The following is a 104,199-nucleotide window of genomic DNA, read 5'->3' on the forward strand; positions in this document are numbered from 1 at the left end:
CAGATCGAGCTGTTCACCGCCCTGCTGCTGTCCCTGCCCGGCTCGCCCATCCTGTACTACGGCGACGAGATCGGCATGGGCGACAACATCTGGCTCGGCGACCGCGACGCCGTCCGCACCCCCATGCAGTGGACCCCCGACCGCAACGCCGGCTTCTCCCTGTGCGACCCGGGGCGCCTGTTCCTGCCCACCATCATGGACCCGGTCCACGGCTACCAGGTCACCAATGTCGAGGCGTCCATGTCCTCCCCGTCCAGCCTGCTCCACTGGACGCGCCGCATGATCGAGATCCGCAAGCAGAACCCCGCCTTCGGACTCGGGTCCTACACCGAGCTGCAGTCGTCCAACCCGGCGGTCCTGGCGTTCCTGCGCGAGTACGGCGACGACCTGGTGCTGTGCGTCCACAACTTCTCGCGGTTCGCGCAGCCCACCGAACTCGACCTGCGGGCCTACGACGGACGGCACCCCGTGGAGCTGATCGGCGGGGTGCGGTTCCCCGCCATCGGTGAACTGCCGTACCTGCTGACCCTCGCGGGCCACGGCTTCTACTGGTTCCGGCTCACCCGAGTCGCATCCCGCATCGGCCGCCGCCGCTGAGCGCACGGCGCCGAGGAAAGGACGCGTCACCATGCCGAAGACCATCACCCTCCGACCGAGAACCGCGGCCGGCGCCGACCGGCCGCTGGCATCGCTGGGCGGGATGCTGCGCGAATGGCTGCCCGAGCAACGCTGGTTCGCGGGCAAGGACCGGCCCGTCACCGATCTGTCGGTACTGTCCGTGACCGAGCTGTTCCCCGGGTGCCTGCACCTGCTGGTGCACGCCTCGCACGCGCCGGTGCCCACACCGGGCGGCACTCCCCCGCCCGGCGACTGCTACCAGCTCCTGCTCGGGCTGCGCGAGCACGTCGCCCCGCGGCTGGAGCGGGCCTTCATCGGACGGGCCGGAGAGGGGCCGCTGGCCGGACTCGCCGTGTACGACGCCCTGCACGACCCGCGCTCCGCCCATCTGCTCCTGGAGCGGCTGCGCCGCCCCGGGGCGGCGGGTCCGCTGCGCTTCGAGACCGCCCCGGCCGTCGAGCTGCCCGGCGGGCTGCCGCCGCGGCTGCTGGACGCCGAGCAGTCCAACTCCTCGATCGTCTACGGCGACGCGTACATCCTGAAGCTGTTCCGCCGCATCCAGCCGGGCGTCAACCCCGATCTGGAGGTGCCCGGCGCGCTGGCCGCGCAGGGCTGCGCCCGGGTGCCGGCCCCGGTCGCCTGGTTCAGCACGACCGCTCCCCGCCCGGCCACACTGGGTGTGCTGCAGCCGTTCCTGCCCGACGCGACCGACGGCTGGACGCTGGCCCTGCGCGCGCTCGCCGCGGGCGACGACTTCACCACCGAGGCCCGCCAACTGGGCCGGGCCATGGCCGAGGTGCACCTGGCACTGGCCGAGGCCTTCCCGCCCGCCGGACCGGGCGAGAACGGGCGTACGGCGGAGGCGATGTGCGCCCGGCTGGACGCCGCCGCGCACGCCGTGCCCGGGCTGCGGCCCTACATCCCCGGGCTGCGCGCCGCGTTCGGCGCGCTGGCCACCTGCGACACCGGGCCGCCCGCCCAGCGCATCCACGGCGATCTGCACCTCGGGCAGGTGCTGCACGCCGGACGCGACTGGTTCGTCATCGACTTCGAGGGGGAGCCGTCCCGGCCGCTCGCCGAGCGGCGGGCAGCTCAGTCCCCGGTGCGGGACGTGGCCGGGATGCTGCGCTCCTTCGACTACGCGGCCCGGCAGCGCCGCCCCTGGCGTCCCGAGTGGGCGCGCCGCTGCCGGGAGGCGTTCTGCGCGGGCTACGCGGCCCGCGCCGGCTGGGACCCACGCAAGAAGCACGCGCTGCTGCGCGCGCACGAGACGGACAGGGCGGTCTACGAGGTGCTGTACGAGGCGAGACACCGACCGGACTGGCTGCCGGTACCGATGGCGGCGATCAAACGGCTCGCCGTGTGGGGAGGCTGACGTCATGGCACTGCGCGACACCGTGCTTCCCGAGCCCGCCGAACCCGCTCCGGCCGCGGCACCGCCGCTCGATCCCGCTGAGCGCGACCGGCTGCTGGGCGGCGCTCACCACGACCCGCACGCCGTGCTGGGTGCCCATCCGGTGCCGGGCGGCGTCCTGTTCCGGGCGCTGCGCCCGAACGCCCGCGCCGTGAGCGTCGTGGTCGGCGGCGAGCACCAGGACCTCGTCTCGGAGGGCGGCGGCCTCTTCGCCGCCGTGCTGCCGTACGACGGGATCCCGCCGTACACACTGCGGGTGGTCTACGACGACGGCGAGCAGGAGACGCACGACCCGTACCGCTTCCTGCCCGCGCTCGGCGAGCTGGACCTGCACCTGATCCGCGAGGGCCGGCACGAGCGGCTGTGGCAGGCGCTCGGCGCCGAGCCCATGACCCACGACGACGTGGCGGGCACCCGCTTCACCGTCTGGGCGCCGAACGCCCAGGGCGTGCGCGTCGCCGGGGACTTCACGTACTGGGACGGCACGCAGTACCCGATGCGCTCGCTCGGCGCGTGCGGCGTGTGGGAGCTGTTCCTGCCCGGCATCGGCGAGGGCGCGCGGTACAAGTTCGAGATCACCTCGCGGTACGGCGACCGGTTCCTCAAGGCGGACCCGATGGCGCGCCGCACCGAGGCACCGCCCGACACGGCCTCCGTCGTGACGGCCGCGCACCACGAGTGGGGCGACGGGGACTGGCTGGCGCACCGCGCCGACGCCCCGGTGCACGAGGCGCCGTTCTCCGTGTACGAGGTCCATCTGCCGTCCTGGCGGAAGGGGCTGAGCTACCGGGAACTGGCGGAGCAGCTCCCGGCGTACGTCAAGGAGATGGGTTTCACCCACGTCGAGCTGATGCCGGTCATGGAGCACCCCTACGGCCCCTCGTGGGGCTACCAGGTCACCTCCTACTACGCCCCGACCGCCCGGCTCGGCACTCCGGACGACTTCCGGTACTTCGTGGACGCCTGCCACCGGGCCGGGATCGGCGTGATCATGGACTGGGTGCCGGCGCACTTCCCGAAGGACGACTGGGCGCTGGCCGGCTTCGACGGCGACCCGCTGTACGAGCCCGGGGACGCCCAGCGCGCCACGCATCCGGACTGGGGCACGTTCGTCTTCGACTACGGGCGTACCGAGGTGCGCAACTTCCTGGTCGCCAACGCGGTGTACTGGTGCGAGGAGTTCCACATCGACGGCCTGCGCGTGGACGCCGTCGCCTCGATGCTCTACCGGGACTACTCGCGCGACTCCGGGCAGTGGACGCCGAACGTCTTCGGCGGGCGCGAGGACCTCGACGCGGTCGCCTTCCTGCAGGAGATGAACGCGACCGTCTACCGGCGCTGCCCCGGGGTGGTGACCATCGCCGAGGAGTCCACCGCCTGGGACGGGGTGACCCGGCCCACGGACAGCGGCGGGCTCGGCTTCGGGCTGAAGTGGAACATGGGCTGGATGCACGACTCGCTGGAGTACATCAAGAAGGAGCCGGTGCACCGCAAGTACCACCACAACGAGATGACCTTCTCGATGGTGTACGCCTACACCGAGAACTACCTCCTGCCCATCTCGCACGACGAGGTCGTGCACGGCAAGCAGGCGCTGGTGTCCAAGATGCCGGGCGACTGGTGGCAGCGGCGGGCCAACCACCGTGCCTACCTCGGCTTCATGTGGGCGCATCCCGGCAAGCAACTGCTCTTCATGGGACAGGAGTTCGCGCAGGGCGCGGAGTTCTCCGAGGCGCACGGGCCCGAGTGGTGGCTGCTGGACGAGGACTACTGCGCGGCCGGTGACCACCGGGGTGTGCGGGACCTGGTCCGGGACCTGAACACGCTGTACCGGGACACCCCCGCGCTGTGGCAGCGGGACACCGACCCGGGCGGCTTCCGCTGGGTGCTGTGCGACGCGGCCGAGGACAACGTCTTCGCGTTCCTGCGGTTCGACGCCGGCGGGTCCCCGCTGCTGGCGGTGTCGAACCTCTCCCCGGTCGTCCGGCACGACTACCGCCTGTGGGTGCCCGAGGAGGTTCCCGCCTGGGCGGAGGCACTGAACACCGACGACGTCCGCTACGGCGGCGGCGGTGTCGGTGTCGGCGCTCCAGGGGCGCTCAAGCCCGAGGACGGGTTCCTGCGGCTGACCCTGCCGCCGCTCGCCACCGTCTGGCTGGGCCCGGTGCGCTGACCCGCAGGTGTCGACCGCCGCCCCCGGGGCAGTCGGGGTCGTACAGACTCGCGGCTGCCCCTCGGGGCGCGGACGGAAGGACGGCACGACCTTGCGCACGGTGGGAGTGGAGGAGGAACTCCTTCTGGTCGACCCGGAGACCGGCGACCCCAGGGCACTGTCCGCCGCCGTCCTGGCCCGCGCCGCTCAGGACGATCCCGGACAGGACGTCTTCGAGAAGGAGTTGTTCGGGCAGATGCTGGAGTTCGCCACGCATCCGCAGTCGGACATGGCGGCTCTCGGCGCGGAGATCGTTCGCTGCCGCAAGGAGGCGGCCCGGCACGCCGGGGAGATCGGCTGCGCGGTCGCCGCGCTCGCCACCTCCCCGCTCCCGGTGAGCCCGTCGATCAGCATGAACGACCGCTACCAGTGGATGGCCGGGCAGTACGGCATCGCCACCCGGGAGCAACTGGTGTGCGGCTGCCATGTGCATGTGTCGGTGGAGTCCGACGAGGAGGGCGTCGCGGTCCTCGACCGGATCCGGCCGTGGCTGCCGGCGCTGTCCGCGCTGAGCGCCAACTCGCCCTACTGGCAGGGGCGGGACACCGACTACGCCGGCTACCGCAGCCGGGTGTGGGGACGCTGGCCGTCGGCGGGGCCGACGGAGCTGTTCGGCTCGGCCGAGCGGTACCACCGCCGGGTGAAGGACATGGTGGAGACCGGGGTCATCCTGGACGAGGGGATGGTCTACTTCGACGCCCGGCTGTCCGCCAGCTACCCGACCGTGGAGGTACGGGTGGCGGACGTGTGCCTGCGCGCGGACACCGCCGTCCTCGTCGCCACGCTGGTGCGCGCCCTGGTGGAGACGGCGGCGCGGGAGTGGCGGGACGGCCGGCCGCCGGCCGACCACAGTGTGAGCCTGCTGAGGCTGGCCGCCTGGCAGGCCGCCCGGTCCGGCCTGGACGCGAACCTGCTCGACCCCCGCACCCTGCGGCCCCGCCCCGCCGCCGAGGTGGTGCGCGCGCTGCTGGAGCACACCTCGGACGCGCTCGGGGAGAGCGGGGACGCGGCCCGCGCCGAGGAGGCCGTCGAGGTGCTGCTGCGCCGGGGCAACGGCGCGGCGGAGCAGCGGCTGCTGATGGAGCGCGGCGGCAGCCTGCGGGACGTCGTCACCGAGTGTGTGCGCCGCACACAGGACTGACGACACCCGCTGCTGGGCCGGGCCGCGCCCGCCCAGCGGTTCTCAGAGGATCAGGACGAGGGCGTAGACCAGGAAGAAGGCCGCGATCAGGGCGACGAGGACGAGGATCAGCGTCAGCGGCGCCTTGGCCCAGCCCCTGGTCGGATTGTGCGTCTCCCGGGGCCCGGCCTCGGGCATGCTGCTCTCGGCGGGCGGTGTCTCGCCTGGCGGGACTCCGCCTCCGGGTTCCAGCCCGGTGGTCCGCTCGGGCTCCGGATCGGGGTTCACATGAGTCATGCCTCCCGAGTCCCCCGGACACGCCCAGATCATCACCCGATCACGACTTGCCTGATCCGGGTCCCGAAACCGGTTCCCTGGGCTAGATTCGAGCACCGCCGGCACAGAGCCGACCGGCGCAGTCACCCTCCGTACACCCCGGGAGCAGCGCATGCGCGACGACGCCCTCGCTCCGGCAGCCGCACGCCCGCTGACCGGCGGACTGGCCGACAGCGTCTTCGAGACAGCGGATCGGACCCCGGCCCTGCCGGTCCTGGCCCGTCGTTCGGACGCGGCGCCCGGCCGGTGGGAGGAGGTGACGGCGGTCGAGCTGCGGGACGAGGTGACCGACCTGGCCAAGGGCCTGGTGGCCGCCGGGATCTCGCCCGGGCACCGGGTGGCCCTGATGGCCCGGACCCGGTACGAGTGGACGGTTTTCGCCCACGCCCTGTGGACCGTGGGCGCCGAGGTCGTCCCGGTGCATCCGACGTCCTCGCGCGACCAGGTGGAGTGGATCCTGCGGGACGCCGGCTGCGTGGCGATCGTGGTGGAGGACGAACAGGGCGCGATGACCGTGGGCACCGTGTGCGCGGGTCTGCCGCGCCTGCGGCACGTCTGGCAGCTCGACGCGGGCGCCCTGTCCCGGCTGTCCGAGCAGGGCGCGCTGGTCCCGCCGACCACGGTGGACTCGCTGCGCCGGATCGTGCTGCCGGACGCCACGGCGGCCATCGCCTACACGTCGGGCACCTCGGGCCGGCCGCTGGGCTGCGCGCTGAGCCACCGGAGCCTCGCCTACCCGTGCGACACCCTGCTGGCCGGCTGGGGGCACACCGCGGCGCCGCCGGGCGAACAGCCGTCCGTGCTCGCCTTCCTGCCCTTCTCGCACGTGTACGGACTCATGATCCAGCAGGTGTGCCTGCGCGGCGGGGTGCTCATGGCGCACGAGCCCGAGATGACCGGGGCCGCGCTCGTCTCGGCGCTGCGCTCCTTCCGGCCGACGTATCTGTACGGGGTGCCGTCGGTGTTCGAGAAGCTGTACAAGACGTTCCTGCGGACGGCCCACGAGGCGGGCCGCGGCGCCCTGTTCGAGCGGGCCGCGCAGACCGCACGGGACTTCGCCGGGGCCCAGGAGCGCCGGCGGCTCGGCCGTGGACCGGGCCCGGGACTGGACCTGCGGCTGCAGCACGCCCTGTACGAGCGGACGGTGTACCGCAGGCTGCGCGAGGCGCTCGGCGGCCGGGCGGCGCGGGGCACCTCGGGCGGCTCGTCGCTCAGCCGCGAACTGTCCCTGTTCTACGAGGGCATCGGACTGCACATCCACGATGGCTACGGTCTGACGGAGAGTTCCGGCGGGATCACCATGCAGCCGCTCGGCCGGGAGAAGTCCGGGACCGTGGGCCGCCCGCTGCCCGGGACCGAGGTCCGGATCGCCGACGACGGGGAGATCCTGGTGCGCGGCCCGTCGGTGTTCCAGGGATACGTCGGCGACGAGGCGCGCACCCGGGGCGCGCTGCACCGCGGCTGGCTGGCCACCGGGGACATCGGACGGCTGGACTCCGAGGGTTATCTGACGATCACCGGCCGCAAGAAGGACGTCCTGGTCACCAGCAGCGGCAAGAGCGTGGCGCCGGCACCGCTGGAGGAGCGGCTGCGGCTGCATCCGCTGGTGCACCAGGCGGTGGTGGTGGGCGACGACCGGCCCTGTGTAGGGGCGCTGATCACCCTGGACCCGGAGTTCCTCGCGCACTGGCGGGCGGCGCTGGCGCTGCAGGGCGAGTCGTCGGGCCGTGAGACGCGCGAGGAGAACGCGCTCATGGAGGAGATCGCACGGGCCGTCGCCTCGGCCAACAGCGCGGTGTCCCGCGCCGAGTCCATCAGGGTCTACCGTGTCCTCCCGGAGCCGTTCGCCCCGGACAACGGTCTGCTGACACCGTCGCTGAAGCTGCGTCGCGACGCCATCGCGCGGCATTACGCCGCCGAGATCGACGCGATGTACGAGGCCCGGTCCCGGGCGGCGCGGCGGCCGACCGCCGCGGAGCCGGCCGACTGGGACGAGCCGGACAGCGTCTTCGGGTAGGGTGCGCGCCGTCCGCCGGGGAGGGTCCGGGCTCCGAGCGAGGCCGACGCGAGCGGGACGGATATCCGGCCCGGCTGTGGGAACCCGCAGCATGGGAATGATCAGCAACGACGACCGCCCTGGTCGGCGGGGGCCGCCCGGCCCCCGCCGCCGGGGCCGGGGAATGCGAGATGTCGACGGAGCCGCGTTGGGATGAGACACCGCCCTCGGAGGAGAGGTACGAGCGTACGTACTCCTTCCCGGGCGAGCTGCGCAATGTCACGGGTGCCCGGCTCGCCGCCGAGGAGTTCCTGGGCGACCTGGCGCGGAACGCCCCGCCGGCCGCGCCGGAGTACTGGGACGACATCCTGCTGGTGGTCACGGAGCTGGCCGCCAATGTCATCCAGTACGCTCCCGGGCCCTTCGGCCTGCACATGCGCCGCACCTTCGACGGCGTGCACGTGACGATGCACGACACCAGCACCACCCGGCCCGAGCCGCGGCCCTTCCACCCCGACGCGGGCGGCGGCGGCATCGGCTGGCATCTGGTGCACACGCTGTGCGACCAGGTGAGCGTCGTGGTCCAGGACGAAGGCAAGGACATCCACGTGTTCCTGCCCTGGTGACGGCCTGCGCGGGCCCGATTCCGGCGGCCACGTGTAGTCGTGCGGGATTCGGATACTCCGGCTCCGCGGGGGCACGCCGGTGCCTCCCACGCGTTCGTCTGCCTGCCGCACCCGGCTGGCGGAACGGCCCGGGCCGCGATGGGATCGAGATGGTCGCGGCGATCCGGGGCAGGCGAACGACGTCGAGTCGGACCGCCTGGAGCCGCAGAGAGGGATGGACACCGTGACACGACCCAGGATCCTGGTGGTTGGCGCAGGCTTCGCCGGAGTCGAGTGCGTCCGCCGCCTGGAGCGGAAACTCACCCCCGAGGACGCCGACGTCGCCCTGGTGACGCCGTTCGCCTATCAGCTCTACCTCCCACTGCTCCCCCAGGTCGCCTCCGGCGTGCTCACGCCGCAGTCGATCGCGCTGTCGCTGCGCCGCAGCAAGAAGTACCGCACCCGGATCATCCCGGGCGGCGCGGTCGGCGTGGACCTGAAGTCGAAGGTCTGTGTCGTGCGCACCATCACCGACAAGCTGGTCAACGAGCGGTACGACTACATCGTGCTGGCGCCGGGGAGCGTGACCCGTACCTTCGACATCCCGGGGCTCACCGACCATGCCTTCGGCATGAAGACCCTCGCCGAGGCCGCGTACGTCCGGGACCACGTCATCGCGCAGCTCGACCTCGCGGACGCCAGCGACGACCCGGCCGAGCGGGCCGCGCGGCTGCAGTTCGTGGTGGTCGGCGGCGGCTACGCGGGCACGGAGACCGCGGCCTGTCTGCAGCGGCTGACGCACGCGGCCGTGCAGCGCTATCCGCGGCTGGACCCGGGCCTGATCAAGTGGCATCTGATCGACATCGCGCCGAAACTCATGCCGGAGCTGGGCGACAAGCTCGGCCGCAGCGCGCAGGAGATCCTCAAGCGGCGCGGCATCGAAGTCTCGCTGGGCGTGTCGATCGACAAGGCCAGTGCGGAGGAGGTCACCTTCACCGACGGCCGGGTGGTGCCGACCCACACGCTGATCTGGACGGCCGGTGTGGTGGCCAGTCCGCTCATCGCCACGCTGGGCGCGGAGACGGTGCGGGGCAGGCTCGCGGTGAACGCCGAGATGAACCTGCCCGGTCACGACGGGGTGTTCGCGCTCGGCGACTCGGCGGCCGTGCCGGACGTCGCCAAGGGCGACGGCGCGGTCTGCCCGCCCACGGCGCAGCACGCCCTGCGCCAGGGCAAGAAGGTCGCGGACAACGTCATCGCGGCGCTGCGCAACCAGCCGCTCGAGCCCTATGTGCACCGTGACCTGGGGCTCGTCGTCGACCTCGGCGGCAAGGACGCCGTTTCCAAGCCGCTGGGCGTCGAGCTGCGCGGCATCCCGGCCCAGGCGGTGGCCCGCGGCTATCACCTCGGAGCGCTGCGCACCAACGTCGCCAAGACGCGGGTCGTGACCAACTGGCTGCTGAACGCGGTCGCCGGCGACGACTTCGTGCGCACCGGCTTCCAGGCGCGCAGGCCGGCCCGGCTCAAGGACTTCGAGTACACGGACTCCTATCTGACTCCGGAGCAGGTGCGCGCACGGCTGGAGGAGCAGACCGCGGGCAGCCCCTGATGTGACCGGGATCACCGGGGACCGCCGATCACTTCCCAGCCGGTCGGCGGTCTTTCATGGTGATCAGGAAGCATCACACGGAGGGACACCGGCATGACCGAGAAGACCGTGAAGGGCCCGGCGAGCTACTTCCCCGCGATCGAGAAGAAGTACGGCCGTCCGGTCGGCGAGTGGCAGGAGCTGATCCGTTCCTCGCCGCTGACGCGGCACATGGAGCTGGTCGCCTGGCTGAAGGACGAGCACGGTCTCGGCCACGGCCACGCCAACGCCCTGGTGGCGCACACGCTGGCCGGGGGCAGGTAGTCCGGATCCTCGTGCCATGCTGGTTCGTAGATCAAATACTGGCACGGGAGAGAGCGCGGCGGCGTGAGGGAAGCGGTTCGGTCGGGGTGGGCACGGATGTGGGACCGGCTGGCCGCGTCCGATCCCGGACTGCTCAGGCTCACCGCGGGCCTGCGCACGGTGACCGCCATCGCCCTGACCCTCGCGGTGCTGGCTGTGCTGCGGGTCCCCGTGCCGCAACTGGTCGCGGGGGCCATCTCGGCGATGGTCGCGACCTTCGCCATCCGGGAGAAGCAGCGCGCCCAGCAGGCCGTCACCCTCGCGCTGGGCCTGCCGGTGGCACTCGCCTCGGTCTCGCTGGGGGCGCTGCTCAGCCAGCGGGTCGTCGTGGGCGACCTGTTCTTCGTCGTCCTCATCTTCTGCGCGGTGTACGGCCGCAGGTTCGGCGACCGCGGCACGGCGCTGGGCCTGGTCGGCTTCCAGGTCTACTTCATGTCGCTGTTCGTGGGCGCGACCCCGGCCACGCTGCCCGCCCTGTACGTCGTGATCACCGTGGCGTTCGGCTGCGCCGCCCTGGCCCGCTTCGCGCTGCTGCCGCAGACCCCGGCGGGCACCCTGGACCGGCTGCGGCGGGCCTTCCGCGCCCGGCTGGGCCAGCTCTTCGCCACCCAGATCGAGCTGCTGGACGCCGGCCCCGATGACGTGGACAAGGTGCTCCAGGAGCTGCGCACCCGGACCGCGCGGCTGCACGAGACGGCACTGATGATCCAGGGCAGGCTGGCGGACGGCACCGGCGACGAGGCGACGGCGCGGCTGCTGCAGCGCCGGATCGCGGACGCCGAGATCGCCGCCGAGCGGCTCGGACTGCTGCTGCTCACCGCGCGCAGCGCCGAGCGGACCGACACCCTGACCCTGCACCTGCCCGGCGCTCCCCTGCCGTCCGGCGGCGAACTGCCGGTGCGCGACGGGGCCACGGCACAGCTGCGGCGGGATCTGGCGGCGCTGCGCCTGCTCGTCCTGCGGCCGGCCGGCGAGGCTTCGGGGACGGCGCTGGCACACCTGCGCAACCGGCTGCTCGGCTACCGCGAGGAGGAGAACCTGCCGAAGGCCGCACCGGCCGTGCAGGACGTTTTCCGGGGCATCGGTGAGGCCGGACGGGCCGTGCTCGGACTGCGGATCGCCCTGGACGGGCCGCAGGACGAGTCCGACGACTCCCCGGCGACGGCCCGCTCCCGTGAGGAGCTGGACGCCGAGGACGCGGCCATCGAGGGCAGCGAGGAGGACGAGGCCGGCAAGCCGGAGCCGGTGGGGCTGGGGCGGCCCACCACCCGCGCCGCCGTTCAGGTCGCGGTGGGTTCGGCGCTCGCCATCGCCGGTGGCGAACTGCTGTCCGGCCAGCGCTGGTACTGGGCGGTCCTGACCTGCTGGATCGTGTTCATCAACACCTCCTCCACCGGCGAGATCCTGGTGAAGGGCTACCGGCGCGTGCTCGGCACGGTGCTCGGCGTGGTGGCCGGCATCGGGCTCGCCGGGCTGGTCGGGAACCACACGTGGACGGCGTTCGCGCTGGTGCTGCTGTTCGTCTTCACGATGTTCTACACCGCGCCGCTCTCGTACACGCTGATGTCGTTCTTCGTCACGGCGATGCTGGGGCTGCTGTACACGCTGCTGAACAGCTACAGCCTGTCGGTGCTGGTGCTGCGGGTGGAGGAGACGGCGCTGGGCGCGGCCTGCGGGGTGATAGCGGCGGCGGTGGTCCTGCCGATCCATACCGACCGGCGCACCAACGACCTGCTCGTCGACGTCCTGGAGAAGCTGGCGGAGGTCACCCGCGCCGCCGCCGACCAGCTCAGCGGCGGGCTGCCGGTCGACCTGGTCGACAAGGCCCGCGAGCTGGACCAGGCGCTGGCCGATCTGCGGGCCGCCACCCAGCCGCTGACCCACCCGGTCACCCCCCTGCGCTCCCGCCGGGACACCGCCCGGTACGTGATGGCGCTGCTCGAGACCTGCGCGTACCACGCCCGTTCCCTGGCGGCCACCGCCGAGCTGCTGCCCACTCACGCGTCCATAGCGGCGGACCCGCGGCTGCGCACGGTGGGACGGCGGATCGTGCAGAACATCGAGGCGATCGCCGCGCACGTGGCGGACCGGCGGTCGGCGGCGAAGATCGAGACCGGCCCCAGCATCGCGTCCCTGCTGGAGCCGGGCACCCTGCGCAGTCCGCGCTACGGCCGGGTGACCGACCGGGTGCTGCGCCATCTGCAGCGGCTGGACGAAGCGGTGTCGGGCCTGGGGCGTCCGCTCGGTGTCAGCCCCGAGCCCCGCGTGAAGTGACCCGTGAAGTGACCGTTCACCCGGACCGGGCCCGTCGGCGCGGGCCCGGTCCGGGCCGTTTGGTCACCGGGTCTTCCGGACGCCCGGCCGCTGCCCCAGCACCTCGTCGCGCACCCGGGCGCAGCTCCGGCTGATCAGCCGCGAGACGTGCATCTGGGAGATGCCCAGCCGGTCGGCGATGCGGCTCTGCGTCATGTCCTCGAAGAAGCGCATGTAGAGGATGGCCCGCTCCCGTTCGGGCAGCCGGCGCAGTCCCTCCTTGGCGGCCTCGCGGTCCACGACGACGTCGTACGCGCCGTCCGCCGCGCCGAGCGTGTCGGCGAGGCTGTAACCGTCGTCGCCGCTGGACAGCTCGGCGTCCAGCGAGAGGGTGCTGAAGCTCTCCAGCGCCTCCATGCCCGCGGCGACCTCCTCCTCGGTGAGGCCGGTGTGCACCGCGATGTCGGCGGGGGTGGGCTCGGGACTGCCGGGCATCTGGGTGAGTTCACGGCGGGCCACCCGGACCCGGTTGCGCAGTTCCTGGACGCGGCGGGGCACCCGCAGGGCCCACATCCGGTCCCGGAAGTGCCGCTTGACCTCGCCGGTGATGGTCGGCACGGCGTAGCTCTCGAAGGCCCCCCGGGACGGGTCGAACCGGTCGATGGCCTTGACCAGCCCCAGCGCGGCCACCTGCCGCAGGTCCTCCACGGACTCCCCCCGGTCGCGGAACCGGCCCGCTATCCGGTGGGCCATGGGCAGCCAGGCGGTCACCAGTTCGTCGCGTACGGCGTCCCGCTCGGGCCCTTCCTCCAGTTCCGCCAGCCGGGCGAAGAGGTCCGCGGTGGCGGGGGCGTCGTCATGGGTCCGCCGCCCGGACGTGGAGGTCGAGGTGGCGGCGGGGGTGCCGGGCGTGCCGGAAGGGCTTGTCGACTCGTCGGTCAGCATGCGGAATCGCTCCTGAACGTGGTTTCCGGGCATGAGACGGAACCGTGGTTCCGGGTCCTGGCCCGAACGGTGCTGTCAGGGTTCGCCGCGAGATGGGTGCGCAGGCCTCCGGAGGGGGCCTGCGGCGTTCTCATCCCGCCGGGCGCGCGCCTCCGGTCCGAAGCACGAGGTTCCGTCTGCCCCTGCGTATGCGTGGCAAACGCCGCTAACGGAACTTCTCCTACCGTTCCCAGCCGAGCGGTACGACGGCGGTGATCCGCTTGCCGCCGCGGGGCAGCCCGGCCACGCTGACGTCGCGGGCCAGCAGGCACACGATGGGCCAGCCGCGGCCCCCGAGCCGGTTGCGGCCCCGCGCGTCCACCGGTGCCTCGACCACCGGGATCTCGTCGCTGCCGTCGCTGACCGACACGCTCACCGTGCCGCTGTCGACGTCGACGTCGAATCCGGTGATGCCCCCGCCGTGCAGGATGGCGTTGGTGGTGAGTTCGGAGGTGACCAGCAGGACGTCGTCCAGCGCGTCGTCGTCGCAGGGGACGGCGCGGGTCCGGCAGCGCTCGGCCACCACCCGCTGGACGGTTCTGCGGGCGTCCGCCGGCCGGCACGGCAGTGACCGGCACGGCTCCCGCAGTCCCGCCGGGGAGTCGGTCCTTTGCGTCTCGCGCATGCCTTCCCTCCCTTGGTGCTGCCCGGATCGCCGGGTCTCTTGTTTCGGCTGACCCTTCCCGGCGCCCTCAAACACCGTCGGTTGCGTTGTCATCACCGGGCGCCGGGCGGGTACGCGGACCGTATGACGGATGTCGTGGACGCTGACGAACTGCTGCGGCGGATCAGGCGGGGCAAGGACTGGGCGGCCGAGGAGGAACGGGCCTGGCGGGAGCAGGCGCGGAGCCTGACGGCGACCGATCCGGAGGGGGCGCGGGAGGCGTCCGTACGGGCCGGGGCGTACGAGGTGGTGCTGCGCGTGCTGGAGGAGATCGTCGACCCGGGCGCGGCGCCGGCGGAGCGGGCGGGGGTGAGACAGGTCACCTGACCCGTTCCCGATTGGGCGAATGACGGCAGGATGGTTTATCGTTCATACATACGTGGTGACGGGGTCGACCGGAACCGTCCTCCATCACCACCGCGTACGGCCCTGGCTGGTCTCCCCCGTCCAGCCAGGGCTTTTTCATGCCCGCGAGCACACGCGCGGGTCGTGCGCCGTTCCTTCGAGGTGCCCGGGACGGCGGCAGCGGCTGAAATGGGTTGGGGAACACACCCCGACCGCTGCCGGCGAGGAGTCCCGCGCCATGACCAAAGCGATAAAACTGCTGACCGCCCTGCCACAGGCGCAACGTGAGCGGCTGATGGAGCTGGCGAAGGAGGTCTCCTTCCCGGAGGACTCCCGGATCTTCGAGCCGGGCGGCACCGCCGACCGCTTCTGGGTGATCCGCTCGGGCGCGGTCCATCTGGACCAGCAGGTCACGTCCCGGCAGCGGGTCACCGTGGCCACGCTGGGCGCGGGCGACATGCTCGGCTGGTCCTGGCTGTTCCCCCCGTACCAGTGGGACTTCGGCGCGGTGGCCTTCAGCAACGTACGGGCCTACGAGTTCGACGGGCCGTCGGTGCTCGCGCTGAGCGTGGAGGACCCGCTGCTCGGGCTGTCACTGGTGCGCACGGTCGCCGAGATCCTCGCCCACCGGCTGGAGACCACCCGGGGCAAGCTGATGGACCAGTACGCGGTCCGCCGGCGCGGACCGCTGTGAGCCGCCCGGGACGGCCGTCGCGCGGCCGCCCCGTGGCCCGTCGCGTCAGATCCGGTAGCGGCGCAGGGCCGGCACCGCGGCGGCCAGCGCCAGCATCACCACGACGACCAGGACGCCGCCGCCCGCCACCGCGGTTCTGGCGCCGAACGCCGAGCCGGCGGTGCCGTGCAGCACGTCGGCCAGGCGCGGGCCGCCCGCGACCACCACGGTGAACACGCCCTGCATCCGGCCGCGCATGTCGTCGGTGGCGGCGGACAGCAGGATGGCCCCGCGGAACACCATGGAGATCATGTCGGCGAGACCGGCGGCGGCCAGGAAGGCGAAGGCCAACCAGAGGTTGCCGCTCAGCCCGAACCCGGCGATGGCCACGCCCCAGCCGACGACCGCGCCGATGACCATCCAGCCGTGCCGCCGCGCTCGCGAGAAGACGCCCGAGAACAGTCCGCCGAGCACCGCGCCGACCGGGACCCCGGCGAACAGCACGCCGAGCGCCAGGCCCGCGCCCCAGGGGGTGTAGGTCTCCGCGGCGAGCTGCGGGAACAGGGCGCGGGGCATGCCGAGAACCATGGCCACGATGTCGGCGAGGAAGGACAGCAGCAGCACCTTGTGCCCGGAGATGTACCGGAAGCCGGCCGCGATCTCGCGCACTCCGGCCCGCCGGGCGGGCCGTTCGCCGAGCGGTGGCAGCGCGGGCAGCCGGAACACCGCCCACACGGTGACGCACAGGGCCAGCGCGTCGATCAGGTACAGCTCGGGCAGCCCGATGACCGGGATCAGCACACCGGCCAGCAGCGGTCCCGCGACCAGGCCGGTCTGCATCACGGTCGAGCCGAGCGCGTTCGCCGCGGGCAGTTCCGCGGCCGGCACCAGGCGGGCGATGGAGGCGTTGCGGGCCGGGGAGTTGAGGCCGAAGAACGCCTGCTGCAGCGCGAGCAGCAGCATGAGCACGACGACGGAGTCCAGGCCCGTGACGGCCTGCGCCCAGAACAGCACCGAGGTCACGGCGATCCCGGCGTTGGTGACCAGCAACAGCTTGCGCCGGTCCACCGTGTCGGCGACCGCCCCGCCCCACAGCGCGAACACCACCATGGGCACCAGGCCTGCGAGGCTGGCGTAGCCCACCCAGGCCGAGGAGTGGGTGATGTCGTAGATCTGCTTGGGCACGGCGACGGCGGTCAGCTGGCTGCCGACGGCGGTGACGACGGTCGACGACCACAGGCGCCGGAAGGCCGGGATGCGCAGCGGCCGGGTGTCCATCGCCCAGCGGCGCCAGCCGCGCCCGGGCGGGGCGGGCGCGGCCGGGGCGCCGGCATCGGTGGCTCCGTCGGGTCCGGTGCCGGTGGTCTGTGGTTCGGTGTCGCTGCTCTCGCTGGTGTCCACGGAGTTCCTGGTCGCTCGTCAGAGGTTGCTCGATACATCTTTCGATTCGAGGCCCCACTATCGCAGAACTCCTGAGGCTGCCTAACCACCTCTTGAGCCAGTGTTCACGGGTGGCGGGAACAGTCAGGCGTCGAGGACCAGGGCGGCGCCGAGCGCCAGCATGGTGACCGCGACCAGGCCGTCCAGGACCCGCCAGGCCGTGGGCCGGGCGAGGAGCCGGCCGAGCAGCCGGGCGCCGAAACCGAGGGCCGCGAACCAGCAGAGGCTGGCGAGGGCCGCGCCGAGACCGAAGGTCCAGCGCAGCGGGCCGCGGTCGGCGGCGAGGGAGCCGAGCAGGAACACGGTGTCCAGGTAGACGTGCGGGTTGAGCCAGGTCATCGCCAGGCAGGTGAGCACCGCCCGCCGCCGGGAGCCCGCCGCCTCGCCCTCCGCCCGCAGTCCGTCGCCGGGCCTGAGGACGCGGCGGGCGGCGAGGGCGCCGTAGCAGAGCAGGAACGCGCCGCCCACGATCCCGACGGCGCGCACCGCGCCCGGCCAGGCCACCACGACCGCACCGACGCCGCCGACGCCCAGCGCGATGAGCAGCGCGTCGGACAGGGCGCAGATCCCGACCACCGCGAGCACGGCGTCCCGGCGCACCCCCTGCCGCAGGACGAAGGCGTTCTGGGCGCCGATGGCGACGATCAGGGAGAGCCCGGTGCCGAATCCGGCGGCCGCGGCGGTCAGGGCGTGGTTCATGCCCTCGACGCTAGCCAGTCGAGCACCACGCGTACAGCTGAAGATTTTTACGTAGCATTAGCTCTCGTGATGACCGAGCTTCCCCTGGAGCAGGTGCGGACGCTGCTCGCCGTGGTGGACGAGGGCACGTTCGACGCGGCGGCCGCGGCCCTGCACCTGACGCCGTCGGCGGTCAGCCAGCGGGTCAAGGCGCTGGAGCAGCGCACCGGCCGGGTGCTGCTCCAGCGCACCAAGCCGGTGCGGCCGACGGAGTCCGGGGCGGTGCTGGTGCGGTTCGCCCGGCAACTGGCCCGGCTGGAGCGGGACGCGCGCGGCGAGCTGGGGCTGAGCGGTGCCGGGGAACCGACGCGGGTGTCGGTCGCCGTGAACGCGGACTCGCTGGCGACCTGGTTCCTCGGGGCACTCACCCAGGTGCCCGGGCTCTGTTTCGAACTGCACCGGGAGGACGAGGCCCACACGGCCGCGCTGCTGCGCGAGGGGCTGGTGATGGCGGCGGTGACCTCCTCGCCCGACCCGGTGCCGGGCTGCTCGGTCCGTGCGCTGGGCCGGATGCGCTATCTGCCGGCCGCCGCGCCCGAGTTCGCCGAGCGGTATCTGGACGGGCCCCTGCCGGATCTGCTGCCCGACGCGCCCGTGGTGGCCTTCGACCGCAAGGACGACTTCCAGGACGGCTTCGTCAGACAGCTGGGCCGCGGGGCCGCGAGCTCGCTGCGGCACCACGTGCCCACCTCCGAGGGCTTCACCGAGGCGGTCGCCGCGGGACTGGGCTGGGGCATGGTCCCGGAGGCCCAGGCCCGTCCGCTGCTGGCCGCGGGCCGCCTCGTCCTGCTGGCGCCGGACCGGAGTGTGGACGTCAACCTGTACTGGCAGCAGTGGAAGCTCGACTCCCCCGCCCTGGCGGCACTGGCCGAGGCGGTGACACGGACGGCGGCCGGGGCGCTGCGCCGGTGATCCGGGCGGACGGCCGGCGCGGTCCGGGTCCTCAGGGCCGCTGGGCGCCGAGCCGTCCGGCCGCACTGTCCAGCAGCATCTCCAGGGCCGTCGGATAGGCGCTGGTGACCATGCGCCGGGCCAGCAGCGGGGCCGCCTCGGCGATGCGGGGGTGGGTGTCGTGGGGCAGGCGGGCGTAGGTGGAGTGCCACTTGTCCTCGTCGGCGCGCTGGGAGGCGCTGGGCAGGGCCAGTGACGCGGAGTCCAGGGCGGCGAAGGCCAGGGTCTGGTCGATGAAGGCGTGGTACACGCGGACCGTCTCCGGCAGGGAGAACCCGGCCGAGCGCAGGACGTCCAGCACGGCCTCGTCGGCGGCCAGCTCATGGGCGCGGCCGGTGACCCGGTTGGCGGTGAGCAGTGCCGCCTGCGGGTGCGCGACGTACACGCCGTGGATGCGCAGCCCGATCGTCCGCAGGTCCGCCCGCCACCGCCCGGTCGGCTCCCAGCCGGCCAGCGCCTCGCCGATGAGGGCGTCGCCGATGGCCAGGGTCAGCTCGTCCATGCCCCGGAAGTACCGGTACAGCGTGCTGGGATCGCAGTCCAGGGCGAGACCGAGGCGGCGGGCGGTGAGCCCGGTGCTGCCGTGCTCGCGCAGCAGCCTGAGCGCGGTCGCGACGATGAGTGTCTCGGACAGCACGGTGCCACTCCGGGTCGGACGGCGCCGACGGCGCCTGTCCTCGGGCACGACGGGCTTGGGCACAGCGGCTCCCTCCTGCCTCCGCGCGGCTTATGCCAACGCCATTGACCTTACGCCACCGTCCGGCGTTGGATTCCGGGCAAGGCGCGCCTGCCCCGATGTTCCGTTCCGTTCCGTTCGTGACTGTTTCCGTTCGTGTCAGGCAGGGAGTTTCCGTCATGCGTGTACTGCTCGTGGGAGCCGGCGGCGTCGGCACCGCCATCACCCGGATCGCGGCCCGGCGTCCGTTCCTCGACCTGATGGTGGTCGCCGACTACGACCCCGCGCGGGCCGGGGCGGCGGTCGCGGCCCTCGGTGAGGCCGGTGCCCGGTTCCGCGCCGAACAGGTGGACGCGGCCGACGAGGCCGGGGTCGCCGCGCTGCTCACCCGGTACGGCTGCGACGTGCTGCTCAACGCCACCGACCCGCGGTTCGTCATGCCTCTGTTCCGGGCGGCGCGCGCGGCCGGCGCGACCTATGTCGACATGGCGATGTCCCTGTCCCGGCCGCACCCCGAGCGGCCGTACGAGGAGTGCGGGGTCAAGCTGGGTGACGAGCAGTTCGCGCTGGCCGGCGAGTGGGAGAAGGCGGGTGCGCTCGCCCTGGTCGGCATGGGGGTGGAGCCCGGCCTGTCGGACGTGTTCGCCCGCTACGCGACCGACGAACTCTTCGACACCGTCGAGGAGATCGGTGTCCGCGACGGCGCCGATCTCACCGTGGACGGCTACGACTTCGCGCCCTCGTTCAGCATCTGGACCACCATCGAGGAGTGCCTGAACCCGCCGGTCGTGTACGAGACCGGGCGGGGCTGGTTCACCACCGCCCCGTTCAGCGAGCCCGAGGTGTTCGACTTCCCCGAGGGGATCGGGCCGGTGGAGTGCGTGAACGTGGAGCACGAGGAGGTGCTGCTGATGCCGCGCTGGGTCGGCGCGGACCGCGTCACCTTCAAGTACGGGCTGGGCCGGGAGTTCGTCGAGACGCTGAAAACCCTGCACCGCCTGGGACTTGACCGCACCGAACCGGTGACCGTGCCGGGCCCGGACGGGCCGGTCGCGGTCTCGCCGCGGGACGTGGTCGCCGCGTGCCTGCCGGACCCGGCGACGCTGGGCGAGCGGATGCGCGGCAAGACCTGTGCGGGCACCTGGGTGCGCGGCACGAAGGACGGGGCGCCGCGCGAGGTGTACCTGTATCACGTGGTCGACAACCAGTGGTCCATGGCGGAGTACGGGTGTCAGGCGGTGGTGTGGCAGACGGCGGTCAATCCGGTCGTCGCCCTCGAACTCCTCGCCACCGGCGCCTGGTCGGGTACGGGCGTCCTCGGCCCGGAGGCCTTCCCCGCCGGCCCGTTCCTCAACCTGCTGACCGCGTACGGCTCCCCGTGGGGCATGCGCGAGCAGTGACCGGGACGCGGCCCGCGCCGCCCGAAAACTCCGGCTCCCTGTTTCATGCCGCCCCGACCGGTCACCCGAACTGGAAGAACGCATTCGACTGGCACGGACGACTCAGACCGGAGGAGACTTCGATGGACAACTGGCGCGAACATGCCGCGTGCCGTCACGAGGACCCCGACCTCTTCTTCCCTATCGGCACCACCGGGCCTTCGCAGGTGCAGGCGCAGCAGGCGAAGGCGGTGTGCGGGGGCTGCCCGGTACGGGAGCAGTGTCTGGACTGGGCCCTGGACACGGGCCAGTCCATCGGGATCTGGGGCGGTACGACCGAGACGGAGCGCCGCGCGCTCAGGCGCCGCGTGCGCTCCCGGCAGCGCTCCGGCTGAACCGGACGCCGGGCACCCGCCCCCGCACCGGCGATTCGAGGCCGGTGCCCGCACTCGCACCGCCGGAGCAGACCCGCCCCGGCGGTGCGACCGTTTCTAGGCCCGGCCGGGCTTGCCCCGCTCGTACAGCCAGGTGTGGAACAGACCGTCCAGGTTCTTGCCGGACACCCGCTCGGCGAGTCCGGTGAACTGGGCGGTGGTGCCGTGCCCGGTGCGGTGCCCGGCCGCCCAGGCACGCAGGATGCGGAAGAAGTCCCGGTCGCCGACGGCCCGGCGCAGCTCGTGCAGGGTCATCGCGCCACGGGCGTAGACCGGTGTGTCGAAGATGTTCTCCCCGCTGCCCGGATCGCCGGGTGGGAAGGACCACAGGCGGTTGCTCGCGGGGCGGGCGTAGAGGTCGTCGAACGCCTTCTGCGCGCTGTCGCCGCCGTGCTGTTCCGCGTAGAGCCACTCGGCGTAGGTCGCGAAGCCCTCGTTGAGCCAGATGTCCTTCCAGGCGGTCAGCGAGACCGAGTCGCCGAACCACTGGTGGGCGTTCTCGTGGACCAGGGTGCTCACGTCGGGCGCCGAGTCGTAGAGGGGCCGGCTCTGCGTCTCCAGGGCGTAGCCGACGTCGGGCGCGTGGTCGACGACCGACCCGGCGGCCCGGAACGGATACGGTCCGAACAGTTTGCTCTCCCACTCCAGCACGGAGGGCAGCTTCTTCAGCACGGGCGCCGCCGCGTGCGCCTCGCGCGGGTCGACGGCGTTGTACACCTGGACGCCGTCGCGGGTCGTGTACCGCTCGACCTGGAACTTCCCGACGGTGGCGGTGGCCAGGTAGGCGGCCATGGGCTCGGCCTGGTGCCAGCGGAAGGTGGTGCGGCCGTGCGCGGTGCGCGTGCCGCGCAGGACGCCGTTGGCGACGGCGGTGCGTCCCTCAGGGACCGTGATCGTGAAGTCGTACGACGACTTGTCCCTGGGGTGGTTGTTCGCCGGGAACCAGGTCATCGCGCCCTGCGGCTCCCCGGCGACGAACGCCCCGTCGTCGGTGGGGATCCAGCCGTCCGCCGAGCCGTCCGGGTCGGTGACCGGGCCGGGGGGGCCGTGGTAGGAGACGGTGACCCGGAACTTCTGGCCCGCGCGCAGGGTGTGCGGCGGGGTGACGACGAGCTCCTGGCCGTCGCGGCGGAAGGCCGCGCGGTGGCCGCCGACTGTGACGCCGGTGACCTTCAGGCCCGACAGGTCCAGGTCGAAGCGGGTCAGCCGCTGGGTGGCGCGCGCGGTGAGGACGGCCGTGCCGTCCAGGTGCCGGGAGGCGGTGTCGTAACGGAGCGTCAGGTCGTAATGGCCTACGTGGTAGCCGCCGTTGCCGCTGAGCGGGAAGTAGGGGTCGCCCGCGCCGGCGGCGCCGGTCGTGCCGGCCGCCGCGGGGCCGGCGGCTCCGAGCAGCGCCGCCACGGCGACGGGGACGGTGGCGAGGACCGCCTCGCGGCGGAGAACTGCGGTACGTCGGCTGGGGACCTGTCTGCGCGGTGGCGTCACGGGCGCTCCTCCTGGGGGGGTGAAAGATCGTTTCGCCAGAAGAGTAGGCGCGGACCCGATCCGGTTTCGCCCTCTTTCCGGTCAAGTCACGCCGCGTCGCCGCCCGGTGGGCCGCCCGCACGGCGGTACGCTCGCAGCACCGTCCGCGACCCGAGAGGGGCCCCGACCGTGAGCGTGCGCGTGCGCCGGATCTACGAACCGCCCGAGGCGGACGACGGGCTGCGGGTCCTGGTGGACCGGCTGTGGCCGCGCGGGGTGTCCAAGGACGAGGCTCAGGTGGACGAGTGGCTGAAGGGGCTCACTCCCTCGAACGAGCTGCGCAAGTGGTTCCACGGCGGGGAGGGCTCCTTCGAGGAGTTCCGTGGCCGCTACGAGGCCGAACTCGCCGCTCCCGAGGCCGCCGAACTCCTGGACGGGCTGCGGAAGTCGGTGCGCGAGGGGCGGGTGACGCTGCTCACGGCGTCGAAGGCGCCGGAGCAGAGCCACGTCTCCGTGCTGGTGGGGCTGCTGCGCGGCTGAGTACGGCCCCGCGGTCCGGGCCCCGCTCGTCGTCAGCCCGTCTGCTTCGCCGCCGCCCGTCCCGCCGCGCGGCCCGAGAAGAGGCAGCCGCCGAGGAAGGTGCCCTCCAAGGCGTTGTAGCCGTGGACACCGCCGCCGCCGAAGCCCGCCACCTCGCCCGCCGCGTACAGCCCCTCGATGGCGTTGCCGTCGGCACCGAGGGCCCGGGAGTCGAGGTCGGTCTGGATGCCGCCGAGTGTCTTGCGGGTCAGCACCCGCAGCCGGACGCCGATCAGCGGGCCCGCCTCCGGGTCGAGGATGCGGTGCGGGGAGGCGACCCGGCCGAGGCGGTCACCGATGTAGCGGCGGGCGTTGCGGATGCCCTGGACCTGGGAGTCCTTGCTGTAGGGGTTGGCCATCTGCAGGTCGCGGGCCTCGATCTGCCGGCGCACCTCGGCCGCGTCCAGCAGCGGCTCGGCGGTGAGGGCGTTCATCTTCTCGACCAGCCGCTCCAGGGTGCCCGCGGTGACGAAGTCCGCGCCCTTGTCGAGGAAGGCCCGCACCGGGGCCGGGGCACCCTTGCCCAGCAGCCGGTCACGCAGCACGGCCTTGCGGTCCTTGGCGGTGATGTCCGGGTTCTGCTCGGAGCCGGAGAGCGCGAACTCCTTCTCGATGATCTTCCGGGTGAGGATGAACCAGGAGTGGTCGTGGCCGGCGATGTCCTCGGTGGTGCGCAGGTACTCGAGCGTGCCGAGGGTGTCGTAGCCGGGCAGGCACGGGTCGGGCAGCCGGCGGCCGAGGGCGTCGAGCCAGATGGAGGACGGGCCCGGCAGGATGCGGATGCCGTGGCCGGGCCAGACGGGGTCCCAGTTCTGCAGGCCCTCGGTGTAGTGCCACATGCGGTCCCGGTTGACCAGGCGCACGCCCGCCTCGGCGCTGATGTCGAGCATCCGGCCGTCGACGTAGGCCGGGACGCCGGTGACCATCTCCGCGGGGGGTGTACCGAGCCGCTCGGGCCAGTAGCGGCGGACGATGTCGTGGTCGGCTCCGATGCCGCCGCTGGTGACGATCACGGCCTGGGCGGTGAGTTCGAAGTCGCCGGCGCGCTCGCGGCTGGAGGGGGCGCCGCGCGGTGAGTCGTCCGCGGCGAGCACGGTGCCCCGCACCCCGCGCGCCGTGCCGTCCTCGATGACCAGCTCGTCGACCCGGTGGCGGTGGTGGAAGGTGAGCAGTCCGTCCCGGGCGGCCTGCCGGGCGTACTCGACGAAGGGTTCGACCACGCCGGTGCCGGTGCCCCAGGCGATGTGGAAGCGGGGCACGGAGTTTCCGTGGCCGCCGGCCCTGAGGTCGCCGCGCTCGGCCCAGCCGACGGTGGGCAGCAGCTCGATGCCGTGCCCGCGCAGCCAGGAGCGCTTCTCACCGGCCGCCCACTCGACGTAGGCGCGGGCCCAGCGCGCCGCCCAGGAGTCCTCGTCGGCGAGCCGGTCGAACCGCGCGCTGCCCTGCCAGTCGTTCCAGGCGAGGTCGAGGCAGTCCTTGATGCCGAGCCGGCGCTGCTCGGGCGAGTCGACGAGGAAGAGCCCGCCGAAGGACCAGAACGCCTGGCCGCCGAGGTTGGCGGCGTTCTCCTGGTCGACCAGGGCGACCGTGCGGCCCCGGCGGTTGAGTTCGTGCGCCGCGACCAGGCCGGCGAGGCCCGCTCCGACGACGATGACGTCCGCGTCCATGGCGGCCATGGGCTCCGTGTCCTTCCGTCCGCGACTCATTCGGGGGTGCCGCTGCCGTCGGTCAGCAGGGCGGTGAGCAGTTGCTTCAGCCAGCCGCGGGCGGCGTCGACGTCCCGGTCCAGCAGCAGCTGGGTGGTGACGCCGTCGTAGGCCGCGACCACCGCGCGGGCGGCGCCGTCGGCGTCGCCGAGCACGGCGGGCAGTTCGGTGTGGCCCCGGGCCCGGCCGAGGCGGTCGGCGACGGCCTCGCGCAGCCGGGCACGGTGGTCGAGGAGGGCCTGTGCGACGGCCGGGTCACGGGCCGCGTGCACCAGGAAGTCGGTCTTGACGAGCAGCCAGTCCACGTCGAGCAGCAGGACCTCGGTCACGCGGTCCACGGAGGCCGGGACGTCCAGATCGGGCCCGCCCTGCGCGAGCGCGTCGGCCACCTGGCCGGCGATGAGGTCGGCCCGCTCCCGGTAGAGGGCGAAGAACAGCTCGTCCAGGGTGGCGAAGTTGGAGTAGAAGGCGCCCCGGCTGTAGCCGGCGGTCTCGCAGACCTCCTCGATGGAGACCCGGCCGAACCCCTTGGCGGCGAACACCGCGAAGGCGGCGTCGAGCAGGTTCGCCCGGGTCCGGGCCCGCCGCCTGGTGACGCGCCGGGCCGGGTCGTCCTCGGCCGTCATGGCGGACCTCCCTTTCGATACGGGAATGTATCCGATACATCGATGTATCGAAAGGGCCTGTACAGAAGAGCACAGCCCGGGCCGGTGCGCGAGCACCCCTGGGGAACATATTTTCGATTAAGGGGTAGGGTGGGCGCATGGCCACGCACCTCCAGGGCTCCCTGTTCGACCAGACCGACGAGCTGCGGCTCGGCTCCCTCGACGGGCTGCGCCGGACCGAGCTGGGCTCCGGCGCCTGGATCGACGTGCTGCCGGGCTGGCTGAGCGGCGCGGACGCCCTGTTCGAAGAGCTGGCGGCCGAGGTCCCCTGGCGGGCGGAGCGCCGCAAGATGTACGACAACGTGGTGGCCGTCCCACGGCTGCTCGCCTTCTACGCGGCGAACGACCCGCTGCCGCACCCCGTCCTCACCGAGGCGCGGGACGCCCTGTCCGCCCGCTACGCCGAGGAGCTGGGCGAGCCGTTCACCACCGCCGGGCTGTGCTTCTACCGGGACGGGCGGGACAGCGTCGCCTGGCACGGCGACCGGATCGGGCGCGGCGCCCGCCAGGACACGATGGTCGCGATCCTGTCCGTCGGCGCGCCGCGGGATCTGCTGCTGCGTCCCGTGGGAGGCGGCGGCCCGGCCGTCCGGCGGCCGCTCGGGCACGGCGACCTCATCGTGATGGGCGGCTCCTGCCAGCGGACCTGGGAGCACTGCGTGCCCAAGACCGCCCACGCGGCGGGCCCGCGGATCAGCGTCCAGTTCCGCCCGCACGGGGTGCGGTGACGCGTCCGGCGGCCCGCTGCGCGCCGCCGCCGGGCGGGGCCAGGAGACGGGAGTCCCGCTGACGGGGGCGGGCCTTAGGGTTCGTCCCATGGCATTGCAGATCAGCGCCACGAACCCGGAGCACCCGGCGGTCCTGCTCGAACTGCCGTGGGGCGTACCGCTGGAGAAGTGGCCCGAGGAGATCCTCGTACCACTTCCCCGGGGCATCTCCCGGCACGTCGTGCGCTACGCGCGCGCCGGCGACGAGGTGATCGCCGTCAAGGAGCTGGCCGAACGGCCCGCGCTGCGCGAGTACGAGCTGCTGCGGGACCTCGACCGGCTGGGCATCCCGGCCGTCGACCCGCTCGCCGTGGTCACCGGCCGCACCGACGGCGCCGGCGCCCCGCTGGAGCCGGTGCTGATCACCCGGCATCTGCGCGGCTCGATGCCGTACCGCTCGATGTTCGAGACCACCATGCGCCCGGCGACCATGCACCGGCTGATGGACGCCCTCGCGGTGCTGCTGGTCCGGCTGCATCTGAGCGGGTTCGCCTGGGGCGACTGCTCGCTGTCCAACACCCTCTTCCGGCGGGACGCGGGCGCCTACGCCGCGTACCTGGTGGACGCCGAGACCGGCGACCTGCACCCCGCGCTCAGCCCCGGGCAGCGGGACTACGACCTCGACCTGGCCCGGGTGAACATCAGCGGCGAGCTGCTGGACCTGGAGGCGTCCGGAGCGCTGCACCCCTCCGTCGACCCCGTCGAGTTCGGGCACGAGATCTGCACCCGCTACACCGGCCTGTGGCAGGAGCTGACCCGCACCTCGGTGTACCCGGCGGGCAAGTACCACTACATGGAACGCCGGATACGCCGCCTCAACGACCTCGGCTTCGACGTGGCCGAGATGCAGATCGAGCACTCCTCGGGCGGCGACACGGTCGCCTTCGTGCCCAAGGTCGTCGACGCGGGCCACCACCAGCGGCAGTTGCTGCGGCTGACCGGCCTCGACGCCGAGGAGAACCAGGCGCGGCGGCTGCTCAACGACCTGGAGAGCTGGATGGCCACCCAGGACGACTACGCGCCCGGCGACCCCCTCGCCGCCCGCCCCGAGGTGCTCGCCCACCGCTGGGTGCGGGACGTGTTCCGGCCCACCGTGCGCGCCGTGCCGTTCGGGCTGCGCGGTTCCATGGACCCGGCCGAGATCTACCACGAGCTGCTGGAGCACCGCTGGTACCTGTCGGAACGGGCCCAGCACGACATCGGCCTGGACACCGCCGTCGCCGACTACATCGACAACGTCCTGCCCAGGGCGCGCACCACCCTGGAGCCGACGACGCCGGAGTAGGTCACTCGTGCGGGACCACGGCCACCGGGCACTCGGCGTGGTGCAGCACGCCGTGCGCGACCGAGCCGATCCGGGCGCCCACGGCCGTACGGCGGGACCGCCGGCCGACGACCATGAGCTGGGCCCGCCCGGCCACCGACAGCAGCACCTGCCCCGCGCTGCCCATCTCGACGTGCTCGGCGACGGGCACCTGCGGGAACCGCTCCCGCCACGGGCCGAGCGCGTCGGCCAGGGCCTGCTTCTCGTACGGCTCCAGGCCGCCCGCCTCGTCCAGGAGCTTCAGCGAGCCCGGGCTGTAGGCGAAGACCGGCGGCAGCGTCCAGGCGCGCACCGCACGGACGGTGGCACCGCGCACGGCCGCCGTCTCGAACGCGAACCGCAGCGCGGCCGCGCTGTCCTCCGGGCCGCCGTGCTGGCCGACCACGACGTCCCGCCCGGCGGCCTCCGCCGCCGCCCGGTCGCCGGCCCGCACCAGGACCACGGGCCGGGCCGTCTCGGCGATCACCTGCCGGCCCACCGAGCCCAGCAGGAAGCCCATCACCGGGCCGTGCCCGCGGGAGCCCAGCACCAGCAGCTCGGACCCGGCGGCCGCGTCGGTCAGCGCGTCCGCGACGCCGCCCTCGAGCACGTCCACGTCCACGGCGAGCTCCGGGTGCCGGCCGGCGACGGTGCGCACGGCCTCCCGCACCCCTTCGGACACCCAGCCGTGCTGGGTGTCCCGGTCGGCCGTGGCGAGCGCCTCGGCGTAGCGCCAGGCGTGCACCACACGCAGCGGCAGCCCCCGGCGCACGGCCTCCCTGGCCGCCCAGTCAAGCGCGGCCAGGCTCTCCTCCGTACCGTCCACCCCTGCCGTGATCGGGCGTGTCATGCCTCGGGCCTCCTCGTCGTCCGCGTCCGCGGGGCCAGTCTCCCCCACGTGCCGATCGGTCCGTACCGATCATGCCCTTTCCCTACCCGCGAAGGAGCAGATCAAGGAGCTGTCCGCGGGCCCGGCCCGTCCTCGCCGTATACCGGAGCGAAGCCGGGCGATCGAACATACGATGGGCGGGAATCGTGCGGTGACCCCCGTGGCGCCGTCCGTGAATCCGACCGCTCGGGGTGGGAGAGGCATGACACAGGCCGCCGACGCAGCGCGGACCGTCATCCTGACCGTGGACGACGACCCGGGGGTCTCCCGCGCCGTCGCCCGTGACCTCAGGCGGCGCTACGGCGAGTCGTACCGGATCGTGCGCGCGGAGTCCGGCGAGTCGGCGCTGGAGGCGCTGCGCGAGCTGAAGCTGCGCGGGGATCTGGTGGCGGTGATCCTCGCCGACTACCGGATGCCGCAGATGAACGGCATCGACTTCCTGGAACAGGCCCTGGACGTGTATCCGGGGGCCCGTCGGGTGCTGCTGACCGCGTACGCGGACACCAACGCGGCGATCGACGCGATCAACGTCGTGGACCTGGACCACTATCTGCTCAAGCCGTGGGACCCGCCGGAGGAGAAGCTCTACCCGGTGCTGGACGACCTGCTCCAGGCGTGGCGTACCAGCGCCTACAAGCCGGTGCCCAGCACCAAGGTCGTGGGGCACCGCTGGTCGGCCCGATCCTCGGACGTGCGGGAGTTCCTGGCCCGCAACCAGGTGCCGTACCGCTGGTACTCGGTGGAGGAGCCCGAGGGGCGGCGGCTGCTCACCGCGGCCGGGCAGGACGGACAGCGGCTGCCGCTGGTGATCACCCCCGACGGGACGGCCCTGGTCGAGCCCGAGGCGCCCGAGCTGGCCGCGCGGGTGGGCCTGGCGACGACACCGACGGCCGACTTCTACGACCTGGTGGTGATCGGCGGCGGCCCGGCCGGCCTCGGCGCCGCCGTGTACGGGGCCTCGGAGGGTCTGCGGACCGTGCTCGTGGAGAGGTCCGCGACCGGCGGGCAGGCCGGGCAGAGCTCCCGGATCGAGAACTACCTGGGCTTCCCCGACGGGGTCTCCGGCGGGCAGCTCACCGACCGGGCGCGGCGGCAGGCGGCCAAGTTCGGCGCCGAGATCCTGACCACGCGCGAGGTGACGGGACTGGAGGTCAACGGGGCGGCCCGCGTCGTGCGGTTCGCGGACGGCTCGGCGATCGCGGCGCACAGCGTCATCCTGGCGACGGGCGTGCAGTACCGGCAACTGGGGGCCGAGGGCTGCACCGACCTCACCGGCTGCGGGGTGTTCTACGGCTCGGCGCTGACCGAGGCGCCCTCCTGCCAGGGGCACGACGTGTACATCGTCGGCGGCGCCAACTCGGCGGGCCAGGCGGCGATGTACCTGTCCCGGTTCGCCAAGTCGGTGACGCTGCTGGTGCGCGGGCCCGACCTGTCCGCGTCGATGTCGCACTACCTGATCCAGCAGATCGGCGAGGCGCCGAACATCTCGGTGCGCGCACACACGGTCGTGGACGCCGCGCACGGCTCGGGCCGGCTGGAGCAGCTGACGCTGCGTCACATGTCCAGCGGGGAGACCGAACGCGTCGACGCCCAGTGGATGTTCGTGTTCATCGGCGCCGCCCCGCTGACCGACTGGCTGGGCGGGACGGTGCTGCGCGACGAGCGCGGGTTCATCCTGGCCGGGCCCGACCTGACCGCCGACGGGCGGCCGCCGGCCGGCTGGGAGCTGGACCGGCCGCCGTACCACCTGGAGACCAGCGTCCCCGGCGTGTTCGTGGCGGGCGACGCCCGCGCCGAGTCCGCCAAGCGGGTCGCGTCCGCCGTCGGAGAGGGAGCCATGGCCGTCATGCTCGTCCACCGGTATCTGGAGCAGTCGTGAGCGGGCAGCCGGTGCCGTGCAGCCCGCGGGAGATCGGCTCCCTGTTCCTGTTCGAGAAGCTGACGCCCGAGCAGCTCGGCCGGCTGTGCGGCGAGGGCCGGGTGGAGCTGTTCCCGCCCGGCCCGGTCTACACCGAGGGCGACCCCGCCACCTGCTTCTACGTGATGATCGAGGGCACGGTCGTGCTCTCGCGGCGGGTGGGCGGCGACGACGTGGAGGTGTCCCGCACCTCGCAGCGCGGGGTGTACGCCGGCGCGATGCAGGCGTACCTGGGTGACCGGGTGCGGCAGGTGTACAACAACTCGATGCGGGTGACGGAGCCGACGCGGTTCTTCGTCCTGCCGGCGGACACCTTCGCCGAGGTCATGAGCGAGTGGTTCCCGATGGCCACGCATCTGCTGGAGGGGCTGTTCTTCGGCTCGAAGAGCACCCAGGCGGCCATCGGGCAGCGGGAACGGCTGCTGGCGCTCGGCTCGTTGTCGGCCGGGCTCACGCACGAGCTGAACAATCCCGCGGCGGCCGCCGTCCGGGCCACCTCGACGCTGCGGGAGCGGGTCGCGAAGATGCGGCACAAGCTCGCGGTGATCGCCGAGGGCCCGTTCTCCCGGGACGCGCTGGCGAGCCTGATCGAGATCCAGGAGCGCACCGCCGAGCGCGTAGCCAAGGCGCCGGCGCTCAGCCCGCTTGAGGCCTCGGACCGCGAGGACGCGCTCACCGACTGGCTGGAGGACCACGGCATCGACCACGGCTGGCAGCTCGCGCCGACCTTCGTCCAGGCGGGGCTCGACGTGGACTGGCTGGAGCAGGTCGCGGCGGCCGTGGACGCGGAGATCCTGCCCGGGGCGGTCGGCTGGCTCAACTACACCGTCGAGACCGAGCTGTTGATGGACGAGATCGAGGACTCGACCACCCGGATCTCGCACCTCGTGGACGCCGCGAAGCAGTACTCGCAGCTGGACCGGGCGCCCTACCGGGTCGTCGGTGTGCACGAACTCCTCGACAGCACCCTGCTGATGCTGTCCGGCAAGATCGGTCCGCGCATCGAGGTCGTCAAGGAGTACGCACCCGCGCTGCCGGAGGTCCCCGGCTATCCGGCGGAGCTGAACCAGGTGTGGACCAACCTCATCGACAACGCGGTGTCCGCCATGAACGGCGCCGGCGGGCAGGGCACGCTGACCGTGCGGACCGCGCTTGAGGGCGAGCAGGTGCTGGTGGAGTTCCGGGACACCGGGCCCGGGGTGCCGCCGGAGATCAGGAGCCGGATCTTCGACCCGTTCTTCACCACCAAGCCGGTCGGCCAGGGCACCGGGCTCGGCCTGGACATCTCCTGGCGGATCGTGGTGAACAAGCACCACGGCACCCTGCGCGTCGAGTCGGAGCCCGGCGACACCCGTTTCCAGGTGCTGCTGCCGCTGACCGCCGGGACACCGGAGGAGCGGTCCGCCCTGACGAACCCCGAGAAGGCAGCATGAGCGGCGGGAGCGCCATCGACCCGAGCGTCCCGCCGAGCGGCACGGGCTGTGTGGAGTGCGACGCGGCCGGCGGGTGGTGGTTCCATCTGCGCCGGTGCGCGGCCTGCGGTCACATCGGCTGCTGCGACGACTCCCCCGCCAAGCACGCCACCGCCCACTACGAGGCGACCGGGCACCCGGTGATCCGCAGCTTCGAGCCGGGCGAGGGCTGGTTCTGGAACTTCGGGACGGGCGAGCTGTACACCGACGGTCCCGAACTGGCGCCGCCCGCCGCGCACCCGGACGACCAGCCGGTGCCGGGCCCGGCGGGGCGGGTGCCGGCCGACTGGGCCGAGACGCTGCGCTGAGCCCCGTACGGCGGGGCGGCCGGGCCCGGGGTCAGCGCGCGCACTCGAGCGTGCGCGGGTCGACGGCGCCGGCCAGGGCCCGCATGCCCGCGTCGTCGAGGTGCAGATGGTCGCCGTTGTCGAAGGCGGGCAGCAGGCGCCGGGGCACGTGGGGGCTGCGCAGGACGCGGTCGAAGTCGGCGACCGCGTCGAACTCGCCGCCGGTGCGGATGAACCGGTTGGCCTCCTGGCGCACGGCCTCGGCGGCCGGGTCCCACTCGGACCAGCCCTCGAAGGGACCGATGGTCGCGCCGACCACGCACAGCCCGGCCGCGTGGGCGCGACGGACGATCGTCCGGTAGCCGGCGATCAGGTCGGCGGCGGTGACCCCGGTGTGGGCCTTGAGGTCGTTCACTCCCTCGAACAGCAGGACGGTGCGCACCCCGGGCTGGGTCAGGACGTCCCGCTCCAGCCGGTGCAGGGCGCCGGTCCCGGCGTCGTCCGTGAGCACCTTGTTGCCGGACATGCCCTCGTTGGCCACGCCCTTGACGGACGCCGGGGCCGAGTGCAGGCGCCGGGCGAGGTAGTCGGGCCAGCGCCGGTCGAGACCCGGGGTGGACTGCCAGCCGTCGGTGAGGGAGTCGCCGAGCGCCACCACGGCTCCGGTGGCGGGGTCCTCGGGCCGTACGGAGACGGCGTCCAGGTACCACCAGGAGCCGGTCGGCCGGGCCCAGTTCGCGCCGCTGGTCTCGGCGGTGTGGTCGCCCTGGCCGACGTACGACGTCTGCATCGCCAGCGCGTGCCCGGTCGCCGGGCCGGCCGCGTCGGGGGTGTGCAGGCTGACGGCGAGATCGGACCCCGCCGGGACGTTCCCGGGCAGCGGGTCGCTCCACGCGACCGTGCCGGCGGGCAGGGTGACCGCTCTGGAGCCGCGGAAGGTGAGCGGACGGTCGCTGCCGGGGACGAGCGCCGCGCCCCTGAGCCGCAGGCCGGCCCGGACGCTGTCCAGGGTCAGGGGGCGGTCGCCGAAGGCGTTGGACAGGCGGACGCGCAGGCCGCTGCCCGCCACGCTGGTGTGCACGATCAGCCGGTAGCCGCGGCCGGCGGCGCCCTCGCCGAGGCGGTCGGCGCTCGCCGCCCAGGTGACGACCTGCCCGGCCCCGCCGGTGGGTGCGGGCGGCCCGGTCGCGGCCCGTACGGGCGCCCACTGGCAGGCGAGGGTGAGCAGCAGAGCGGCGGCCAGGCGGCGGCCTCGGGCGGCCCGGCCGGTCACCGGGCGGGCTCCTCGGCCCCGGCGGACCCGCCGGGCTCCGGACGGAGCGTCCGGGACGTGTCTGCGTGTGCCACGCACGTCATGGTCCCGCCGCAGCCGCCGGTCCGCCACCTCGGCCGGCGGGGCGCCCGGACGTGCGGATGCCCCGCGCGGGGCGGGGCATCCGGTGGTGCGGGGTGCGGACGTCCGTCAGTGGCGGACGGCCGGGGTGTTGGCGGCGGTCACGTTGACCGCGGCCCAGGCCTTGTCCACCGTCTTGTACTCGGTGCTGGTCGAGCCGTAGAGGTCCTTGGCCGCCTTCAGCGTCGCGACGCGCGCGTCGTGGAAGTCGGTGGTCGAGACCATGTAGCGGGTCAGCGCCCGGTAGAAAATCGCGGTGGCCTTGGTGCGGCCGATGCCCGTCACCGTGGAGGCGTTGCGGTAGGTCGGCGAGTTGTACTTCACGCCGCCGATCGTCTTCGTGCCGCTGCCCTCCGCGAGGAGGTAGTAGGCGTGCGAGGAAACGCCGGAACCGGCGTGCACCTCGGTGAAGTACGTGTCCTTCGTCCAGTAGTCGATCGTGCCCTCGAGCTTGTCGAGCGAGGGGTGGTCGAGGCGGCGCAGGAACTTCTGGTCCAGGCCCATCTTCTCGCCGATCAGATAGTCCGGCGTGTCCTTGGCGTTGTTGGCGTAGAACTCGACGCTTGAAGCGAAGATGTCGGCGAGCGACTCGTTCAGCGAACCGGGCTCGCCGTACTGGTTGCCCCTGCTGTCGACGAAGGTGGGCTGCAGGTCGGCGGTCGCCTCCACCACGCCGTGGGTCAGCTCGTGGCCGGTGACGTCGAGGACGACGAGCGGCTTCTTGAAGACCTGGCCGTCACCGTCGCCGTAGAGCATGCAGGTGCAGGCCGGGTCCCAGAAGGCGTTGCCGACCTTGCTGCCCCAGTGGACCATTCCGCGGGCGGCCTTGGAGTTGTTGGCTATGCCCTTGCGGTTGAAGGTCTTCTTGTAGAAGTCCAACGTCTTGGTGATGCCGTACTGGGCGTCGGCGGCGGCCGTGGCCCGGCTGGAGGTCTTGCCGTTGCCCCACACGTTGGTGGTGTTGGTGAACTTCGTGCCCGAGCCGAAGGACTGGAGTTCCCGGCCCTTGGCGTCGCGGGTCTCGGTGCCGTACCGGTTCGGGTCCTTGAGCTGGTAGTGGCCGCGCGAGGTGGCCGTGGTGGTCAGACCGACGCTGCCCACGAAGAGGGTCTTGCCGGTGCCCTTGGCGGTCGCCGGGTAGTGCGTGACACCGGAGGCGCCCCATCCGGTCAGGCCGGACCCGGTGGTCGAGCCGATGCCGGTGGCCGGGTCGGCCGTCTCGCCGCTCTTGCGCAGCGCGCCGAGCAGCTTGGGCGACAGGAACTCGTCGGCGTCGGGCGTGTTGCTGCGCACCTTGCCGGTGACGGCGTCGACGACGACGGTGTTGGAGGTGCCGTTGTCGGTCACCGTGACCTGATAGGCGAGGGCGGCGGAGCCGGCGCGGGCGTCCACCACCAGCTCGGCGTCGCCGGCCTCGCCCTCGGCGGCGCGGGCCGCCTTGGCCGCGGCCTGGGCGGCCGTCAGCTCGGGCTTGGCGGCCACGGGCTTGACCGCGTGCGGGGCCGCGCTGGTGACCCCCGTGTAGGCCAGCCGCCGGTCCAGGTGGACGACGAGGTCGCCGCCGAGCACCGGCATCCCGTCGTGGGTGCGGACGAAACGCACGTGGCGCGCGCCCTCGGGGTCGACGAGCACGTCCTGGGCGTGCAGTTCGTCGCCCTGCGCGACCCCCGTCGCCGCGGTGTGGGCGAAGGCCGCGGCCTGCGCCGCCTTCACCACCGCCGTGGCGGTCGTGGCGGTGGACGCGGCGGAGCGCTCCCCACCGGTGGAGGGACCCGCGAAGGCCGTACCGGCCAGACCCGTGGCAGCGGTCGCCACCGCGACGGCGATCGCCGCGGTGCGTATGTGCGGTCTACGCAATCTGATCAGGGTTCCTTCGTTCGAAGGCGGCAGGTGTCCCAACCGCCCTGAGACGTGGCGGAGTTGAGCACCACGGGGGCTGGTCGGGCCCCGGAAGCAACCCTTATGGATCAGTCATGCACACGTAAAGGCGGAATGATCCATTTCGCACTCTTCTATGGCAATCCTTTGCAAATGCCTGCCACAGGGTGATCGCGAGATGACCAACTGTGTGTCGACTGTGGAGACGTTGCCGCCATCCCCTAGGTTCCAGGCCGGAATGTGACCGATGTCGCATCGCTAACCGCCAGGACGGGAGTGGAGCCGGATGGTCTCAGCAAGGGTCGGCAGGGGCGCGGTACTCGGAGCGGCGGTCCTGTCGCTGCTCACGGTCCCGGCGCGGGCCGCGACTCCGGATGCGGACGCCCGGACGGCGGCGACGGCGCTGCCCGCACCCGATGTCGGCGGCCTGGACGCGGTGCTGCACTCGGCGGTGGACCAGGGCGCCCCGGGCGCGCTGGCGCGCGTCGACGACGGCGACGACTCGTACCTGGTGACCCGGGGCTTCGCCGACCGGAGCACCCGTCAGGGCATCAGCGTCGCGGACCGGTTCCGCATCGGCAGCGTCACCAAGTCCTTCTCCGCCGTCGTCCTGCTGCAGCTGGCCGACGAGCACAAGCTGGACCTGGACGCCCCGGTCAACCGGTACCTGCCGAAGCTGCTGCCGGACGACCGCATCACGGTCCGGCACGTGCTGAGCCACCGCAGCGGCCTGTACGACTACAGCAACGACATGTTCGCCAAGAGCGTTTCCGGCTTCGAGGCGGTCCGCGACAAGGTCTTCGGCTACCGCGACCTGGTCGCCCTGTCCCTGAAGAAGCCCCGCACCAACGCGCCCGGCGCCGCCTACTCGTACTCGAACACCAACTACGTCGTCGCCGGCCTGCTCATCGAGAAGCTCACCGGCACGTCCGTGCGCAGCGCCTACGAGAAGCGGCTGATCACCCCGCTCGGGCTGCGCGACACGTTCTACGTGCACCCGGACACCAAGATTCCGGGCCGGCACGCCCATGGCTACCTCACCCCGGACACCGCCGGCGGGAAACTGGTCGACGCGACGGACCAGACGGTGTCCTGGGCGCAGAGCGCGGGCGCGCTCATCTCCAGCGCCAGGGACCTCAACACCTTCTACTCCGCCCTGCTGCGCGGCAAGCTGCTCTCCGCCGCCCGGCTCGCGGAGATGGAGCGCTTCACCCGGGTCGACGCCACCACGTCGTACGGGCTCGGGCTGCGCCGGCGCGACCTGTCCTGCGGCGTCTCGGTGTACGGGCACACGGGCGCCGTCCAGGGCTTCTACACCTACGCGTTCGCCTCGCAGGACGGCGAGCGCACTCTCACGGCGGCCGCCAACACCTCCAACAACGCCAAGGTGCTCGGCACACTGGCGGGCGCGCTGGAGTCGGCGTTCTGCGGCAGGAGCACCGGGAAGGGCACGGGCAAGGCCCTGCGCGTCCCGGCCGCCGGGGAGCGGGACCTGAGGCAGTGACAGGAGCCGGGACCGGCGAGGGGACCCGCTGGCCGGGCGGGCACGCGCCGTGATCTTGGCGGAACGAGTGCGTCCGGGACACCATGCACCGCATGAAGGGTTCCCTCTTTTCCAGTGAGCACGTGGTGCGGCCGGCCGTCGAGGCCGGCATGACCGTCGAGAACGCCAAGTGCATCAAGTACGCGGTGAACGGCGAGATGCACGCCCGCCAGGGCGCGATGATCGCCCACCGGGGCAGCCTCCAGTTCGAGCGCAAGGGCCAGGGTGTCGGCGGGATGCTCAAGCGCGCCGTGACCGGCGAGGGGCTGCCCCTGATGGCGGTGCGCGGCCAGGGCGAGGTCTGGTTCGCGCACGAGGCGCAGAACTGTTTCATCGTCGACGTCGAGCCGGGCGACCTGTTCACCGTCAACGGCCGCAACGTGCTGTGCTTCGACGCCTCGCTGTCCTACGAGATCAAGACCGTGAAGGGCTCGGGCATCGCCGGCGGCGGCCTGTTCAACAGCGTGTTCAGCGGACAGGGCCGGCTCGGCCTGGTCTGCGAGGGCAACCCGCTGGTGATACCCGTCTCGGCGCAGCAGCCGGTGTACGTCGACACCGACGCGGTGGTGGGCTGGACCGCGCACCTGCAGACCTCGCTGCACCGCTCGCAGTCCCTCGGCTCGATGCTGCGCGGCGGTTCGGGCGAGGCGGTGCAACTGATGCTCCAGGGCGAGGGGTTCGTCGTGGTGCGGCCCAGCGAGGCGACGCCGCAGAAGGCACAGCAGCACTGACGCCCCGTGAAGTGATCTGCGCCGCACGGGCAACCCCGCCCCGCGTACCGGCGTCTTGACCCACGACAGACCGTGCCCCGGCCTGCGGGCCGGGGCACCATTCCGGCGTGCTATACACACCGTGTATACACGTCGTGTACAGAAGGGCATGCATGTACGGCAAGGCTTTCGCCCCGGAGTACCAGGGCGCCCTGACCACCCTGTCCGTGAATTCCTCGCTGGTCGACGTACTGGCCGAGGGCACCGAGCGGCTGCGCGAGGCAGAGCGGTCCGGCCTGCCGGGCGAGGCGGCCCGCTGCGGGCTCGCCGTCGCCGAGGCGCACCGGCGGCTCGGCCGGGTGCGGGACGCCGACCGGGCCTGGAAGGCGAGCTACCGCGCCGCCCGGGACGCGGGTGACACGGCCGCGATGGCGTGGGCGCTGTGGAGCGGCGGCACCCTGGCCCGGCAGCGCGGGGCGTTCCCGCTGGCGTGGCGGCTGCTGGGGCTCGCGGCCGAACTCGGTGAGCGGGGCGGTGACGTCGTGGTCCGCGGCTACTCGCTGGCAGGTCTCGCGGAGACCGGGCGCATCCAGGGCGACTACGAGGCGGTCGGCCGGCTGCACGAGCAGCTGCTCGCCGAGGCCCGCAGGCGCGGAGAGGCCCGGCACACCGTGTGGGCGCTGGAGGGCATCGCGCAGATGCACCGCAACACCGGCGACCACGACCGGGCGTACGCGCTGTTCGAGGAGGCGGCGGAGATAGCCGAGCGGGCCGAGGACCGGCGCGGCCACGCCTGGGCGCTGCGCGGCCTGGCCGACATCGTCTCGGTCCGCGACGGCGACACCGAGCGGGCCCTGGAGCTGCTCTCCCGGGCGGAGACCACCTGCCGGGCGATGAACCTCACCAGCGCGCTCGCCTACAACCACAAGATGCGCGGCAACGTCTTCTACCGCGCGGGCCGTTACGCCGAGGCACGGGAGCTGTACGAGCTGGCCCTGGAGGAGTTCCGGGCGATGAGCGAGCCCCGCGGCGAGGCGCTGTCCCGGCTCGGCCTCGCCAAGTCGCTGGCCCGCCTGGGCCGCGACCGCGCCGGGACGGCGGCCGAACTCGCCGACCTGGCCCGGGTGCTGGAGCGCGCCGGGCTGCGGCACGCGCGGGAGATGGTGACCCGGGCGCAGCGGGAGTTCGGCCTGGACACGGAGGCCGTACGGTGAGCGGCCCCTCTCCGGCGGTGCAGGCACCGCCCTCGGCCGTGGGCACCCTCGACCGCTGCCGGGCGCTGGTGCGTCCGGCCCTGGCGGAGGCGGTGGGGCGGCTGCACCCTTGGGTGGCCGAGATGGCCGCGTACTCCTTCGGCTGGTGCGAGGTGGGCGGCGCGCCCGCCGCCGCGCCGGGCGGCAAGGGGGTGCGCCAGGCGCTCGCGGTGCTCGGCGCCGAGGCGGCGGGTGCCGACGGACGGGCCGGGGTCCCGGCGGCGGTCGCGGTGGAGCTGGTGCACGCCTTCTCACTGCTGCACGACGACATCATGGACGGCGACGCGACCCGGCGGCGCCGCCCCGCGGTGTGGAAGGCGTACGGCACGGGTCCGGCGGTGCTCGCCGGGGACGCCCTGTTCGCGCTGGCCGTGGAGACGCTGGCCGCCGCGCCCGGCGGCCCGGGCGGCCTACGGCTGCTCTCCGCCGCCCTGGCCGACCTGGTGCGCGGGCAGGCCGACGACCTGCTGTTCGCCACGCGGCCCTGCGCCGGCCCCGAGCGGGTGACACCCGGGGAGTACCGGGCGATGGCGGAGCACAAGACGGGCGCGCTGCTCGGCTGCGCCGCCGCGCTGGGCGCCGCGCTCGGCGGGGCCGGGGAGCAGGCCGTCACCGCGCTGGACCGGGCCGGACGGCACCTGGGCATCGCCTTCCAGCTCGTGGACGACGTACTGGGCATCTGGGGCGACCCGGAGGTCACCGGCAAGCCCGTGGGCGGCGATCTGCGGGAGGGCAAGAAGACCTTCCCGGTGCTGTTCGCCCTCGGCTCCCCCGCCGCCCGTCACCTGCCGGCGCTGCTGGGTCCGGCGGGGCGGGCCGAGGAGGCGGCCGCGCTGATCGAGGAGGCGGGCGGCCGGGCGGCGGCGCTGGCCGAGGCCCGCGCGCACACGGCCGTGGCCCGGGAGCTGGTCCGCGGACTCCCGGCGGCCGCGGGCGCCGCCGGGGAACTGCTCGGCCTGCTGGACCACCTGGTGGACCGCGATCTCTGAGAGTTGACCTCGCGCGTGTCCGCGGGTCAGGGTGCCGACGGCGCGGTTCCCAAGCCCGCGCCGGGAAGGTGAACGACCTTGACCAGCCTGACCGGCCTCCCGGACATCGAAGCCGCCGCACGGCGGATCGCCGGCCACGTCGTACGGACGCCGACCGTGCCGAGCCCCGGACTCACGGACCTGCTCGGCGTCCCGGTCACCGCCAAGCTCGAACTGCTGCAGCGCACCGGATCGTTCAAGGCGCGCGGCGCGACGGCCAAACTGCTGTCGCTGAGTGAGGCCGAGCGCGCGGCCGGCGTGGTGGCGGTCAGCGGCGGCAACCACGGAATCGCGGTCGCGGAGATGGCGGCGGCCCTGGACGTGAAGGCGACCGTGGTCATGCCGCGCACCGCGCCCGCGCGGTCCATCGGGCTGGTTGAGGCGGCCGGGGCGTCGGTGCGGCTGACCGACGGCATGGACAGCGCATTCGAGCTGGTGATGGACCTGCGGGACGAGGGGCTGACCCTGGTCCACCCGTTCGACGATCCGGTCGTGATCGCCGGGCAGGGCACGGTGGGACTGGAGCTGGCCGAGGACACCGCCGGCTCCGACGGGCCGACGGACGTCCTGGTCAGCGTGGGCGGCGGCGGTCTGATCGCCGGTGTGGCGGCCGCGCTGCGCGCCCGCTGCCCGGGAGTACGGGTGTGGGGCGTGGAGACGGAGGGAGCCGAGGCCATGTCCGGTGCGCTCCGGGCGGGCGGTCCCCGGCAGGTGCCGGTGTCCTCGCTCGTCACCACGCTGAGCGCGCCCTCCGTGTCGCGGCTGACGTACGACCATGTGTCGGCGCTGGTCGAGGAGGTCCTGGTGGTGCCGGACCGGGATGCGGTGCGGGGCTGCCTGGACCTCGCCGACCGGGCCAAGCTGTGGACCGAACCGGCCGCCGGCTGTCTGCTTCCGGCGGCGCGGCTGGTGCTGGACCGCGTCGGCGACGGAGCCCGGCTCGGCCTCGTGGTGTGCGGGGGCAACGCGGCGCCCGGGGAGCTCTTCGGCTGGGCGGACCGCTTCGGACTGCTCTGAACTCGTCGCCTGCCCGGGGCGGAACCCCCCGACGCGGCCGGCGAACGCGCTGTACAGCCGGGCGTCTACCGTCGGTAACCCACAGGTCGATGTCCGGCCGCGTGCCGCCTTCGTAAACCGCCCGCCCCTGTCGACGCGTTGAATAAAAGGCAGGAACGGGGCCGGAGTCGCGGATCCTTTGAACGCACCCCGGCGCACCCCGCGTACCTCTGGGCAAGTCGAGTCAGGGGTTTCAGCGAGGGATGACCATGGTCAAGGCGCACGTCTCCGCACACGGGCTGATCGCCGGCCGGTACCGGCTGCTCGAGATCTCCGCCCGCGAGACGAACCGGCTGTGGTGGCCCGCCGAGGACGTGACGTCCGGCCGGCCCCGGCTGATGGCGCGGACCGAACTGCCGGACACCGCCGACGCGGACACCGTGCGGCGCGCCACGGCCCGGGTGATGCGGACCTCCGAGATCATGCGGCTGCTGTGCCCCGGGCGGGTCGCCCCGGTCGTCGACGCCGTCGTGGAGGCGGGCACCCTGTGGACGGTCACGGACCGGATCGAGGGCACGCCGCTCGGCGAACTCCTGGACCGGGAGGGCCCGTTCCACCCGGTCCGGGCGGCACGGCTCGGCCTGGACATCCTCGACGTCCTCCAGGCGGCGCACGACGAGGGCATCACCCACGGCGAGCTGAGCCCCGGCCAGGTCTTCGTCCGGGACGGCCGACCGGTCCTGGTGGCCGGGTTCGGGCTGGCGGGCACCACACTGGCCCCGCGGCTCACGGCGCCGTCGTACGCCTCGCCGGAACAGGCCCGCGACGAGCGCGTCGGACCGGCCGCCGACCTGTGGGCGCTCGGCGCGATCCTCTACACGATGGTCGAGGGGCGTCCGCCCTTCCGCGACCGCGGCCGGCCCGACGCCACCCTGCGGGCCGTGGACCGGCTGCCGGTGCGCACCCCGCTGCGCACCGGCCCCCTCACCCAGGCCGTCCAGGGCCTGCTGCGCAAGAACTCCCGTGAGCGGCTCAACCGGGGCGTCGTCCGGGACGCCCTGGTCCGGGCCCTCGACGAGGACTCCGACGCGGACCGGTGCCCCGCGCCCGCGCCCCGGCTGCGCGACGCCTACGCGGCCGTGCGGCACGCCGCGCCGGCTCCGGGCAGGCGGCTGCTGGTGGCCGGGACCGCGCTGACCGTCGTCACCGTCGCGGTCGCCGTGCTGGCCGTGACCCACCGGCTGCCGGGCACCACCACCGCGGCCGCCCCGGCCCGGACCACCGCCACGGCCGTCCCGCCGCCCGGCCGCACCGGCGACGGCGGCGCCGGCCCCGGTGCGAGCCCGGGCCCGAGCAGCTCCCCCGCCCTGCCGGCCGGCTACCGGCGCTACTCCGCCCCGGAAGGCTTCTCCGTGGCTCTGCCGGCCGACTGGAAGCGCCTGGCCACCTCGCGCGCGGCCGACCACGCCTACCGCGTCACCTTCGGCCCCGGCGGCGCCTCCCCCACGCTCGCCGTCACCTACAGCGAGCGGGTCGGCCCGGACCCGGTCGCCGTCTGGCGCGACGAGGTCGAACCGGCGCTGGCACGGCTCCCCGGCTACCACCGGATCGGCACCGTGCGGGCCCTCACCTACCGCACGCACCGGGCGGCAGACCTGGAATGGGTGGCCGGCTCCGGGGCCGCCCGTACGCACACCCTGGGGCGGGGCTTCCTCCTGGGCGGCGGGCGCGGCTTCTCGCTGCGGTACACCACACCGGCCGCGGACTGGGGCGACTCCGCCGGCACCATCGCGCTGAAGACCTTCCTGGGGACCTTCCGCGCGCCGGGGGACTGACCGGCGGCACCGGCCGTTTTCGCTCCGGCAGCCCGGGGACTCGCGTCGTATGGTGCAAATCGGATACACGATGATGACCGAGCAGGCCGGCCCCCGGGACCTGGTGGACCACCTGGTGCGGGCCGAGGAGGCCGGCTTCGACTTCTCGGTGACCTCGGACCACTACTTCCCGTGGCTGCGTTCCCAGGGCCACGCCCCGTACGCGTGGAGCGTGCTCGGCGCCGCGGCGCAGGCCACGTCGCGGATCCCGCTGATGACCTACGTGACCTGCCCCCTGGTCCGCTATCACCCCGCCGTGGTGGCGCAGAAGGCGGCGACGATGCAGTTGCTGTCCGAGGGCAGGTTCCGGCTCGGGCTGGGCGCGGGCGAGAACCTCAACGAGCACGTGGTGGGCGGCGGCTGGCCCCCGGTGGACGTGCGCCACGAGATGCTGGAGGAGGCGGTGGAGATCATCCGCGCGCTGCTGGAGGGCGGCCACGTCACCCACCACGGCACGCACTACGACGTGGAGTCGGCCCGGCTGTGGGACCTGCCGGACCAGGCGCCGCCGATCGGCCTCGCCGTCTCCGGCGAACAGTCCTGCAAGCTCGCCGGGCACCTCGCCGACCTGGTCATCGCCACCGAGCCGAAGAAGGGGCTGCTGGAGGCCTTCGACCGGCACGGCGGCACCGGCAAGCCCCGGGTGGGCCAGTTGCCGGTGTGCTACGACCCCGACCGGGAGGCCGCGGTGAAGCGGGCGCACGCCCAGTTCCGCTGGTTCGGCCTGGGCTGGAAGGTGAACGCCGAGCTGCCGCACCCCGACTCCTTCGAGGCCGCGACCCAGTTCGTGACCACCGACGACGTCTCCTCCGCCATCCCCTGCGGCGACGACCCGGACGCGTTCGTCGAGGCCGTACGGCCGTACGCCGAGGCCGGGTTCGGAGAGGTCGCCCTGGTGCAGATCGGCGGCGACTCGCAGCCGGAGTTCCTGGACTGGTCGGCGAAGACCCTGCTGCCCGCCCTGCGCGAGGAGTTCGGCTGACCCGGGAGGGCGAAAGCGGGAGGGCGGAAACGGAGGCGCTGCGGATTGAGCCGTAAGGGTGAGCATTTCAGGCCTGTACGGGGTACTAGAGGTCCCTACGCCGATTGCTTCCGGAGGACCTTGGTGAACCGCTTCGTGCACAAGACCCTGGTGGTGCAGCTCCAGGCGGAGGGCACCGCCCGGTGTCCGGTGCTCGCCCATCTGAGCTATGACGCCGGGGACCCGTTCGCCGTCACCGCCGCGTTCGGCCACGACGGCCGCGTGCTGGCCCGGTGGCGGCTGGACCGGGAGATGCTCTCCGACGGGCTGACCGGCCCGGTGGGCGTCGGCGACGTCCGGCTGCGTCCGGTCTCCGCCGGGCGGTGGCGGGAGCTGCGCATGGAGTTCCTCGGCGACTACCGGGCCGACGGCGGCCGCCACCACGCGGTGGTGTACGCCTGGGCGCCGGCGGTCGCCGCGTTCCTGCACCAGACCCGGGAAGTGGTCCCGCCCGGGCAGGAGGAGGTCCAGGTGGACGAGCTGCTGGCGGAGATCCTCTCCACGGGCTGAGCGGCGGCCGGGCGGGGTGGCCGGCCGAGCGGGCGGACGACCGCCGGCTGAGTCATGGGCCGGGGCGCCCCTGAGTAGCCGTACTCATGTCCGCGCCGGCGCGCCGGCCGCACGATGGGGCTCCTTCGTCGTCCACGACTCCTCCGGCAAGGAGCCCCGCCATGACCGCAGCGCGCCCCGCCCCGCTTCCCGCGTCACGCCGTGTGCCGCCCGCCCTGTTCGCGGGCGTGGTGGCCGTGGGCCTCGCCGTGTCGGCGTGGGACGTGCGCGACCGCACCACCTGGTTCCTGGAGACGTTCTGGGCGCTGGCCGGGCTGCCCCTGGTGGTGCTGGTCCGGCGGCGCTTCCCGCTGACCGGGCTGCTGTACGGGCTGCTCGCCGCGCACGCGCTGGTACTCGCCGTCGGCGGCCACTACACGTACGCGCAGGTGCCGTTGGGCGACTGGGTGCGGGACGCCTTCGGCCTCTCCCGCAACCCCTACGACCGTTTCGGGCACCTGATGCAGGGCTTCGTCCCGGCCGTCCTGGTGCGCGAACTGCTCGTACGCACCTCTCCGCTGCGCGGCAGCCGCTGGCTGGCCCCCCTCACCGTGTGCGCCTGTCTCGCCTTCAGCGCCTGCTTCGAGCTGCTGGAGTGGGCGGCCGCCGAGATCGGCGGGCACGGCGCGGACGCGTTCCTCGCCACCCAGGGCGATGTCTGGGACACCCAGTGGGACATGTTCTGCGCGCTGATCGGGGCGGTGCTGTCGCTGCTGCTGCTCAGCAGGGCGCACGACCGCCGGCTGGCGGCCCTGGCGGCGCGGACCGCCGGTTGACCGGTCAGTCGTCGCTGCGGCCGGTGTGCCGGCGGCGTGCCCACAGGGGCAGCCCGTACCAGCACACCAGGTACCAGACGACCACGGCGGTGACCAGGTAGGGGACATAGCCGTCGTGCGTGGCGACCCGCAGGACGAGCAGCAGCGAGGAGGTCATCGTGGCGAGCAGCAGGACGAGCCCGACGAAGGTCAGCCGGGAGGCGATACGCACCGCCTGCGGCTTGACCCGCCGCCCGGAGACCAGGCGGTGCAGGGACACCGGGCCGATGAGGGCGCCGGTCGCGCAGGCGCCCAGGACGACGGTCACGATGTAGATGAGCCGGTCGGTCCCGGCCAGCGTGGCGTACTTCGGCTGGAAGACGACGGTCAGCAGAAAGCCGAACAGGATCTGCACGCCCGTCTGGGCGACGCGGACCTCCTGGATGAGTTCACCCCACATCCGGTCGGCCCGCTCCTCCTCGGTCTCGTCGCGGCCCGTGCGCCGCCCCTCCTGAGTCATGCGATCCGTTTAACCGGGTGAAGGTTCGTTCAAACGGACGGTTTCGCCGTGCCTACCAGCGGTGTTCGACCTGTTCCCGGACGCGTCGGTCGTACAGCTCGCGAATCGCGTCGTGCGTCCGCGCGGACAGGGCCGGCAGCTTGGCCGCGGCCGCGTTGGCGCGGGCCTGCTCCGGGTTGCGGGCGCCGGGGATGACCGTTGTCACGCCGGGCTGCTCGATGATCCAGCGCAGCGCGAGCTGGGCCGGGGTGAAGCCCTCGGGGGCGAGCGCGGCGAACTCGGCGGCCGCCTCGACGCCGGTGGCGTAGTCGACGCCGGAGAAGGTCTCCCCCTGATCGAAGGCCTCGCCGTGCCGGTTGTAGGTGCGGTGGTCGTCGGCGGCGAAGACCGTGTCCTTGGTGTACTTGCCGGACAGCAGGCCGGAGGCGAGCGGCACGCGCGCGATGATGCCGACGCCCGCCTCGCGGGCCGCCGGGAGCACCTCGAGGAGGGGCTTCATGCGGAACGGGTTGAGGATGATCTGCACGCTCGCCACGTTCGGCCGGGCGATCGCGGTCAGCGCCTCGGCGCAGGTTTCCACGCTCACGCCGTACGCCGCGACGCGCTCCTCCTCCACCAGGGTGTCGAGGGCGTCGAACACCTCGTCGGAGGAGTACACGGGGGTGGGCGGGCAGTGGAGCTGCACCAGGTCGATGCGGTCGACGCCGAGGTTGCGGCGGGACCGGTCGTTCCAGGCGCGGAAGTTGTCCAGGACGTAGTTCTCCGGGAGCTGCTCGGCCCGGCGGCCCATCTTGCCGGCCACGAGCACATGCAGGTCGGGCCGGCTGCGCAGGAAGGTGGCGATGGTCTCCTCGCTGCGCCCGTCGCCGTACACGTCGGCCGTGTCGAAGAAGGTGACGCCGGACTCGGCCGCCGCCTCCAGGACGGACAGGGCCTCCTTGTCGTCGACCTCGCCCCAGTCCGCGCCGAGCTGCCAGGTGCCGAGTCCGACGACCGACGCCCACTGTCCCGACCTGTCCATCACGCGTTCGTCCATACCGCCCAGTCTGTCATCCGGCCTCCCGGGGCGCCGGACCGGGTGGTTCCGGGGAGGCACGGCGCCGGACGCCTCGGGCCGCGGGGGTCAGGCCCGGGGCGTCAACTGTGCCTGGACGAGAGGGCCGTAACGGTCGGCGATGGCGTCGAGGTCGGTCCCCCGCAGATGCGGACCGCGGGCGACGCCGTACATCACGCCCAGGCCGAGCAGGCCCGCGACGGCGAGTTCGGCGCGCAGTCCCCGGTCGGGGCCGGTGAGCCGGGCGGCGAGGCGTTCGGTCACCTGGGCGCGGAAGTTGGCGCGCAGGACCTCGCCGTGGTCGCCGTGCAGGGGGGCGAAGGCGATCCGCACCAGGGGGTCGGCGCCGCGGTCGCGCTGGCTGGCCAGGACGTGCCGGACCATGTGCCGGCCCAGCGCCTCCACCGGCGCGTCGAGCAGGTCGTCGGCGTCGGTGTCGAAGGACATCACGCGGGCGAAGAGGGCGTCCTTGTTGCCGAAGTACTTGAGGATCAGCGGCGGGCTGACCCCGGCCCGTTCGGCGACCGCCCTGAGGGTGATGTCGGCGTGGGCGTGCCGGGCCAGGAGATACCGGGCGGCCTTGAGGATGGCCGTCCTGGTGGCCTCGGCGTCGCGCCGTGCGGGGGCGGTTTCGCGGGAGGGCGCGGTGGTGGTTCCGCGGGGCGCCGGTGCGGCTGCGCGGCGGCCGTATGGGGTGCTCACGGCACTCATGCTCCCTCCATCGCCCCGTCGCGGGCGCCCCGGGTGGCACCGCGGGCGCGCCGGGTGCCGCCGGAGGGACCGTCGCCGGGTATGGACAGGGCCGCGGCGCAGGCGACCAGGGCGATGGCGCCGGCCATCGTGAACGCCAGCAGGTAGCCGTGCAGGGTGGGCACCGGGAGACGGCCGACGAGGCTGGTGTGGTGGACGAGGACGGCGGCGACGGCGGCGCTGGAGGTGGCCTGGCCGATGGTGCGCATCAGGACGTTGACGCCGTTGGCGGAGGCCGTCTGGGCGGCCGGGACGGCGCGCAGGATGAGGGTCGGCAGCGCGGAGTAGGCGAGGGTGGTGCCGGTCGCCACCACCGTGGCGCCGAGGATGATCATCCACAGGTCGCGGCTGTCGGCGATGCGCAGCGCGTAGCCGCAGGCGATGACGGCGGCACCGAGGGCGAGGGTGATGCGCGGGCCTCGGGAGGCGGAGATGCGGGCGGACAGCGGCGAGAAGAGCAGCATGGTGACGCCCCCGGGCAGCAGGCACAGACCGGTGGCGACGATCGACAGGCCGAGGCCGTACCCGGTGGCCTTCGGCGCCTGCACGAGCTGAGCGGTCACCAGCGAGTTGGCGTAGAAGGCGAATCCGGTCAGCATGGCCGCCACATGGGACAGGCCCACCCGGGGGCGGGTGACCAGGCGCAGGTCCACCAGGGGCCGCTCGGTGCGCAGCTGGTGCCACCACCACAGGGCGAGGATCACGGCGGCGGCGAGGAACAGTGCGAGGACGCGGAGGCTGCCCCAGCCCCACTGGCCACCCTGCGACACACCGAGCAGCAGGCTCACGAGGGCGGCGGCCAGGCCCAGCGCGCCCAGGAAGTCGAAGCGGCCGGGCTCGCGCACCGGGGACTCCCTGACCGCCCACCAGGTCGCCGTCACGCCGAGCGCGCCGAGGAGGCTGGTGAGCCAGAACATGGTGTGCCAGTCGGCGTACTGCACCACCAGCGCGGCCAGTGGCAGGCCGAGGGCGGCGCCGATGCCGACGGTGGAACTCATCAGCGCCACCGCCGAGCCGCGGCGCTCCGGCGGCAGTTCGTCACGCAGGATGCTGATGGACAGCGGGACGACCGAGGCGGCGGCGCCCTGGAGGGCGCGGGCCGCGATGAGCACGCGGATGTCGGAGGACAGGGCGCACATCACGGAGCCGGCGGTCATCAGGGCGAGCGCACCGATGAGCAGGCGCCGCTTGCCGTACATGTCGCCGGCCCGGCCGAGCACGGGGGTGAGCACCGCTCCGGAGAGCAGCGTGGCGGTGACCGTCCAGGAGACGGTGGCCGCCGACGCCCCGGTGAGCCGCGGCAGGTCCGGCAGCAGGGGGACGACGACCGTCTGCATGACGGCCATGAGGATGCCGCCCGAGGCCAGCACCGGAATGGTGAGCCGGTCGCGCAGGCGGGGCGGCGTGGCGTCGGTGCCGGGCTGGGACGTCGGTGCCGGCTGGTCCATCGGCGCTCCTGCGGGCGGCGTGACAACGTTGGTGAATAACAATTCACCCTATCGGGTGAATGGCCATTCACCAACGTCTTTCCGCTCAGCGCCGGCCGGCCGCCGACCGGGCGTGCAGGGCGCGGGCGGCGCGGGGGCCCAGCCAGCGCTTGAGCCTGCGCAGCACCTCCAGTTGGCCGGCCGCCTTGTCGATGCCGTAGTAGAGCTGCGGCGGGACATGGGGCAGCAGCGGGGAGTGGCGCTGGCCGAGCAGGGCGAACATCCGGTGCGGGGGCAGTTCGGCGTAGCGCGGCAGGTTCTCGTACCACTGGGCGCTGTAGCGGGCGGCGCTCTGTGCGGAGAGCAGTTCGGACCTGCGCTGCAGTTCGTAGGCGGTCAGGGCCTCGGGCAGGGAGGCGTGCCGGCGCAGGGAGCCGGCGAGGCACATGGCGTCCTCCAGGGCGAGGGTGGTGCCCGCGCCGATGGAGTAGTGGGTGGTGTGGGCGGCGTCGCCGAGCAGGACGAGGTTGCCGTGGTGCCAGGTGCGGTTGGTCAGGGTGCGGAAGGCCGGCCACGGCGCGCCGCCGCCCACCGGTGAGCGGTCGATGAGGGGGTGCCCGTCGAGTACGCCGGCGAAGAGCTTCTCCAGCAGCGCGAGCCCCTTGCCCCGGTCCGCCCGGTCCAGGCCGAGACCGGCGAGGGTGTCCGGGGCGCACTCCACGACGCAGGTGCTGTGGTCGTCGCCGTACTTGTAGCCGTAGGCCCAGATCCAGCCGTGCGCGGTCTCCACGAAGGCGAAGGTGAAGGCGTCGAAGACCTTGGTGGTGCCGAGCCAGGCGTAGCGGTTGCGGCCCTCTTCGAGCCGGGTGCCGAAGTGGCCGGCGTGCCGGGCGCGCAGCGCGCTGTGGACGCCGTCGGCCGCCACGACCAGGTCGGCCTCCGGCAGGGCGGTGGCCGCGACCTCACTGGCGAACTCCAGCCGTACGCCGAGGGAGCGGGCGCGCCCGGCGAGGATCTCGAGCAGGCGGTGGCGACCGATGCCGTGCCCCTCGTCGCCGGGCTGGCGGGCCACCTGGCCGCGGATGTGCGCCACGCCCTGGTTCCAGCGCACCGAGCTCGCCTCGATCGCCCGCGCGGACTCGGGGTCGTGGGCGTGCAGCCGGTCGAGCAGTCCGCGCCAGTAGGTGACGCCCCAGCCGTAGGTCGAGCCCTCGGGGTCGCGTTCATGGACGGTGACGTCGTGGGACGGGTGCTGCCGCTTGAGCAGGATGGCGAGGTACAGGCCCGCGGGCCCGCCTCCGACACAGACGACCTTCACGCGCACACCCCTGACAGTTACTCAACGTGCTCGAACGACATCGCAGAGTAGCAGGGAGTCAGGCGTGGGGGCGGGTTTGCGGATCGCGTCAGCCTTGCGCGGTGACCCGCGCCACTCGAAGGGGCCACCGCCGGGAAGGATCACCGCGATCCCGTCCGTACCGGCAAGGAATTTCCCGTTCCGGCACGGCGCGGGCCACCGCCACAGCAAGATCATCTTGGTTCAACCTTGCATGACATGTGGCCAATTGTCCTGATCGCAGCCAACCGGTTCCGGATGATTTCTTCCCCTCCCGGAGCGCCCGGTAGGCATGCGGAGTCACCACTCGCTCCCCGCAGGAGGACCCGCATGCCCGAACCCACCCGGCGCCGCGCGCTCACCACGGCGGCCGCTCTCGCCGCCACGGCCTCGGCCGTCACACTCCTCGCGCCCGCCGCGCCGGCCGCCGAACACCACCACGGCGCACCGGACTCCTTCGACGAGGTCTACAAGGGCCGCCGGATACAGGGCCGTCCGTCGGACGGCGGCGGCCATCACCACGAACACGGCGGCGGCTACTCCGTGTTCATAGACGGCGTGGAGCTGCACCTGATGCGCAACGCCGACGGGACCTGGATCAGCGTGGTCAGCCACTACGACCCGGTGCCCACCCCGCGCGCCGCCGCCCGTGCCGCGGTGGACGAGCTGCAGGGCGCCCCGCTGCTGCCGTTCCCCGCCAACTGACCGCCCCAGCAAAGAACCTCCGGAGCGCCACGCACATGACCGTACGCAAGAACCAGGCCGATCTGACCGCCGACGAGAAGCGCCGGTTCACCGGCGCCGTCCTCGAACTCAAGCGCAGCGGACGCTACGACGAGTTCGTCCGCACGCACAACGGCTTCATCATGTCCGACACCGACACGGGTGAACGGACCGGCCACCGGTCCCCGTCCTTCCTGCCCTGGCACCGCAGATTCCTGCTGGACTTCGAACGGGCGCTGCAGTCGGTCGACCCCTCGGTGGCGCTGCCCTACTGGGACTGGAGCACCGACCGCACGGTGCGCGCCTCGCTGTGGGCGCCGGACTTCCTGGGCGGCACCGGGCGCGCCTCGGACGGCCGGGTGATGGACGGTCCGTTCGCCGCGGCCACCGGCGACTGGCCGATCAGCGTCCGGGTGGACGGCCGTTCGTTCCTGCGCCGCTCGCTCGGCACCGGTGTGCGCGAGCTGCCGACGCCCCGGGAGGTGGAGTCGGTGCTGGCGATGCAGGCGTACGACATGGCGCCGTACAACAGCGCCTCGGACGGCTTCCGCAACCACCTGGAGGGCTGGCGCGGGGTGAACCTGCACAACCGGGTGCATGTGTGGGTCGGCGGCCAGATGGCCACCGGCGTCTCCCCCAACGACCCGGTGTTCTGGCTGCACCACGCCTACATCGACAAGCTGTGGGCCCAGTGGCAGCGCCGGCACCCGGACTCGGGATACGTGCCGGCGGGCGGGACGCCGGACGTCGTCGATCTGAACGAGACGATGAAGCCCTGGAACGACGTGCGTCCGGCGGACCTGCTGGACCACACGCGGTTCTACACGTTCGACCGCTGACGCCCGGCGCGGCTCACGGGTCCGCCGGTCAGGCGTCCGCGGTGCGGCACTCCGGGTGGCCCCAGCCCTGCGCGTTCTTGGCGATGGACTCGCCGGCCGCGTAGGAGCGGCCGCACAGGCAGCGGCCGGGGAACTTCGCCTTGATGGTGCGGGAGGAGGAGCGGGCCGCCGCCCCGCCGCCGGTGCGGCGGGGCGCCTTCTTCCGTGCCGCGCCGGCCGCCGGGGTGTCGGGCGAGGGCGGGGGCTCCGGCGAGCCGAGCGCACTGCCGGCCGCCTCCTGGACGGTGGCGGCCTGGCTGGCGGCGCGGTCGGCGAAGTCGTTCAGCGGGTCGCCGTCCACCTGGTGGGCGGGGACGTAGCGGAACTCGACCGACCGGCCGTCGAGCAGCGCGTCGATGCGCACCACGAGGTCCTGGTTGGCGACCGGCTTGCCGGCCGAGGTCTTCCAGCCGTTGCGCTTCCAGCCGGGCAGCCAGGTGGTGACGGCCTTCATCGCGTACTGGGAGTCCATCCGGACCTCCAGCGGCACGTCCGGGTCGACGGAGGCGAGCAGCCGCTCCAGAGCGGTCAGCTCGGCGACGTTGTTGGTGGCCCTGCCGAGCGGGCCGGACTCCCAGCGGGCCGCGGTCCGCTCGTCGTCGGAGACCACCCACGCCCATCCGGCCGGTCCCGGGTTTCCCTTCGAAGCCCCGTCGCACGCGGCCACCACACGTTCACGCATACGGCCGATCATGCCACGGCCGCGGCGGTCACCGGACCCGGTCCCGCCCGGCCGCGGGTCAGTCCTCCGCGATCTGCGGCATCTCGCCCTCGGCGGTCTTGACATCGATCACCGAGAAGTTGGCGCCCTGCGGGTCGCTGAGCGCCGCGAACCGGCCGAAGGGGCTGGTCATGGGACCGAAGTGCAGGACGGCGCCGAGCTTGGTCGCCCGGGCCACGGCCGCGTCACAGTCGTCGACGGTCCAGTAGACATTGACGTACGACGGCACCTCGGGCGGGAAGTCGTCGGTCATCAGCATCCGGCCGAGGACGGTGTCCTCACCGATGTCGAACATGCGGAAGTCGATCGCGTCGTCCGCGATCCGCTTCGCCCGGTACGGGAAGACGGCGGTCAGGAAGGCGTCCGTGCGTTCGGGGTCGCGGGTGAAGACCTCCGCCCAGCAGTAGGCGCCGGGCACCCCCGTGGCGTCGAAGCCCTCGTGGCTGCCCGCCTGCCACACGCCGAACACGGCGCCGCTGGGCTCGCGGGCCAGGCACATGGTGCCGAACTCGCCGACCTGCATCGGCTCCATCAGCACCTCTCCGCCGTTGTCCCGGATCCGCTCCGCGGTGGCGGCGGCGTCCGGCGAGGCGAAGTACAGGCACCACTGCGGCTGGCCCTCCTGGCCGGGCATGGGCGGCACCACGGCGGCCACCGCCTGGTCGTCGGCGTAGGCCTGGGTGTAGTTGCCGTACTCGGGCGACGACTCGCCGAAGCTCCAGCCGAGGACCTCGCCGTAGAAGTTCTTGGCGCCCTCGAGGTCGCCGAACATCGCGTCGGCCCAGCAGGGCATTCCCTCAGGTTGCACGGCCATGGTCGTGGCCCTCTCCGCTCGGCTGATCGCATCGTCCGCCCCTGTACAGAACGCTAGTCATCCCGCGCCCGGCGCGCGCGCCGGGCGCGGGACACCGACGGCTTCACTCCCCCGCGTACGCCCTGTCCAGCGCGGCGGCGTCCAGTTTGCCCATGCTCATCATGGCGCGGGTGACCCGCTCCGCCTTCTGCTTGTCCGGTTCGCAGATCATGTCGATCAGCCGGTCGTAGACGACCTGCCAGGAGACGCCGTAGCGGTCCTTGAGCCAGCCGCAGGGGCCGCCCTCGCCGCCGTTCTCGGTGAGCCGGCTCCAGTAGTGGTCGATCTCCTGCTGGTCGGAGCAGTGGAGCTGGAACGAGATCGCCTCGTTGAACTTGAACTGGGGGCCGCCGTTCAGGGCGACGAACTTCTGCCCATTGGCCGTGAACTCCACGCTCATCACCGATCCGGCCTGTCCGGGGCTGCCCTCGGGGTAGCGGCTGACCCGGCCGACGCTGGAGTTCTTGAAGACGGAGACGTAGAACTCCGCCGCCTCCTCGGCCTGGCCGTCGAACCAGAGACACGTGGTGAATCCGTCGGTGTTCATGAGTACCTCCTGGTGCGTGGAACGCGGTCGCCTGTACAGACGGATGCTCCGCCCGAAACTCATCGGTGGGGCCGCCGGACAATCCGCATGGGTGAACGGAACGGCACATAGCATCACAACCATGACCTCTTCGCCCGCCGAGAGCATCCAGCCCTTCCGTCTGTCGGTCCCGCAGAGCGACCTCGACGACCTGCACGACCGCCTCGACCGCACCCGCTGGCCCGCGGAACTGCCGGGCGCGGGCTGGGAGTACGGCGTTCCGGCCGGCTATCTGCGGGAGCTGGCCCACTACTGGCGGCACGAGTACGACTGGCGGGCCGCCGAGGCGCGGCTGAACGAGTGGCCGCAGTTCACCACCACCGTCGACGGCGCCCGGATCCACTTCGCGCATCTGCGCTCCCCGGAACCGGACGCCACCCCGCTGGTCCTGACCCACGGCTGGCCGGGCTCGGTCGTGGAGTTCCTGGACGTGGCCGGGCCGCTCGCGGACCCGGTGGCCCACGACGGCGACGCGGCCGACGCGTTCCACGTCGTCGTGCCCAGCCTGCCCGGCTTCGGGCTGTCCGGGCCCACCACGGAACCGGGCTGGGAGGCGGGGCGGGTGGCGGACGCCTGGGCGGAGCTGATGCGGCGGCTCGGATACGAGCGGTTCGGCGCGCAGGGCGGTGACTGGGGCGCGGCCGTCACCCGCGAGCTGGGCCGCGCCCACCCGGACCGGGTGACCGGCATCCACCTCAATCTGCTGCCCGGCGCCCAGGCGGCCACCCGGCCCACCGAGGAGGAGCTCGGCGCGCTGGCGCCGCGCGAACAGGAGAACACGCTCAGGTCGTGGAGCCGGTGGGAGGAGTGGTCGCGGGAGGGCACGGGGTACGCCGTGCTCCAGTCGACCCGCCCGCACACCGTCGCCTACGGGCTGACGGACTCCCCGGTGGGCCAGCTCGCCTGGATCGTGGAGAAGTTCCGGGAATGGAGCGATTCCAAGGAGTTGCCGGAGGAGGCGGTCGACCGGGACCGGCTGCTGACCAACGTGATGCTGTACTGGCTGACCGGTACGGCCGGCTCGTCCGCCCGTATCTACTACGAGCGCGCGCACGCCGCCGGCCGTGCCGCCCGGCCCGCCGAACCGTCCCCGGTGCCGACGGCCCTGGCCCTGTTCCCGGCCGAACCCCAGATCCCGCTGCGCCACAAGGCGGACCGGACCGAGAACATCGTGCGGTGGACGGAGTTCGACCGGGGCGGGCACTTCGCGGCCATGGAGGAACCGGACCTGATCGTCGGCGACGTGCGGGCGTTCTTCCGGCAACTGCGTGAGAGCGGGCGATCGCGTCGGAGCACGGCCGGCTGACCGGGCCGGCCAGGGCCCGGCCGGGTCCGGTCAGGCCGCCAGGCAGAGCCCGTTGTACGGCGCCCGGTGCCCGGTGCGGGGCCTCGCGCTCGTCCGGCGGGTAAGTTCGGACCCGGTGCGCGACAGGAGGTCGCCGAGTCCCAGGCCGAGGGCGCGGGCGGCGGCCGCGAGGACCTCGGAGGAGGCCTCCTTGCGGCCGCGTTCGATCTCGGACAGATAGGGCAGGGAGATCCGGGCCGCGTCGGCGACGTCCCGGAGCGTGCGCTCCTGGGCCTGCCGCTCGCGGCGCAGCACGTCCCCGACCAGATCGCGCCACAGGGGCTCGGCGGGCGCCGGCCGCGGCGCGCCGGGCCGGGCGGGCTGCGGGCCGCCGGCGTCGGGGCGGCGGGGTTCGCGGCGCAGGGGGATCACACGGGCTTCATTGCTCACCTGGTCGGTCACCCTCTCAGCCTAGGGTCGCGGCGGCCGTCACGGCCGGGCCGCGCGCCGATTCCTCCGGGCGCGAAATCGGCTGGACGCGGGCAGGCATGCATCGGTCAACCGGGGGTACCCGCCGCGTGAGCACCACCGTGAGCAGGCACGCGTGCCCGGATCCCGGGTACGCGGGGGACACGCGACATGCACAGGGATCGGACCACAGTCCGATGCGGCAGGCTCGAACCGTGACTGACGTGGGGAGAGGTAATGAAAACCGCCGGGATCCGGTCGGAGGCAGAGGTCGTCGTAAGGACCGAGCAGGAGAGTGCGGGAGAGGCGTCACTGCCCGGCATCGAGGACCCGGCTTCCATCGCGCCGCGTGACGCCCGGGAGCTGTCCCGCCAGTTCTTCCGCCGGCTGACGGAGCTGGAGGAGGGCACCCACGAGTACCAGTACGCGCGCAACACCCTCATCGAGATGAACATGTCGCTGGTGCGGTTCGCGGCGGGCCGCTTCCGCAACCGCGGTGACGACATGGAGGACATCGTCCAGACCGGCATGATCGGCCTGATCAAGGCCATCGACCGGTTCGAACTCGCGCGCGAGGTCGAGTTCACCTCCTTCGCGCTGCCGTACATCGTGGGCGAGATCAAGCGGTTCTTCCGGGACACCACCTGGGCGGTGCACGTGCCGCGGCGGCTGCAGGAGATGCGCGTCGAGCTGGCGCGGGCCCGTGAGGAGCTGTCGAGCCGGCTGGACCGGGACCCGACGGTCGCCGAGCTGGCCACCCTCATGAACATCTCCGAGAACCAGGTGGTCGAGGCCCAGCTCGCCTCCAACGGGTACAACTCCGCCTCTCTGGACGCCGCGCTCACCGGGGACGGCCCCGAGGACGGCGAGGCGGTGCTCGCCGACTTCATCGGCGTGGAGGAGGAGGGCCTGCGACTCGTCGAGGACTTCCACGCGCTGGCCCCGCTCATGAACGAGCTCAGCGACCGCGACCGGCAGATCATCCACATGAGGTTCGTCGAGGAGGCGACCCAGGCGGAGATCGGGGAACGGCTGGGGTGCTCCCAGATGCACGTGTCCCGGCTGATCAAGCGGATCATCGCCCGGCTGCGCCAGGGAATGCTGGGCGAACTCGGCTGCGCCTGACACGACACACCAAAGACGTGAGCCCGGGCGCTCGGCGCCCGGGCTCACGTCTGCCTGCCGCGGAACCGGACCGGGACCGCCGGCGAGTTCACCGCTTCAGTTCGACCCGCGCGCACACGCGCTTGCCGACCGGCACGCGCTCCACGGTGACCTGGGCCGCCACCGCGTGCACGATCTCCAGACCGTGCCGGCCGACGCGCTCGGGGTTCTTCGGATAGCGCCGGGGCAGGATGGCGCTGCTGTCGTAGACCGCGACGGTGACCGAAGCGTCCGTGCCTTCCAGCTCCAGGATGTACGGGCCGCTGCTGTGCCGGTCGGCGTTGGTGACCAGCTCGCTCACGACGAGAAGCAGCTCACCGTCGGTGCGGCCGTCGATGCCGGCGCACCACTCGTGCCTGAGCTGCTCCAGGAACTGGGCCGCGAAGGCCCGCGCCTCGGCGATGCATCCGGGTTCGCCGGTGTAGTGCGCCGCGCGTCTCAGCGGCTCCACGGGTACGTCGAAACCAGTCGGTATCACTGCCCCGCCCAGATGCTCGGTCATGCGTGTCTCTCTCGGAAGGCCCGGTCCGGCCGGTCGCTGTTGCACCTGTCCTCGTACCCAGAGCCGGGCCCGGCAGTCCCCCTGGTGCGTTCGCCCACCGCGCACAGCCTGTCATGCCCGCCGGTCACGCCGCCGACCGGGTCCCCTCGGGCGTCCCCGAGGACGCGCTCCGGGCCGGTTCGGATCCGGGCGCGGAGGGCGCGGACGAAGGGCTCCCCGACGGGGGCGCGGAGGGCGGCGCCTCGGTCGAGGGCGCCTCGGTCGAGGGCCCCGAGGACGGTGTCCCGGTCGGGGGCGGCTCGGACGACGGCGGCCGCGAGGGGGACTCGGACGACGGCGGGCGCGAACCCGAGCCGGACGGAGCCGGGGAGGCCGAGGGCGACCCGGACGGATGGCCCAGGGTCGGCGTCGGCGGACAGGACCGGCCCGAGGCGCCGGTCGCCCCGGGCGACACACAGCCGGCCGGCGGGATCCAGGGCTGCGTGTCCTTCGGGGGCGCGGTGGGCTCGTCCCGGCGGCCTGTGCCGTCGCCGGGCTCCCGGCGGAACCAGCCGTCGTCCTGGGGGTCGTAGATCACGAAGGCCTTGACGGCCGCCCGGGCGGGCGTCACCACGACGACGTCCGACGACCGGTAGGAGGGCCAGCGGTCGCCGGTCAGCCGCACGGTGCCGCGCTGCGCCACCGGCTGGGTGAGGGGGTTGCCGCAGGCGCAGCGGGCGCGGGGCACGCCGTGTCCGTCGACCAGGACGGCGGTGCCGGCCTGGAAGCCGGTGGCACGGCCGTCGCGGTAGCCGTGGCTGGTGACGCGGGTGTCCGCGCGTAGCGTGACCGGGGTGAGCGACCGCAGGTGGGCGGGGACGTCGGACGGCCGGACGCCGGCCGCGGCGGCGTAGGCGCGGTTCCTCGCCGGGTCGGCCCGCAGGGCCCTGATCTGCTTCTCCACGTCACAGCTCGGGCGGTTCCTGACCCCGCTGTAGAGCCCCGGGGCGCCTCCGTCCACCCCGCGCACCGCGTTCGCGGGCGCCGAGGGCATCGTCGGGGTGCCGGGTGAGGGTGTCTTGGGTGTGGAGGTCGGCGCGCCCGGCTTGCGCACGGTCGACTCCGTGAAGGGGTCCGGGCCGGTCTGGCTCGCGGGCTGCAGGAAGACCTCGCCGCCCCTGGCGGAGGAGCCGGTGCCGGGCCGGGTGAGGACCACCGCCAGGACGGCCACCGCGACCACGGCCGCGGTGAGCGCGGCCACACGCGGAGCGGACTTCCACCACGGGCGGTGCGGCTCCCCTCCCCCGCCCCGGGGCCCGGAGCCGCCGCCCGGCGGTGGCGCGGGTGGTCCCGTGGGTGGCTGGGAGGGTCCCGACAGCGGGCCGGAGGGTGGCCCCGTCGGACGTCCGGAGGACGGAGGTTCGACGCTCACGAGCACTTCTTCCCGTCGCGATCGCGGCTCATAGCAGATTGTGTGCCCCGCTCCCCCGGCGCTCGCAAGCCGACGCCGGACGGCTCGTCCGGCGAGCGGGGCGCCCCGGCCCTGCCTAGCCTGACAAGGGTGAACCCTGTGCCCGCCGCCGCACGGCCCGCCGCACACCACGGCTGGGTGCGGGCCGTGGTGACGGTGCTGTCCGGGCTGGCCGTGATGTTCGTCCTCGCCGCACTCGGGCTGTGGGCGGCCGGCGCCGCCGGGCTGCCCGACGGCGCCTTCGCGCCGGTCGTGACCGCGACCGTGGTGACGGCGGTCGGCGGCACGCTCGAACTCAGCGGAGACGCGGGTCCGCTGGCGCGGACCGGGGCCGGACTCACCGTCGTGCCGCTCTCCGTGACCCTGGCCGGGGCCCTGGTGATCGGCGCGGGTTTCCTGCGGCCGCTGCGGCACCGGGCGGTCGCCTCGGCCGGAGAGCTGGCCGGCTGGGCCGCACGGATCGCGCTGCTCTGGCTGCTCGCGCTGATCGGCCTCGGCCTCACCGCCCGCCGGACCTTCGCCGTGGACGTGGGCGACGGCACGCTCAGCGATCTCACCGATCTGTTCGGCGGGGCGCCGACGGTCGGGTTCACCACCGATGTGCCGCTGACCGTGCTGTTCGGGCTGCTGTGGCTGGCCGGTGTGCTGCTGCTCGCCCTGCTGGTGGCGCCCGGCGCCCCGCTGCCCGGGCGGCTGCTGCGGCTGCGCGAGCCGGTGCGCCCGGCCGCGCACGCCGTGGTCCTGCTGCTGCTCGGCTACGTCGCCGTCGGCCTCGTCGTGGCGCTGGTCTCGGCGGCGACACGCGGGCACCCCGCCGAGACGTTCGCGGTGATCCTGCTCGGGCTGCCCAACCTGGCCTGGCTCGCTCTCACCCTCGGCCAGGGCGCCACCTGGAACGGCCGGGTGGACGGTCCGTTCGGGCTGCCGATGCCCGAGGTGCTGGACCACGTCCTGCGCGGGCCGGGCATCGCCACGCTGAACCTGCGCACGCTCACCGAGCGGGACAGCGGGATGTGGTGGCTGCTGGTCGCCCAGGTGGTGCTGACGTCGGCGGTGGCCTTCCTGATGGCGGCACGGTGCCCGGCCGGGGTCCGGGCGTGGCAGCACGCGGTGCGCCTGGCCGTCGCCCTGGCCCTGACAGTTCTGATGGTCTGTCTGCTCTGCCGGATCTCGGCGCACTACGGGCTGTCGCTGCTCGGCATCGGTGATCTGGGCGGCGGCCTGTCCGGGGAGCTGTTCCTCAGACCCCGGCTGTGGCAGGCGGTGAGCCTGGGCGCGCTGTGGGGGCTGGCCACCGGCTTCCTGGGCGCCCTGCTGGCCCGGCCGGTGCACCGGCGGGGCCTGGTCGACGTCCCCGGGGGTCCGGCCTGACCGGGCCCTGGGGTGAGCGAGGGCCCGGCTTGACCCCGCCCTAAGGTCCGGTGCGGCGGAAGACCGGTTCGGCCCATCGCGGTGGCGGCTGGGGTTCGGCCGGCGCCGGGTGGTCCGGTGCCGTGGGGGCGGGGGCGGCGCGCAGGGCGGCGACGAAGTCGAGGCAGGTGCCGTAGCGGGCGTCCGGGCTCTTGGCGAGCGCGCGGGCGAAGACCGCGTCGACCCCTCGGGGCAGGCCGGGGCGGACGGCGCTGGGCGGGTCCGGTTCGGCGTACTGGTGGGCCCACAGCAGGGCCATGTCGTCCTCGCGCCGGAAGGGCGGGCGTCCGGTCAGGGTCTCCTGGACGACGCAGGCCAGGCCGTAGACGTCGCAGCGGCCGTCGACGGGCCGGCCGGAGATCTGTTCCGGGGCCACGTAGTCGAGGGTGCCGACGAACTGGCCGACGCTGGTGAACCCGGTCAGGGACAGCGACTTCTTGGTCAGCCCGAAGTCGGTGAGGTAGACGTGCTCGGGGTGGTCGCTGTCGGTGCCGCGGGCGATCAGGACGTTCCCGGGTTTCACGTCCCGGTGGACCAGGCCGTGCTCGTGGGCGGCGTCCAGCGCGGAGGCCACCTGGGCGGCGATGCGCACGGCGTCGGCGAAGGGCAGCGATCCGCGCTCGTCGAGCAGATGGCGCAGGTCGCTGCCGGGGACGTAGCGCATGGCGATGTAGAGCACGCCGTCCGTCTCGCCGGCCTCGAAGACGGGCACGATGTGCGGGTGGTCGATGGCGGCGGCCACCCGGGACTCGTGGGTGAAACGTTTGCGGAAGGTGTCGTTGCGGGCGAGTTCCGGGGCGAGCAGCTTGAGCGCGACGGTGCGGTCCAGGCGCAGGTCGCGGGCGCGGTAGACGACGGCCATGCCGCCGCGGCCGATCACGCTCTCGAGCAGGTAGTCCGCCACCCGGTGTCCGGTGAGTTCCGGGGGCCGCTCCGGGGACAGGTCCGTCCGGCCGGCCATCAGGGCTCACCCCTGGGGGCGGCGTACCGGGTGGGGGCGTGATCGGGCGTGCCGCCGGAGGCCGGGCGCTCGGTGGCGTAGGTGTGCAGCCGGCGTCCGTCGCCGTACATCCAGCGGCCCTCGTCGGGGTCGTAGACCCACATCGACTCGCCGTCGACCACGATCCCGATGCGCAGGGCGCGGGTGCGGTCCTCGAAGGCCCGTCCGTCCAGGCCCCCGTCCGCGAGCTCGCGGACGGCCGCCCGGTAGCCGGCCAGGGCCCGTTCGGCGCGGGCCAGCAGGGGGAGCGGGTCCGCGGTGGCGGCGGGCGGCTTTCCGGCGGCGGGCGGGTCCTGGGGTACGGCGACCAGGTGGCGGCCGTCCACCCAGGCGGCCCAGCCGTTGGCGCAGCGGATGTGTGCCCAGTCGCCGAGCCGTTCGACCAGTTCGACGGGCAGCAGCGGGTCGAGGGACACCGTGGGGCGGGCCGGGTCCGGGGCCTCCCAGGCCGGCATGCCGTCGGGCGGCACGACGTGGGTCGGCCGGAACACGGAGGGGCGCTGTCCGCTCATCGGGCCGCCCGTTTCCGCATCACGGCGGGTTCGTGCCGGCGCAGCAGCGGGACGACCAGCAGGCCGTAGACGGCGGAGAGCACCAGCAGCATGCCCAGATCCAGCAGCCAGACCCCGGCCGAGTGCCGGAACAGCGGGTCGGCGGTGACGGTGCCCGGCACGATCCGGGCGAGCCCGATCGTGCCGGCCATGGCGCCGAGCGCCCACCGGGCGGGGACCAGCCAGGACAGCTGTTCCAGGCCGGGCACGCCGTGCAGCGGGAGCAGCGCGCCGCAGAAGACGACCTGGACGATGGCGAGGAGCACCAGCAGCGGCATCGTCACCTCCTCCTTGCGCACCAGCGCGGAGACCAGCAGACCGAGCATCATCGCCGTGAAGGCCAGCAGCGCGACGGCGAGGGTGATCTCGGCGAGCGGTGGCAGCAGGACGCCCCGGCCGCCGGGGGCGTTCAGGTCCACGCCGAGCAGTGCGACCTGGGTGAGGACGACGGCCTGGACGACCGTGACCGTGCCGAGCACCACCACCTTGGACATCAGATACGCCGACCTGGGCAGGCCGACGGCGCGTTCGCGCCGGTAGACCGCGCGTTCCTTGACGAGTTCACGGACCGCGTTGGCGGCCCCGGTGAGCACGGCGCCGACGCACAGGATGAGCAGCGCGTTCATCGCGGTGTCCCGGGTGAGCCGACTGCCGGCCAAGGCCCGGGCCATGGCGCCCATGACGAACGGGAGCGCGAGCATCACGGCGAGGAAGGTGCGGTCGGCGGCGAGGACGGCGGTGTAGCGGCGCACGAGGGTGCGGAGCTGGGCGCCCCAGCCGCGGGGGCGGAGCGGTGGCACGGGTACGACCGGTGCGGCGGAGGGCAGGCGGGGCTGGGAGCCGGCCTCGGTGACGTAGTACCGGTGGAACGGGGAGTCGCGGTACTCCCCCGCCCAGTCGCGGTCCTGGTCGCGGTCGAAGGCCTCGAAGGCCTCCGGCCACTGCTCGAAGCCGAAGAAGGCGAGGGCGTCCTCGGGCCGGCCGTAGTAGGCGATCCGGCCCCCGGGGGCGAGCACCAGCAGGCGGTCGCAGACGTCCAGGCTGAGCACGCTGTGCGTGACGACGATGACGGTGCGTCCGTCGTCGGCGAGGCCGCGCAGCATGTGCATCACCGACCGGTCCATACCGGGGTCGAGTCCGGAGGTCGGCTCGTCGAGGAAGAGCAGGGACGGTTTGGTCAGCAGCTCCAGGGCCACGCTGACCCGCTTGCGCTGGCCGCCGGAGAGGCTGTGCACGCTCTGGTCGGCCCGTGCCTCGAGGCCCAGCTCCCGGATCACCTCGTCCACCCGGTCCCGCCGCTCGGCCCGCGCGGTGTCGCCGGGGAAGCGCAGCTCGGCGGCGTAGGACAGGGCGGCGCGCACGGTGAGCTGGGGGTGCAGGATGTCGTCCTGGGGGACCAGGCCGATGCGCCGGCACAGTTCCGCGTAGTCGTGGTAGAGGTCGCGGCCGTCGTACAGGACGGTGCCGTGATCGGCGGGGCGCTGTCCGGTGAGGGCGCCGAGCAGCGTGGACTTTCCGGAGCCGCTCGGCCCGACGACGGCGAGCAGGCACTTCTCCCCCACCGGGAAGGAGACGTGGTCGAGGATGACCTTGCCGCCGTCGTCGACGGTGACCGTGAGGTCCTGCACGTCGAGCGAGACCTCGCCGGTGTCGACGTACTCCTGCAGTTCGTCGTCGACCAGGCAGTAGGTGATGTGGCCGATGCCGACGAGGTCACCCGGGCCGACCGGCGCCTGGGTGACGGGGGCGCCGTTGAGATAGGTGCCGTTGTGGCTGCCGAGGTCGGCGATCTCGTAGCTGCCGTCGGCGTGGGCGCGCAGTTCGGCGTGGTGGCGGGAGACGGTCAGGTCGTCGACGACGAGATCGTTGTCCTCGGCCCGTCCGATGCGGATGGTGCGGACGGGCAGCGGCCGGACGCTGCTCGGGGCCCGGTAGGTACCGGTCAGCTCGGGGTGCGAGACGACCGAGGGACCGTGCGCGGCGGGCTCGGCGGGCTCGGCGGGCGCGGGCGGGCCCACGGGGACGGCGCGGGGGCCGTCGGAGGGGTTGCCGAAGCGTATGACGCTGCCGGGGCGGACGTCCCACTCGTCGATGCGCAGGCCGTCGGCGTAGGTGCCGTTGGTGCTCTGCGCGTCCCGCAGCGTCCAGCGGTCGTGGTCGCAGCGGAGCACCGCGTGGTGCCACGAGACCCGGTCGTCGTCGAACACGATGTCGCTCAGCGGATCGCGCCCGACGTGGTAGTCGTGGCCCGGGTTCATCACCGTGGAGCCCGCGTCGGTCTCGAGCACGAGTTCGGGTGCCGCCGGGGCGATTGGCCGCTCCGCCATGCCCAGAATTGTACCGATTCGACCATTCGTGCGCCCGGGAGGCGAGACGACGGGCGGCGCCCGGCGGACCCCGTGGCACGTGTCAGGCGACGGGCACGACGAGCGCCGGGAGGGTGCGCTGCATGCGCAGGGCGTCCACCGACTCGGCGAGCAGCTCGTACTCGGTGGTGTCGTCGCTGGCCGCTATCCGCACCAGCCGTCCGCCCGCCAGTTCGTCCGCGATCAGCTCCTGCCGGGCGTCGTCGGCGCACCAGGCGCGCAGCAGGGCGGGGACGTCGGCCACCGTGTCCGCCACCGGGACCAGCGCGGCGGCCGGGAAGGCGGCGTCCTGCGGGCTCGGGTCCAGCCGCTCGGCTATCCAGGACGCCCGGTCGCGCAGCCACCACAGGGCCAGCGCCAGCGTGGGCGCGCGATAGGTACCGAGCGGAACGCCGATACGCCGCCCGCCGCACGTGCCGTACGCGGTGACGTGGCACAGGAATTCGTCGTGCACGATCACTCCCCCGTCGCCTCGCTGGTGTGCCGGCCGGCCCTCGCTCTCCGTGCGGCTCCTGTGCGGTGAAGTGCCCCTGCTATTCGAGTATCGCCACTCCCGAAACACTGTCACCATGACTTTCCGGCCAGTCTCCTGGCATATTCACCGCACTCTCTGGCCGAAATACCCCGGGTATACGAAGGCGCGTCATTACCCGGGAGGTAATCGACCGGCCCCGGGCCGCTCGGGCATGGTGGTCACACCGGATCGGCGAATCCCGGATCCGGTTCCTGACCAGCGGTTACGACCTCGATGGAGGCTGATTCACCATGTCCGTGAACTACGAGAGCGCCGTCGCCCGTTACTTCGAGGCCTGGAACGCCGTCGAGCCGGAGGCGCTGCGCAAGGCGGTCGCCGAGGCCTGGACGGAGGACGGCGGCTACACCGACCCGCTGGCCGAGGTGCGCGGCCACGAGGGCATCGCGGCCGTGATCGCGGCGGTCCACGAGCAGTTCCCCGGCTTCGTGTTCCGCCCCCACGGCGCGGTGGACGGGCACCACGACATCGCGCGCTTCGGCTGGGAGTTGGTGAACGAGGCGGACGGGTCGGCCCCGGTGGCCGGGTTCGACGTGGTCACCCTGGACGGCGAGGGCCGCATCCGGCAGGTGCTGGGTTTCCTGGACCGGGTTCCGCCGGCGGCCTGAGGCCGGGGCCGGCGACGACACCGAACGGAATTCCGGATTCGCAATTCGGTAACGCACCACGGTGCCGCACGGAGATCGCGGCCCGTGGTGCCCGTGGCGGCACGAACGGCGGCCGGACACCGATGGTCCGGCCGCCGTTCCCGCTGTTCTCAGCCCTTTACGAAGGCCATGTTCTCAGGCCTCACAAAGACCGTGTTCTCAGCCCTTCACGACGGCGTCGATACGCGCCAGTTCCTCGTCGTCGAAGTCGAGATTGCGCACCGCGCCGACGCTGTCCTCGAGCTGCCGCGGGCTGCTCGCGCCGACCAGCGCGGAGGTGACCCGGCCCCCGCGCAGCACCCAGGCCAGGGCGAGCTGGGCCAGGGTCTGCCCGCGGGACTCCGCGATCTCGTTCAGGGCGCGCAGCCGGCCGACCAGGTCCTCGGTGACGGCGTCCGAGTTCAGGAACGGGCTGTCGCTCGCGGCCCGGGAGTCCTCCGGGATGCCGTCGAGGTAACGCCCGGTGAGCAGGCCCTGCTCCAGCGGGGAGTAGACGACGGAGCCGGCCTGGAGCTCGTCCAGGGCGTCCAGCACGCCCTCGTCCTCGGGGCGCCGGTCGAGCATCGAGTAGCGCGGCTGGTGGACGAGGAGCGGGGTGCCGAGATCCGCGAGGATCCGGGCGGCCTCACGGGTCTGCTCGGCGGAGTAGTTGGAGACGCCGACGTACAGCGCCTTGCCCTGCCGCACCGCCGTGTGCAGGGCGCCCATCGTCTCCTCCAGCGGAGTGTCCGGGTCGAAGCGGTGCGAGTAGAAGATGTCGACGTAGTCCAGGCCCATGCGCTTCAGGCTCTGGTCGAGCGAGGACAGCAGGTACTTGCGCGAGCCCCATTCGCCGTACGGGCCGGGCCACATCAGGTAGCCGGCCTTGGTGGAGATCACCAGTTCGTCGCGGTAGGGCGTGAAGTCGGCCTTCAGGGCCTCGCCGAGGGCGGACTCGGCGGCACCGGGCGGCGGGCCGTAGTTGTTGGCCAGGTCGAAGTGGGTGACGCCGAGGTCGAAGGCGCGGCGCAGGATGGCGCGCTGGGTCTCGGCGGGCCGGTCGGGCCCGAAGTTGTGCCACAGGCCGAGCGACAGCGCGGGGAGCTTCAGGCCGCTGCGTCCGGTGCGCCGGTAGGGCATGTCGGCGTAGCGGTCGGGGTGTGCGGTGTACAACGCGACTCCAGAGGGGTTGGCACAAGATCTACCGGTTCCACTCTTCACCGGCCGACGGTCAGCGGTCCAACAGGAGAATCCGATGGTATTCAGCGGATAGGGTTCTCAATCATGGAACTGCGCCACCTCCAGCACTTCGTCGCGGTCGCCGAGGACCAGCACTTCACCCGGGCCGCCGAGCGCCTCATGGTGTCCCAGTCCGGCCTGTCGGCCTCGATCCGGGCGCTGGAGCGGGAGTTGCGGGCGCCGCTGTTCGTGCGGACCACCCGTCGGGTGACGCTCACCGAGGCGGGGCGGGCGCTGCTGGTGGAGGCGGAGCGGATCCTGGCGCACGTGCGCTCGGCGCACGAGGCGGTGGCCGCGGTGCAGGGCGTGCTGCGCGGCACGCTGGCGCTGGGCACCGAGCAGTGCATCGCCGGGGTGCATGTGGCGGGGCTGCTGGCGGCCTTCCGGCGCCGCCACCCGGACGTGGAGATCCGGCTGCGGCAGGCCGGCTCGGGGGCACTGGCCGAGGAGGTGGCCGCCGGGCGGCTGGACCTGGCCTTCGCCTACCGCACCCAGGCGGACACCGACCAGCTCCGCTCGGTTTCGCTGACCAGCGAGCCGATGACGGTGCTGTGCCATCCGAGCCACCGGCTCGCCGGGGCCGGCTCGGTGCTCGCGCCGGACGATCTGGCCGGCGAGGTGTTCGTGGACTTCCACCCGGACTGGGGCCCGCGCCGCACCACCGACGCCGCCTTCACCGCGGCCGGTGTCCGGCGCACGGTCGCGCTGGAGGTCAACGACGTGCACAGCCTGCTGGACCTGGTCGACGAGAACCTCGGCATCGCCGTGGTGCCGCGGCACTTCCGGCACAAGCGCCCCTCGCTGACGGCGCTGCCGGTGAAGGGGGCGGTCGAGGCGGAGTACGAGACCGTCGCCCTGCTGCCCCCGGAGCGCGCCACCAGTCCCGCGGCCCGCGCCCTCGTCACGCTCCTGGAGACGGACGGCGTGACTCCCTGACGGGAACCGCCCGGTGGGCCGGGTGGCAGGCCCGGCGACGGCTCGGCCGGGCGAGCGGTTGCGGACGCGTGGGCGGGCGCGATGCGCGATGGTGGACGTCATGCATGCCAAGGACATCCTCATCGACGGCTACGGCCGCATCCAGGAAGAAGTCCACGCCGCCCTCCAGGGCCTGGGACCCGACGAGCTGCACTTCCGTCCGGCGCCCGGCGCCAACTCCGCCGCCTGGCTCGTCTGGCACCTCACCCGGGTGCAGGACGACCACGTCGCCGACGCCTTCGGCCTCGACCAGGTCTGGCTGTCCCAGGGCTGGGAGAAGCGCTTCGGCCTGGACCTGCCCCGCCACGACACCGGTTACGGGCACAGCCCGGAGGAGGTCGCCAAGGTGCGCGTCGAGTCGGCGGAGCTGCTCACCGGGTACCACGACGCCGTGCACGAACAGACCCTGGGCGCCCTGCGCGGCCTCGCCGCCAAGGACCTGGAACGGATCGTGGATGAGCGCTGGGACCCGCCGGTCACGCTGGGCGCGCGCCTGGTGAGCGTCCTGTCCGACGATCTCCAGCACGTCGGACAGGCCGCCTACCTGCGGGGGCTCGCTCAGAGCGCGGCCGCGTAACCCGGCAGGACCACGTCCTCGAGGAGCGCCCTGCGCTCGTCGAACGGGATGAACGCGCTCTTGACGGCGTTCACGGTGACCGTGCGCAGGTCCTCCACCGTCCAGCCGGCCTCCTCGACCAGCAGGGACATCTCCCGGGTCATCGTCGTGCCCGACACCAGACGGTTGTCGGTGTTGAGGGTGACCCGGAAGCCGAGGTCCTTCAGCGCGGTGATGGGGTGCCCCGCGATCGAGTCGGCGCAGCCGGTCTGGAGGTTGGACGTCGGGCACATCTCCAGCGGGACGCGGCGGTCGCGCACCCAGCCGGCCAGCCGGCCGAGCTTGCCGTCCACGATGTCCTCTGTGATGCGCACACCGTGGCCGATGCGCTGGGCGCCGCACACCTGCAGGGCCTGGTGGATGCTGGGCAGGCCGTGCGCCTCGCCGGCGTGGATGGTGAACGGCACGTTCTCGCGGCGCAGGTGCTCGAAGGCGGCCAGGTGGTCGGCGGGCGGGAAGCCGTCCTCGGCGCCGGCGATGTCGAAGCCGACGACGCCCGCGTCGCGGTAGGCGACGGCCAGGTCGGCGGCCTCGCGGACCCGCTCGAACATCCGCATGCCGCAGAGCAGGGTGCCGACGCGCACCGGGGTGCCGGCGGCGGCCGCCTTGGCCATACCGGCGGCGAGGCCCTCCTGGACCGTCTCCACGACCTCGCGCATCGACAGCCCGCCCCTGGTGTTCAGCTCGGGGGCGTAGCGCACCTCGGCGTAGACGACACCGTCGGCGGCGAGGTCGAGGACGTACTCCTCGGCGACCCGCAGCAGGCCCTCGCGGTTCTGCATGACGGCGAGGGTGTGCTCGAAGGTGGCTATGTAGCGGACCAGGTCGCCGGAGTTGGCGGCCTCGAAGTACCAGGCGGCCAGCTCGTCGGCGTCGGTGGTGGGCAGGGTGTGGCCGACCGCGGCGGCGAGGTCCACGACGGTGGCGGGGCGCAGGCCGCCGTCGAGGTGGTCATGCAGGACGGCCTTGGGCAGGCGGCGGACGACGTCGGTGTCTACGCGCGTAGCGGTCATGGCGTTCTTTCCTTGGGCGGGTGGTTCGGGGTGGCGGGAGGAGGGGTGTCAGCCGGCGGGCTGGAGCAGGTCCCAGCGGTTGCCGTACAGGTCCCGGAAGACGGCGACCGTGCCGTACGGCTCCTGCCGCGGCTCCTCCAGGAAGGTCACGCCGGCGGCGGCCATCCGGGCGTGGTCTCGGGCGAAGTCGTCGGTGTGCAGGAAGAACCCGACGCGGCCGCCGGTCTGGTCCCCCACCCGGGCGCGCTGCTCCTCGTCCTTGGCCCGGGCGAGCAGCAGTCCGGTGCCGTGGCCCGCCGCGACCCCACCCAGCGCGTCCGGCTCCACGACGACCCAGCGGGAACCGTCCGGCCGGGGCTCGTCCTCGGCCAGCCGGAAACCGAGGGGGCCGGTGTAGAAGCGGATGGCCTCGTCGTAGTCGTCCACGACAAGGGTGACCAGGGCAACGTGTCGCATCGGGGCCTTCCGGTGGGGGTGGACTGGCGGGTGAGGTTATACGTAAAACCCCGCGAGCGCCAGTCACCGTCGCCAAGGTGACGCACAGGTGGGTGGACGCGGGCTCGTGGACCACCGGCGGTCCGGCGGTCCGGCGGTCCGGTTACGGGCTCTGATCGCCCTGGGCGATCTCGACCCGGTGGTGGACGTCGGCCAGGCCGGCCGCCGAGGCCACGCAGGAGACGGCGGCGCAGACGAGGAGCAGTACGGCGATCGGGCGGCCGGCCCGGCGGGGATCGCGGGCGCCGGCCAGCAGGGCGCGGACCCGGTGCGGGACCGGGCCGTCCGTCGCGGCGGCGGCGAAGGCGGGCCGTCCGGAGTGGTCGCCCTGGGCCGCGAGGGCGGCGCGGGCGATGGCACGGGCCGTCAGGCGGCGGTCCCCGACCCGGGCGGCGGCGGCCTCGTCGGCGGCGCGCTCGGCGGCGAGCCGGACGCTGTCGCGGACCGGGCGGAGGGCGGGGTGGCAGTGCGCCGCGAGTTCGGCGGCGGCGAGGAAGTAGTGGTGGCCGCCCTCGTTGTGCGCCCGCTCGTGCGCGAACAGCGCCTCACGCTCCGGGGCGTCGAGACAGCGCAGCATGGCGGTGGTGACGACGATCCGGTGCGGTCGGCCGGGCAGGGCGTAGGCGTCCGGGCGGACGGAGTCCACCACGCACAGGTCGCCCGCGGCGGGCCCCCGCCCGGCCTCCGTGCGGGCGGTCCGCAAGGCACGGGCCTGGCGCAGGACGGAGCGGGCCAGGGTCGCGGCGCACACCGCGAGGGCTCCGACGGAGACCGCGGCGGCGGGCAGGACCACGAGGTCCGAGGCGGTGCGCAGGGGATGGATCAGCTCACCGAGCGCGGCGAACAGCGGCAGCTTGAGCAGACCCGTCAGCAGGAAGACGCCGAGCGCGCCCAGCGAGCAGCCCGCCAGGACGACCGCGCACGCGGTGACCGCCCACAGCGCGGCGACCGGGGCCAGCCGGTCGAGCGCCCGGCGGGCCAGGGCCGGCAGGGCGAACGGCAGCAGCAGCGGCAGCAGGAGCAGGGCGGTCATTGGTCGCCGGGCTCCAGCAGGTCCCGCAGGATGCGTTCGTCGCCGGGGCTGAGCTGGGCGACGAAGCGGGCGAGGACGGTCTCGCGGTCGGCGTCCCGGTCGAGTTCGGTGTGCATCCGGCGGGCGGTCAGACCCTGGGCGTCCTGGACCGGGAAGTAGGCGTAGCCGCGCCCCTGGCGCCGCCGCCCGACGATGCCCTTGTCGTGCAGCCGGGTCAGGATCGTCGTGACCGTCGTACGGGCGAGGCCGCCACCGAGGCCGAGCTGGACCTCGCCGGGCGTCTGGGGCGTGCCGGCGGCCCACAGGGCGGCCATCACGCTCGCTTCGAGTTCGCCGGCCGGCCTGCGCGCGTCCCTGGCGTCGGTCATCGGATCGTTCCTCACCCCGTCCTCGTCCACGGTCCACCGGACCGGCTACGCCAGTGTAGTCGGTCCGGTGGACCGTGCCCGTCCGTCCGGTGCCCGCGCCGCCGGGCACCGCCCCGGGTGGCGGCCGTCGGCACGTGTGGCCGGTCCGGCGGTCAGCGGGTCCGGGAGCGGGCCTCATCCAGCCGGGCGAGCTCCTCGCCGGTGAGCCGCAGCGCGCCGGCGGCGACGTTCTGCACGAGGTGGGCGGGATCGCCGGTGCCGGGGATGGCGAGGACGTGCGGGCCCTGGTGCAGGGTCCAGGCGATGCGGATCTGGGCGGCGCTCACGCCGTGCGCCCGGGCGGCGGAGAGGACCGCCTCGTCGTGGGCGGTGGTCGCCCCGTGCTCCGCCGCGTCACCGGCGACGGCGTAGAAGGGGACGAAGGCGATGCCGTGCTCGCCGCACAGGCGCAGCATCTCGTCGCCGACGGGGTCGGGCCGGTCCACCGCGTACCGGTTCTGCACGCACACCACCGGCGCGGTCTCCAGGGCCTCGGCGAGGTGCCGCGGTTCGACGCCGGAGACGCCGAGGTGCCGGATCAGCCCGGCCTCCCGCAGCTCGGCGAGGGCGCCGAAGTGCTCGGCTATCGAGTCCTGGCTCTGGCGGCGGTAGTTGACGACGTCGAGGTGGTCACGGCCGAGCTGGCGCAGGTTCTCCTCCACGTGCCCGCGCAGCTCGTCGGGGCGGGCCGCGGCGCCCCACTCGCCCTGCTCGTCGCGGTGGGGGCCGACCTTGGTGACGATGACCAGGTCGTCGGGGTACGGGGAGAGCGCGCTGTTGATCAGTTCGTTGGCGGAGCGCAGGGACGAGAAGTAGAAGGCCGCCGTGTCGATGTGGTTCACACCGAGTTCGACGGCTCCGCGCAGCACGGCGAGGGAGCGCTCCCGGTCGCTCGGGGTGCCGAGGTGGAAGGCGGCGCTGCCCGTCAGCCGCATGGCACCGAGGCCGATGCGGTGGACGGGCAGGTCGCCGAGACGGACGGTGCCGGAGGCGGCCGCGGTGATCGTTTCGTGGGTCATCGGCGGAGTCTCGCACGCGGTGTCCCGCCGGTCACCGGGTTGTGGAGCGCGGGCACGCTCAGCCGCGGCGGGTCACGAGTCGCCGGGCCAGGACGTGGGTGCCCGTCGCGGCGGCCGCGGCGAAGGCCAGGCCCCGCACGGCGTCGAGCGGCCGGGCGGGGCGCAGGACCCCGGACCTGCGCAGACGGCCACGGGCCCACAGGGTGAAGGGAAGGACCACCAGCGGCGTGGTGACCGAGCCCGGCGTGTAACCCCGGACCACGGCCGCCTGGGCCAGGTGCACCAGACCGTGCAGGCCGAAGGCGTCGAGCGCCGTCTGATAGAGGGCGGAGCGGCCGCCGGTGCGACGGCCCTCGGCGGCGGCCGCCGCCACCACGACGGCCATCACGGCGACGGCCGTGGTGAACTCGCGGCCGTCCACCGCCCCGAGACGCCGCCACACCGTCTCCGGCACGCCCGGGAAGCGCTCGCGCAGCTCCGGGAGCCGCGTCCGCACCCAGCGCGGCACCATGACCACTTCCTCGGCGTCGTGCACGGCCCAGGCGGCCAGCAGCCCCAGGGTGACGGAGGCACCCACATCCCGCGGTTCTCGTGTCATGAACCCGCAGTCTGTCAAACGGAGTTGACGGCCTCTCGCGCGGCACCCGCCGGGACGGCCGCGTCGTCCGACGGGGCGGTCAGTCCTCGTCCTGTCCCGGCACCACGACGAGGAAGGCGTCCGACTTCAGGTCCATCACCACGGTGGCGGCCTCGCCCTGGGCGCGGCGCGCGGCCGCGTACTCCTCCGCGGGCCACGATCCGCGCGGGGATCCCGCGGGGAATCGCTCCAGCACCTTCGCGCTCATGGCGGCTCACACCTCCTGCGTCGGGACCGGCCCGGACCGTTCACGGCCCGCAGTCTCCGCCTGCCCGGGACGGCCGCGGTCATGTCCCGCATCCGCACGGCAGGCGCGTCGGGGATGTCCCGCATCCGCACGGCACGCGCGCGTCGAAGAGATGCACAAGGGGAACTCGGCAGGACCCCGGTCAGCGGCACGAAGGGCGGAGACGGATGGACGGCGACGACGTGAAGCGCTGCCTGGTGACGGGCGGCACGGGGTACATCGGCGGCCGGCTCGTCCCGGAGCTCCTCGCCGCCGGTCACCGGGTCCGCTGCCTCGCCCGCTCCCCCGGCAAGCTGCGCGACCACCCCTGGGCCGGCGACATCGAGGTGGCGCGCGGGGACGTCACCGACACGGACTCCGTCGCGGAGGCCATGCGGGACGTCGACGTGGCCTACTACCTGGTCCACGCCCTCGGCACCGGTGACGGCTTCGAGAAGACCGACCGCGAGGCGGCCCGGATCTTCGGCGAGCGGGCCCGGGCGGCCGGCGTGCGACGCATCGTCTACCTGGGCGGGCTCACCCCCGAGGACGTGCCCGAGCACGAGCTCTCCCCGCACCTGCGGTCCCGCGCCGAGGTCGGCCGCATCCTGATGGACTCCGGGGTGCCCACCGCGGTGCTGCGCGCGGCCGTGATCATCGGCTCCGGCTCGGCCTCGTTCGAGATGCTGCGTTATCTCACCGAGCGGCTGCCCGTCATGGTCACCCCGAGCTGGGTGCACACCCGTATCCAGCCCATAGCCGTACGGGACGTGCTGCGCCTCCTGGTCGGCAGCGCGGATCTGCCCGCCGACGTGAACCGCACCTTCGACATCGGCGGCCCCGAGGTGCTCACTTACCGGGAGATGATGGTCCGCTACGCGGCGGTGGCGGGGCTGCCGCGCCGGGTCATCGTGCCCGTGCCGGTCCTCACCCCGACGCTGTCCAGCCACTGGGTCGGTCTGGTCACACCGGTGCCCGCGTCCATCGCCCGGCCGCTCACGGAGTCGCTGCGCCACGAAGTGGTCTGCCATGAGCGCGACATCGAGAGGTACCTGCCGTACCCGCCCGGGCGCCCGCTGCCCTTCGACGAGGCCGTACGACTGGCCCTGCAGCGGGTCCGCGACGCCCAGGTGGTCACCCGCTGGACGTCCGCCGCGATACCGGGAGCGCCGAGCGACCCGCTGCCCACCGACCCCGACTGGGCCGGCGGCAGCCTGTACACGGACGTCCGGGAGATCGTGGTGGACGCTCCGCCCGAGGCGCTGTGGCGGGTCGTCGAGGGGGTGGGCGGGGAGAACGGCTGGTACTCCTTCCCGCTCGCCTGGGCGCTGCGCGGCTGGCTGGACCGGTTGGCGGGCGGGGTCGGACTGCGCCGCGGCCGCCGGGACGCCCAGCGGCTGCGCGTCGGGGACTCGCTGGACTTCTGGCGGGTGGAGGAGATCGAGTCCGGGCGTCTGCTGCGGCTGCGGGCGGAGATGCGGCTGCCGGGGCTGGCGTGGCTGGAGATGTACGTGGAACCCGACGGCGCCGGACGCTGCCGGTACCGGCAGCGCGCGCTGTTCCATCCGCACGGGCTGCTCGGCCAGGCCTACTGGTGGGGCGTCTCCCCGTTCCACGCCGTGGTCTTCGGCGGCATGGCCCGCAACATCGCCCGCGCGGCCGCCACCACCACGTCGCTCCCACGCCGGAGGGAGCGGGCGGCAGCGCGCTGACGCCCCGCATCCGCCGGGCGCCGTGGACCGGAAGCAACCACCGTCCAGCGCCCGCTCTCCCGCCCGACGCCCCGGAGCCGCACCATGAACGTCTCGGTCGTCCTGTTCACCGCCGACCTTCGCCTGCACGACCATCCGCCGCTGCGGGCGGCGCTGGACGGCACCCGGCACGTGGTGCCGCTCTTCGTGCGCGACCGGGGAGTGGACCGGGCCGGATACGCGGCGCCCAACCGGCTGGCGTTCCTCGCCGACTGCCTGCGCGATCTGGACGCGGGTCTGCGCGAGCGGGGCGGCCGGCTGGTGCTCCGCTCCGGTGACCTGGTCGAGGAGGTGTGCAAGGTGGTCACCGAGGCCGACGCCGACGAGGTGCACATGGCCGCCGACGTCAGCGCCTACGCGCACCGCCGGGAGGAGCGGCTGCGCCGGGCCCTGGAGGCCGACGGGCGCCGGCTGCACGTCCACGACACGGTGACCACGGCGCTGACGCCCGGCGCGGTGACGCCCGCCTCCTCGGACCACTTCGCGGTGTTCACCCCGTATTTCCGGCAGTGGTCGCAGGCGCGGTTGCGCGATGCGCTCGGCCCGCCGCGCACGGTCCGGGTGCCGCAGGGCGTCGGTTCCGAGGAGCTTCCCTCGCGCGCGGGGCTGGCGGGCGTGTCCGAGGGGCTCGCCGAGGGCGGGGAGGTGCTCGGCCGCAAGCTGGTCACCGCCTGGCTGCGCCGTGGTGTGGCGCGGTACGAGGACCGGCACGACGACCTGGCCGGTGACGCGACCAGCCGGCTCTCCCCGCACCTGCACTTCGGCACGCTCTCCCCCGTGGAGCTGGTGCACCGCGCCCGCAGGGCGGGCGGACCGGGCGCCGAGGCGTTCGTACGGCAGCTCGCCTGGCGCGACTTCCACCGGCAGGTGCTGGCGGCCCGGCCGGCCGCCTCGGGTGCCGACTACCGCACCAAGCACGACCGCTGGCGCACCGAGCGGACGGCCCGGGAGGACATCGAGGCGTGGCGGGAGGGGCGTACCGGCTATCCGATCGTCGACGCCGCGATGCGTCAGCTCAGGTACGAGGGCTGGATGCACAACCGCGGCCGGCTGCTGGCCGCGAGCTTCCTGGCCAAGACGCTCTACGTCGACTGGCGGGTGGGCGCCCGGCACTTCCTCGATCTGCTCGTCGACGGGGACGTGGCCAACAACCAGCTCAACTGGCAGTGGATGGCGGGTACCGGCACGGACACCCGTCCCAACCGCGTGCTCAACCCGGTCACCCAGGGCAAGCGGTACGACCCCGACGGGGCCTACGTCCACCATTGGGTACCCGAACTGGGGCCGCTGCGCGCCCCGTTGGTGCATGAGCCGTGGAAGCTGGCGGAACCGGACCGGGCCGCGCTGGACTACCCGGACCCGATCGTCGACCTGTCCGAGGGCCTGACCCGGTTCAGGCGGGCCCGCGGCCGCGAGGACTGAGGCGCGGCCGCCGCCGGGCTCCGCGCATTCAGGCCCTACACATAAGGGGGAAAGAAGAGCAGAATGCGAAGAAGCGGCGCTTACCGCCCGCCCGGTCCGGGCGCGGTCGGCCAGCGACTCACGAAGGAGGCGGGACATGGCCGACGTCTCGCACAGGGGTGACATGGCGACCCACCCCGACATATCCGAGATGCGGACGCGGTACGCCCACATGCTCGGTGGCCGCGACGTGGCGCTCGTGGACGGGCCGGTCTTCCTGCTCGGCCTGTACTGCGCGGCGTCCCCGTGGATCCTGCACTACACGGCGAGCCAGCCGGCGCTCGCGACGCACAACCTGATCATGGGCATCGCGATCGGGCTGCTGGCCCTGGGCTTCACCACGGCTCCGGCACGGATGTACGGCCTGAGCTGGGCCATGTGCGCCATGGGTGTCTGGATGATCATCGCTCCGTGGATCGTGGGCAGCGGCCCGGACGCAGGCGTGATCGTGAACAACATCGTCATCGGCGCGCTGGCCGTGGTCCTCGGCCTGATGTGCGCCGGTACGGCGCAGAAGAGCGCCCCACGAACGTAGAGAGGCCGGCCACCGAGAGACCGGCCGTTGGGAGAAGGACTCCTGAGTACGGACGCGTGGAAGGAGGACCAGGCGAAGAAAGTGAAGGACACGAAGAATCCGGGGCCGGTCCGCCCGGGCGGACCGGCCTCCCGATGCCCTGCGGGGCGTCACCGCCGGCCAGGGCTCAGCCCGCTTCCAGAACCGGCTGTCCCTCCGTGCGCTCCTCCGGGGTCTCCTTCGGCCCGAAGGGCCACGCCCGCTCCAGCCGCGCCCAGATCAGGAAGGCGACGCAGCCGAGGGCCAGCCAGGCCAGGGACCACTCGACGGGGTGGCGGCCCGGGGAGTTCTCGTCGGCGTACCCGTAGATCACGCACCAGCCGGTGAAGGCGACGGCGGCGGGCAGCGGGTACAGCCACATCCGGTAGGGCCGGCGCATGGTGGGCCGGCGTCTCCTCAGGACGGTGAGGGCCACGATCTGGGCCAGCGCCTGGACGATCACCATGACCGTGGTGAGCAGCTGGATCAGTGTCGCGAGGTCGGTGTGCCGGCCGATCAGGAAGCCGATCGCGGTGATCACGCCCATGGTCGCGAGCCCCAGGGCCGGGAACCGGTGTTCGGGGTGCAGCCTCTCGTACGGCCGGAAGAACACCCCGTCCCGGGCTGCGTCGCAGGGCACCCGGGAGCCGCCGAGCAGGCCGGTGAAGACCGAGGCGAAGGCCGTGACCAGGATCAGCACCGTGACGGTCACCGCGGCTCCCCTGCCCCAGGTCCGCTCCAGCACGGCGGAGGCCACGGAGGTGGAGGCGATGTCGTGCGGGTCGGTCATGCGGTGCCAGTCGACGACGCCCAGGGTGCCGATCTGCAGCAGCAGGTAGATCGTCATGATGCCGAGGACCGAGAAGACGATGGAGCGCGGCAGGGTCCGGCCGGGGTCCTTGATCTCGGCACCCAGGTAGGCGGTGGTGTTGTAGCCGAGGTAGTCGTAGATGCCGATGGTCAGGCCCGCGGCGAAGCCGGGCCAGAAGTGGCCCGAGGTGACGTCGAGGGCGTGCGCCGGGTAGGTGAAGGCCAGGTGCGGGCTGAAGGCGGTGGCCGCGGCGGCGATCACCAGGAGCACCGAGGCGATCATCACGGTCCACATCACGGCGGCGATGCGGGCGATGTGCTCGATGCCGCGCCGGAGCAGGAGCACGACCAGGGCGATGACGCCGAGGCCGACGAGGTCGCCGGCGGTCCCGCCGAGGCCGGGGGCGAGGTAGCCGAGGTACTGGACGAAGCCCACCACACCGGTGGACATGATCAGCGGGATGAAGAGCATCGCCGTCCACACGAACAGGAACGGCATCAGACGGCCGGTGCGGTGCCGGAAGGCCTCGCGGAGGTAGACGTAGCTGCCGCCCGAACCGGGCATGGCGGCGCCCAGCTCGGCCCAGACCAGCCCGTCGCACAGCGCCAGCACGGCGCCCGCGACGAAGCCGACGACCGCCTGGGGGCCGCCGAACGCGCTCACCATCAGCGGGATGGTCACGAACGGGCCGATGCCGCACATCTGGCTCATGTTGATGGCCGTGGCCTGGAATGGACCGACACGGCGGACGAAGCCACCCGTGGGTGGCGGACTACCGGACATGGGGGGACTCCTGACGCGACGGGCGTGCGGACCGCGTGCGCGGCGGCGGTCCGCCCGGCCGGGCCGGCCGGCGGATGAAGTTGTGCGGCCCTACGGCGCCGGACGGGCGACAGCCGAGCGGTTCGTACCGCTCGTCAAGGCGGGCGGGGCCTACGGTCGTTGACGCGGCCCGCGCCGCGCCCTTCCTCGAGTCAGGTTAGTAAAGTTTCCTGACTTAACTGGGCTCCTACGTCACGAGGCTGGAGACCGCCGTGTTCGCTCGCCCCGCCCCCGGACGCCGGCCGGCCACGGCAGTCGTACTCCTGAGCCTGCTGGCCGTGCTGTCCACCGGTGCCCGGGCCGCGACGCGGGATCGCGACGCGGCACCGCACGAGCGGCGGGCCGCGGTGACCCGCGTGCCCTCCGCGGCCGGCTCCGCCACCCCGCTCGCCGGGTACGCCGTTCAGTCGACGGCGAAGGTGGGCGACCCGGCGGCGGCCGTCTCCTCCCCCGGCTATCCGACCGCCGGCTGGCATCCGGCGGGCCCCCGGTCGACGGTCCTGGCCGCCCTGCTCGCCGACGGCGTGTACGCCGATCCCTTCCACTCCACCAACCTGGCGAAGATCCCGCGGAAGGACTTCGACGTCCCCTGGTGGTACCGGTCCGACTTCACCGTCGAGGACACCGGCCGCCGCACCCACCTGGACTTCAGCGGGGTCGTCTCGGCGGCCGACGTCTACGTCAACGGCCACGCGGTGGCCGCGGCGGCGGACGTGACCGGCGCCTACACCCGGCACGAGCTGGACATCACCTCGCTGGTACGGCCCGGCACCAACACGGTCGCGTTCCGGGTCCGGCCCAACAACCCGGACGCCGACCTCACCATGGGCTGGCTCGACTGGCTCCAGCCGCCGCCCGACCGGAACATGGGCATCGTCCGTGACGTCCTGGTGCGCCGGGGCGGCCCGGTGGCGCTGCGCGACGCGCACGTGGTGACCCGGCTGGCCCTGCCGTCCCTCGACACCGCCGACCTGACCGTGAAGGCGCAGGCCCGCAACGACTCCGACGAGGCGGTCACCGCCGAGGTGACCGGCCGGGTCGCCGGGGCGGCCTTCAGCCGCGACGTGCCGCTCGCCCCGCACGAGACGAAGACCGTCACCTTCTCCCCCGCCGACGTCCCCGGTCTGCGCCTCGCCTCCCCCCGCGTGTGGTGGCCGGCCGGCATGGGCGAGCAGCCCCTGTACGACCTGGACCTCACCGCGTCGGTGGCGGGTACGGCCTCGGACACCGCCCACGAGACCTTCGGCGTCCGTGACGTCCAGGCCCCCCTCGACGCCGACGGCGCCCGCCAGTACCGGATCAACGGCCGCAAGCTGCTGATCAAGGGCGGCGGCTGGTCCCCGGACGAGTTCCTGCGCTGGGACCGCACCTATGTGGCGGACCGGCTGGAGTACGCGCTCGACCTCGGGCTCAACACCCTCCGGCTGGAGGGCCACATCGAACCGGACGAGTTCTTCGAGCTCGCCGACCGCTACGGACTGCTCACCCTGCCCGGCTGGGAGTGCTGCGACAAGTGGGAGGGGAACGTCAACGAGGACGGCTCCGGCGAGAAGTGGACCGACGCGGACCACCGGGTCGCCAAGGCCTCCATGGCCGCCGAGGCCGCCCGGCTGCGCGGCCACCCGAGCGTGATCTCGTTCCTGATCGGCAGCGACGCGGCCCCCGACGCGACGATCGAGCGGAACTACCTGGACGCCCTGAAGGCCGCCGACTGGCCCGACCCGGTGATCCCGGCCGCCTCCGAGAACTCCTCACCGCAGCTCGGCCGTTCGGGGATGAAGATGACCGGGCCGTACGACTGGGTCCCGCCCGGCTACTGGTACGCCAAGCGCGAGGGCGGGGCCACGGGCTTCAACTCCGAGACCAGCGCGGGCCCCGACATCCCCACCTTCGACACCCTGCGCCGGATGATGACCCCGGCCGAGCTCGACACCCTCTGGAAGGATCCGGGCGCCCGGCAGTACCACCGCTCCCCCTCGTCCGTCTTCGGCACGCTGAAGATCTACGACGCCGCCCTCACCGGCCGCTACGGCGCACCGAAGGACCTGTCCGACTACGTCCGCAAGGCGCAGCTCGCCCAGTACGAGAACGTCCGCGCCCAGTACGAGGCCTACGCGCGCAACGCCACGGACGCGGAGAAGCCCGCCACCGGGGTGGTCTACTGGATGTTCAACAGCGGCTGGACGTCCCTGCACTGGCAGCTGACGGACCGCTACCTGGACCAGGGCGGCGCCTACTTCGGCGCGAAGAAGGCGAACGAGCCGCTGCACATCCAGTACTCCTACGACGACCGTTCGGTCGTGGTCGTGAACGGCCGGCACGGTCCGGCGGGCCGGCTCACCGCACGGGCCACCCTGTTCGACCCCGACGGCACGCAGCGGTACGACAGGTCCGTCGGCGAGCTGTCCGTGGACGGCGACGGCGCGCGCCGCACCGCCCTCACCCTGCCCGCGTCGGTGAGCGGCCTGCCCTCCGCGTATCTGCTCCGGCTGACTCTGACCGGCGAGGACGGCCGGGAGGTGAGCCGCAACGTCTACTGGCTGTCCACGGCGCAGGACACGCTCGACTGGGCGCACACCGACTGGTACTACACGCCGACCAGCCGCTACGCCGACCTCAAGGGGCTCGCCGCGATGGCCCAGGCGCCGGTGGACGCGACGGCGACGACGACGTCGTCCGGGGGCACGTCCACGACGACGGTGACCCTGCGGCACGCCGGGGGCGGGCGGACGCCGTCCCTGTTCACGGACGTGCATCTGGTCGACGACCGGGGCCGGCCGGTGCTGCCGGTGCGGTGGTCGGACAACGAGGCCGGTCTCTGGCCGGGCGAGTCGGTGACGCTGACCGCAACCTACCGGACCGCCGATCTGCACGGCTCGGCACCGCACGTGCGGGTGTCGGGATGGAACACCCCGGAGCGGACCCTGCCGGCCGGCTGACCGGAGGGGGCGGGCCCACGGGCCCGCCCCTGGGTTTCGGCCGGCAGGGTTTCAGCTGACGTCGAGTGCGGTGTCGTCGACGACGAACGACGTCTGGAGCTTGGAGCCCTCGGTGCCGGTGAACCGGACCGTGACGGTCTGGCCCGCGTAGCCGGCGAGGCTGAAGCTGCGCCGGGTGTAGCCGCTCGCCGCGTTCAGGTTCGAGTAGGTGGCGAGGGTGGAGAGAACGGTCCCGCCGCTGTTGAGGATCTGCGCCCGGAGGGTGTCGTAGGCCGTGGCGGTGGACGTCTCGGCGGTGTCGACGTGCAGGTAGAAGCTCAGGACGGCGTTCGTGCATCCGGCCGGGACGGTCACCGTCTGCGCGAGGGTGTCGGTGTGGGCGGCGCCGTAGCCGTTCAGCCAGGCCTTGTAGGAGCCGGTGCGGGCGGCCTCGCCGGAGTCGTTGTTGATGACGCCGCTGGTGGTGGTCCAGGTGGTGGCGCCGGACTCGAAGCCGTTGTTGCCGAGCAGCTGGGCGGCGGTGCAGGTGCCGGTGCCGCCACCGCCGCCCGTGGTGCCGGAACCGGCCAGCCAGGCCGTGGCGTTGAGGGCGAGGGCCGCGTTGGTGGAGCCGGTGTCGTTCCAGCCGTCGTACAGGGTGTTCCCGGACTGGCCGGTGCCGTCGTCGATGGGCGAGCTGTCACCCCAGAAGGCGACCCGGCCGCTGCCGAACGTGCTGGTCAGGAAGAAGGCGCCGGTGTTGCCTGAGTAACCGGTGCGGTAGAGCAGGCCCTTGACGCCCGAGTTGTCGGCGGGCTTGAGCGTGGCCGTCGTGCCGCTGGCGATCAGGCTCTTGCTGACCGTGCCGAACGAGCCGTGCAGGACCGGGTCGGTGCTGTCGCTGATCGCCGACGGGTAGTCCGAACCGATGCTCAGCGAGTCGATGGAGAAGCCGAACGGGTCGGTGGAGTCGACGCTGTTGCCGGTCATCAGGTCGTTGAAAATCTCGACCGCGTCCTGGCCGTCGTTGTTGCGGTCGGCGCCGGTGTGGTCGGAGATCATGAACAGGCCGCCGCCGTTCTTCACGAAGTTCATGATCGCCGTCTTCTCGGCGGTGGTGAACAGCGTGTTGGGCTCGGGCAGCACCAGGGTGTCGAAGTTGGACAGGTCGGTGGCCGACGAGCCGCCGTAGCTCAGGCCGGAGCCGGACGGCAGGGTCTTCAGGCTGTAGCCGCCGGCCTTCTGCAGGGAGACGCCCCAGGAGGACAGGGCGCCGGTCCAGTCGGTCTCCGCGGACGGGGTGGAGTCCTGGCCGAGCGGGTCGGGCTGGCTGGTGGAGATGATCCAGTCCGCGTTGCCCGCCGTCTCGGCGTGGGCGTTGTCGAACAGGATCCGGTGCGTCGTGGCCGCGTGGGCGGGGGCGGCGGCGCCGAACTGCAGGGCCGCGGCCGTGACGAGCAGTCCGATTCCGGCCAGCGCGGTGGTGAGCGAGCGGGGGGATCTCCTCGATCCGAACATCCGGGCGAACCTCCGTGGGAGTGGGGAGAGGCGGTGGGGGCGCCTGGTCTGCGCGCGTAGAGCACGCACGAGGGTTCTACACGCGTCGATCGATTGAAAGGTACATGGCATAACGGCCGGGTGAACAGAAAGTCCCGGCAATGACAGCGCCTGCGTGCATCCGGCGGCAGCGGGCAGACGGCACATCGGCGGGGGCGAGAACCGGAGGGGTCGAGATGGAGATTTCGGGCATCATCAGTGCCATCGTCATCGGCATCGTCATCGGTGTGCTGGGCCGGCTCGTCGTACCCGGGCGGCAGCACATCGGCATCCTGTGGACCCTCGTGGTCGGCATCGTGGCCGCGCTGGTGGGCTCGGCGATCGCCGCAGGTATCGGCGTCGCGGACACCAAGGGGCCCGACTGGATCGAGTGGCTGATCCAGATCGCCCTGGCGGCCGTGGGCGTGGCCGCGCTGGACCGGGCCAGGTTCAGCCGCTGAGCGGAGGGTCAGCCTCCGTACAGGTAGGGCGTCGTGGTGCCGAGCGCGTGGAAGCCGAGGCGTTCCAGGATCGGGCGGCTCATCGGTGAGGCGTCGACCTGGAGGTAGCGGCAGCCGCGGGCGGCGGCGACACGGGCCCGGTGGGCGACCAGGGCGCGGTAGACGCCCCGGCCCCGCCAGGCCTCGACGGTGCCGCCGCCCCACAGGCCCGCGAAGCGGGCGCCGGGCACCAGTTCCATGCGGGCCGAGGCGACCGGCTCGTTCCCGGCGAGCGCCACCACGGCGACGACCGTCCCGGGGTCGGCGGCCAGCCGGGCCAGCAGGCGGTGGCGCAATCGGGTGCCGTCGGTGCCGAAGGCCGACTCGTGCACCTTCACGACGAGTTCGACGCCCGCCGCGTCGGTGGCCGGGACGATCCGGATCCCGTCGGGTGTTCCGGGATCCAGGGCCAGTCGGCCGGTCTCACCGACCAGCAGTGTCTCCTCGGGCTCGGACCGGAAGCCGGCCGCGGTGAGGCGGGCGCCGAGGTCCGCCGGCCGGTCGTGGGCGTACAGCTTCCACTCGAAATCCAGGCCCAGCCCGGTGAAGTGGGCGATCTGTTCGCCGATCACCCGGTCCGCCGTCGCCTCGTCCAGGCGGGACCAGAGAACCCCGTTCCAGCCGTGCGCGTCGCCGGTCTGGCGCACCACGGCACCGGCCCGCTCGATCCGGGCCCCGGGCCCGTCGGGGCGGGCGCCCTCACGCATGTCCCGGTCGTACAGGGCGAGCACCGTGGCATGATCCAGATCCATGCCCCCACTCCAGCACCGGCTCCGCCTCCCGGGCAACGGGGTTTTCCGGTCGCCGGGAGCCGACGGGGCCCGTAGCGTGCGACGCCGGGGGCTGTCGGGTGAGGAGGTCCGGAGGACATGGTGAAGGACAGCGAGCTGCGCCATCTGCGCCGCTGTGTGGAACTCGCGCGCGAGGCGCTTCAGTCCGGTGACGAGCCGTTCGGGTCGGTGCTCGTCGCGGCGGACGGCACGGTGCTCGCGGAGGACCACAACCGGGTGGCCTCCGGGGATCGCACCCGGCATCCGGAGTTCGAACTGGCCCGCTGGTCGGCCGCCCACATGTCCCCCGGGGAACGGGCGGCCGCGACCGTCTATACCTCGGGCGAGCACTGCCCCATGTGCGCGGCCGCGCACGCCTGGGTGGGGCTCGGCCGCATCGTGTACGTCGCCTCGTCCGAGCAGCTCGGCTCCTGGCTGACCGAACTGGGCGTGCCCGCGCCCCCGGTGAGGCCACTGCCGGTCCACGAGGTCGCCCCGGGGGTGACGGTCGAGGGGCCGGTACCCGAACTGTCCGACGAGGTACGCGAACTCCACCGCCGCTTCCACGCCGGGCGAGGCTGAGCGGCGCGGGGCCGGTGTGCCGCGGGGGCGTCGCGCGGGGCGGTGTGCCGCGCAGGGGGGTCCTGCGGGCCGGGCTCGCCGAGGCCGATCGGCGTCTCAGCCCGGCACCCCGCCGGTCAGCCCAGTTCGAGTGTGGTGACGCCGAACACCCGCTCCTGGGCGTGGGCGCGGACCGGCCCGGTGTACATGCGGGCGGTCTCGAACGAGGGGCTGAGGCCGGCCTCCTCGACGAGTGCGACCGCGGCCGTGTTCGGCTCGGGCACGTCGACGGCGACCTCGCGGCCGGCGGCGTCGGCGGTGAGCGCGGCGAACAGGGCCCGGGCGTCGTCCGCGGTGTCGGCGAAGAGGGGGCCGACGCGCAGGGTGTCGTGTCCGGGGCGGATCACTCCGTAGCCGGTGAGCCGGTCGCCGTCGTGGCGGACGAAGGCACGGTGGCCGGGGCCGGTGAGCCACTCGGCCAGGAAGCGGGGCCGGTCGGCGGGCGTGCAGAGGGCGTCGTACGCGGTGATGGCGGGCAGGTCGGCGGGGCTCGCGGGGCGGACGCCCGCGGATGATCCGGTGCCGGGCGCGACGCCGGTGAACCGGATGGTGCGGTGGGCGGGTTCGAATCCGGACTGGCGGTAGTTGTCCTGCTGGGCGACGACTCCGTCGAGGCCGACGGTGCGGTTCCCGGCATGGGCCAGGGCGGTCTTCCAGGTGGTCAGACCGTGGCCGTGGCCGCGCAGGTCCGGACGGACGAGGTAGCAGCCGAGGAAGGCGTAGCCGGAGCCGTAGGTGACGACGGAGATGGCCGAGACGGGTTCCCCGGCGATCCGGCCGAGGAAGAAGCCGTCGGGGTCCTGGGCGAAGAAAGCGGGCCCGTCGGACAGCCCGGGGTTCCAGCCCTCGGCCGCCGCCCACCCGCTGATCACCGGCCAGTCGGCGAGCGCGGCCTGGGTGACGACGAGGTCCTGCGGGTCCGGTGAGGTCATCGGTGCGCTCCACTGTCCGTGAGGTTCGGGCTGCCGTACGGCGCGGCGCTCGGCCGCGCACCGGGCATCCTTCCCGATCACCCCGGAGCCGCGCCATGCCGGGGCCGGCCGTGACGCGGTGCCCAACCGGCTTTCGGACATTCGCTGTTGGGGGCGGGACAGCGGTGAGCCCCACCGGGCCGGCGTCCGGTGGGGCCTTACCGCCGATGGGTCAGCGCATGCGGCTCGGCCGGAAGCGGCGGTACAGGACCGTTCCGGTGAGCAGCAGAGCCGCGCTGCCGGCGACCGCCGGTGCCATCATGTCCGCGCCGGTGTGGGCCAGGGTGGCCGTGGAGGGCTCCGGAGCGGCCTGCCGGGTGTGCGGGGCCGGGTGGGACTTGACCGGGGTCGTGCGGGCCGGCTCCGGCGTGGTGGTCTCCGGCGTGTCCGAGTGGTGGTTGCTGGAGCGGTTGCCCTCCGTGGGGTTGCCCACTCCCACCACGTTCACCGAGTTGCCGGTGACGTTCACCGGCACGTGCACGGGGAGCTGGATGCTGTTGCCGGAGATCACTCCGGGCGAGTCCTTGCTGCCGCCGTACGCGGACGCACCGCCGTGGGACGAGGAGGAACCGGCCTTGTGCGAGCCGCCCTTCTTGCCCCCGTGCCCGCCGTTCTCGCAGGCGTTGCCCGCCGCGGGGTTGAGCAGTCCCACGACGTTCACGGTGTTGCCGCACACGTTCAGCGGGATGTGCACCGGAACCTGGATGGCGTTGCCGGAGATCACCCCGGGCGAGCCGGTCGCCGCACCGTCGGCGGAGGCCCCGTCGGCCGCGAACGCAGCGGACACAGGCATCGCCACGGCCATCGCGCCAGAGGCGGCAACGACAGCGATCACACCGTTTCGGGTAGCCCGTCTCATGGATTTCCCTGCTTTCTAGACATCGTCGCGGGCACTTGCCCACACCGGATAGAACGCAGACGAACCATCGGGGTTATGGCGTATCAGTCTTTCACCCCATTGAGCGACATGATCTTTCGAGTCGCACGTAAAGTTTCGAATAGTCACCGATCATCACAGAAAGTGCGAATAATAGATCATCGACAGCCGTGCCGCTCGCCCGGAGGCGGCCCTTCCGGACCCCGCTTATGGTGGGCGAGGGCGCCGCCCGGTCCCAGTCGGTGCGCCCCCGGGAGGCGAACGATGCTGGCCAAGCTGTCCACCCGGCCCGCCGTGCGGAAGTGTGCGGGCGCCGGCGCGCTGACCCTGACGCTGCTCGGGTCCGGGCTGCCCGCCGCGGCGGGCGACGAGCCGCGGCCCGGCCTGTCCCGCTTCTACGGGCAGAAGGTCGCGTGGACGGCCTGCGACGGCGCGGACATGCCCGGAGACCTGCAGTGCGGGAAGGTGACCGTCCCGCTCGACTACGCCCACCCCGGCGCCGGCACGCTCGACGTGGCGCTGGCCCGCTACCGGGCCACGGGCCGGTCGCGGGGCTCGGTGCTGCTGAACTTCGGCGGCCCCGGCGGCTCCGGGGTCCATGGGCTCGCGTCGGGCGGCAAGCAGTTCATGGACCTGACCAACGGCTACGACGTGGTCACCTTCGATCCGCGCGGCGTCGGCCGGTCCTCCCCCGTCAGCTGCGGCGAGGGCGGCGAACAGACCTCGGTGGCGACCGGCCAGAACCTCGACATCACCCGGCCCCAGCCCCTGCTGAAGCGGTTGCGGCAGGCCGCCGACCAGTGCGCCCGGAACTCCGGCCCGGTGCTGCGGCACATAGGCACCGTGGACGCCGCCCGCGACCTGGACGTCATACGCCAGGCCCTCGGCGACAAGAAGCTCAACTACCTGGGCTTCTCCTACGGGACGCGGCTCGGCGCGGTGTACGCGGCACAGTTCCCGCACCGGGTCGGCCGCATGACCCTGGACGGTGTCGACACCCTGACCGAATCCCTGTCCGAACAAGGGATCGCGAGCGCCGAGGGGCTGCAGACGGCGCTGGACGACTTCCTGGACTGGTGCACGACGGACATCGCCTGTCCGTTCGGGCGGGACCGGCGCATGGCCGGGAGCCAGGTGATCCGTCTGATCCGCTCGCTCGACCAGGACCCGGTGCCCACCGACTTCGGCGGCGCCTTCTCCGGGCAGGACCTGGCGGGCGCCATCGGTTCCGCCCTGTACAGCCAGGAGCTGTGGCCCACCCTGGAACGGGCGCTCGCCTCGCTGGTCGACGACGGCGACACCCGGGGCGTGCTCAGCTTCTCCGCCGGCGCGTTCTGGCCGGGCGGCGGCTTCACCCCGCCCGTCCGTCGGCCGGGACCGGCCCAGGGACCGGCGGTGGACAAGCGGGACGGCGGGCTCGTGAACTCCGGCGACGTCCCGGCCGACAACCTGCCGGCCGCACTGCTGGCGATCAACTGCGCGGACGACCCCGACCGGCCCACCGACGCGCAGCTCGCCAAGGACCTCAAGAACCTGCGGAACGCCTACGACCAGGCCTCACCGGTCTTCGGCCGGTTCAAGCTCACCCAGCTCCTCATGTGCTACGGCCGCCCCAGGGGCACGGACTTCATCCGGGACCGGGTGAAGAACGTCGACACGGCGAAGATGCTGCTGGTCGGCACGCGCGGCGACCCGGCGACGCCGTACCGCTGGACCGAGGAGACGGCCCGGCGGCTCGGCGCGGCGGCCGTCGTGCTGGACAACAGGGGCGACGGGCACACCGGCTACTCGTCGTCCAAGTGCGTGCACCGCAAGGTCGACGACTTCCTGCTGTACGGCTCCCTGCCGGCCGACGGCAGTTCCTGTCCGGCGGACCGGAAGGGCTGGACCTCCACGTCCGGCACCGCCCGCTGACGACGGACATGGCGCGAACGGGTGACAGGAGCGATCGCGGCGCAACCTCACGGCCGCCCGGACCGTCACATCCCACGAGGCGCGCCCCGGCCCGCCGTACCCGCACCGACCACGACAGGGGGAACCCGCCATGCGTATCCGAGCCGCCGTAGCCGTACCCGCCGTCTGCGCCGCCGTGGCACTGCTGGGCGCCGCGCCGCAGAGCCAGGCGGCCAACCGGCAGGCCGGCCCCGCCCGCTGCGCGGAACGGGCACTGACCGTACGGGCGAAGGCCGCGTCCGCCGATCCTTCCGTGCTGCGGGTGGCCGTGACCAATCGCGGGGGCCGCACCTGCGTGGTCGACCGGGTGCCCACGATCACGTTCGGCGACCTGGACGGGGCCGCGCTGCCGGTGCCCGAGGGCGGCAGGGGCACCTACGCGCTCAAGGCGGGCAGGACGGCGTACGCGGCCGTGCGCACGATCGCCGACCTGGCGGACCCCGAGGCCCGCCGGACGGGCTCGGTCACGGTGGCCGCCTCGGCCTCGCAGTGGGGCCGCTCCTTCACCGCCGCCCGGCTGGGCACCGGGAGCGAGGTGCTGGTGTGGGAGCCGGTGACGACGTGGTGGCAGCCGACGGCGGCGGCCGCGGACCGGGCTCTCGGCGTCGGCTGAGGCCCGCTCCGCGCGCGGACGTCCCGGTGGGCGCTACGGCCGCGGGGTCGCCGCGGACTTCGGCGGCCGTGCCGTCCCCTCGGGCTCCTGGGCCTCCGCGGTCTCCTGGGCATCCGCGGGCTGCTCGGCCTCTTCGGGCTCGGCGGGCTGCTCGGCCTCTTCGGGCTCGGCGGGCTGCACGGCCTCCTCGGGCTCCTCGGGCTCCGGGGTCGCCTCGTGCGGCTGCGTCTCCTCGGTCTCCACAGGCTTCGGGGTCTCCTCGGCCTGCTCGGGCTTCGGGGTCAGGAACCAGTCCAGGGCCGCGGTCAGTTCGGCCGGCTTCTCCACGGGCAGCTCGTGGCCCGCGTCGATGATGCGGACGACCGCGTCCGGGTAGGCCTTGGCCAGCCGCAGCATCTGCCGCACGGGAAGCTGGATGTCGTGGTAGCCGTGCACCATCAGGGTGGGCGTGCGGATCTCACCGGCCCGGTCGAGGACGTCGAAGGCGCGCATGGCGCCGTACAGCGTCATGACGACCTCGCGCGGGGTCTCCCCGGAGGCGCGGATGTACTCGCGGACCTCCTCGCGCGGGTGGCCCGGCGCGAAAGCCCGCTGGATGTTTGCCGCGATGAACAGCTTGTACGGCGCCAGCGTGGAGGCCGCCATGAGCAGCCCCCGGCCACGGCTGTACGTCATCCGGCCGATGGAGTTGACCAGCACCATCCGCTCCACCCGCTCGGGGTGGGACAGGGCGATGGTCTGGGAGATCATCCCGCCCATGGAGTGGCCGACCAGCACGAACCGCTCGACCCCGAGGTGGTCGAGGAGCGCCAGGACGTCCGCCGCCAGCTCCGCCACCGTACGCACCCCGGCCCCGGTGCTCTCCCCGTGCCCGCGCAGGTCCAGCCGGATCACCCGCCGGCCCGCCGAGAAGTGCGCCACCTGGTGGTCCCAGCGGTGCCGGTTCGCGGTCCAGCCGTGCACGAAGACCAGGGGCACCGCCGCGCCGTCGCGGGGGCCCTCGTCGTCGTACGTCAGTACCGCGCCGGCGACGTCGAGCTGCGGCATGGGGGCCTCCTGGGGTGCGGTGCGGGGCGAGTCCGGTTACTGATGGGTACGGTATCCGGCGGTGCGGCCCGCCGTCACCGGCCTCCGGGGGTGATTCTCAGCGGTGCGCCCCGAGGAACTCCAGGACGTGCCCGAAGACGTCCAGCGCGGCGCCGCGGCCCAGGAACGGGTCGAGGTGGCCGTAACCGGGGATCTCGGTGTAGGACACGTCGAGCTGCGGCTGCCGGCGGGACAGCACCTCGTGGCAGAGCTTCTGCGAGTCCAGCCACAGCCCGTTCTCGCTGCCCGAGAGCAGCAGCACCGGGGTGTCGATGCGGCCTGCGGCGTCCAGCGCGTTGGGCGGGAGCGCCTGGTAGCGGTGGTCGGTGTCGTGCCAGCGGACGACGGTGCGGGCCAGCTCGATCCGGCGCAGATGGGGCAGGATCCACAGCGGGGCGGGGCCGAGCAGTTCGGCGAGCCGGTCGTGGGTGGCCGGGTCGAGGTTCTCGTGGACGAAGAGGGAAGCACCGGTCCCCCAGGCCGAGTTGTGCAGGATCTGGCAGGTCGGGTCCGGGCAGGCCGCCTTGCGCGAGGCGAGCGCGAACAGCGGGGTGTACTTCGACCACAGGCCCACCTTGCGGATGTCGACCGGAATGTGGTCGATCCGGGTCTTGAGCAGCTCCCCCGCCACGGACATCCGCAGCGATGTCCGCCCGGCCAGCTTGGGCGTGAGGAAGACCCCCTGGGACACCACCCCGGCCAGGCCCGGGACGAGACCGGCCGCCATGCTCATCGACAGGGTGAGCGAGCCGATGCAGTGCGCGACCACGAACAGCGGCCGGTCCCCGATGCGTTCGCGGACGTGTGCGACGGCTTCGGGGATGTCGTACAGGGCCACGTCGTCGTACGTGTACCGGCCCCCGGTCTCGTTGTACGGGAGCCTGCTGCTGCCCCGCCAGTCCAGCAGCCAGGGCTCGTAGCCGTCGTCGAGCAGGACGTCGACGAGATTGCGGGTCTCGGGCAGCAGGAACATGTCGGCGGAGGCGGTGTGCCCGTGCAGCAGCAGCACGGCGGGGCGGCCCGGGTCGGCGGGGCCGATCCGGGTCAGGCCGAGGCGGACGCCGTCGCCGGCCCGGAACGGGACCTCTTCGACGTGGGCCGGGTCCAGGCGGTGGCGCAGGGGGCGCGGTGCCACGCCGGTGCGGACCTTGCGGAGCGCCGGGCGGGCCGCCTTGGCGGGGGTGGTCCTGAAGATCATCGGTTGTGCTCCGTGAGGGTCGGGGTCCGGCGCAGGTCGAGCAGGTCGGCGGCGGCCCGGGCGAACGGGGCGACCAGGCCGCGGCCCATCTCGAGACCGAACCAGGCGAGCCAGGTGAGCTTGGCGGCCCGCTTCTCCTGGCCGGTCAGGCGCGGGTCGACGCGGATGCCGTCGATCTGGTCGCGGACGTAGGAGTCGGCGGGCACGACGACCTCGCCGAGCAGGCTCGCCGCCTCGCCCTCGCGGCCGATCTCCACGGTGAGCGCGCGGGTCTGCCGCCACAGGTCCCGGCGGGCGCGCGCGTACTTGCGGCCCTCGAGCCACCAGAGACCGCCGTCCGCGTCCCGCAACTTGAGCCGGTAACGCAGGAGTTGGTGCCGCATGCCGTGCTGTTGCGGGATGCCCTCCTCGGGGCGCACCCACAGGTCGCCGCGTTCCACGGTGAGCGGTTCGGGGTGCAGGGCGGGGCAGGTCACCTGTCCGGTGACGTCCACCCGGCGCTCCTTCACCAGTTGGTACATGCTCGCGATGGACAGGGTGAGCGCCATCGAGCAGGGGGCCGAGGCCGCGGCGCCGACCGGTCCGACGGTGCCCTCGGTGGTCTCGGAGAACCAGAGGTAGGGCTGGTCGTCCTTGTGCGGCAGCCGGGCGAGGCCGTCGCCGGCGAGCTTCTCGAAGGTCTTCAGCTGGGCCTGGGCGTCGTAGCGGGCGGCGGGGGCGAGGCCGAGCGCGGCGACCAGGGCGTCGGTGCGCGCGGCCTCTGCGGCTGGGCCCTTCAGGGTGGCCTCGCACAGCTTGAGGGCGGTGGGGCTCCGCAACACCCGGGAGAGGAAGCCGAGTTCGGGTATGGGCTCGGCCTCCAGGCGGGCGAGGGTGCCGGTGCGCCACTCGTCCCAGTCCTGGACGCGTACGTGCATGCCGCCGAAGGCCATGTCCCGTACGACGTCGTCGAGGGTGTTGGGCACGCCGGTGAGGTTGTAGTCGAAGCCCCACGCGTCGGGTTCGCATATCGCCGCGACGGCGACCCGGCTGACCCAGTCCACCGGGGCGGCGTTGAGATGGCGGAACGCCGGCACGGTGCGGAAGCGGCCGAAGGCGGAGATCAGGCCGCTGCTGAGGTCCTGCGGGTTGTAGGCGCCGGTCTTCGTGTGGCCGCCGATGCCGCCGGGGCGGAGCGCGGTGACGACCAGGCCGTGGTCGCGGGCCCGGCGCAGGGCGACCTCGGCGGCCCACTTGGACTGGTCATAGCCGGAGACGAGCCGGTCGATGTGGGCGAGCGGGTCGTCCTCGCCCATCGAGGTGATGCCCACCTCGTTGAACACCGCGATCGACGAGATGTGGTGCAGCGGTTTGGGGCGGCCGGTCGCGGCGAGTTCGGCGAGGGTGAGCGCGCCGAGGACGTTGCTGCCGCGCAGCGACTGGTAGCCGCGCAGGAAGTCCACGGCGGCCGCGACGCCGACGACGCTGTCGAGTTCGTGGGCGAGGGTGTGCCACCGCTCGTCGGTGAGGCCGAGGCGCGGGCGGCGGATGTCGCCGGGCAGTACGGTGATCCGGCGCCGGACCTCGGACGACCACGGCAGCCGGTAGCCGCGCAGTTGTTCGCCGAGCCGTTCGGTGGCCGCCGCCTCGTCGTCGGCGCGGACCAGGCAGTAGACATGGGCGTCGCTGTGGCGCAGCAGGTCGAGCAGCATGTGGCTGCCGAGGAAGCCGGTCGCGCCGGTGAGCAGGATCCGGCGGGGCGGCACCGGCTCGGGCACGTCGGTGAACGGAAGCCGGTCGGCGAGGGCGAGGTCGGCGAGAATCTGCTGGAGGTCCTCCGGGCGGGCGCGGGAGTGGCGGTCGCCGTCGGTGCGGTGCGGGACGCCGGTTACGGCGGGTGGGGTGCGGGGGGACGGGACGGGGAGGGTGCCGGGGGCCGCCGTCGGTGCGGGGAGGGCGGGCGGGGTGTCCGCGAACGCCGGGGCGAAGGCCGGTGCCGGTGACGCGGAGGGCGTTCCCGTGGCGCGGGGTGTCGCGCCGGGCACCGGGGCCGGAGCGGCGCGGACGGCCCCGGCGGCGGCCGGGGGCGGGCCCGGCGGAGCCGTGAGGGGCGCCTCGGCGGCGACGGACTCCGGGCTCGGCGCGGACGTGTGGGTGCCCGGCACAGCGGCGGCGGCTTCGGAGGGCGCCGCCGGCGCGGCGTCCAGGAGCGGCAGCCAGCGGCGGGCCAGGCTGCTCGGGCGGGCGTCGGCGAAGACCTCGTCGAGGTCGACCTCGATGCCCAGTTCGCCCTCCAGTTCGGCGATGAGTTCCACCGCGCCCACGCTGGTGCCGCCCGCGTCGAAGAAGTCGGCGTCGGGGTCGAGCCGGCCGGCGGGCAGATGGCGGCCGGCCGCGGCGGCGACGGTGGCGGTGAGGCCGTCCAGGTCCGGCGCCGGGGCCGGCGCGGGCTCGGGTCCGGCGCCCGCCGCCCGCACCTTGGCCAGCAGGTCGGACACGCCGAGTCCGCCGCCGCCCCGCTCGATCGACTCGGCGATCGCCTCGTTCACGTCACGCATGAGAGCCCTTCGCGTTGTGCTTGGTCTTGTCGCTCAACTCTGGTCCCAGGAGCGGAACGCCCGCAGGTGCTCGGGCGTGACGACGACGTCCAGCCGCGCATCGTCCGGGTCGCCGCCGCCGAGCGCGGCGAGCAACCGGCGGGCGGGCGCGTTGCGCGGGGTGCGCTCCGCGGTGAGCCGGACCTTGGTGCAGCCCAGTTCCCCGGCCCGGTCGGCGAGCCAGGCGAGCAGCCGTTCCTCGACCCCGCGGCCGAGGGCGCGGCAGCTCATCGGCCAGGCGAGGACGTCGAGCCGGTCGCCGTCGGCGGCGACCGCGAGCAGCGCGATCTGGCCGTAGTCGCCGAACCGGTCGCGGGCCGCCGCCGTCCACACCTCGCCCCGTTCGCGCCACCGGGTGAGGTCACCGCCGTCGGCGGAGCGGGCGCGCAGGGTGAACTGGTTGGTGCGCCGGATGAGTTGTTCGCCGCGTTCGACGTCCGCGTCGGTGAGTTCGCGGATGTCGACCGCGAGGCCGAGCCCGGCCAGAAAGTCCTCGAACCCAGCGCCCGCGCGGACTGCGTCCCGGGCGCGTTCCGCCTCGTAGAACCGGGCCCTGAGGGCGTCCTCGGCCGTGGCCGCGGCCGGGACCAGGGGCCACAACCGGTCGAGGAACGCCTCGAGTTCACCGGCCGGCGGGCAGGTCACCGACAGCACCTGCGGGAGTGCCGCGCGCATCTTGGCGATCTCGGCCGGGTTGTCGTCCAGGAACAGGAAGCTGTCCAGGCCGAGGTTCAGGGTGCGGGCGGCCTCGTCGAGACGGGCGGGCTTGGGTCCCCAGGCGGCCGAGATCACGCTGAAGTGCTCGGCCTTCAGCGGGCTGTCGGGACGGTCGAGGACCGCCCGGACGGTGGCCTCGTCGTTGTTGCTGACCAGGGCCAGCAGCGTGCCCGCCGCCCGCCACCGCAGCAGCCGGCGGGCCAGCAGGGCACGCGGGCCGGTGAGGTCCACCGCGTCGGGACCGCTCTCGCCCGCCACGCCGCCCCACAGGGTCTCGTCGCCGTCGACGGCGATCACCTTGGGCGCGGGCCGCCGTACGGCCCGTACCACCTCGGCGAGGCGCAGCGCGACCGCGGCCTGGAAGTCGGGGGTGAAGGGCAGGTGGGCGAGCCGCTCGGTGCGCTCGTCGAAGCACTGCCCGACGGCGTGGTGGCGGGTCCACTCCTCGGGGCCGAGCACCGCGATCCCGGGCGACTCGGCCAGGTCGGCGGCGATGCCGCGCTCCCAGTCGAGGAGCCGGCCGGTGGTCCCGGCGCTGGGCAGGATGCCGACGACGAGGGGCCTGCGGGTGCGCTCGACGAGGTTCCTCAGGGCGGCCGGGTAGGCGTCGCGCAGTTCGGTGAGAAGGGTGTCGTCGACCGGCCCGAAGCGTTCCAGGTCGGCGGCGCGCAGCAGGACGACGCCGACCGCGGTGGCCGGGTCGGCGAGGACGCCCGACGGGTCCTGGAGGGCGGCCAGCACGTGGTGGTAGGGCGCTTCGGCGGTACTCGCCCGCTCGTCCTCGAGGGCCGCCGCGCACATCAGGGGCAGATGGCCGAGGGCGAAGGTGGCGGCCAGGGCGACGCGCGGCCCCTCCGCGGGCGGCTCGGGCCGCCGTTCGCGCACCGGGGCGGTCGCGTCCGCGGTGGTCCGGGCGAGCAACGTCAGGAACTCCTCGCCCAGTCGGGCGGCGGTGTCCGCGTCGAGGATGTCGAGGTTGTGGTCGAGGCGGACGGTGCCCGCGTCCGGGGTCATGGTGATCATCAGGTCCAGGTCGGTGTGCCCGACGCCGGCGGGCAGCACTTCCAGGTGCTTCAGCTCACCGGAGAAACGCACGTAGTTGAAGTAGACCTCGACGAGCGGTGCGTTGGCCCGGTGCAGGCCCTGCCGGGCGAGGGTGGCGAGCACGTCGGAGAACATGGCGCCCTTCGACAGGATCTGCCGCAGCCGGCTGTCGGTGCGCAGCAGTACGTCCGCGACCCGCTCCCCCGCCGCGGCCTGCGCGGGGAACGGCACGGGGACGCCGAAGAAGCCCACCGCGCCGAAGGCGTCGGCGTGGATGCGGGTGTCCACCGGAACGGCGAGCACGAACCGCTCCCGCTCCCGCGTCCGGGCCAGCAGCACGGTGAGGGTGCCGAGGCAGTAGGCGGCGGGGGTGACGCCCAGGCCGCTCGCGGCGTCCGCGACGCGCCGCATGAGCCCGTCGGGGACGGTCACGGTGACACTGCCGGACCGGTACGAGCGGGTGTCCGGGCGGGGACGCGCGAGGGTCAGGTCGAGCCGTTCGCTGCCCCGGAAGGCCGCGCGCCACTCGTCGCCGGGGCCTTCCCCGCCGCCCTGCTGGGCCTCGATCAGCAGGTCCAGGTCACGGTTGGTGACGGTGCCGTCCAGCGGGGTGCCGGACAGCTCGGCGTCGATCTCCGCGGCCACCAGCAGCAGGGACTGCAGGTCGCTGACCGCGTGGTGGGCGCCGAACACCAGGATCTGGCCCCGCGGGCCACCGTCGGACAGTTCGAACCGCCACAGCGGCGGGGCCGCCAGGTCGAACGGCGGCTCCAGCAGCAGCCGCAGCCGTTCGGCGGGGTCCGCGTCCGTGCCGTCGGTCCAGCGCAGCGGCGGCGCGGGCAGCTCCCGGTCCACCCGGAGCCGGCGCCGGCCGTCGACGCCGGTCACGACGGCCGTGCGCAGGGCTGAGTGCCGGGCGACGAGCCGGTCCAGGATGCCGGCGAGGTCCTCCCGGGTGACCGGGGTGGTGAGCCGTACGGCGAGGCCGACGCCGTGGGCCGCGTGCGGCATGTCGGGCTGGGCGCTGCGCAGGAGGCGTACGACGTCCCGCGTGGCGGGCCGCAGTTCGGTCTCCGGGACCTCCCGCGCCGGGGCGTCCTGCCCGGCGTCGGCCGGTGCGGTGCGCTCGGGGAGCCCTTCGCCGAGGGCCCGGGCGAGACCGCGGATGTCGGCGGCGGAGAACACGTCGGCGGCCGGGAGTTCGACGCCCAGCTCGCGGGCGAAGGCGTTGCGCAGCCGGACCAGCATGAGGGAGTCCAGGCCGAGTTCCTTCAGGGCGGTGGTGGCGAACACGTCGACGGCGCCGCCGGAGACCTCGCCGACCCGGGCCCGTACATAGGTTTCGAGCCACTCGGCGCGCTCCTCCTCGGTGGCGGCCGCGAGCACCCGCCGCACGAGGTCGTCGCCGTCCGCGCCGGTGGCCGGGACGGTCACCAGGTCGGCGAGCAGGGGCCGGCCGCGGGCCGCGTCCGGATCGAGGGCGAGCAGCTCCATGTCGAGTGCCATCGGCGCGAGTTGGCGGCGGCCGGTGGCCAGCACCCGGTCGAACAGCTCGCCGCCGTCCTGCGGGGAGAGGGCGACCAGGCCCGAGCGGCCGGTCTCGGCGGCCCGGGCGCCGGATCCGGCGACCATGCCGACGCCGGCCCAGGCGCCCCAATCCAGGCTGAGCGCCCGCCGGCCGGTGCGGGAGAGGTGGTGCGCCCAGGCGTCGAGGAAGGCGTTGGCCGCCGAGTACGGGCTCTGTCCCGCCGAGCCGAGCAGACCCGCCGCCGAGGCGAACAGCACCAGGTCGTCCGCCTCCGGGACGAGTTCGGTGAGCAGGGCGGTGCCGAGCACCTTGGGCGCGAGGACGCGCAGGACGCGTTCCTCGGTGAGGTTGGCCAGGGTGGCGTCGTCCAGGACACCGGCCGCGTGCACCACGGTGGTGACGGGTCCGGCCGCGCGGCGTACGGCGTCCAGGGCGGCCGTGAGCCCGTCGCGGTCGGCGACGTCCGCGCGGGCCAGGTGGACGCCGACTCCGCGCTGTTCGAGATCGGCGATCCAGGCACGGGCGGCCGCGTCCGGGGTGCCGCGGCCGAGCAGGGCGATCCGCCGGGCGCCCCGGCGGACCAGCCGTTCGGCGACGACCCGGCCGAGCCCGCCGAGCCCGCCGGTGACCAGGTGCACGCCGTCCGGCCGCTCGGCGTGGCCGCCGTCGTCGGGGCGGGTGCGGGCCAGCCGCGGGACGAGCCGGCCGGTGTCGCGCAGCGCGACGAGGCGTTCGTCGTCCGCGTGCCGGAGTTGCGTCCACAGCAGGTCGGTGCCGCCTTCGGCGGGCAGGTCGATCAGGGTGGTGGCGAGTTCCGGGTGCTCCTGGGCCACGGCGAGGGCGAACCCCCAGGCGAGGGCCTGCTGCGGATGGGCCACGGCGGTGCTGTCGCCGGCGGCCTGGCTGCCGCGGACGACGACGAACAGGCGCGGCGCCCTGCCCTTCGGCCGGTCGCGGCCGGTGAGGGCGCGGACCAGGTGGAGGGTGGTCAGGCAGCACAGCCGGGCCGCCTCCCGCGCACTGCCGCCGTCCGCGACCGGCGGGGCGTCGAGCGCGGAGAGCTGGACGATCCGCTCGGGCGGCGCGTCCGCGAAGGCCTCGTCCAGGAGCCTGGTGAGCTGCGCGGGGTCGGCCGGGTCGAGGACATGGCGGCCGGGTGCCTCCACGGCGTACTCGGTGCCCCGGCGGGCGACGACGTACGGCACCAGGCCGTCCAGCCGGGAGGCGAGTTCGTCCGCCGTGCCGGTCTCGTCGGCGAGGATCAGCCAGCCGCCCGCACCGGGCGGTTCCTGTGCCTCGGGGCGCGGCTGCCAGCAGGTCTCGAAGAGGGCGCCGTCCAGCGGGGACAGCGCGGCGAGCCGGAACTCGTCCACGGCGAGCACGAGTTGACCGTCCTCGTCCCACAGGCGCAGATCCAGCGTGGCCGTGTCGCCGTCCACCGAGCGCAGGTCGCAGCTCACCCAGGCGGGCGTGGTGCGCGCGCCGCTGTGGTGCACGCGGCCGGCGCCCGCGGGGACGAAGGCGCGGCCGGCGGGCGCTGCGGCGGGCAGGGCCGCGCTGTGGAAGGAGGCGTCCAGGGTGGCGGGGTGCAGCAGGTGCCCGGCCGCGGGCCGGGCGGCCAGCCGGGCGAGGGCTGTCGTGCCGCCGTCCCGGTGCCCCTCCTCCAGGCCCCGGAAGGCGGGGCCGTAGTCGATGCCGAGGGCGGCGAGGCCCGCGTAGACGGCGCTCACGTCGACCCGCTCGGTGCACCGCTCGCGCAGCGCGGCGAGCCCGGGCCCGCCGGCCGGGGCGGGTTCCGGGGCGTCAGCGGCCGGCTCCGAGACGATGCGGCCGGTGACGTGCAGCTCCCACCGCCGGCCGCCGGCCGGGGCGGAGGCGACCGTGAAGTCCCGGTGGCCGTCCTCGGCCGGGCGCAGCACCAACTGCAGGCTTACGGGCCGGTCGGCGTCCAGCCGCAGCGGCTGGACGAACCGGACGTCGGTCAGCCGCACCCCGTCACCGTCACCGTCCGCCGCCGGGCCGGTGGCGGCCTCCAGCACCATGCCGAGGAGGGCGGCGCCCGGCAGCCACACCTCGCCGGTGACGCGGTGGTCGGTCAGGTAGGCGAAGCGGCCGTCGTTCAGGTCGATCTCGGTCTGGAAGAGGTCGCGGCCGGGCTCGTCGCTGGCCTGGACGTGGGTGCCGAGGAGCGGTGAGCCTCCGGTGGCGCCCGACCGCACGGGGGCGAGCCAGTGGCGTTCCCGGGCGAAGGCGTAGGTCGGCAGGTCGGCGCGGCGGCCGCGCGGGTACAGCGCGGCCCAGTCGGGCGTGTGCCCGGCCGTGTACAACTCCCCGAGCCTGCCCAGGAGTACGTCGTGCCCGTCGCGGCCGCGGCGCAGCGAGCCGACGCCGGCCGCGTCGACGCCGGCTTCGCCCGCGACCGCCTCGATCGCCGGGAGCAGCGAGGGGTGCGGGCTGAGTTCGACGAAGTAGCGGTAGCCGTCGTCCAGCATCCGCCTGATCGTGTCCGCGAAGCGGACCGGCCGGCTCAGGTTCGCGTACCAGTAGGCGGCGTCCAGGCCGTCGCCGGGGACGGGTTCGGCGAGCACCGACGAGTAGAGGGGGGTCGGTGTGCGGGTGCCGCGAATGCCGGAGAAGCGGTCGAGGAGGTCCGCGCGCAGGGGGTCCATGAGCGGGGTGTGGGAGGCGAACGGTGTCGACAGCACCCGGCTGGAAACGCCCCGTTCCGCCAGTTCCGCGCGGAGCGCGGTGAGCGCCTCCGACTCGCCGGAGACGGCGGTGGCGGTGGGGCCGTTGACCGCTCCGACGAACAGCTTCCCTGCGTAGGGGCGCAGCAGGTCCTCGACGTCGGCGGGCGGCAGCTCGACGGCGAGCATGCCGCCGTGCCCGACGAGGGGGACCACCGCCTGGGCCCGGCCGGTGACGGCGGTCACGGCCTCGTCCAGGGTGAGGGCGCCCGCGCTGTAGGCGGCGGCGATCTCGCCGAGGCTGTGGCCCACCACGGCGTCCGGGGTGACGCCGAGTTCACGCCAGGCGGCGGCGAGAGCCGCGTTCACGGCGAACAGGACCGGCTGGAGGTATTCGGTGCGGTCGAGCGGGGAGAACTCCTCCGGTGCGCGCAGCACATTGAGCACCGACCAGCCGGCGTGCCGTTCGACGGCGGCGTCGATGCGGGTCAGTTCCGCCCGGAACGCCTCGGAGCGGTTCATCAGCTCCAGTCCCATTCCGGTCCACTGGCCGCCGTGCCCGGCGAACACGAAGGCGACCCTGCCGGACTGCTCCTCGTGCGGCGCGGGTACCGGCCTGCGGCCGCTGCCCAGGGCCCGGAGCGAGGACAGCAGTTCCTCCCGGCCGTCCGCGACGACCGCGGCGCGCCACTCGAAGTGGCTGCGGTGCCGGGCCAGGGTGTGGGCCACGTCCGGGAGGGCGGCGATGCCGGCGGTGATGTGCCGGGCGAGCCGGGCGGCCTGTCCGCGCAGCCCGGCCTCGCTGCGTCCGGACAGGGGGAACAGGCGCTTGCCGTCCGGGACTTCCGTCTTCTCGGCGGGCCGGGCGGGGGCCTCCTCCACGATGACATGGGCGTTGGTGCCGCTGATCCCGAAGGCGCTGACACCGGCCCGCCGCACCCGCTCACCCGTCGCCGGCCAGGCCACCGGTTCCTGGAGCAGCCGCAGTCCGCTGCCCTCCCACTCGACGTGCCGGCTGGGTGTGCCGGCGTGCAGGGTGGGCGGCAGGGTCCGGTGCCGCATCGCCTGCACGACCTTGATGAGTCCGGCGACGCCCGAAGCGGCCTGCACATGGCCGATGTTGGACTTCAGCGACCCCAGGTACAGCGGGCGGTCCCCGGTCCGGGTGGCGGCGAAGACCTCGGCGAGGGCGTTCGCCTCGATCGGGTCGCCGAGCGTGGTGCCGGTGCCGTGGGCCTCGACGTAGTCGATGTCGGCGGGGTCGAGTCCGGACTGTTCCAGCGCACGGCGCAGGACCTGTACCTGGGCCGGTCCGTTGGGCGCGGACAGGCCCTGGCTGCGGCCGTCCTGGCCCACCGCCGTGCCGCGCAGCACGGCCAGCACCTCGTCGCCGTCCCGTCGCGCGTCACCGAGCCGCTTGAGGACGAGCATGCCCGCGCCCTCGGCCCAGATGGCGCCGTCGGCGTCGTCGGAGAAGGCGCGGCAGCGCCCGGTCGGGGAGAGCCCGCGCAGCCGGCTGAACTCCACGAAGGTCTGCGGGGTCACCATCAGGGTCACCCCGCCGGCCAGCGCCAGATCGCACTCGCCCGCGCGCAGTGCCTGGGCGGCGAGATGGGTGGCGACCAGTGAGGAGGAGCAGGCAGTGTCCACGGTCAGCGCCGGGCCGTGCAGCCCGAGCGCGTACGCCAGCCGGCCGGAGGCGACGCTGAGTGCCGAGCCGGTGCCGACGTAGCCGTCGAGCTGGTCGAGGCGGGAGCCGGCCAGGTAGTCGCTGCCGAACATGCCGACGTACACGCCGGTGGTGCTGCCCGCGAGCCGGGCGGGCACGATGCCGGCCCGTTCGAGCGCCTCCCAGGCCGTCTCCAGCAGCAGCCGCTGCTGGGGGTCCATGGCGGCGGCCTCCTTCGGGGTGATGCCGAAGAAGCCCGCGTCGAAGGACTCGATGTCGTCCAGGAAGCCGCCTTCGCGGGCGTAGGACTTGCCGGGGGCGTCCGGGTCGGGGTCGTACAGCGCGTCGACGTCCCAGCGTCCCGCCGGGAACGGGCCGACCGCGTCCCGGCCTTCGGCGACCAGCCGCCACAGCCCCTCCGGGTCGTTCACGGAACCGGGAAGCCGGCAGGCCATGGCCACGACGGCGATGGGTTCGTCGGTGGCCGGGCCGCTCCGGCGCGCCACCGCCGGGGCCGGCTTCGGGGCGGCGTCGCCGAGTGCGTGGGCCAGCAGGTACGCGGCCAGCCGGTCGGCGGTGGGGTGGTCGAAGAGCAGGGTGGCGGGCAGCCGCACACCCAGCCGGGCCGCGAGGCGGTTGCGCAGTTCGACGGCGGTGACGGAGTCCATGCCGAGGTCGCGCAGCGGCCGGCCGGCCGGTACGGACTCGGTGGAGCGCAGGCCGAGCGCCCGGGCCGCCTCCTCGCGGACCAGGGCCAGGACGCGTTCGGCCCGCTCGGGTCCGGGCAGCCGGGCCAGCCGGCCGGCCAGGGCGCCGCCCGTCGCGTCGCCGGTGCGGGGCGCGGGCAGCAGCGTGCGCCACAGGGCGGTGCCCGCGGCGTCCGTCGTGCGCAGGCGGGGCAGGTCCAGGACCCAGCCGACCAGGTGCGGGGCGTCGCCGCGCAGGGCCAGCGCCACCAGGTCGCGGCCCTGCTCCGGGGTGAGGGCCCGGTGCCCCAGCCGGGCCATGCGGTCCAGGTCGGCGTGGGCGGCGGCGAGACCTTCGCCGGCCCAGGCGCCGAAGGACAGGGAGAGGCCGGGCAGGCCCGAGGCCCGCCGGTGGTGGGCGAGTTGGTCGAGGAGGACGTTGGCGGCCGCGTAGTTGCCCTGGCCCGGGTTGCCCACGACACCGGCGGCCGAGGACACCAGCAGGAACAGGTCCAGCGGGGTTCCGGCGGTGAGCCGGTGCAGATGGGCGGCGCCGTCGGCCTTGGGGCGCAGTACCCGCTCCAGCCGCTCGGGGGTCAGTTCGCCGATCACACCGTCGTCGAGGACCCCGGCGCAGTGCACGACACCGCGCAGCGGGAACTCCTCGCCCACCGCGCCGAGTACGCCGGCGATCGCGGCCGGGTCGGTGACGTCGCAGGCGACGACCTCGGCCCGCGCGCCGAGCGCGGCCAGCCCGGCTACGGCCTCCTCGGCGCGCGGGTCCTCGGCGCCGCCCCGTGCCGTCAACAGCAGCCTCGGCACTCCGCGTTCGGCGAGGAGCCGGGCGATGTGCCCGCCGACGGCTCCCAGACCACCGGTGACCAGGACGGTTCCGTCCGTGGGCGGCACGCCGGCCCGGCCCGCGTCCGGCTCCGCTCCTCGGCCGGTCCTCCCCGGACGTGCCCGCACCAGCCGGGGCGCCAGCAACTCGGTTTCACGCCACGCCAGTTCGGGCTCGCCGGGAAGACCGGCGGCGGCCCTCAGCACGGGGCCCGGGTCGAGGCCGTCGTCGTCCAGGTCGAGCAGTGTCAGTCCCAGGTGCGGGTGTTCGGCACGCGCGCTGCGCACCAGGCCCCACAGCACCGACTGGGCGTACGCGGGCACCCGGTCGCCGTCGGCGGCGGCCACCGCGCCCCGGGTCACCCACACGGTCCGCGCGGGTGCCTGGCCCTCGGGGAGGGCGATGAGCCGCCGCAGTTCCTCGAGGGCGCCGGTGGCCGTCTCGTGCGCGACGGCCACCGGATCGGCATCCGGTGCGGGGCGCGGCCAGAAGCGTACGGCGACGTCGGTGCGGTCCTCGGCGCCGGGCAGGGCGTGCCGGGCGGCCGCGGCCTGCGGGTCGGCGGGGTCGCCGGCCACGGCCCAGGTGAGGTCCGGCGCGTCGGCGGGCTCGCCGGCCGCCGTCCACGCCACCTCGTACAGGTGCCGGGCGTTCTCCGAGCCGGCGTCGAGGTCGGCGGGGTCGGCGGCGCGCAGGCGTACGGCGTCCAGACGCCCGGCGGGGAGGCCGTCGGCGTCCCACAGGGTGACGTCCAGGGTGAGGTCGGTGCCGGTGTCACCGGTGCGCCGGACCCGTGCGGTCAGCTCACCCGTGGTGACGGCCGGGAGGACGCACCGGCCCACGGCGACGGGCAGCAGGGCGCGCTGCCCGGCCGGGCCGAGCGCGGCCGTCACCTGGAGGGCGGCGTCCAGCAGCGCGGGGTGCACGGGGTACGGGCCGGCGGTGTCGCGGGCGCCGGCGGGCGGCGAGAGCCGGGCGAGGAGTTCCCCGTCGCCGGTGACGGCCGCCGACCGTACGCCCTGGAAGGCGGGCCCGTAGCCGAGGCCGAGCCCGGCCAGCCGGTCGTAGGTCCCCGCGGTCCAGGCCTCTTCGGCGGACTCGGGCCATACGGGCGGGCGTTCCGCGGTGAGCGGGGCCGAGGAGGCGGCGGAGGCGGTGGCGTTGAGGGTCCAGCCGGGGGCGTCCTGGACGCGCGGGCGGCTGTGCACGGTGATCTCGGGCACGGGGCCCGCGGTGACGACCTCGACGGAGACCTCGACCGTGCCGGAGGCGGGCAGCACGAGCGGGGCGACCAGCAGCAGGCCGGTGA

88 protein-coding genes and 1 pseudogene are annotated in these 104,199 nt (G+C 73.6%); 45 read left to right on the forward strand and 44 right to left on the reverse strand.

Features of this window, described 5'->3' with window-relative positions; translation table 11 throughout:
- The 4 genes from AB0924_RS30830 to AB0924_RS30845 form a co-directional block, all read left to right on the forward strand.
- A partial coding sequence (locus AB0924_RS30830) for an alpha-glucosidase C-terminal domain-containing protein (RefSeq protein ID WP_366913122.1) occupies positions 1–597 on the forward strand: 597 nt, incomplete at its 5' end.
- A 31-nt stretch (positions 598–628) separates the two neighbouring features.
- On the forward strand, positions 629–1,993 hold the full coding sequence (locus tag AB0924_RS30835) for a maltokinase (protein ID WP_358939903.1): 1,365 nt from the start codon (positions 629–631) through the stop codon (positions 1,991–1,993).
- Positions 1,994–1,997: 4 nt separating this feature from the next.
- Positions 1,998–4,205: a 1,4-alpha-glucan branching enzyme gene (glgB, locus tag AB0924_RS30840; protein WP_366913123.1), complete on the forward strand. Its 2,208-nt coding sequence runs from the start codon at positions 1,998–2,000 to the stop codon at positions 4,203–4,205.
- A 91-nt stretch (positions 4,206–4,296) separates the two neighbouring features.
- Positions 4,297–5,385, forward strand: coding sequence for a glutamate--cysteine ligase (locus AB0924_RS30845; RefSeq protein WP_366913124.1), 1,089 nt, complete (start codon positions 4,297–4,299; stop codon positions 5,383–5,385).
- A 42-nt stretch (positions 5,386–5,427) separates the two neighbouring features.
- Here the strand turns inward: AB0924_RS30845 and AB0924_RS30850 are convergent, their stop codons facing one another.
- Positions 5,428–5,661 carry a DUF6480 family protein gene (locus tag AB0924_RS30850; RefSeq protein WP_358939896.1) on the reverse strand — a complete coding sequence of 78 codons (234 nt, stop codon included), beginning with the start codon at positions 5,659–5,661 and terminating at the stop codon, positions 5,428–5,430.
- 151 nt (positions 5,662–5,812) lie between these two features.
- Here AB0924_RS30850 and AB0924_RS30855 point away from each other — a divergent pair, with 151 nt between their 5' ends.
- The 5 genes from AB0924_RS30855 to AB0924_RS30875 all read left to right on the forward strand — a co-directional run bounded on the left by AB0924_RS30855 (position 5,813) and on the right by AB0924_RS30875 (position 12,526).
- The gene (locus AB0924_RS30855; RefSeq protein WP_366913125.1) at positions 5,813–7,717 is read left to right on the forward strand and encodes an AMP-dependent synthetase/ligase; all 1,905 of its coding nucleotides are present in this window, start codon (positions 5,813–5,815) and stop codon (positions 7,715–7,717) included.
- Between the two features lie 170 nt (positions 7,718–7,887).
- On the forward strand, positions 7,888–8,322 hold the full coding sequence (locus AB0924_RS30860; RefSeq protein ID WP_358939892.1) for an ATP-binding protein: 435 nt from the start codon (positions 7,888–7,890) through the stop codon (positions 8,320–8,322).
- Between the two features lie 214 nt (positions 8,323–8,536).
- Positions 8,537–9,910, forward strand: coding sequence for an NAD(P)/FAD-dependent oxidoreductase (locus AB0924_RS30865; protein ID WP_358939890.1), 1,374 nt, complete (start codon positions 8,537–8,539; stop codon positions 9,908–9,910).
- Positions 9,911–10,003: 93 nt separating this feature from the next.
- Entirely contained in the window at positions 10,004–10,213 is a 210-nt protein-coding gene (locus tag AB0924_RS30870) for a DUF4287 domain-containing protein (RefSeq protein WP_358939888.1), read from the forward strand.
- Positions 10,214–10,309: 96 nt separating this feature from the next.
- Complete coding sequence (locus AB0924_RS30875; protein ID WP_366913126.1) at positions 10,310–12,526, forward strand: FUSC family protein; 2,217 nt, start codon at positions 10,310–10,312, stop codon at positions 12,524–12,526.
- 63 nt (positions 12,527–12,589) lie between these two features.
- Here the strand turns inward: AB0924_RS30875 and AB0924_RS30880 are convergent, their stop codons facing one another.
- Together AB0924_RS30880 and AB0924_RS30885 are read right to left on the reverse strand one after the other, a co-directional pair.
- The gene (locus AB0924_RS30880) at positions 12,590–13,450 is read right to left on the reverse strand and encodes an RNA polymerase sigma factor SigF (protein ID WP_358939884.1); all 861 of its coding nucleotides are present in this window, start codon (positions 13,448–13,450) and stop codon (positions 12,590–12,592) included.
- A 220-nt stretch (positions 13,451–13,670) separates the two neighbouring features.
- A complete protein-coding gene (locus AB0924_RS30885; RefSeq protein ID WP_358939881.1) occupies positions 13,671–14,114 on the reverse strand; it encodes an ATP-binding protein in 444 nt (147 codons plus the stop codon).
- A 123-nt stretch (positions 14,115–14,237) separates the two neighbouring features.
- Here AB0924_RS30885 and AB0924_RS30890 point away from each other — a divergent pair, with 123 nt between their 5' ends.
- Both AB0924_RS30890 and AB0924_RS30895 read left to right on the forward strand, forming a co-directional pair.
- Positions 14,238–14,480: a hypothetical protein gene (locus AB0924_RS30890; RefSeq protein WP_358939879.1), complete on the forward strand. Its 243-nt coding sequence runs from the start codon at positions 14,238–14,240 to the stop codon at positions 14,478–14,480.
- A 256-nt stretch (positions 14,481–14,736) separates the two neighbouring features.
- Positions 14,737–15,192: a cyclic nucleotide-binding domain-containing protein gene (locus AB0924_RS30895; protein WP_351673390.1), complete on the forward strand. Its 456-nt coding sequence runs from the start codon at positions 14,737–14,739 to the stop codon at positions 15,190–15,192.
- A gap of 45 nt (positions 15,193–15,237) precedes the next feature.
- On the opposite strand, the gene AB0924_RS30900 is transcribed toward AB0924_RS30895, so the two are convergent.
- Together AB0924_RS30900 and AB0924_RS30905 are read right to left on the reverse strand one after the other, a co-directional pair.
- Positions 15,238–16,572 carry an MFS transporter gene (locus AB0924_RS30900; protein ID WP_366913127.1) on the reverse strand — a complete coding sequence of 445 codons (1,335 nt, stop codon included), beginning with the start codon at positions 16,570–16,572 and terminating at the stop codon, positions 15,238–15,240.
- A gap of 123 nt (positions 16,573–16,695) precedes the next feature.
- Positions 16,696–17,310 (reverse strand): LysE/ArgO family amino acid transporter, encoded by a 615-nt coding sequence (locus tag AB0924_RS30905; protein ID WP_358939874.1) that lies wholly within the window; start codon positions 17,308–17,310, stop codon positions 16,696–16,698.
- 66 nt (positions 17,311–17,376) lie between these two features.
- Here AB0924_RS30905 and AB0924_RS30910 point away from each other — a divergent pair, with 66 nt between their 5' ends.
- Positions 17,377–18,261: a LysR family transcriptional regulator ArgP gene (locus AB0924_RS30910; protein WP_366913128.1), complete on the forward strand. Its 885-nt coding sequence runs from the start codon at positions 17,377–17,379 to the stop codon at positions 18,259–18,261.
- A gap of 31 nt (positions 18,262–18,292) precedes the next feature.
- Here the strand turns inward: AB0924_RS30910 and AB0924_RS30915 are convergent, their stop codons facing one another.
- Positions 18,293–19,000, reverse strand: a complete 708-nt coding sequence (locus AB0924_RS30915) for a TetR/AcrR family transcriptional regulator (protein WP_358939869.1) — start codon at positions 18,998–19,000, stop codon at positions 18,293–18,295.
- Between the two features lie 155 nt (positions 19,001–19,155).
- On the opposite strand from AB0924_RS30915, the gene AB0924_RS30920 reads away from it, so the two are divergent.
- Both AB0924_RS30920 and AB0924_RS30925 read left to right on the forward strand, forming a co-directional pair.
- Complete coding sequence (locus tag AB0924_RS30920) at positions 19,156–20,376, forward strand: saccharopine dehydrogenase C-terminal domain-containing protein (RefSeq protein WP_366913129.1); 1,221 nt, start codon at positions 19,156–19,158, stop codon at positions 20,374–20,376.
- Positions 20,377–20,498: 122 nt separating this feature from the next.
- Positions 20,499–20,750, forward strand: coding sequence for a WhiB family transcriptional regulator (locus AB0924_RS30925; protein ID WP_358939864.1), 252 nt, complete (start codon positions 20,499–20,501; stop codon positions 20,748–20,750).
- A 96-nt stretch (positions 20,751–20,846) separates the two neighbouring features.
- On the opposite strand, the gene AB0924_RS30930 is transcribed toward AB0924_RS30925, so the two are convergent.
- Positions 20,847–22,274, reverse strand: coding sequence for a M1 family metallopeptidase (locus AB0924_RS30930; protein ID WP_366913130.1), 1,428 nt, complete (start codon positions 22,272–22,274; stop codon positions 20,847–20,849).
- Positions 22,275–22,442: 168 nt separating this feature from the next.
- Between AB0924_RS30930 and AB0924_RS30935 the strand changes: the two genes are divergently transcribed.
- The gene (locus AB0924_RS30935) at positions 22,443–22,793 is read left to right on the forward strand and encodes a DUF488 family protein (RefSeq protein WP_366913131.1); all 351 of its coding nucleotides are present in this window, start codon (positions 22,443–22,445) and stop codon (positions 22,791–22,793) included.
- Positions 22,794–22,825: 32 nt separating this feature from the next.
- On the opposite strand, the gene AB0924_RS30940 is transcribed toward AB0924_RS30935, so the two are convergent.
- Together AB0924_RS30940 and AB0924_RS30945 are read right to left on the reverse strand one after the other, a co-directional pair.
- Positions 22,826–24,499 carry an FAD-binding dehydrogenase gene (locus AB0924_RS30940; protein WP_358939907.1) on the reverse strand — a complete coding sequence of 558 codons (1,674 nt, stop codon included), beginning with the start codon at positions 24,497–24,499 and terminating at the stop codon, positions 22,826–22,828.
- A 35-nt stretch (positions 24,500–24,534) separates the two neighbouring features.
- Complete coding sequence (locus AB0924_RS30945) at positions 24,535–25,164, reverse strand: TetR/AcrR family transcriptional regulator (protein ID WP_366913132.1); 630 nt, start codon at positions 25,162–25,164, stop codon at positions 24,535–24,537.
- 137 nt (positions 25,165–25,301) lie between these two features.
- Between AB0924_RS30945 and AB0924_RS30950 the strand changes: the two genes are divergently transcribed.
- Positions 25,302–25,931, forward strand: a complete 630-nt coding sequence (locus AB0924_RS30950; protein ID WP_358939856.1) for an alpha-ketoglutarate-dependent dioxygenase AlkB — start codon at positions 25,302–25,304, stop codon at positions 25,929–25,931.
- A gap of 88 nt (positions 25,932–26,019) precedes the next feature.
- Positions 26,020–27,255 (forward strand): DUF4032 domain-containing protein, encoded by a 1,236-nt coding sequence (locus tag AB0924_RS30955; protein ID WP_358939854.1) that lies wholly within the window; start codon positions 26,020–26,022, stop codon positions 27,253–27,255.
- Position 27,256: 1 nt separating this feature from the next.
- On the opposite strand, the gene AB0924_RS30960 is transcribed toward AB0924_RS30955, so the two are convergent.
- Positions 27,257–28,123: a universal stress protein gene (locus AB0924_RS30960; protein ID WP_366913133.1), complete on the reverse strand. Its 867-nt coding sequence runs from the start codon at positions 28,121–28,123 to the stop codon at positions 27,257–27,259.
- A gap of 241 nt (positions 28,124–28,364) precedes the next feature.
- On the opposite strand from AB0924_RS30960, the gene AB0924_RS30965 reads away from it, so the two are divergent.
- From AB0924_RS30965 to AB0924_RS30975, 3 genes are read left to right on the forward strand one after another with little or no spacing between them, the layout of a single operon-like run.
- Positions 28,365–30,041: an FAD-dependent oxidoreductase gene (locus tag AB0924_RS30965; RefSeq protein ID WP_358939849.1), complete on the forward strand. Its 1,677-nt coding sequence runs from the start codon at positions 28,365–28,367 to the stop codon at positions 30,039–30,041.
- Positions 30,038–31,513 (forward strand): ATP-binding protein, encoded by a 1,476-nt coding sequence (locus AB0924_RS30970; protein ID WP_366913134.1) that lies wholly within the window; start codon positions 30,038–30,040, stop codon positions 31,511–31,513. The genes AB0924_RS30965 and AB0924_RS30970 overlap by 4 nt, the downstream gene beginning before the upstream one ends.
- A complete protein-coding gene (locus tag AB0924_RS30975) occupies positions 31,510–31,860 on the forward strand; it encodes a UBP-type zinc finger domain-containing protein (protein WP_366913135.1) in 351 nt (116 codons plus the stop codon). The genes AB0924_RS30970 and AB0924_RS30975 overlap by 4 nt, the downstream gene beginning before the upstream one ends.
- 31 nt (positions 31,861–31,891) lie before the next feature.
- Here AB0924_RS30975 and AB0924_RS30980 read toward each other — a convergent pair whose 3' ends face one another.
- Together AB0924_RS30980 and AB0924_RS30985 are read right to left on the reverse strand one after the other, a co-directional pair.
- Positions 31,892–33,112 (reverse strand): SGNH/GDSL hydrolase family protein, encoded by a 1,221-nt coding sequence (locus AB0924_RS30980; RefSeq protein WP_366913136.1) that lies wholly within the window; start codon positions 33,110–33,112, stop codon positions 31,892–31,894.
- Between the two features lie 189 nt (positions 33,113–33,301).
- A complete protein-coding gene (locus AB0924_RS30985; RefSeq protein ID WP_366913137.1) occupies positions 33,302–35,089 on the reverse strand; it encodes a M4 family metallopeptidase in 1,788 nt (595 codons plus the stop codon).
- 307 nt (positions 35,090–35,396) lie between these two features.
- Here AB0924_RS30985 and AB0924_RS30990 point away from each other — a divergent pair, with 307 nt between their 5' ends.
- The 9 genes from AB0924_RS30990 to AB0924_RS31030 all read left to right on the forward strand — a co-directional run bounded on the left by AB0924_RS30990 (position 35,397) and on the right by AB0924_RS31030 (position 44,860).
- Entirely contained in the window at positions 35,397–36,614 is a 1,218-nt protein-coding gene (locus tag AB0924_RS30990) for a serine hydrolase domain-containing protein (RefSeq protein WP_358934411.1), read from the forward strand.
- A gap of 92 nt (positions 36,615–36,706) precedes the next feature.
- Positions 36,707–37,384 (forward strand): AIM24 family protein, encoded by a 678-nt coding sequence (locus AB0924_RS30995; RefSeq protein ID WP_358934409.1) that lies wholly within the window; start codon positions 36,707–36,709, stop codon positions 37,382–37,384.
- A 152-nt stretch (positions 37,385–37,536) separates the two neighbouring features.
- Positions 37,537–38,577 carry a tetratricopeptide repeat protein gene (locus tag AB0924_RS31000; RefSeq protein ID WP_358934407.1) on the forward strand — a complete coding sequence of 347 codons (1,041 nt, stop codon included), beginning with the start codon at positions 37,537–37,539 and terminating at the stop codon, positions 38,575–38,577.
- Positions 38,574–39,605: a polyprenyl synthetase family protein gene (locus AB0924_RS31005; protein ID WP_366913138.1), complete on the forward strand. Its 1,032-nt coding sequence runs from the start codon at positions 38,574–38,576 to the stop codon at positions 39,603–39,605. The genes AB0924_RS31000 and AB0924_RS31005 overlap by 4 nt, the downstream gene beginning before the upstream one ends.
- A gap of 87 nt (positions 39,606–39,692) precedes the next feature.
- Positions 39,693–40,661, forward strand: coding sequence for a threonine/serine dehydratase (locus AB0924_RS31010; RefSeq protein ID WP_358934426.1), 969 nt, complete (start codon positions 39,693–39,695; stop codon positions 40,659–40,661).
- A 242-nt stretch (positions 40,662–40,903) separates the two neighbouring features.
- Positions 40,904–42,475, forward strand: coding sequence for a serine/threonine-protein kinase (locus AB0924_RS31015; protein WP_358934403.1), 1,572 nt, complete (start codon positions 40,904–40,906; stop codon positions 42,473–42,475).
- A gap of 49 nt (positions 42,476–42,524) precedes the next feature.
- Positions 42,525–43,496, forward strand: coding sequence for an LLM class F420-dependent oxidoreductase (locus AB0924_RS31020; protein ID WP_358934400.1), 972 nt, complete (start codon positions 42,525–42,527; stop codon positions 43,494–43,496).
- A gap of 123 nt (positions 43,497–43,619) precedes the next feature.
- Complete coding sequence (locus tag AB0924_RS31025; protein ID WP_366913139.1) at positions 43,620–44,045, forward strand: SsgA family sporulation/cell division regulator; 426 nt, start codon at positions 43,620–43,622, stop codon at positions 44,043–44,045.
- A gap of 161 nt (positions 44,046–44,206) precedes the next feature.
- Complete coding sequence (locus tag AB0924_RS31030) at positions 44,207–44,860, forward strand: DUF2238 domain-containing protein (RefSeq protein WP_366913140.1); 654 nt, start codon at positions 44,207–44,209, stop codon at positions 44,858–44,860.
- Positions 44,861–44,864: 4 nt separating this feature from the next.
- Here the strand turns inward: AB0924_RS31030 and AB0924_RS31035 are convergent, their stop codons facing one another.
- From AB0924_RS31035 to AB0924_RS31055, 5 genes are all read right to left on the reverse strand, one after another.
- Positions 44,865–45,359, reverse strand: a complete 495-nt coding sequence (locus AB0924_RS31035) for a DUF6328 family protein (protein ID WP_358934394.1) — start codon at positions 45,357–45,359, stop codon at positions 44,865–44,867.
- 52 nt (positions 45,360–45,411) lie between these two features.
- Positions 45,412–46,395, reverse strand: a complete 984-nt coding sequence (locus AB0924_RS31040) for an aldo/keto reductase (RefSeq protein WP_358934392.1) — start codon at positions 46,393–46,395, stop codon at positions 45,412–45,414.
- Positions 46,396–46,482: 87 nt separating this feature from the next.
- Positions 46,483–47,124: a TetR family transcriptional regulator gene (locus AB0924_RS31045; protein WP_366913141.1), complete on the reverse strand. Its 642-nt coding sequence runs from the start codon at positions 47,122–47,124 to the stop codon at positions 46,483–46,485.
- The gene (locus tag AB0924_RS31050) at positions 47,121–48,611 is read right to left on the reverse strand and encodes an MFS transporter (RefSeq protein ID WP_366913142.1); all 1,491 of its coding nucleotides are present in this window, start codon (positions 48,609–48,611) and stop codon (positions 47,121–47,123) included. Before AB0924_RS31050 ends, AB0924_RS31045 begins: the two co-directional genes overlap by 4 nt.
- 85 nt (positions 48,612–48,696) lie before the next feature.
- Complete coding sequence (locus AB0924_RS31055; protein WP_366913143.1) at positions 48,697–49,914, reverse strand: FAD-dependent monooxygenase; 1,218 nt, start codon at positions 49,912–49,914, stop codon at positions 48,697–48,699.
- Between the two features lie 342 nt (positions 49,915–50,256).
- Between AB0924_RS31055 and AB0924_RS31060 the strand changes: the two genes are divergently transcribed.
- Positions 50,257–50,631 carry a tyrosinase cofactor gene (locus AB0924_RS31060; protein ID WP_358934384.1) on the forward strand — a complete coding sequence of 125 codons (375 nt, stop codon included), beginning with the start codon at positions 50,257–50,259 and terminating at the stop codon, positions 50,629–50,631.
- Between the two features lie 35 nt (positions 50,632–50,666).
- Positions 50,667–51,488 (forward strand): tyrosinase family protein, encoded by an 822-nt coding sequence (locus AB0924_RS31065; protein ID WP_366913144.1) that lies wholly within the window; start codon positions 50,667–50,669, stop codon positions 51,486–51,488.
- A 28-nt stretch (positions 51,489–51,516) separates the two neighbouring features.
- Here the strand turns inward: AB0924_RS31065 and AB0924_RS31070 are convergent, their stop codons facing one another.
- The 3 genes from AB0924_RS31070 to AB0924_RS31080 all read right to left on the reverse strand — a co-directional run bounded on the left by AB0924_RS31070 (position 51,517) and on the right by AB0924_RS31080 (position 53,648).
- Complete coding sequence (locus tag AB0924_RS31070) at positions 51,517–52,221, reverse strand: ribonuclease H (protein ID WP_358934380.1); 705 nt, start codon at positions 52,219–52,221, stop codon at positions 51,517–51,519.
- A 46-nt stretch (positions 52,222–52,267) separates the two neighbouring features.
- Positions 52,268–53,062: a VOC family protein gene (locus AB0924_RS31075; RefSeq protein WP_358934378.1), complete on the reverse strand. Its 795-nt coding sequence runs from the start codon at positions 53,060–53,062 to the stop codon at positions 52,268–52,270.
- A gap of 103 nt (positions 53,063–53,165) precedes the next feature.
- On the reverse strand, positions 53,166–53,648 hold the full coding sequence (locus tag AB0924_RS31080) for a VOC family protein (protein WP_358934376.1): 483 nt from the start codon (positions 53,646–53,648) through the stop codon (positions 53,166–53,168).
- Positions 53,649–53,769: 121 nt separating this feature from the next.
- On the opposite strand from AB0924_RS31080, the gene AB0924_RS31085 reads away from it, so the two are divergent.
- Entirely contained in the window at positions 53,770–54,993 is a 1,224-nt protein-coding gene (locus AB0924_RS31085) for an epoxide hydrolase family protein (protein WP_366913145.1), read from the forward strand.
- A gap of 30 nt (positions 54,994–55,023) precedes the next feature.
- On the opposite strand, the gene AB0924_RS31090 is transcribed toward AB0924_RS31085, so the two are convergent.
- Entirely contained in the window at positions 55,024–55,434 is a 411-nt protein-coding gene (locus tag AB0924_RS31090) for a helix-turn-helix transcriptional regulator (RefSeq protein WP_358934372.1), read from the reverse strand.
- 243 nt (positions 55,435–55,677) lie between these two features.
- Between AB0924_RS31090 and AB0924_RS31095 the strand changes: the two genes are divergently transcribed.
- Positions 55,678–56,565 (forward strand): RNA polymerase sigma factor SigF, encoded by an 888-nt coding sequence (locus AB0924_RS31095; RefSeq protein WP_366913146.1) that lies wholly within the window; start codon positions 55,678–55,680, stop codon positions 56,563–56,565.
- Between the two features lie 88 nt (positions 56,566–56,653).
- Here AB0924_RS31095 and AB0924_RS31100 read toward each other — a convergent pair whose 3' ends face one another.
- Positions 56,654–57,106, reverse strand: coding sequence for an ATP-binding protein (locus AB0924_RS31100; protein WP_358934367.1), 453 nt, complete (start codon positions 57,104–57,106; stop codon positions 56,654–56,656).
- A 124-nt stretch (positions 57,107–57,230) separates the two neighbouring features.
- A complete protein-coding gene (locus tag AB0924_RS31105; protein WP_366913147.1) occupies positions 57,231–58,517 on the reverse strand; it encodes a DUF6777 domain-containing protein in 1,287 nt (428 codons plus the stop codon).
- 129 nt (positions 58,518–58,646) lie between these two features.
- Between AB0924_RS31105 and AB0924_RS31110 the strand changes: the two genes are divergently transcribed.
- A complete protein-coding gene (locus tag AB0924_RS31110) occupies positions 58,647–59,927 on the forward strand; it encodes a streptophobe family protein (RefSeq protein WP_358934363.1) in 1,281 nt (426 codons plus the stop codon).
- Between the two features lie 40 nt (positions 59,928–59,967).
- Here the strand turns inward: AB0924_RS31110 and AB0924_RS31115 are convergent, their stop codons facing one another.
- From AB0924_RS31115 to AB0924_RS31130, 4 genes are all read right to left on the reverse strand, one after another.
- On the reverse strand, positions 59,968–60,927 hold the full coding sequence (locus tag AB0924_RS31115) for a serine/threonine-protein kinase (protein WP_358934360.1): 960 nt from the start codon (positions 60,925–60,927) through the stop codon (positions 59,968–59,970).
- Positions 60,927–61,478 (reverse strand): hypothetical protein, encoded by a 552-nt coding sequence (locus AB0924_RS31120; protein ID WP_366913148.1) that lies wholly within the window; start codon positions 61,476–61,478, stop codon positions 60,927–60,929. The genes AB0924_RS31115 and AB0924_RS31120 overlap by 1 nt, the downstream gene beginning before the upstream one ends.
- On the reverse strand, positions 61,475–63,844 hold the full coding sequence (locus AB0924_RS31125) for an FHA domain-containing protein (RefSeq protein ID WP_366913149.1): 2,370 nt from the start codon (positions 63,842–63,844) through the stop codon (positions 61,475–61,477). Before AB0924_RS31125 ends, AB0924_RS31120 begins: the two co-directional genes overlap by 4 nt.
- 82 nt (positions 63,845–63,926) lie before the next feature.
- The gene (locus AB0924_RS31130; protein WP_358934354.1) at positions 63,927–64,337 is read right to left on the reverse strand and encodes a hypothetical protein; all 411 of its coding nucleotides are present in this window, start codon (positions 64,335–64,337) and stop codon (positions 63,927–63,929) included.
- Positions 64,338–64,648: 311 nt separating this feature from the next.
- Between AB0924_RS31130 and AB0924_RS31135 the strand changes: the two genes are divergently transcribed.
- On the forward strand, positions 64,649–65,023 hold the full coding sequence (locus AB0924_RS31135; RefSeq protein WP_366913150.1) for a nuclear transport factor 2 family protein: 375 nt from the start codon (positions 64,649–64,651) through the stop codon (positions 65,021–65,023).
- A 198-nt stretch (positions 65,024–65,221) separates the two neighbouring features.
- Here AB0924_RS31135 and mgrA read toward each other — a convergent pair whose 3' ends face one another.
- Positions 65,222–66,214: an L-glyceraldehyde 3-phosphate reductase gene (gene mgrA / locus AB0924_RS31140; protein ID WP_358934350.1), complete on the reverse strand. Its 993-nt coding sequence runs from the start codon at positions 66,212–66,214 to the stop codon at positions 65,222–65,224.
- A gap of 111 nt (positions 66,215–66,325) precedes the next feature.
- Here mgrA and AB0924_RS31145 point away from each other — a divergent pair, with 111 nt between their 5' ends.
- Positions 66,326–67,216 carry a LysR substrate-binding domain-containing protein gene (locus AB0924_RS31145; RefSeq protein ID WP_358934348.1) on the forward strand — a complete coding sequence of 297 codons (891 nt, stop codon included), beginning with the start codon at positions 66,326–66,328 and terminating at the stop codon, positions 67,214–67,216.
- 100 nt (positions 67,217–67,316) lie between these two features.
- A complete protein-coding gene (locus tag AB0924_RS31150; protein ID WP_366913152.1) occupies positions 67,317–67,832 on the forward strand; it encodes a DUF664 domain-containing protein in 516 nt (171 codons plus the stop codon).
- On the opposite strand, the gene AB0924_RS31155 is transcribed toward AB0924_RS31150, so the two are convergent.
- From AB0924_RS31155 to AB0924_RS31185, 7 genes are all read right to left on the reverse strand, one after another.
- A complete protein-coding gene (locus AB0924_RS31155; protein ID WP_366913154.1) occupies positions 67,814–68,884 on the reverse strand; it encodes an adenosine deaminase in 1,071 nt (356 codons plus the stop codon). The genes AB0924_RS31150 and AB0924_RS31155 overlap by 19 nt on opposite strands.
- A 48-nt stretch (positions 68,885–68,932) precedes the next feature.
- Positions 68,933–69,340 (reverse strand): VOC family protein, encoded by a 408-nt coding sequence (locus AB0924_RS31160; RefSeq protein WP_366913155.1) that lies wholly within the window; start codon positions 69,338–69,340, stop codon positions 68,933–68,935.
- Between the two features lie 142 nt (positions 69,341–69,482).
- Positions 69,483–70,412 (reverse strand): M48 family metalloprotease, encoded by a 930-nt coding sequence (locus AB0924_RS31165; protein WP_366913156.1) that lies wholly within the window; start codon positions 70,410–70,412, stop codon positions 69,483–69,485.
- Positions 70,409–70,780 carry a BlaI/MecI/CopY family transcriptional regulator gene (locus AB0924_RS31170; protein WP_358934338.1) on the reverse strand — a complete coding sequence of 124 codons (372 nt, stop codon included), beginning with the start codon at positions 70,778–70,780 and terminating at the stop codon, positions 70,409–70,411. The genes AB0924_RS31165 and AB0924_RS31170 overlap by 4 nt, the downstream gene beginning before the upstream one ends.
- 152 nt (positions 70,781–70,932) lie before the next feature.
- Positions 70,933–71,838, reverse strand: a complete 906-nt coding sequence (locus AB0924_RS31175; protein WP_358934336.1) for an aldo/keto reductase — start codon at positions 71,836–71,838, stop codon at positions 70,933–70,935.
- A gap of 58 nt (positions 71,839–71,896) precedes the next feature.
- Complete coding sequence (locus AB0924_RS31180; protein WP_366913157.1) at positions 71,897–72,436, reverse strand: HXXEE domain-containing protein; 540 nt, start codon at positions 72,434–72,436, stop codon at positions 71,897–71,899.
- Positions 72,437–72,515: 79 nt separating this feature from the next.
- Positions 72,516–72,683 (reverse strand): hypothetical protein, encoded by a 168-nt coding sequence (locus AB0924_RS31185; RefSeq protein WP_358934332.1) that lies wholly within the window; start codon positions 72,681–72,683, stop codon positions 72,516–72,518.
- A gap of 206 nt (positions 72,684–72,889) precedes the next feature.
- On the opposite strand from AB0924_RS31185, the gene AB0924_RS31190 reads away from it, so the two are divergent.
- From AB0924_RS31190 to AB0924_RS31200, 3 genes are all read left to right on the forward strand, one after another.
- Positions 72,890–74,413: an SDR family oxidoreductase gene (locus AB0924_RS31190; RefSeq protein WP_366913158.1), complete on the forward strand. Its 1,524-nt coding sequence runs from the start codon at positions 72,890–72,892 to the stop codon at positions 74,411–74,413.
- An 84-nt stretch (positions 74,414–74,497) separates the two neighbouring features.
- Positions 74,498–75,874 carry a deoxyribodipyrimidine photo-lyase gene (locus AB0924_RS31195; RefSeq protein ID WP_366913159.1) on the forward strand — a complete coding sequence of 459 codons (1,377 nt, stop codon included), beginning with the start codon at positions 74,498–74,500 and terminating at the stop codon, positions 75,872–75,874.
- A gap of 136 nt (positions 75,875–76,010) precedes the next feature.
- On the forward strand, positions 76,011–76,448 hold the full coding sequence (locus AB0924_RS31200; protein WP_358934327.1) for an SPW repeat protein: 438 nt from the start codon (positions 76,011–76,013) through the stop codon (positions 76,446–76,448).
- A 166-nt stretch (positions 76,449–76,614) separates the two neighbouring features.
- Here the strand turns inward: AB0924_RS31200 and AB0924_RS31205 are convergent, their stop codons facing one another.
- Positions 76,615–78,060, reverse strand: a complete 1,446-nt coding sequence (locus AB0924_RS31205) for an APC family permease (RefSeq protein WP_366913160.1) — start codon at positions 78,058–78,060, stop codon at positions 76,615–76,617.
- 251 nt (positions 78,061–78,311) lie between these two features.
- Here AB0924_RS31205 and AB0924_RS31210 point away from each other — a divergent pair, with 251 nt between their 5' ends.
- The gene (locus AB0924_RS31210) at positions 78,312–81,038 is read left to right on the forward strand and encodes a sugar-binding domain-containing protein (RefSeq protein WP_366913161.1); all 2,727 of its coding nucleotides are present in this window, start codon (positions 78,312–78,314) and stop codon (positions 81,036–81,038) included.
- 51 nt (positions 81,039–81,089) lie between these two features.
- Here AB0924_RS31210 and AB0924_RS31215 read toward each other — a convergent pair whose 3' ends face one another.
- A complete protein-coding gene (locus AB0924_RS31215) occupies positions 81,090–82,535 on the reverse strand; it encodes a hydrolase (RefSeq protein ID WP_366913162.1) in 1,446 nt (481 codons plus the stop codon).
- Positions 82,536–82,750: 215 nt separating this feature from the next.
- Here AB0924_RS31215 and AB0924_RS31220 point away from each other — a divergent pair, with 215 nt between their 5' ends.
- Positions 82,751–83,014, forward strand: a complete 264-nt coding sequence (locus AB0924_RS31220) for a GlsB/YeaQ/YmgE family stress response membrane protein (protein ID WP_358934319.1) — start codon at positions 82,751–82,753, stop codon at positions 83,012–83,014.
- Between the two features lie 8 nt (positions 83,015–83,022).
- On the opposite strand, the gene AB0924_RS31225 is transcribed toward AB0924_RS31220, so the two are convergent.
- The gene (locus AB0924_RS31225; protein WP_358934424.1) at positions 83,023–83,799 is read right to left on the reverse strand and encodes a GNAT family N-acetyltransferase; all 777 of its coding nucleotides are present in this window, start codon (positions 83,797–83,799) and stop codon (positions 83,023–83,025) included.
- Positions 83,800–83,922: 123 nt separating this feature from the next.
- On the opposite strand from AB0924_RS31225, the gene AB0924_RS31230 reads away from it, so the two are divergent.
- On the forward strand, positions 83,923–84,405 hold the full coding sequence (locus AB0924_RS31230) for a nucleoside deaminase (protein WP_358934317.1): 483 nt from the start codon (positions 83,923–83,925) through the stop codon (positions 84,403–84,405).
- A gap of 116 nt (positions 84,406–84,521) precedes the next feature.
- Here the strand turns inward: AB0924_RS31230 and AB0924_RS31235 are convergent, their stop codons facing one another.
- Both AB0924_RS31235 and AB0924_RS31240 read right to left on the reverse strand, forming a co-directional pair.
- Positions 84,522–85,376, reverse strand: a complete 855-nt coding sequence (locus AB0924_RS31235; RefSeq protein WP_358934315.1) for a GNAT family N-acetyltransferase — start codon at positions 85,374–85,376, stop codon at positions 84,522–84,524.
- Between the two features lie 211 nt (positions 85,377–85,587).
- Positions 85,588–86,274, reverse strand: a complete 687-nt coding sequence (locus AB0924_RS31240) for a chaplin (protein WP_366913163.1) — start codon at positions 86,272–86,274, stop codon at positions 85,588–85,590.
- A gap of 282 nt (positions 86,275–86,556) precedes the next feature.
- On the opposite strand from AB0924_RS31240, the gene AB0924_RS31245 reads away from it, so the two are divergent.
- Both AB0924_RS31245 and AB0924_RS31250 read left to right on the forward strand, forming a co-directional pair.
- Complete coding sequence (locus AB0924_RS31245; RefSeq protein WP_366913164.1) at positions 86,557–88,206, forward strand: alpha/beta hydrolase; 1,650 nt, start codon at positions 86,557–86,559, stop codon at positions 88,204–88,206.
- A 130-nt stretch (positions 88,207–88,336) separates the two neighbouring features.
- Positions 88,337–88,858, forward strand: coding sequence for a DUF4232 domain-containing protein (locus tag AB0924_RS31250; RefSeq protein ID WP_358934308.1), 522 nt, complete (start codon positions 88,337–88,339; stop codon positions 88,856–88,858).
- 270 nt (positions 88,859–89,128) lie between these two features.
- Here AB0924_RS31250 and AB0924_RS31255 read toward each other — a convergent pair.
- The 4 genes and pseudogenes from AB0924_RS31255 to AB0924_RS31270 all read right to left on the reverse strand — a co-directional run.
- Positions 89,129–89,905 (reverse strand): annotated as a pseudogene (locus tag AB0924_RS31255) (alpha/beta fold hydrolase); the annotation flags it as partial.
- Positions 89,906–90,002: 97 nt separating this feature from the next.
- Positions 90,003–91,142 (reverse strand): alpha/beta fold hydrolase, encoded by a 1,140-nt coding sequence (locus AB0924_RS31260; protein ID WP_358934306.1) that lies wholly within the window; start codon positions 91,140–91,142, stop codon positions 90,003–90,005.
- Complete coding sequence (locus tag AB0924_RS31265; RefSeq protein ID WP_366913165.1) at positions 91,139–93,679, reverse strand: thioester reductase domain-containing protein; 2,541 nt, start codon at positions 93,677–93,679, stop codon at positions 91,139–91,141. Before AB0924_RS31265 ends, AB0924_RS31260 begins: the two co-directional genes overlap by 4 nt.
- Before the next feature lie 33 nt (positions 93,680–93,712).
- Positions 93,713–104,170 (reverse strand): SDR family NAD(P)-dependent oxidoreductase, encoded by a 10,458-nt coding sequence (locus tag AB0924_RS31270; protein WP_366913166.1) that lies wholly within the window; start codon positions 104,168–104,170, stop codon positions 93,713–93,715.
- Positions 104,171–104,199: the final 29 nt, after the last annotated feature.

It is taken from the genome of Streptomyces sp. NPDC047869 (genome assembly GCF_040704065.1).
Classification (GTDB): Bacteria; Actinomycetota; Actinomycetes; order Streptomycetales; family Streptomycetaceae; genus Streptomyces.

Bases quoted from the DNA above. Each gene is read 5' to 3' on its own strand.
- AB0924_RS30835 (WP_358939903.1), top strand. From the start codon at position 629: ATGCCGAAGACCATCACCCTCCGACCGAGAACCGCGGCCGGCGCCGAC.
- glgB (WP_366913123.1), top strand. From the start codon at position 1,998: ATGGCACTGCGCGACACCGTGCTTCCCGAGCCCGCCGAACCCGCTCCG.
- AB0924_RS30850 (WP_358939896.1), bottom strand. From the start codon at position 5,661: ATGACTCATGTGAACCCCGATCCGGAGCCCGAGCGGACCACCGGGCTG.
- AB0924_RS30855 (WP_366913125.1), top strand. From the start codon at position 5,813: ATGCGCGACGACGCCCTCGCTCCGGCAGCCGCACGCCCGCTGACCGGC.
- AB0924_RS30860 (WP_358939892.1), top strand. From the start codon at position 7,888: ATGTCGACGGAGCCGCGTTGGGATGAGACACCGCCCTCGGAGGAGAGG.
- AB0924_RS30865 (WP_358939890.1), top strand. From the start codon at position 8,537: ATGGACACCGTGACACGACCCAGGATCCTGGTGGTTGGCGCAGGCTTC.
- AB0924_RS30870 (WP_358939888.1), top strand. From the start codon at position 10,004: ATGACCGAGAAGACCGTGAAGGGCCCGGCGAGCTACTTCCCCGCGATC.
- AB0924_RS30875 (WP_366913126.1), top strand. From the start codon at position 10,310: ATGTGGGACCGGCTGGCCGCGTCCGATCCCGGACTGCTCAGGCTCACC.
- AB0924_RS30880 (WP_358939884.1), bottom strand. From the start codon at position 13,450: ATGCTGACCGACGAGTCGACAAGCCCTTCCGGCACGCCCGGCACCCCC.
- AB0924_RS30885 (WP_358939881.1), bottom strand. From the start codon at position 14,114: ATGCGCGAGACGCAAAGGACCGACTCCCCGGCGGGACTGCGGGAGCCG.
- AB0924_RS30890 (WP_358939879.1), top strand. From the start codon at position 14,238: ATGACGGATGTCGTGGACGCTGACGAACTGCTGCGGCGGATCAGGCGG.
- AB0924_RS30895 (WP_351673390.1), top strand. From the start codon at position 14,737: ATGACCAAAGCGATAAAACTGCTGACCGCCCTGCCACAGGCGCAACGT.
- AB0924_RS30905 (WP_358939874.1), bottom strand. From the start codon at position 17,310: ATGAACCACGCCCTGACCGCCGCGGCCGCCGGATTCGGCACCGGGCTC.
- AB0924_RS30920 (WP_366913129.1), top strand. From the start codon at position 19,156: ATGCGTGTACTGCTCGTGGGAGCCGGCGGCGTCGGCACCGCCATCACC.
- AB0924_RS30925 (WP_358939864.1), top strand. From the start codon at position 20,499: ATGGACAACTGGCGCGAACATGCCGCGTGCCGTCACGAGGACCCCGAC.
- AB0924_RS30940 (WP_358939907.1), bottom strand. From the start codon at position 24,499: ATGGACGCGGACGTCATCGTCGTCGGAGCGGGCCTCGCCGGCCTGGTC.
- AB0924_RS30945 (WP_366913132.1), bottom strand. From the start codon at position 25,164: ATGACGGCCGAGGACGACCCGGCCCGGCGCGTCACCAGGCGGCGGGCC.
- AB0924_RS30950 (WP_358939856.1), top strand. From the start codon at position 25,302: ATGGCCACGCACCTCCAGGGCTCCCTGTTCGACCAGACCGACGAGCTG.
- AB0924_RS30955 (WP_358939854.1), top strand. From the start codon at position 26,020: ATGGCATTGCAGATCAGCGCCACGAACCCGGAGCACCCGGCGGTCCTG.
- AB0924_RS30960 (WP_366913133.1), bottom strand. From the start codon at position 28,123: ATGACACGCCCGATCACGGCAGGGGTGGACGGTACGGAGGAGAGCCTG.
- AB0924_RS30965 (WP_358939849.1), top strand. From the start codon at position 28,365: ATGACACAGGCCGCCGACGCAGCGCGGACCGTCATCCTGACCGTGGAC.
- AB0924_RS30975 (WP_366913135.1), top strand. From the start codon at position 31,510: ATGAGCGGCGGGAGCGCCATCGACCCGAGCGTCCCGCCGAGCGGCACG.
- AB0924_RS30990 (WP_358934411.1), top strand. From the start codon at position 35,397: ATGGTCTCAGCAAGGGTCGGCAGGGGCGCGGTACTCGGAGCGGCGGTC.
- AB0924_RS30995 (WP_358934409.1), top strand. From the start codon at position 36,707: ATGAAGGGTTCCCTCTTTTCCAGTGAGCACGTGGTGCGGCCGGCCGTC.
- AB0924_RS31000 (WP_358934407.1), top strand. From the start codon at position 37,537: ATGTACGGCAAGGCTTTCGCCCCGGAGTACCAGGGCGCCCTGACCACC.
- AB0924_RS31015 (WP_358934403.1), top strand. From the start codon at position 40,904: ATGACCATGGTCAAGGCGCACGTCTCCGCACACGGGCTGATCGCCGGC.
- AB0924_RS31020 (WP_358934400.1), top strand. From the start codon at position 42,525: ATGGTGCAAATCGGATACACGATGATGACCGAGCAGGCCGGCCCCCGG.
- AB0924_RS31030 (WP_366913140.1), top strand. From the start codon at position 44,207: ATGACCGCAGCGCGCCCCGCCCCGCTTCCCGCGTCACGCCGTGTGCCG.
- AB0924_RS31035 (WP_358934394.1), bottom strand. From the start codon at position 45,359: ATGACTCAGGAGGGGCGGCGCACGGGCCGCGACGAGACCGAGGAGGAG.
- AB0924_RS31040 (WP_358934392.1), bottom strand. From the start codon at position 46,395: ATGGACGAACGCGTGATGGACAGGTCGGGACAGTGGGCGTCGGTCGTC.
- AB0924_RS31045 (WP_366913141.1), bottom strand. From the start codon at position 47,124: ATGAGTGCCGTGAGCACCCCATACGGCCGCCGCGCAGCCGCACCGGCG.
- AB0924_RS31050 (WP_366913142.1), bottom strand. From the start codon at position 48,611: ATGGACCAGCCGGCACCGACGTCCCAGCCCGGCACCGACGCCACGCCG.
- AB0924_RS31060 (WP_358934384.1), top strand. From the start codon at position 50,257: ATGCCCGAACCCACCCGGCGCCGCGCGCTCACCACGGCGGCCGCTCTC.
- AB0924_RS31065 (WP_366913144.1), top strand. From the start codon at position 50,667: ATGACCGTACGCAAGAACCAGGCCGATCTGACCGCCGACGAGAAGCGC.
- AB0924_RS31070 (WP_358934380.1), bottom strand. From the start codon at position 52,221: ATGATCGGCCGTATGCGTGAACGTGTGGTGGCCGCGTGCGACGGGGCT.
- AB0924_RS31075 (WP_358934378.1), bottom strand. From the start codon at position 53,062: ATGGCCGTGCAACCTGAGGGAATGCCCTGCTGGGCCGACGCGATGTTC.
- AB0924_RS31080 (WP_358934376.1), bottom strand. From the start codon at position 53,648: ATGAACACCGACGGATTCACCACGTGTCTCTGGTTCGACGGCCAGGCC.
- AB0924_RS31085 (WP_366913145.1), top strand. From the start codon at position 53,770: ATGACCTCTTCGCCCGCCGAGAGCATCCAGCCCTTCCGTCTGTCGGTC.
- AB0924_RS31095 (WP_366913146.1), top strand. From the start codon at position 55,678: ATGAAAACCGCCGGGATCCGGTCGGAGGCAGAGGTCGTCGTAAGGACC.
- AB0924_RS31100 (WP_358934367.1), bottom strand. From the start codon at position 57,106: ATGACCGAGCATCTGGGCGGGGCAGTGATACCGACTGGTTTCGACGTA.
- AB0924_RS31115 (WP_358934360.1), bottom strand. From the start codon at position 60,927: ATGGCCGGCCGGACGGACCTGTCCCCGGAGCGGCCCCCGGAACTCACC.
- AB0924_RS31120 (WP_366913148.1), bottom strand. From the start codon at position 61,478: ATGAGCGGACAGCGCCCCTCCGTGTTCCGGCCGACCCACGTCGTGCCG.
- AB0924_RS31125 (WP_366913149.1), bottom strand. From the start codon at position 63,844: ATGGCGGAGCGGCCAATCGCCCCGGCGGCACCCGAACTCGTGCTCGAG.
- AB0924_RS31135 (WP_366913150.1), top strand. From the start codon at position 64,649: ATGTCCGTGAACTACGAGAGCGCCGTCGCCCGTTACTTCGAGGCCTGG.
- AB0924_RS31145 (WP_358934348.1), top strand. From the start codon at position 66,326: ATGGAACTGCGCCACCTCCAGCACTTCGTCGCGGTCGCCGAGGACCAG.
- AB0924_RS31150 (WP_366913152.1), top strand. From the start codon at position 67,317: ATGCATGCCAAGGACATCCTCATCGACGGCTACGGCCGCATCCAGGAA.
- AB0924_RS31155 (WP_366913154.1), bottom strand. From the start codon at position 68,884: ATGACCGCTACGCGCGTAGACACCGACGTCGTCCGCCGCCTGCCCAAG.
- AB0924_RS31160 (WP_366913155.1), bottom strand. From the start codon at position 69,340: ATGCGACACGTTGCCCTGGTCACCCTTGTCGTGGACGACTACGACGAG.
- AB0924_RS31165 (WP_366913156.1), bottom strand. From the start codon at position 70,412: ATGACCGCCCTGCTCCTGCTGCCGCTGCTGCTGCCGTTCGCCCTGCCG.
- AB0924_RS31170 (WP_358934338.1), bottom strand. From the start codon at position 70,780: ATGACCGACGCCAGGGACGCGCGCAGGCCGGCCGGCGAACTCGAAGCG.
- AB0924_RS31175 (WP_358934336.1), bottom strand. From the start codon at position 71,838: ATGACCCACGAAACGATCACCGCGGCCGCCTCCGGCACCGTCCGTCTC.
- AB0924_RS31180 (WP_366913157.1), bottom strand. From the start codon at position 72,436: ATGACACGAGAACCGCGGGATGTGGGTGCCTCCGTCACCCTGGGGCTG.
- AB0924_RS31185 (WP_358934332.1), bottom strand. From the start codon at position 72,683: ATGAGCGCGAAGGTGCTGGAGCGATTCCCCGCGGGATCCCCGCGCGGA.
- AB0924_RS31190 (WP_366913158.1), top strand. From the start codon at position 72,890: ATGGACGGCGACGACGTGAAGCGCTGCCTGGTGACGGGCGGCACGGGG.
- AB0924_RS31195 (WP_366913159.1), top strand. From the start codon at position 74,498: ATGAACGTCTCGGTCGTCCTGTTCACCGCCGACCTTCGCCTGCACGAC.
- AB0924_RS31200 (WP_358934327.1), top strand. From the start codon at position 76,011: ATGGCCGACGTCTCGCACAGGGGTGACATGGCGACCCACCCCGACATA.
- AB0924_RS31205 (WP_366913160.1), bottom strand. From the start codon at position 78,060: ATGTCCGGTAGTCCGCCACCCACGGGTGGCTTCGTCCGCCGTGTCGGT.
- AB0924_RS31215 (WP_366913162.1), bottom strand. From the start codon at position 82,535: ATGTTCGGATCGAGGAGATCCCCCCGCTCGCTCACCACCGCGCTGGCC.
- AB0924_RS31220 (WP_358934319.1), top strand. From the start codon at position 82,751: ATGGAGATTTCGGGCATCATCAGTGCCATCGTCATCGGCATCGTCATC.
- AB0924_RS31230 (WP_358934317.1), top strand. From the start codon at position 83,923: ATGGTGAAGGACAGCGAGCTGCGCCATCTGCGCCGCTGTGTGGAACTC.
- AB0924_RS31235 (WP_358934315.1), bottom strand. From the start codon at position 85,376: ATGACCTCACCGGACCCGCAGGACCTCGTCGTCACCCAGGCCGCGCTC.
- AB0924_RS31240 (WP_366913163.1), bottom strand. From the start codon at position 86,274: ATGAGACGGGCTACCCGAAACGGTGTGATCGCTGTCGTTGCCGCCTCT.
- AB0924_RS31245 (WP_366913164.1), top strand. From the start codon at position 86,557: ATGCTGGCCAAGCTGTCCACCCGGCCCGCCGTGCGGAAGTGTGCGGGC.
- AB0924_RS31250 (WP_358934308.1), top strand. From the start codon at position 88,337: ATGCGTATCCGAGCCGCCGTAGCCGTACCCGCCGTCTGCGCCGCCGTG.
- AB0924_RS31260 (WP_358934306.1), bottom strand. From the start codon at position 91,142: ATGATCTTCAGGACCACCCCCGCCAAGGCGGCCCGCCCGGCGCTCCGC.
- AB0924_RS31265 (WP_366913165.1), bottom strand. From the start codon at position 93,679: ATGCGTGACGTGAACGAGGCGATCGCCGAGTCGATCGAGCGGGGCGGC.